Source organism: Bacillus sp. S14(2024), assembly GCF_050473785.1.
Classification (GTDB): Bacteria; Bacillota; Bacilli; order Bacillales; family Bacillaceae_G; genus Bacillus_A; species Bacillus_A yunxiaonensis.
Genome location: NZ_JBFLUP010000006.1, coordinates 235,687 through 351,029, shown reverse-complemented (window position 1 = coordinate 351,029; position 115,343 = coordinate 235,687). Strand labels below are relative to the sequence as shown.

Below are 115,343 nucleotides of genomic sequence, written 5' to 3'. Positions count from 1 at the left end.
GCAATGCGAATACATTGTTCAAACTGCTGCAGCTCTCCTGGAATACTTTTATGACTGTTAATTAAAAAGAAATAGTTCGCTAGTTGCGATACAATTGGAACACGATTAGGAGATTGCATTACATCAAAGAAAAAGCCAAGCTTCTCTGGTGTTGTCAATTCATTCATTAAATATAAAGCCAACATCTGTTCTTCCAAGGTTTCGCTTTTCTGAAACGATTGCTGAAGCTCCCGGAATAATATATTTTGACCTTCATCTACTAAATTAATAGCATTCCAAGGTTCTTTTCCCTTTTTATCAGGATGTAATTCCACTACATGCATCCACATTTTCTCAGCTGTTTGCTCATCCTTTACCATATAGGCAGAATATGCAAACCAATAATAAAAGCTAACATCACCTTCGTAACCTTGACGTTTTAACGCTTTTAACCATTTATATGCACTTTCAAAACGACCAATTGTCGCAAAGGTTGTCCCTAGTTTCACTCGATGTTCAAACGACATCGGGTACACTGTTTCCAATTGCTCTGCTAACTTTTCTACTTGCTTATATTCCCCAATAGAATATAGAAAAATAAGCGTATTACATAACGCATGAATATTTCCTGGATTTTTCTCTAAAATCAGCTCTGTCATTTTCAACGCTTGATCAACATTCCCAAGCTGAAAATGTGCGATTGCTAAGTTATTATGAGCTGACCAAAACTCAGGATATTCCGTTATGACACCTTCAAGCGTCGCAATCGCTTCTTCTAATTGACCATTACGAATATAATGATTCGCTTGCTCTTGCATCACAATTAATCCATCTTCATCTTCTAAGTCCGGCGCATCCATTTCTTCTTCTTCAATGATCTCTAGAAGTTCCATTGTTTCAGCAATAAATTCTTTATCCGTTGCAATTTCTAAATACCGCTCTGCGTACTTTTTTGCTTGCTGGAATAACCCAAGGTACGCATAATTATTTGCCATAAAATAATAGCATTCTTCTATTTTTTCACCCGTACGAACAATTTGTAATAAGATTTGATTTGATTCGTGATACTCTCCCGCTTCCGATAATGCCGTTGCTAATTGACATAAAATAAACGGCTCTTTCCGACCTTGTGCCGCTCTCTTAAAATATTTAATTGCATCTTCTAAATGATGATTGCGGTAAGCCTTCATACCTTTATCATAAAAGAAGTCAGCTAATTGATTAAAAGAAATAACTTGTCCGTTTTCTTTACGAATTTCTTGATTTTTCCCCATAAATCCTCCATTATTTCATTCTTCTATCTCTAAGTATAAACGATTCCTCAAAAAACAAAACAGTATATTATACACAAATATTTCCTTTTCATTCCCGAAAAGAGAAGGGAAATGTTACATTCCTAACATTTCCCTTCTCTCGCTGCCATTTCCTCTTTCGTATAAATAATTCGCATCGGATTCCCACCAACGAAAGCACCGCTCGGCACATCACGATGAACAAGTGTCCCAGCTGACACAATTGCCCCGTCTCCAATGACAACGCCAGGTAAAATAGTCGAATTTGCACCAATCATTACTTCGTCTCCAATAATAATTTCACCAAGGCGATATTCTGTAATTAAATATTCATGAGCTAATAGCGTTGTATTATAGCCAATAACGGAATTACGTCCAACTGTAATCTTCTCTGGGAACATAATATCTGGCATAACCATAAGTGCAAAAGAAGTTTTCTCCCCAATTTGCATTCGCAAAAATGTGCGATATAACCAATTTTTCATACGTAAAAAAGGGGTATAACGCGCGATTTGGATCACAATGAAGTTTTTCATCACTTTCCAAAATGAGACCGTTTTATATACATTCCATAATGAATTTGCTCCTGATACTGGATAGCGCGTTGTCCGTCGCACTTTACTCGCTCCCTTTTTGTGCTCCCACTTAACTGCTGAGCCTTACCTAATGTTCAGCTGCCCGTAAGAGAACGATTAATGAGGCAAGATTGTTAATAAATCACTCATTTTTTCTAACACATAATCAGGCTTGTAAGACTCTAAATATTCGCGTCCTTTAATTGTCCATGCAACAGCAGCTGTCTTCACGCCGGCATTTTGTCCACCAACAATATCGTGATGGTTATCGCCTACCATCAAAGCTTCTTCCGGCTTTGCCTCTAATAACTGAAGTGCTCTTTGAATTGGCTCTGGATGTGGTTTCACATGTTCTACATCATCAATCGTTACCACAACATCAAAAAATTGTTTTAATTTCGATAGCTGTAATCCCATTTCGACAGTTTTGCGTGCCTTTGTTGTTACAATCCCGACTTTATAACCTTTTTCACGAAGTTCCTGTACAGTTTCATACACTGTTTCATACTCTTCTACTAATTCATCATGATGTTCGTGGTTGAAGTCACGATAACATTGAATAAGTTCTTCCACTCGGTTCTCGTCGATTTTACTAAATGTATCGTGCAATGATGGACCAATAAATGGCAGTACATCTTCACGTTTATATTGATTTGGATAATATTTTTCTAATGTATGCAAAAATGAAGAGATAATAAGTTCGTTTGTATTAATCAATGTTCCATCCAAGTCAAATAACACTGTATTAATTTTCATCTTTTCGCCACCCTTAGTTGTTATATGATAAAGTGAAACTTCCATTCGAAGACGCTTTTCCTTCGAATGGTTAGCTCTCACCAATCAGGCTCTTACAAGCAGTTCCTCTTCTCGCATTTCCACATTCGCTTACTGCTTGTTAGAGCGGGGATAAGAAAAGAAGCAGCGCCGCATATATGACGCTACTTTTTTCATTTAACCCGACTCATGTACCGAATCACAAAGTTATATCATTATTGTTCTAAATATCGTTTATCCGCATACCCCATTTTTCGTCTCACAACAATGAAAATAATAGAGACGATAATTATGGCAATTGATATAACTTGTGCAACGCGAAGCGGGCCGAGCATTAAGCTGTCCGTACGCAATCCTTCGATATAGCAGCGGCCGACAGAATACCAAATTAAATATGTAAAGAATAGTTCACCGCGGCGTAAATTTACTTTACGAAGGAATAAAAGTAAAATAACCCCAGCAAAATTCCATAATGATTCATATAAGAATGTCGGCTGATAATATACACCATCAATATACATTTGATTTATAATAAACTGTGGTAAATGTAAATTTTCGAGAAATTGACGCGTTACTTCACCGCCATGTGCTTCTTGATTCATAAAGTTTCCCCAGCGTCCAATCGCTTGTCCAAGTAAAATACTTGGCGCGGCGATATCCGCTAGCTTCCAAAAAGAAAGGCCGCGTTTTTTCGCAAATACAATTCCTGTAAGAACCGCTCCAATTAATCCGCCATGAATAGCTAAGCCGCCTTGACGAATCCTAATAATTTCGATTGGATGTTGTGAATAATAACCCCATTCAAAAATAACATAGTATGCACGTGCACAAAGGATTGCAATTGGCACCGCAATCAATACTAAATCAATAAATGTGTCTTTTGGAATACCAAGGCGATCACTTTCCCGAGTTGCGAGCCATAATCCAAGTAAGACACCAGAGCCGATAATCACACCGTACCAATAAATCGGAAACGGCCCGAGATGAATCGCCACACGATCCAGCTGTGGTACAGATCCTAACAGCATATTCTTCACTCCCTTTCTCTTTCTATCAGTCGAGGAGAAACTCTCCCTCTACTAATGGAAGTTTCACTTATATTAATTTTGATCTCCTAATTCAATTGCACTCATAAGACGCTCTGAAAATTGCTGTGCTGCATTGACACCCATACGTTTTAAACGGAAATTCATCGCCGCCACCTCAATAATAACAGCTAAGTTTCGACCTGGTCGTACCGGAAGTGTAATCTTTGTAATATCTGTATCAATGATTTTCATTTTCTCTTCATCTAAACCAAGGCGATCGTAGTTTTTCTTTTGATCCCAAATCTCAAGATTAATAACCATTGAAATACGTTTATGATTACGCACTGCACCTGCACCAAATAGCGTCATAACGTTAATAATGCCAAGCCCGCGAATTTCAAGTAAATGCTCAATTAACTCCGGTGAACTTCCGACTAGTGTATCATCATCTTCTTGACGAATTTCTACACTATCATCAGCTACAAGTCGATGTCCGCGTTTCACAAGCTCAAGTGCTGTTTCACTTTTCCCGACACCACTTTGTCCTGTAATCATTACACCAACACCATAAATATCAACTAATACACCATGAATTGCTGTTGTTGGTGCTAATTTACTTTCTAAGTAATTCGTCAAGCGGCTTGATAAGCGTGTTGTTTTTAACGGTGAACGCAACAGGGGCACACCAGTCTGACGAGATGCTTGCATTAATTCCTCGGGTACATCTTGACCACGTGTTACGATAATACACGGTGTTTCTTCTGTACAAAGTGCTTGCATACGCGCTTGTTTTTGTTCTTCTGTTAATGTATCAAAAAACGTAAGCTCTGTTTTCCCAAGAAGCTGAACACGATCCGCTGGATAATATGTGAAAAATCCCGCCATTTCAATTCCAGGTCGTGATAAATCACTTGTATCAATTGGACGATGAATGCCTTCTTCACCGCTTACTAGTTCTAAATGAAAATGTTCAATTAAATCTTTCGTTCGAACTTTTGGCATATATAAACCTCCACGTTGCGGAATGTATCTAGGCAGCGTACTACCACTCTATCCGCTATTGTACCATTTTTTTCTGAAAACAAGAAATACGGTTTCTTTTGAAAAAGAAAAAAACATTCCACGCTTTGCGCAAAATGTTTTACGTTTTGTCGGATACTTATACTGTCCACTTATTTTTTCTCAGACAACGGTTCCACAATCACTTTATCAATTAACATGTTTAAAATCGAAATAAAGATTGCCGCAATAATCGCCGCTCCAAACCCCGATAAATTAAACGCATCGCCCAGCACCCAATCTGTAATTTCTAACGTAATCGCATTAATGACAATTAAAAAGAAACCAAATGTTAATATCGTAATTGGCAGCGTAATTAAAATTAAGAACGGTTTCACAATTACATTTAAAACTGCTAAAATGACGCTTGCAATAATTGCTGTTTGTATATTCGCTATTTCAAACGCACCCGGTGCAAATATTTTAAGAAGACCTGATACAGCGATTAACACAATACTATTCACAATAAGTGATAGAATCCATCTCATATTCCTTACACTTCCTTTTCATTAGGGACAATCACAGCCCAAACTACATATATCAACAATAATACTCCAAAACAGAAAAAAATACCAAGTAGAGATACAGTGAAACTTCCATTCGGAGGTGCTTTTCTTCCGAATGGTTAGTTGAACCAATCGGGCTCTTACAAGCAGTCATTCTCCTCGAATTTCCACCTTTACTTACTGCTTGTTAGAGCGGGGTACAGTGAAACTTCCATTCGGAGGTGCCTTTCCTACGAATGGTTAGTTGAACCAATCGGGTTCTTACAAGCAGTCATTCTCCTCGAATTTCCACATTTGCTTACTGCTTGTTAGAGCGGGGTACAGTGAAACTTCCATTCGGAGGTGCCTTTCCTACGAATGGTTAGTTGAACCAATCGGGTTCTTACAAGCAGTCATTCTCCTCGAATTTCCACATTTGCTTACTGCTTGTTAGAGCGGGGTACAGTGAAACTTCCATTCGGAGGTGCCTTTCCTACGAATGGTTAGTTGAACCAATCGGGTTCTTACAAGCAGTCATTCTCCTCGAATTTCCACATTTGCTTACTGCTTGTTAGAGCGGGGTACAGTGAAACTTCCATTCGGAGGTGCTTTTCTTCCGAATGGTTAGCTGAACTAACCGGGCTCTTACAAGCCATTATCCCTCATCTTAAAGCTCTTCGATTTCTCCAAATCTTGAAGCTAGGATATAATTGTCCAAAGGCAGCGGCATCATTTACTCATTCACAAGCACCTGTACACCTTTCACAATATTCCATATAAAAATAACAAGATTCATAAGACCAAATAACAACATAGCAGCGAGGACAATTGCACCACTTTGCTCTCGTATGTTCATAACAAATACAAGTAAGAAGGCAATAAATAAACAAAGGAACGGTAGTAAATGTGATATAAAAGCTCTCTTTGCATGGAATTTTACATCATCATGAGGAACAACAAAATACACAACAATAGGGAATAAAAAAGGGGCCACGAAAATACTAAAATAACAGCATGAGGCTAAAATTCTTTGCGTAGAATCCACAAAATCCACTCCCTTTTTCATGGATATAACAGAAAACATCTAATAAAGAAGTATTACTTCTTTATTAGATGTTTATTTTACTGTGTTAATTCTACTTCTTTCATTTTTTCTTTCATACGTGCTTTATCACGATCTAAAACACCTTTTAAATACTTCCCTGTGTAAGAACGCTCTTCTTTCACAACCTGCTCCGGCGTACCTGTTGCAACGATTTGTCCGCCTTTATCTCCGCCTTCAGGCCCAAGGTCAATAAGATAGTCTGCCGTTTTAATAACATCTAAATTATGTTCAATAACGAGCACTGTTTCACCATTATCAACAAGACGCTGAAGCACTTTTAACAGACGAGCAATGTCATGTGCATGAAGACCAGTTGTCGGTTCATCTAAAATGTATAACGTTCGCCCTGTTGAACGGCGATGCAGCTCGGATGCTAACTTCACGCGCTGCGCTTCTCCGCCCGATAACGTCGTTGCCGGCTGACCGAGCTTCATGTAATCGAGTCCTACATCCACAAGCGTTTGAAGCTTACGTTTAATTTTCGGGATATTCGCAAAGAATTCTACTCCATCTTCAATTGTCATCTCTAATACTTCAGAAATGTTTTTATCTTTATATTTTACTTCTAATGTTTCACGATTATAACGTTTTCCATGACAAACTTCACACGGAACGTATACATCTGGTAAGAAATGCATTTCAATTTTAATAATCCCATCACCGCGGCACGCTTCACAGCGGCCACCTTTCACGTTAAAACTGAAGCGTCCTTTTTGATAACCGCGCACCTTCGCTTCATTCGTTTGTGCAAACACATCACGAATATCATCAAACACACCTGTATATGTCGCTGGATTGGAACGAGGTGTACGTCCAATTGGGGACTGATCAATATCAATTACCTTATCTAAATGGTCAAGACCTTTAATTTCTTTATGTGAACCAGGCTTACTTTTCGTTTTATACAATTTTTGAGCAACTGCTTTATACAGCACTTCATTAATTAATGTACTTTTCCCTGAACCTGACACACCCGTCACAGCAACAAATGTGCCAAGCGGGAATGACATCTTCGCATTTTTTAAGTTATTTTCCTTCGCTCCAATGACCTCAATTTTACGGCCATCACCTTTGCGGCGCTCTAGCGGAACCGGAATGAACTTTTTGCCTGATAAATATTGTCCTGTTAAGGAATTGTCATCATGCATCACTTCTTGCGGCGTACCTGCTGAAACGACTTGCCCGCCGTGAATACCTGCACCCGGACCAATATCTAATAAATAGTCTGCGGCCATCATCGTATCTTCATCGTGTTCAACAACAATAAGCGTATTTCCTAAATCACGCATATTTTGCAGTGTTTGAATTAAGCGATCATTGTCACGTTGATGCAAACCGATAGAAGGTTCATCAAGAATATATAATACACCTGTTAACCGCGATCCAATTTGCGTTGCTAAGCGAATACGCTGCGCTTCTCCGCCTGATAATGTTCCAGCTGCACGGCTAAGCGTTAAATAATCGAGCCCTACGTTAATTAAGAAGCTAAGACGCTCTTTAATTTCACGCAAAATAAGATTGGCAATACTTTGTTGCTTTTCTGTTAATTCAATATTAGTAAAGAAATCATATGCTTCCTGAACAGAAAACTTCGTTACTTCCGCAATCGTTTTTTCACCTACAAAAACAGCGAGGCTTTCCGGCTTTAAACGACCGCCTTTACATTTTGGACAGGCTTGCTCTGCCATATATTTTTCCATTTGCTCACGAATATAATCGGAGCTCGTTTCCCGATAACGGCGCTCAATGTTTGGAATGACGCCTTCAAAAATAATATCGCTTTCCTTCACTTGACCAAAGTCATTCACATAACGGAAATACACTTTTTCATCTCCGCTTCCGTATAACACCTTCTCAAATAAGTGCTTCGGAATATCTTTTACCGGTACATCCATATCAATGCCATAATGGTTGCAAACAGACTGCAGCAATTGTGGATAATATTGTGAGCTTGTTGGTTCCCAAGGTGCAATGGCATGATCATTTAATGATAAATCCCAGTTTGGTATCACTAACTCAAGATCTACTTCTAGTTTTGCACCAAGACCGTCACAAGACGGACAAGCACCGAACGGACTGTTAAAAGAAAACATGCGCGGCTCAAGTTCACCAATAGAAAATCCGCAATGCGGACAAGCATGGTGCTCGCTAAACAGCAACTCTTCTTCTCCGATTACGTCAATTAAAACACGGCCTTCTCCAAGCTTCAAAGCCGTTTCTAATGAATCAGCAAGACGGCCTGCGATTCCTTCTTTCACAACAATACGGTCAATTACAACTTCAATCGAATGCTTTTTATTTTTATCTAACGTAATTTCTTCCGATACATCAAGCATTTCTCCGTCAACGCGAACGCGGACGTACCCCTGCTTTTTAATATCTTCTAACAACTTTACATGCGCACCTTTACGTCCTGATACCATCGGTGCGAGTACTTGCAGCTTCGTACGCTCTGGATATTCTAAAATACGATCTACCATTTGCTCAACTGTTTGTGATGTAATTTCAATGCCGTGGTTTGGACAGATTGGTGTTCCGATACGCGCAAATAATAAACGTAAATAATCATAAATCTCTGTCACTGTTCCGACTGTTGAACGCGGATTGCGACTCGTCGTTTTTTGGTCAATTGAAATAGCCGGAGACAATCCCTCAATTGCATCCACATCCGGTTTATCCATTTGTCCTAAAAATTGACGTGCATACGCCGATAGTGACTCTACATAACGGCGCTGTCCTTCCGCATAAATCGTATCAAATGCTAACGACGATTTCCCTGAACCAGATAACCCTGTTACAACAACAAGTTGATTTCTCGGAATGGTGACATCAATATTTTTTAAGTTGTGGGCTCTCGCACCTTTTACAACGATAAAATCTTTACTCATCGCCTTCACCCTTCTGCTTTTAATTCTAGTAATAAATCACGAAGCTCAGCTGCTCGTTCAAAATCAAGCGCTTTTGCAGCTTCTTTCATTTCCGCTTCCATTTTTGCAATGACATTTTCTCGTTCTTTTTTCGTCATTTTCTTAGAAGTTAGTGGTGCTGTCTCATACGTTTCTGTATCTTCCGCAGCCATCGTTGCACGAATAACATCGCGCACCCCTTTTTGAATTGTTTTTGGCGTAATTCCATGTTTTTCATTGTATGCTTCTTGAATTTGACGACGACGCTTCGTTTCATTGATTGCGATTTCCATCGATTTTGTAATTCGGTCTGCATACATTACAACATGACCGTTTGCATTACGAGCTGCCCGGCCAATCGTCTGAATAAGCGAGCGCTCTGAACGAAGGAATCCTTCTTTATCTGCATCTAATATTGCTACAAGCGACACTTCTGGAATGTCGAGTCCTTCACGAAGTAAGTTAATACCAATAAGCACATCAAACTTCCCTAGACGAAGATCGCGAATAATCTCAATCCGCTCTAATGTTTTAATTTCAGAATGCAAGTAATTCACTTTAATACCAACATCCTTCAAATAATCAGTTAAATCCTCTGACATTTTCTTTGTTAATGTCGTAATTAAAACACGCTCATTTTTTGCAATTCGGTCGTGAATTTCTCCTAATAAGTCATCAATTTGCCCTTCAATTGGCCTTATATCAATTTTCGGATCTAAAAGCCCAGTTGGACGAATAATTTGCTCCACAACTTCCGGTGCATGTTCTAGTTCATACGGTCCCGGTGTCGCTGATACATACACAACTTGATTCGTTTTCTCTTCAAACTCTTCAAACATAAGCGGTCTGTTATCTAGCGCTGATGGCAGACGAAATCCGTGATCAACAAGCACTTGCTTCCGCGCTTTATCTCCGTTGTACATCGCTCTTACTTGCGGCACTGATACATGCGACTCATCCATCACGATCAAAAAATCTTGAGGAAAATAATCTAGTAATGTATATGGTGTTGAACCAGCTGGACGGAGTGTCAAATGACGGGAGTAGTTCTCAATCCCTGAACAAAAGCCCATCTCACGCATCATTTCTAAATCGTAGCGCGTCCGCTGCTCTATCCGCTGCGCTTCTAGCAATTTACCGTTATCATTTAATTCTTTTAAGCGTTCTTCTAATTCTTTTTCAATATTTTCAATGGCAATTTTCATTTTTTCTTCGCGTGTAACGAAGTGAGATGCCGGGAAGATTGCCACATGCTCACGTTCTGCTAATACTTCACCTGTTAATGCATTCACTTCCCTGATACGATCAATCTCATCGCCAAAAAACTCAATCCGAATACAATGTTCATCAAGGGATGCTGGAAAAATCTCAACTACATCCCCGCGCACACGAAACGTTCCACGCTGGAAGTCAATATCATTACGGCCGTACTGTACATCAACAAGTTCACGAAGCAATTGATTGCGATCCTTCTCCATACCAACGCGTAAAGAGACAACAAGCTCACTATATTCTTCTGGAGAACCTAAACCGTAAATACAAGATACACTCGCTACAACAATGACATCATCTCGTTCAAATAAAGCCGATGTCGCTGAGTGACGCAATTTATCGATCTCATCATTAATTTGTGCGTCTTTTTCAATAAATGTATCGGTTTGTGGTACATACGCTTCCGGTTGATAATAGTCGTAATAACTAACAAAATATTCAACCGCATTGTTCGGAAAGAAATCTTTCAACTCACTGTATAGCTGTCCTGCTAATGTTTTATTATGAGCCATTACAAGTGTCGGCTTTTTCACTTCTTTAATGACATTTGAAATCGTAAATGTCTTCCCCGTTCCTGTCGCTCCAAGCAACACTTGATGTTTCTTACCATTTTTAATCCCTGCTACCAGCTGCTCTATCGCTCTTGGCTGATCACCTTGCGGGGAATATTCTGAGACAATTTCAAATTGATGTTCCAAATAAATCCGCCCTCCTCGTAAAAAATCTGTATTCCCATTTTACCACGAATGCTTATAAAAAAACCAAAAAAACGAACAAGTATTCGATAAACAATTCGACAGCGTTTCTACAAATCTAATATGTAATAACAAAAAAGAGGCTTATTTACTAAGCATCTTCCCATGGTTATTCATGATATACCTTCAGCAAAAAATAACTGGTATACTCATGATTTTCTTTACATTCACTTAATGTATAGATTACAGCTTCACCACTTTTTTCTTTCATAATCTCTTTACACACATCACTTTTTTTTCTTTATGGCTTCCTCCAAACTTGTCGTTAGAATCATCAAAAAGGTAGTTTATATTGATTCCATCACAAAGAAATTTTTATAGGTAGAATTTTCTAAAAATTTTATATTTACAATGCCCATTTTTCATATTACAATACGTTTAAAGATTCGACATTATACGACAAATCGAACTTAATGTTCAGAATATTTTAACAACAATGAGGGTGAGGGAGCTATATGGATCTATTTCGAAAAAAATCGATTTCCGCACTGTTAGCACAATCGCAGAAGAAAGGTTCTTCTTTAAAAAAGGATTTAGGGGCATTTGATTTAACAATGTTAGGGGTCGGCGCTATTATCGGAACGGGTATTTTCGTTCTTACAGGCGTTGCCGCAGCTAAACATGCTGGACCAGCACTTATTTTATCGTTTATTTTATCTGGTTTAGCCTGCGTATTCGCGGCACTATGTTATTCTGAATTTTCTTCAACTGTACCAGTATCAGGTAGTGCATACACTTACAGCTACGCAACATTTGGAGAAATAATCGCTTGGATTTTAGGATGGGATTTAATTCTAGAATACGGATTGGCATCTTCAGCCGTTGCATCTGGTTGGTCTGGATATTTCCAAGGATTATTAGCTGGCTTTGGCATTAAACTACCGCACGCTTTAACAAGCGCTTATAACCCTGTGGCTGGAACATATGTAGACGTACCAGCAATTTGCATTATTTTCATCATTACATTTTTATTAACAAGAGGCGCAAAAAAATCAGCTCGTTTTAACGCTATTATGGTAGCTATCAAAGTATTTGTTGTTCTTCTCTTTATCGGTGTTGGTGCTTTCTATGTAAAACCTGCAAACTGGACACCATTTATGCCATTTGGCTTCTCTGGCGTAACAGCTGGAGCGGCAACTGTATTCTTTGCTTATATTGGATTTGATGCTGTATCAACAGCTGCTGAAGAAGTAAAAAATCCACAGCGTAACATGCCAATTGGTATTATTGCTTCCTTAACAATCTGCACAATTTTATATATTGTTGTTTCATTAATATTAACAGGAATCGTTCCCTACAATCAGTTAGATGTAAAGAATCCTGTTGCATTTGCACTGCAATATATTCATCAAGATTGGGCTGCCGGCCTTATCTCTTTAGGAGCAATCGCCGGGATTACAACAGTATTACTTGTTATGTTATATGGACAAACACGTTTATTTTATGCAATGAGCCGCGATGGCTTACTGCCAAAAGCACTTTCTCGTGTAAGCCCAAAAACGCAAACGCCTGTTATGAACAGCTGGATTACAGCAGCTATGGTTGCTATCTTTGCTGGCTTTGTTCCATTAGACAAGCTAGCAGAATTAACAAACATCGGTACATTATTTGCATTCATCGTTGTATCAATCGGTGTTATCATCTTACGCAAAAAACAACCAGACTTACCGCGTGCATTTAAAGTACCGTTCGTGCCATGGATTCCAGCATTAGCAGTTCTGTTCTGCGGATACCTAACATTACAACTTCCAGTAACAACATGGATTGGCTTTGGCGTTTGGTTAGTTATCGGTTTAATTGTATATTTCAGCTACGGATATAAAAATAGTACTTTAAAAAATGAACAAAAAGAAGACGTCGCATAAAGTGAAACTTCCATTTGGGGATGCTTTTCCTCCGAATGGTTAGTTGAACCAATCGGGCCCTTACAGACGGTTTGTCTCTCTTCCTTGCCTTACTTCTTACCGGCTGTTTGGGCGGGGTAAAGTGAAACTTCCTTCTGGGAGCAGTTTTCCCAGAAGGTTAGTTGAACCAATCGGGCTCTTACAAGCAGTTCCTCTTCTTGCACTCCATCTTTGCTTACTGCTTGTTAGAGCGGGATAAAGTGAAACTTCCTTCAGTGGAGGTCTTACTGTCCGATAATGCGGGGTAACAAAAAAGCTGTTGTCCATTAAGGACAGCAGCTTTTTTGTATATTGACATACACCAAGCTCACATGGCTCAATGAGAACTTTTCAACTCAAACTAACAGCTAGCTCGTCACGCATTGTCCACACGTGTTTTCTACTAATGGAATACAATGTATCAAAAATAAAGAAAAGAGGTTTCACACCAATATGCCTGATCATCATGACAAATCTGATGAAGAAAATCTAAAGGATAACTCAAATACTCATAATTCTTTTGTTGTAAATCATACAATTGGATCAACAAATTCACCAGTACTAGTTCCCGTACCAGGAGGCACGAATCACCAACCTGTTTTCCAAAATTTCACTAACACTCCCAATAAAACATTACTTCAGTTGACTTCTGTCTCATTAAAAGGTGAAGATCCCTTACCTTTGGCTGTAACCATCATAACAAAAAGCCCTCTTAATCCTATTACTGCTATAATTACAGAAAGCACAAGAATATTTCATGTGGACAACTTTAAAAGCTTGAATGTCTCAAATCTTAATCCTGCTCAAGGTGGATTGAATGTATTTATCCAAAAAACGATCCTTTTTTGCTGCGAGGAATAAATAGAACAGAAAAAGAAAGAGATGTTACCCTAGCGCGGCAACACCTCTTTCTTTTGCTTTTTTGGAAAAATAACATAAGAGAGAGTAATAAGTGTATCTACACCGAGAACGATTCTCCACACTTTACTCACACGATTCGCGGTTTCATTTAAAAACACATCTGCATCCCAGCTCGATATGTGTTCAAGGGGTACCAATCCATATAGAAAGAAAAACACAATGTGCGTACTAGCAAATAAAATAAGATGAATTGCCCAATGTAAGAGTTCCTGCTTCGTATGTGCCAAGCCCGTTAATTCTATCGGTTCTTCCATCATTGGCAATGCTTCTCCCCGCCACTTTGCAACGAATCGCTGCATACGTAAATCCAGCTTTCTTAAATCTTTCTTTCCGTAAAAAACAGCATACAACAAGATGATTACGATAATAATTTGAAATTGAGAAAACTTCCCGGTTTCATAATAATCAACAACACCTAACGTTAAAATAAATAATTCATTTAGCAATAATACAATCCCTACTATAAAACTTGCTTTATGCAAACGAAATCCATAACGGAGCAAAAAGAAACTAATTGCGGTCATCCAAAACACAATTTCAGCGCCAATTAAAAATGCCCACCGATACTCGATTAATATATTCATTATTTCTCCTCTCCTTCTATATACACTTCAAAAGACGCATCCATATATTGTAGAAGTTCTTCTTCAATTGGATACATATTCATCCTTTTCGACTGCTCTTTTGACTTACGTACTTCCCACAATTTATCTAAAAATGCTTCATCACCATTTGCCATCTCCCTGCATTTCTCTAGAATAATGCCAGTAATCCCTTGCACTTCTGCATCGTTTGGTGCTTTTTTCTTTTGCATGAGCTGACGCATTCTCTTTAATAAAATAATCCACTCTTGCACTTCCTCATTTTGCTCACTCATGTTTGGTAAATTTTTAAGCAGTTGTTCTTCTTTCTGTGAAAATACTTGTTGCTGAAATAATTGCCGCATACGAGGCGACTGCTGCGAAAGCTGAATAAGCTCGAACATAATACTCCAATTGAGTTCCCCTTCCAGCTCAGTGGAATATAAAACAGCTTGCAACATTTTTTCCATGCGAGAAAACTTCTTCTGTCCTTCTTGTACGAACAACAGCTGATTCTGCAAAACCTCTTTCAAATTTACATGCTCTGTTTCTAACATATTCGTAATTTCTTTTAACGGGAATCCCATTTCTTTTAAAAACAGAATTTGCTGTAATTTCAGTACATCATGTTCACTATATAACCGATGTCCCCCTTCCGTCTTTCCGCTCGGCTCGAGTAAACCAATCTGATCATAATACCGAAGTGTTCTTACTGTAACACCAGTTTCCTTTGTTAGTTGTTGAATAGAAATCATTTCCGTCACCCTCTCATTTTCATTATAAAAGGTGACGTAACGTTAGTTTCAAGAGATTTTATAAAAATAAAGAGCTGTTTACATCTAAGTTCATGTAAACAGCTCTTATAGAAATCATTCTTATTCATCATCTTCAAGATTTTTTGCTCCGCTGCACAGCTTGGGAGCACACTCCTTTTTAGTGGCCGCTAACTTGATCTACATGTGCAATGTGTTTCCGTCCAAAAGCAACGACCAGCATGGCCACGAATACAAATACAGCGCCAATTACGAAAGGAACATGTGGAGTATACGTTTCAGCGAGCTTATTAGCCAGCCAAGGTCCGATCGCTCCGCCGATGAAACGGACGAAGCTGTATGCTGCAGAGGCCGTAGCGCGCTCTACTGGCGCAACCTGCATAACCGCTGTAGTAATCAAGGTATTATTCGTTCCCAAGAATAGGCCTGCGATGATAACGAGAACAATAATAGCCGTTCTTGATTCTGTCCAAATTCCCATTGCCAAAAGAGTTAATGCAAACAAGGTTAACATCGCGCACATTGATTTAATCGTTCCAAATCTGGCTTGAAGCTTCGGAGCAACAAAGACGGATGTGATAGCGAGACAAATTCCCCATCCAAGGAACACATATCCCAATCCATGCTCATCCAATCCCATGACGAATGGAGCGTATGCCATTAACGTGAAAAATCCGATGTTATAAAGGAATGCTGTAATCCCAAGTCTTAATAATCCAGGGAATTTCAATGCTTTGATCGGATCAAGGATAGAGCTTTTTACCTTCGGCTTTGCAACCTGAGGCATTTTTAATAAAAGAGCAAAAAAGGCAATAATCATTAGCACGCTTACCCCATAGAACGGACCGCGCCAAGAAATAGAGCCTAATTCTCCACCAAGCAGCGGGCCTACGGAAATACCAAGTCCGATGGCTGCTTCATACAAAATGATTGCTTTAGCGGTTCCGCCTACAGAGAAACTTACTATCGCAGACAACGCTGTGGCAATAAATAATGCGTTGCCAAGTCCCCATCCACCGCGGAAACCGACAATTTGCCATATTCCGTTTGAAGAACCCGCTAGTGCCGAAAAGACGATGATAAATAGAATGCCGGTCAATAAAGTCCACTTAACGCCAAGCCTGCTGGAGACAACGCCGGTGATCAGCATCGCAACCCCAGTGATTAAGTTATAGCTTGAAAATAGTAAGGAAACCTGGCTTGGAGTGGCATGGAGTTGTTTTGCAATCGCAGGTAAAATAGGATCGACAAGTCCTAAGCCCATGAAAGAAATAATTGTGGCAAAAAAGATAACCCAAACGACAAGCGGCTGTTTGGCCGATTCGTTTTGGGCACTAATTGAATATGTTTGATTTGAATTCATCCATTTCAAACTCCTTTATATATAGTTTAGGGGTGAGTTGAACCTATTGTTTACAGTTCCTTGATTGATATCCCTTATTCATCCCCTTTACATTGAAAAAAGCTATAATTGCAATTTCGTTACAAATATTAGTATAAAACTTTATAACCTTAACGTCAACGTCAACTTTAATAAACAAAAGAATAATTTCCTCTCCATCGTTAGCGTAAACCGCTTGCTTTTTCTGAAAAAGCTCTGGTTGTAGTATAATATTCTTGAGCTAAAAAGCTCCATCCTGTTAGTGTAATAGTAAAAATAAAGAAATATAGGAGCGAAATGATGGACGGAATAAAAATAGATGACGTAGCGAAGGAAAGCGGTTTAACGAAACGAACCATCAGATATTACGAACAAATCGGACTGTTGCCTGCTCCCCCCCGAAGTGAAGGGGGCATAAGATTATATTCCCAGGAACATATTGACTTTCTGAAAAAAATCACAAATGCCAAAGAAGTAATGGGCTTTTCCCTTCAGGAGCTTCAGCAATTCATCGCGCTCAGCGACACGTTAGAGCTTCACAAAGCTGATTACAGGCAAGTAAAAGGCACAAGTGAACAAACAGAAAAGTTAAGAAGAGTAGTAAATACTATCGAAGAGCAGCTGAACTTCATCGAACAAAAAAAGAAAAACATCTTAAAGGTCGAAGAAGATTTAGTCTCACTCAGGGACCGTGCGAAAGCAGCACTGGTTCGATTTGAGGAAGAAGAATCTGGGCAAAACGAGTGAGAAAAACGGACTTATTTTGATAGTTTCATCTTGAAAATTACAGAGCTTCTATTCGTTATTACATTTTATTTCTTAACTTGATGGCGATGTGAAAAAGCCCTATCAAGCCTATTTATTTCATTACTTTTCTTTATCATTAGCATAACAATTGCTAGGTACATACCCTAAGAATACGGATTCATAAAAAAACTGCTGAACTATAACGTTCAGCAGTTTTTTTATCTATTCCAAACTCCATTTGATCGTATCATAATCCTCGGTCTTCTACGTAAAATGCAATACCTTTACAAGTATATACCCAAGAACAGAAAGCAATACCGATCCAATCAAGCCTGCAACAAATGCTTTTGTTCCTAGTTTACGAAATGTCTTAAATTCTACATTTAATCCAAGACCAGCCATTGCCATTGCCATGAGCATGTAGGCAATAATCACAATATTGCTTGCGATTGTTTCAGGTACAATTCCTAATGAATGAAACGCACTAACTGCTAAGAAGCCAAAAATAAACCATGGGATCGGAACATCACGCCAAGATTTCTTTTCCCCCGCTCCTTCTCCGCGTTGAAACCATATGCCAATTAATATTGCTACAGGTACAAGAAAGGCAACGCGTGTTAACTTCATAATTACAGCAATATCAACCGACTCGCTTCCACCAGGTGCTGCTGCTGCAATCACATGAGCGATTTCATGCAATGTTGCCCCCGAAAAAACACCATATTCATACGGAGTCAAATGAAGCACAGGGTATAATAATGTATATGCTAATGTGAAAATGGTTCCTAAAATCGCAACGATTGCCGCGCTAACTGCAATTTCTTCGTCCTTTGCTTTTACTTGCGGTCCAATCGCAATAACAGCTGCTGCTCCGCAAATTGCTGTTCCGCATGCTGTTAACATACCAAGCTTCTTCTCTACTTTACAAACACGTGTTAATGCATATACAACAATAAGTGTAAACGTAATAACAATTGCTGCCATGACCAATACCTTCGGGCCTGCCTTCGCAATGTCGACTAAATTTAACCGCATACCGAGTAATATAATCCCTAAACGCAGTAGTTTTTTACTCGCAAAGTTCGTTCCTGCGATCGCTTGATTCGGTACACCAATTGCCGCTCTCCATACCATTCCAATTAGAATAGCAATCACTAATTGGCCCATAATACTTAAAAATGGAAGCTGCGCCAAATATTTTGCAACAATAGCAATAAGTAACGTAATCCCAATACCTTGCGCAAATCCAAAACGCTTCTCCTTTTGTAACGCTATCATTTGATCCATTTCGTACCACTCCAATAATCATATTGGAACATGCATGTTCGTTCTACTTTCATTATAAGAGAATTTTAATCATAAGTTTAATACCAATACGCTATCTCAATCATCAAAAAAACTTATGATAAAATAAAATGAAACTCACCAATAGTAGGATAAAACAAAAAAGTGAAAGGAATGAGTCTCATAAACACCGACATTTTAAAAATTTTCGTAACAGTCGTAGAGCAAAAACATTTTTCAAGAGCTGCCGAAATGTTGAATCTTTCACAGCCTGGGGTAAGCATGCACATTCGCAATTTAGAAAATGAATTCGGCACAACGCTCATTCAGCGCTCACCAAAACATGTTCAAGTCACAGAAGCTGGAAACATTTTATACATACATGCAAAACAAATGCTTACACTGTACGAAGAAGCAAAACAAGAAATTAATGAACTTCATAATATCGTTACGGGGACACTGCGCATCGGCGCCAGTTTTACAATCGGAGAATATCTCCTTCCCAAAATATTGGCAAACTACGCGAAGGAACATCCGCACGTTGAAGTTCATACCTTTATCTCAAATACAGAGGAGGTATTACAAGGGGTTCGATCGAATCAACTAGATATTGGCTTAGTAGAGGGGCAAGTCGTATATACAGATGTAGACACAGAGCCATTTATGGAGGATGAAATGAAACTTGTCGTTCCGCCAAATCACCCTCTTACGATGACAAGTCCGATTCAGACGGAAATGTTGCAAGATCAAGTATGGGTACTTCGTGAAACAGGTTCCGGAACCAGGGCTTACAGCGACCGCTTTATCCATGACCACCACTTAAAAATGAAACGTTACTTCACATTTAGCAGCATTCAAAGTGTAAAGGAAGCAGTTGCTGCCGGACTCGGAATTGCGATTTTATCAGATTGGACAGTACGTAAAGAACTGCAAGCTGGTGAAGTATGTCATATACCTGTTCCAAATGAAAAGCTAATGCGACCTTTCTCAATCGTACGAGGAAAATATTTCATTCCTTCCAAAGCAATTCAAGTATTTTTGGACCATGTGCAAAACTTTGCGAATGAACATAGTTGACCTTTACACTAATGTCAAGGTTTACAATAAAGTGAAACTTCCATCATTGATGCTTTTCTCACTGATGGAAAGCTCTCACCAATCGGGCTTTTACGGGCAGTTTTCTTCCCCGCTCTTCTGGAGCCTTTACTGCCCATTAATGCGGGATAGAGAACGAAGGAGTGATAGTTTTGCGCATCGGAGAATTATCGAAACGTACAGGTGTAAGTGAACGATCACTACGGCATTACGAGGAAAAGGGCTTGCTTATTTCAAAACGGCTTGCAAATGGCTATCGTGATTTTGATGAAGTGATGATTGAAAAAGTAGAGCTCATTCAAATGTATTTACAGCTCGGTCTAAACTTAGAAGAAACCGCGCGAATGCTGCGCTGTTTAGAAATAGAGCCACACTTTTATGATAATCCATGCAGCAGTATCATTACGCTTTACGAAGAAAAGCTCGCTGAAGTAACAAAGCAAATTTCGTTACTTTCACATATCCAAACGAACCTACAAAAACATGTCACACTATTAAAACAAAAGAAAGAAAGGAATTGATACAATATGTTCGTTTTACACGGAAGTTCACGTTCAAATGGGAATACGGAACAATTAACGCATATGATGCTAGAAGGAGTACATGCTGAAGAAGTATATTTACGCAATCATACAATCCAACCAATTACAGATCAGCGTCATGATGCAGAAGGCTTTCAATCAATCGATGATGATTACGAAGGTATAACGAAACGTATGCTTGAGCATGATACAATTGTGTTTGCAACACCACTTTATTGGTATGGTATGAGCGGACATATGAAAAATTTTGTGGATCGCTGGTCACAAAGCTTGCGGGATACATCACTTCATTTCAAAGAACGTATGCAAGGTAAGAAAATGTATGTTGTCATTGTCGGCGGCGACAATCCAAAATTAAAGGCGCTCCCGCTTATTGCACAGTTCCAATATATTTTTGACTTTGTAGGAGCTTCTTTTGAAGGTTATATGATCGGAGCTGCCAACGCACCAGGCGAAATCGTGAATGATAAAGAAACAATGGAAAAAGTAAAAGTATATAATCATACTTTCAAGCAAAAATAATTAACAGAATGATTTGACAAATATATCCTCATACGCATACAATAAGTGTAAATTTATGAAAGGAAGGTACATCGGCCAATGAAGTTCTAATTCTCTTTTTTATTCATCCATCACAAATAGTGAAACGAAATGATGAAAACTAGAAGAGGATTAGTATGCCCTTTTGTCGATAACTTTCTTTTGACAGGAACATGTAAAAATACGTGTATAGTTTCTTTGTGCACATCTTTTTACATACTATGGGTGACGTATATCCTCTCTAGTGAAACTAGGGAGGTTTTTTTATGACCATTTTAACAGCACGAAACATTGAAAAAAGCTTTGGTGACCGTACTTTATTTACGTTACAAACACTTGATATTCATGCGTATGACCGCATTGGAATCGTTGGTGTAAACGGTGCGGGAAAATCAACGCTATTACAAATATTAAGTAAAGAAGTAAAGCCTGATTGCGGGACGATCACCCATTATGGTTCTATCGCCATCATCCCGCAGTTCCATGAAGAAACATTAGAAACAGCTTCTTCTCTTTCAAAAGGACAATGGGGAATTTCTCACGTTACAACAAATATGAGCGGCGGTGAACGCGGGCGTTTAAAAATTGCTCATGCTCTTGAACAAGAAGCAGCTATCTTATTTGCTGATGAACCAACAAGTCATCTCGATATGCATGGCACAGAACAACTGGAGAAAGCATTGCAATCTTATAAAGGGGCAATCCTTTTAATTTCTCATGACCGCGCCTTGTTAGACGCCGTTTGCACAAAAATTATCGAAATTGAGGATGGCTCGGTTCGTGAATATAAAGGAAATTACACAAACTATCGGGAGCAAAAAGAACAACAAAGGCAGCATCAGCAAGCGGAATATGAAAAGTATACAAAAGAAAAGCAGCGCTTAGAAACGGCAATCGCCAACAGACAACAACGGGCTTCTGGTATGACAAAAATCCGGGCAAGCTTTAGTTCATCTGAATCTAGACTATATAAATCGGGAGCAGCTTACAGCCAAGGCAATGTTGAAAAAGCCGCAAAAGCACTAGAAACGAGATTAGAGCAATTAGAAAAGAAAGAAAAACCAAAGGAAATTGTGCATGCAAAGTTTGATGCACAATACCACACACCGATTCATAATAAAACGGTTGTGCAGTTTAATAAGGTTACGAAAAAAATCGGGAGCCGCACCCTCTTTCACAATATCAACGGAAGTATGGCTCCAGGTGCAAAGCTTGCTATTCTCGGAAAAAACGGGAGCGGAAAAACAACACTATTTCAGATGATTCAAGCAAATGAACGAGGAATTCAGCTTTCGAAAAGCTGTAAAATGGGTTACTTTGAACAAACATTAGCAATTCTGCAAAATGACAAAACCATTTTACAAAATGCTATGGAGGAAACACGTTACGATGAATCGTTTGTACGAACGATTCTTGCACGCCTGCTGTTCCGAAGAGAAGATGTTCATAAACAAGTGAATGTATTAAGCGGCGGCGAACGTGTGAAAGTCGCGCTGGCTAAAATTTTCCTAGGAGATTACAATATGCTTCTTCTTGATGAACCAACAAACTATCTAGACCTCACTACTCAAGAAGAACTTGAGCAAATGCTGCAGCATTACCCTGGTACTGTTTTATTCATTAGTCACGACCGCACCTTTGTTCATAAAATTGCCGATCACATTTTACATCTAGATGAAGAATCACCACGACTCTTTCCAGGGAATTATGAACAGTATATGAAGCGAACAGAACAAGCCTCTATCAATCCAACTGAGCAGGAACTGCTGCGCTTGCAAACAAAACTAACAGAAGTAATCGGGCGCATTTCGATGCCAGGACGTGACGATGATATGATTGCTTTGGAAAGTAAATATGAGCAATTGCTACGCCAAATTCAGGAATGTAACATGCGCTTACTATGAAGTAAAACTTCCATCGGTGGAGAGTATGTATTTTCATCTCCCACTGATGGAAAGCTCTCACCAAACAATCGCATACCAGCAGTAAGACCTCCACCTATCCAGAGGCGGGAGGTCTTACTGCCCCAAAATAGCTCAAAACGAAAAAAGCTGCCCTTTCAGACAGCGACAACTTTCTTCATGCTTTACTATACTTCTTTCGAATGATTTGTTTGAAAAATGATGTACTTACTTGCAAAATAATTCACAATGATTACGATACCATTCGCAATTACCTTCGCAATTAAATCATTCCAGCCTAACCATTCAACAAGAACAATCATACTTGCTATATCTAACACATATGAAAGTCCTCGAAAAAACATAAAGGATATAAATTCCTTCAAAATAGATGCAGCACTTTTTGGTTTACTCTGAAATACATACAGCTTGTTCGTTACAAAGGCGAAAAGGACTGAAACAATCCACGCAATAGTTGTTGCCCATTTATAATCTATCTGAAAGACTTTTGTTAGTAATGCATAACATACAATATTGACAAGTGTTGTTAACACACCAAAAATGACATAGTTTATAAACTCTTTTTTCTGCATAGCTTACACCCCTCGCTTTGGTAGAGATGCTTGTTTCACTTCATTCTGTACTTTTTCATCATTATATTCATGCACAAAATATAATGGCCGCCTTTTCGTCTCATTAAAAATTCTTCCAAGGTATTCACCAATAATTCCTAAAGAAATTAATTGAATACCCCCCATAAATAAAATAATGGTCATAAGCGATGGATATCCTTGAACAGATTCACCAAACACTAATGTTTTTGCAATAATCCAAATCATATAAATGAACGAAAAGAATGAAATAGCAAATCCAAAGAATGCTGAAATTCGTAAAGGAGCTGTTGTAAATGAAGTGACGCCTTCAATTGCTAAATCAAGCAACTTCAAATAATTCCATTTCGTTTCACCCGCTGCACGCGGATCCCTGTCAAATAAAATTTCCTTTTTCTGATAACCAATCCAACTAAACATTCCTTTTGTATATCTTTGTGTCTCTCGTAATTGCTTTAAAGCTTCTACGCATCGTCTATCTAACAATCTAAAATCACCCGTATTTTGTTGAATCGGAATTCTAGTTGTTTTTTGAAGCACTTTATAAAACGTATTTGCAGTCCACTTTTTAAACCACGTTTCTCCCGCTCGGTTACGACGCTTTGCATAGATATCGTCGTATCCTTCCTCCCAGTATTTAATCATCTCTGGAATCAATTCTGGCGGGTCTTGCAAGTCTGCATCTAGAATAATAACTGCATCACCTGTTGCATAATCTAACCCTGCTATCATAGCAGTTTCTTTTCCAAAGTTTCTTGATAAGTCGACATAGGAAATGCGCTTATCAAATGCTCGTAATGATTTAATAATTTGTACTGTATTATCACGACTTCCGTCATTTACAAACAAGATTTCAAACTCATAGTTCGGAACAGTATCGATGACTTTATTTAATCTATCATAAAGTTGATCGATTACTTCTTGTTCATTATAAGCAGGAACAAGAATAGTGATCTTTTTCATCCTTATTTCTCCTTCCTGAAGTAAAATAAAATTTCATCCCCTGCACAAAACAATATTTTACACAACTAGTGTATTATAACAAATTATACCTTCAGTTCATACAAGTTCCGATACATGTTAACTTTTTATACACATGCCACTAACAAAAAGAAACACTCTTGCATTTTCGTTAACCATCCATGCTAAACATGAAACGAATTAACTTTACGCTCAAATACAGAGTGCTTACCTACTTATATAATTAACCTTATATTTTTATTTTGATAAATGTAAGATTTACACCAGAACCTAATTAACTTTAATCTGCACAATGCTTTCCGTTAATATAATACGCTGATTCTGTGAAAACCGTAAACACAACCTCTACCTCTGGAAGCTCAAAATCCATTATATATGTAGTAATTGCCTGAGCAAATCGATCACGAATTTCCTGTCCACGTTCGAACCATTTAACTTCAATAAGAGGAAAAGCCTCTATTTCTTCTCCATCATATACAAATGTAGAGTTTGGTAGTTCTAATGTAAAATTATCCGTACCACATTCACAAATCTCTGCTAGTTCTTCTACTAATGGTTTACTTATACTCTTTAATTGTTCAGTAGTAATTCCACGAAATACAATATGCGGCAAGTGAATCCCTCCGTTAAATGGCTTTATTCTATATTTCTCCACATCATAGCACAATTTATTTTGCTGTGCCAGAATCTATTAACACTGCTCAAATTGCTATCTTTTCCGTCTTAACTCTCGCAATTCCACACTTTTCCTAATTATTCCTCTTCCCTTATTCCTCTAAATTTTAAATAACTATAGTAATAATTTCGTGCTTTTCTTTTGATTTTCTACAATCTTCGCCTTAAAATAATTTAAAGATTTATTACTTTCCTCCACATGCTTAAAAGCAGGAGACTTTTTTTAAATTATGTTAAAATTTTGTGAGATACTATTTAGTATAACATTAATAAAGGTGAGGTTTCCCAGTGAACAATAACAACAATACATATTGCACTATGGTCATATTTGGAGCAACAGGCGATTTAGCGAAGAGAAAATTATTCCCTTCTATATACAGTCTGTATAAAAAAGGACAGCTCTCTAAAAATTTCGCTGTTGTTGGTGTAGCAAGACGTGAATGGAGTGATGATGTATTTCGTGAAAATGTACGTTCCTCTATTCAAGAGTCGAAAATTCAACCAGGGGATGATTTAGAAGAATTTTTAACTCATTTCCGATACTTAGCGTTTGATGTTACGAATACTGCTTCCTACCAGGATTTGAATGCATTACTTACTAACCTAGAAGAACAATTCAATATTCCAGGAAACAGAATGTTTTATATGGCAATGGCCCCTGAATTTTTCGGAACAATCGCTTCTTACTTGAAATCAGAAGGTGTAACAGATGCAAGCGGCTGGAATCGATTGATTATTGAAAAGCCTTTTGGACATGACTTGCCATCCGCACAAAAGTTAAACGAGGAACTTCGTCACGCATTTGCGGAAGATGAAATTTATCGTATTGACCATTATCTAGGAAAAGAAATGGTTCAAAACATTGGTGTCATTCGTTTTGCAAACGCAATATTTGAATCATTGTGGAATAATAGATACATCTCTAATATTCAAATTACATCTAGTGAATCTTTAGGTGTAGAGGATCGCGGAGGTTACTATGACAATTCCGGCGCCTTAAGGGACATGGTACAAAATCATATGTTACAAATGGTTGCTTTACTGGCAATGGAACCGCCAATTCGTTTAACAACAGAAGAAATCCGAAGCGAAAAAATTAAAGCATTACGTGCACTTCGACCAATGACAGTAGAAGAAGTGGATGAATATTTTGTGCGAAGTCAGTATGGTCCAGGAACAATCAGCGGAAAAGAAGTTCCTGGGTACAGAAGCGAAAATAAAGTGGATCCAAACTCAAGAACGGAAACATTTGTGGCGGGTAAATTATTAATAGACAATTTCCGCTGGGCTGGTGTGCCGATCTACATTCGTACAGGTAAACGTATGCAAGAAAAATCAACAAAAATCGTTATTCAGTTTAAAGAATTGCCAATGAATTTATATTCTAAATCAGAAAACAGCGTTCATCCGAACCTGCTTATTATTCATATTCAGCCGGATGAGGGAATTTCTCTTGTTTTAAATGGGAAGAAAATCGGTACTTCTGACAAGACGACACCATTTAAACTTGATTACTGCAATGACTGCGTAGACGGAGTAAATACACCAGAAGCTTACGAGAAGCTGCTATATGATGCAATTCAAGGCGATGCAACAAACTTCACTCACTGGGATGAAGTGGCGTTATCATGGAAATTTGTTGATGTTATTTCTAAAGCATGGAAACAGGATGTATCAACTGAGTTACTTACTTACGAATCAGGATCAATGGGACCGCAAGCTTCTGATGATTTACTTGCGGAAAACGGCTTCCAGTGGTGGCCTATTTCAGATGATAGCGACTACTCAATCTAATCAAAGGGGAATTCTTATGAAAAAAGTATATGATATTACAGTACCTATTTACGAAGGAATGCCTGTATATAAAAATAAGCCGGAAAAACAGCCTCAGCTTTCTAAAGTTACAAACGGTCATGTAACAGAATCCACATTAAAAATGGATGCTCATACAGGAACGCATATTGATGCGCCTTTGCACATGATAAATGACGGAGATACATTTGAAACGCTTGATATTGAGAAATTAGTAGGCGAAGCAAAGGTTTTTGACCTAACAAATGTTGAGGGCGGCATTACTGCTGAAGACCTAAAAGATTTCGATATTCAAAAAGGCGACTTTGTCTTATTTAAAACAAAGAACTCCTTTGATGAAGGATTTAACTTTGAGTTTATTTATTTAGCTGAAAGCGGTGCAAAGCTACTTGCTGAAAAAGGCATTCGCGGCGTTGGTATTGATGCATTAGGCGTTGAACGTGCACAAGAAGGGCATCCAACCCATAAAACACTATTTGCACACGATATTATTGTAATCGAAGGATTAACATTTAAAGAAGTAGAAGCGGGAACATACTTTATGGTTGCAGCTCCATTAAAACTAATGGGTACAGATGCAGCACCAGCTCGTGTATTATTATTCCAATAAAAAAAGTGGACCAAGATGTCAATCTTGGTCCATTTTTTATTTTATCCCGCATTAACGGGCAGTAAAACCCCACCTCAAGATTGAGAGAAAAGCAACGAAGATAGGTGGGGGATAACTGCCCGTAAAAGCCCGATTGGTTCAACTAACCGTAAGTGGGGGATGAAGCCTCCCCACTTACGGAAGTTTCACTTTATATCCATTTTGTATGGAATGTACCTTCTTTATCCACGCGTTTATACGTATGTGCTCCAAAGTAATCGCGCTGCGCTTGTAACAAGTTTGCAGGCAGTGTTGCAGTACGATAGCTGTCGTAATAAGAAATCGCCGCTGAAAATGCAGGCACCGCTATACCTTGTTGTACAGCCAATGAGATAATTTGACGTAATCCGCCTTGGTATGACTCCACAATTTCTTTAAAGTATGGGTCAAGTAAAAGATTCGGTAAGTCAGTGTTATTCTCATAAGCCTCTTTAATGTTTTGTAAGAAGGCTGCACGAATAATGCATCCGCCTCTCCAAAGCATAGAGATGCTGCCGAAATCAAGGTTCCAGTCATATTCCTCAGAGGCTGCCTTCAATTGCGTAAACCCTTGCGCATAAGAACAAATTTTGCTCATATATAAAGCTTGGCGCACTGCTTCGATTAATTCTGCTTTTTCCATTCCAAGTGCTGGCTTGTCTTTAGGACCAGATAATACTTTGCTTGCGTTCACACGCTCTTCTTTTAAAGCAGAAATACAACGTGCGAATACAGATTCCGTGATAATAGGAAGGGAGATACCTAAATCAAGCGCGCTTTGGCTTGTCCATTTCCCTGTACCCTTTTGTCCCGCAGTATCAAGAATAACATCCACTAATGGCTTTCCAGTTTCTTCATCTTTCTTCGTGAAAATATCTGCTGTAATTTCGATCAAGTAGCTGTTAAGCTCACCCTTATTCCATTCAGCAAATATTTCGTGAAACTCTTCTGCAGTCAGATCAAGAGTTTGTTTCAAGAAGAAATATGCTTCACAAATTAATTGCATATCTCCATACTCGATACCATTGTGAACCATCTTTACATAGTGACCTGCACCATTAGGCCCGATATAAGAACAGCAAGACTCACCATTCACTTTTGCAGAAATATTTTCAAGCATATCTTTCACTTTTTCATATGCATCTTTCTGTCCGCCCGGCATAATAGACGGCCCTTTCAATGCGCCCTCTTCTCCGCCTGACACACCTGCACCGATGAAATTGATTCCTTTTTCGGCAAGACGTTTATTTCGGCGAATTGTATCGACAAAGTATGTATTACCGCCGTCAATTAAAATATCACCTTTATCGAGGTGAGGAAGCAGAGAATCAATGGCCTTATCTGTAATTTCCCCTGCATTAACCATTAATAAAATCTTTCTAGGTGACTCAAGTGAGTTAACAAATTCTTCAACCATATGAGTACCAACTAAGTTTTTACCACGGTTTTCCTCAATGATTTCATTTACTTTTTCCTCTGAAATATCATATAGGGCAACAGAATACCCTTTACTTTCAAAGTTAAGTGCAAGGCTTTTTCCCATAACGCCCACACCAACAACTCCAATTTGTTGCTTTGGCATATTTCATCGTTCCTTTCTAGGTATGTTACTTTGTCTATACTATAGTATATAAACCTAAAGTAAAACTATAATCAAGTAATCCATCTTGTTAATTTTAACATGGAGTTCAGCAGAGATGTGTGCAAAGCCAAATCACAGGCACATGGCACCGATTTTTTCTTTTTGGAGTATCACTACCAAGCTAAAGAAATAAATAAAAAACCTAGCTATCCAATGTTAAGAACACCTCAATGAATAACCAGGTTTTTTATGATATTTACCTTATTCCAAGTAATGAGATACCGCCACATCACCATCAAATTAAAAAGTAAAAATTATATACCCGCCCAAACATCCTTTACATATCTTCCTTCATATTGCAAATGATCAAGCCAGTCTTTTGCTTTTTGCTCATCAACACCATGATGAATTTGATAGCTTTCACATAAAGTTCTCTCTACATCTGGAGCCATTCGACTTCCATCTCCACATACATAAAGTTGACCACCCTCATCAAGCAAACGAATTAAATTGTTTGCATCCTCTTTCATAAGATGTTGTACGTATGTTTTAGGTTGTCCCTCCAAACGAGAGAACGCTGTGTGAAGCGTTACTAGTCCATCCTCCCCAGCACGTTCTAACTCCTCACGGTACAGATAATCCTGCTCAGGGTGACGACAGCCAAAATACAAATGTGCTTCTCCCAATTTATGCCCCTCTTGCTTTTGAACGCGACGTGCTTGCAAAAATCCTAAGAATGGAGCAACTCCTGTTCCAGGTCCAACCATAATAATTGGCTTCTCAAGATTTTCTGGCAAGTGAAATCCTGATTGTGGATTACGGATAAAACATGCGATAGTATCCCCTACTTGTCGCTCGGCCAAATAGTTTGAAGCAACTCCCAAGTATTCACCACGCCCGCTCCATGATGGTCCTCTTACAACACCGACTGTGATACTCGCACGATTCGAAACAATTTGCGGTGAACTAGAAATTGAATAGTATCGAACTTTTAGCGATGGAAGAAGTTCTACAAACCTTTCAAATGGCAATTCACAAGCAGGATATTTCTCAAGTAAATCAAGCATAGTTGTACGTTTTTGCAGAATATTTGTTTTGTACACCTCTTCCTCTAACAGAACTTCTAACTCTCGTTTATGAGGCGGACAAACCGTATATGCCGCTAATTCACGAAGTTGCGTCCGTGTCGCCGGCTCTTGTAATTCAACATAATTTGCAAGCAGTTCATAAACACACACTGACTGCTCTAAAGGAAGATGCGCAATGCTGTGATCATTTCCGCTCAGAAGAAGAACATCTTTCCCACTTAATCTATATCGTTGTAAAACACGTTCTACAAGATCTGTTCTATTCTGTGGTAAGACTCCTAAATGATCACCCTCTTGGTATTGAATACCTTCCGGTAAAGTAATTTCAATATGGCGCGTACTGTGTGCACTCTCCTCTGTTTGAAGTTCACGGTTTTCTATAACATACGCTGAAAGTGCATTATACGTTTTCGCCAGAGGCGTACTTGTCAATTCGCTAACAAATTGTAATTTCAGTTTATTTTCTGAACGTTTTTCACTTTTATTAACTTCTAAATTCAAAGCTTTTGCTACATCTTCCCATAGCTGATTTTGCCATTCATCAAATTGGAACTCAAAGTCTTCACTCACGTCACCCTCGCCACGTATAGTCAAACGAGTCGCACCCTTTAAGACCAATTGTTCGTCAATCAATCTTGGAATACGTTGATATGTGCTAGCCCAATTACGGTCGCCGCATCCAAAAACAGCATAATTTACTCCTTTAAGAGTTTCGTCTTCTAACTCGCTTATCCAATGGACAAATTCCTTTGCGTTATCAGGTGGATTACCATTGTATGAAGCAGTAATAATACATACGACTCCATCTCTAGGAAGCTTTTCAGTATACTCATCAAGCGGCGCCACTTCACTCTCAAATCCTTGAAAGCGAGCAGTGTCAGCAAGGTTTCGTGCGAGACCTTCCGCTGTTCCAAGGTTTGATCCATAAAGTACGAGTAGCGGTGTATCATGCGAATCGACAACAGTTTTAAAGTTATGTTTTACTTCTTGTTCTGTTGGCACCGTAACTTTTGAATCAGAAACAGCGAAGGTAACTTTTTTATTACGCGGCTTGACGCACATAGTAAATCCATCTGGTTTCAAAGTTAATGTTTCCTTAACTTTTAATTGATAGTCTGTATGGTTGATAATTTCAAAATGTTGAAGAATCATACCTAATACTAAGGTAGCTTCCTGAAGTGCAAATTGCTGTCCAATACAAGCTCTTTGTCCATTCCCAAATGGCTTATATGCATGCGGAGCGATTTGTTCAATATTCTCAAATCTCTCAGGTCGGAAATCTTCAACATCATCCCCCCATACACTCGTATCACGGTGAAGCTTTGGTATGAGAACTGTAACCTCTCTTCCCTTTTCTATATGGTACTTTCCACCAAGAAGTGTATCTTCTTTTGCACAAAGTGAAATGGCTGGCGCTGTTGGCCATAAACGCAATGTCTCATTGAGAATCATACGAATGTATTTCAGTTTTTGAACCTGACCATATGCAGGAATCGGCTCCGTTAAAACTCTATCTACTTCTTCATATGCCTTCTTAAGCTTATCCGGATTTTTCAAAAGGAAATATAGTGCAAATGACAATAAACCACTAGTCGTCTCATGTCCGGCTATTAAAAAAGTAATGATTTGAAAACGAATATTTTCATCATCCAACATTTCACCTGTTTGCGGATCTTTCCCATTCAGCATATGAGCTAGTAAGTCATCCCCATCTCGATTATCACTTTCTTTACGCTCTGCAATAATATTATCTACCAAATCAAACATAGATTGAATATCTTGCTTAAATTGACGTTTCTTCATAACCATTAATTTATCTTGTATACCTAAACGTTGAGATTGATTCATGGCCTCTTCAAGCGAACGAACCATGCTAGTAATAAAAGGATGCGGAGTATCACGATAAAAGCTATTAAAACGGTAATTAAATCCACATAACCCAATCGTATCTAGCGTAAGACGTGTCATGTCTTCTGGTACATCAATACTTTCATTAGGATTGAGACGCTCCCACTTTTGAACTAATTGCACAGCAAGATCAACCATCATAGAGTGATATCCCTTCATAGCTTGTTGACTAAAACTAGGAAGGAGAATATTATGTGCCTTATGCCAGTTTGGTTCGTTTGTCCAGCTCGTAAATAACCCGTCGCCAGTAAATGCACGGACATTTTGTAAAGCAGTTCCAACGCTCTTTTCAAAGCGAGATTCATCACATACTTCTGCCGCTAATTCATGGTTAGAAACTATGGTACGAGTCCTTCCAGGCAATTCAAGTTGAAAAATTGGTCCATACTCATACGAAAGCTTTAAAATTGATTGTATAGGTTCCTCTCCCTTTAACAACGGTAAATTGCCAAGTGGCCCGAAAGTTTTAGGCTGCGGAATATTGCTAGTCCCTTTCATGTAAAAAAATCCTTTCCTTAATAAAGTGAAACTTTCATCAGTGGAAATTTTTTATGTCCATTGATGAAAGCCCGAAAAATTTATACGTTCTATCGTGGACATTTCGATCATAAACAAAATGATTTAACGTAATATTCAAAAAATATTACATGTATTTATATTTAAAAACTAGAAAAATCACATTTATGTTCATTATTTAAATGAAGCATATCCATGGTCAGCCATTACTACACTCCCATTAATAGCATCTGCTTCTTCCAATGAAAGAAGGTAGACTACATCAGCAAGTGCTTCTGGATTCGTTAACTCATTGCCCATAACCTTCGTTTTCATAGATTCAATCATACTATCGTTATATCCATGAAGAATAGGTGTATCAACAACCCCTGGTGCTACCGCTACTACACGAATTCCGTATTCAGCTAATTCAAGAGCTGCAGATTTTGTCATCATAATAACAGCACCTTTTGTTGCGTGATATGCAAATGTACCTGGAGAAGCTAAGAATCCAAAAACAGAAGCTGTATTTATAATGACACCTTTTATATTTAATTCTTTCATTTTCTTTCCTGCTGCTATAATTCCATAGGCAACACCATGTTGATTAACCCCAATTACTTTCTCATAGCGATCCATATTTTGATTAAGCACTGGACCTGCCCCGCCAATTCCAGCATTGTTACACATAATATCAATTCGGCCATACGTTTCTACTGCAATATGAACTAGATTTTCTACTTCCTCGTATTGTGAAACATCCGTCTTAACAAAAATAGCTGTTCCACCTTCAGCTTTAATGATTTCTACAGTTTCTTTTCCGCCTGCTTCATTCACATCAGCGACTACCACTTGATCCCCTTTTCTTGCAAATTTGATACATGTGTGTCGACCAATTCCACTTCCTCCACCTGTAATTACAGCAACTCTTCTTGTCATCGTAACTTTCCCTCCTATACACTATAAGATTTGTTGCAATAATTGTAACACTTCTATACATTAAATATTATTAAAACATACTTACCATTACTTAAGTAAGACTTAATAAAAGAGGTCGTGTTTATATGAACATTGAGCAATTAGAGTATATTGTTGAGGTCACAAATACAGGTTCTTTAACCATTGCAGCACAAAATATGCATGTCACATTATCTGCTATCAGTCAATCTATCTCAGCATTGGAAGCAGAACTAGGGATATCATTGTTTACACGTTCTCGATTAGGTACAATCCCTACCGCTGAAGGAAAAATTATTATTAAAAAGGCCGCTGAAACACTAGAGAAACTTCAAGAGTTAAAAGATGAGGCTCACGGGTTCGCAAATACTGTACGTGGTGAACTAAGAATTGCAACAATTCCAGGTCCTATGTCCTTATTGGTTCATACAGTAACAAATTTTAAAAAGGATTATCCAAATGTAAAAATAGAGATATTTGAAAAAGGTTCACAGGAAATACTAGATGATATTCGTCAACATAAGATTGACATAGGTCTAATTATTCTATTTGAAGACATTATCCATAAAAATAATGGATTATTGTTTGAACCATTGTTAAAAGGGAAAATGGTTATTGGAGTCAACAGTAATTCACCCTTAGCATTTAACAAATCCATTACTCCCGAAGAACTGTTAACCCATTCTCTAGTTTTATACAAAGATGATTACGTTGAATGGTTTATGAGCCAATTTGCAGCCGCATATGGCCCTGCTGATATTCTTTTTACCACTAACAATACAGATGCCATCCAAAAAGCGATTAAAGACGGATTAGCTATCACTGTTGGTCCCGATTATTCTTTTGCTAGTGAATCTACTTTACTAAAAAAAGACATTGTAATGATTGAACTTGAAATTCCTAAACAGCAAGATGTCTATTTTGCATGGGTGCGTTCAGAGGGAAAACATTATTCTCAAATCTGTAAGAACTTCATTACTAGATTGAAACATGAACTTTAACGTACAATGAAACGGAAATGATGAAAAAATTGATACATTATGAATCTAACAATAATTTTCGATACCCTACCTCTATATTAGTTCTGATGCAAAATCGCAAGACCCTTGTAAAAAATCTATTAAATTAAACACCGAAATGAATGCTGGCTGGAAGCGATAAAAAGAATAAAAAAGGACAGACCTTTCAAAATGAGAAGTCTGTCCAAAAACACATACACTGATTTCATACTATTCAATTTCACCGCATAGTATGAGATCACGTTAGTAATCTACACTTATATTTTTAATCTCTATATTGTTCACACCAGAACCCTTACACAATAATTTCCATCCTTATCAATCAATTGCGAAAAAGGTTCGGTTAGTTTTGAAACAATTCCGGTTAATTATGAAAACTCACAGCATCACACAACTTCCGTATCCCACTTATGTTCTTGTTCTACAAAAATAAGACCCAGTTCATGATGCTCTCCTGCATAAATCGCATGTTGTACAAGACGAAGTTCACCATTCATATCAACAACTTCCATTTTACAAAAAGCACCTGTTGTTTTTGATTGCAGAGCATTGTAAAACTCGTCTACATTGGTCGGAATGATTCCATTCACTTTCACAATCATTTCCCCAGGTATCAAGTCCATCGTTGCTCCAGCTGTACCTGGAATTGTGTCTAATACGACTAAGCCCTGATCACGAGAGGAAAAATATGCAGGACGCTTTTCATCTTGTAAACGTTCTTGTACAGTAATCGTCAAACGTCCAAGCATTGCTGCTCCCATGGCCACAATTGCTAGTGTGTGCCACCAATAACTTGCTATTCCTAATAGAAGAACAACTGCAGCTAGTCCAAATACACGACGACCTGTAAATAGCAACGCTCCTTTTGGCTCAAAACTTTTAATCGTTCTCGTAAATCCAATTAAAAATGGAAGTAAGAATAAAGAAAACTTTTGCGACCCTACAGACACAACTGGCCACCAAGACACAAATTGCGTTATGGCGTCACCTGGTACAAGAACAAATAGCGGTACTAACCATAATCTTTTGGATTCATGCAGTCCAATATTTAAACCACGTTTTCCTTTTCGTAATTTCGGCGTCGAATAGTTCGCTGCGTTCTTAGAAATAAGCAAACCTTCCACAACTAACATAAGTCCAAGTAAAATCGCTAATGACACGACACTGCTCTCTTCTCCTTGGCGAAGCTGCAAGAAGGAGAATGGCAGTTTTGAAGATAATAACGTCGCTGCAATTGCAATGCCAAATGTGTATGCAGGAGATAAGTATCTATATTGAGCAATAAGAGCAAATAATACCGTCCAAATTGCGATCATAAATATATTTGCTTCTGAGATAACAAGCCCCATTCCAACTGTAATCAATGATAGAATGAGTCCAAAGCCAATTCCTGCGAATGCAGATGTACGTATTTCATACAAAACATCATACACTTTAAAAGAAAAATCTTTTCGTTCTCGTAATACTCGTAAATATCCAACTAAAAAGCTACTTATAAAGAAAATATACAAAGCAGGATGTGCAAAAAAACGCACAATTGCCTTCACAACTTCTAACGACCAAGCCTCCACGAAACGATTCACCACCATTTATAGTATAATTCATTTCTTCCTGCATTTAATGAGCAATGAGATTTCCTGCCTACAAGAATTTAATTGCCATTATGTAGGATATGCCCCCCAAAAATGGAAGTTTTATTTTATCTTATCACAATTAATCAAACGTTTGTTTAACACAAAAAAAAATATACAGGCTGCGTAAGCCTGTATACTTTTTTACCTTTCATCAGTGAAATAAAATGAAACTTCCATCAGTGGAGTTTTTTCATCTCCCACTGATGGTTAAGTTGAACTTTACCCCGCATTAACGGCCAGTAAGACTCTCTTAAAAAAATAGATAGACAACTGTCCGTAAATGCCCGATTGGTTCAACTAACCATTTGGAGAAAAAGCATCTCCAAATGGAAGTTTCACCTTATTTCGCCATTAATTTTAAAGCTGTTTGTAACTGCAGATCGTTTTCACCAGAACGAATTTTTTCAACAATTTTGTTTTGGATTGTTTCTGCTGTTTTTTTATCAAGCTGGCCCGTTGCATCCATATCGCTTGCATGTTGGAATGCTTTCACAGCCGCTTCTGTTTCTTTACTAAAATAGCCATCTTCACGCCCTGGTTCATATCCAAGACTCTTTAACATCTCTTGTGCATGCTTCACTTGGTCATCGTTATCATTGTAGGACAACGTTTTTTCAATTTGAATTGGCGTTGCATAATAGTAATCAGGCTGCTTCACTTCAACCGTCGGTTTAATTCCTTTTTTATGAATCCAATTTCCGTCCGGTGTTAACCATTTAAACATCGTTAGTTTAATGTTACTGCCATCTGTAAACGGTACAGCTTGCTGAACAGTTCCCTTACCAAATGTTTTCTCACCAATAAGAGGATAACCTCCTCCTTCACTTAAAGCTCCTGCTAAAATTTCAGAAGCAGATGCGCTGCCTTTATCGACTAATACAGAAATAGGATATGGTTTCTTCTCTTTTAATGATGTGTAGAACTTTTGTTTTTCGCCATTACGTTGTTCTATTTGAAGCATTGGCTTTTTGTCTGTCATCAACACTTTTAAAATATCTTCGACACTCGTTAAATAACCACCTGGATTTCCACGTACATCAATAACAAGCCCTTGTATATTTTTCTTTTCAAGATCTTTCAATTGATCTTTAAACTCTTTTGCTGTTTTTTCAGAGAATGATGTGATTTGCATATACCCAATGTCTTTCCCATTCTCTTTCTTCACAGAGCTAAATACAGTGAAAATCGGAATTTTATCACGCTTAATTTTAAATGTTAACGGATCACTAACTCCGGAACGTTTTACCTCAAGCGTAACCGTTGTTCCTTGCTTTCCGCGAATTTTCATAACTGCTTCTTCGCGGGATAAATCTTTCACACTGTTTCCATCGACTGATAAAATTTGATCATTCGGTTTAAGACCAGCCTTTTCTGCTGGAGAGTCCTTAATCGGTGAAACAATCATTAACTTATCATCCGTTTTGTTTACTTCAGCACCAATTCCTTCTAACTCTGGATCAAGCGATTGCTCAAATTGCGTTGCTGTTTTCTTATCCATGTATGTAGAGTATGGATCTTTCAGCGTTGCAAGCATCCCTTGAATAGCCCCTTCAACAAGCTTGTCATCTTTCACATCTTCAACATAACGTGAATCAATTAGTGCATACGCTTCGCGAATTTTATCCAAATCCGCTTGTTTTACATTGGCATCTTTCCCTGTAATTGATTGCACTGTGTAAGAGCCATTTCCAAGCCAATACATACCTGCAAACATTCCGCCGGCGCCAAATAAAAACGCAACAATCATTCCAATAATCGCAACTCTACGTTTCAATGCGGAATTCCCCTTTCCGAACACACAATGGTGTATGAAAAGGCATCACACATTGTGCGATGCCTTTATCTATTTCTACTATATGATAAGCTTGTACGAAATATGTTTGCAACTTTTTACGCTTATATTTTTAAGAAACGACGGATTGACATAACGCTTCCCCACATACCGATTAATGCACCGATCAGCATTAATAATGCAGATAGCTCGAAAACAAACGGGCTATATGAAAGCAACTCAAAAATTGTTCCGTTAAATTTCTCATTAAACATAACTTGAAGTGAATTATATGAACTTAAAATCACAATAATTGGAATGATCGACCCTAGTACACCTAAGAATAACCCTTCTAATAAGAATGGCCAACGAATAAACCAGTTTGTCGCTCCAACAAGTTTCATGATTTCAATTTCTGTGCTTCGTGCATAAATTGTAATTTTAATTGTATTAGAGATTAAGAACATTGCTGTAAATAAAAGACCAGCAATTAATACAATACCAATATTACGACCAGCTTTTACTGTATCAAATAATTTTTCTACTTCACCTTGTCCGTATTGTACTTTATTTACAAATTGCATTTTTCCAATTTGCTTTGCAATACTTGCTGTATCAGTTGGTTCTTTTGCTTTTACAACATATACGTCTTTTAACGGATTATCTTGCTCAAATAGCTCAAATGATTTCCCGCTATCTCCTAAACTTTTAATCAATCTTTTTAATTCTTCATCTTTAGAAGAAAATGTAATAGTATCGACTTTCGAAATCTTTGAAATGCCTTCTTTTAATTTCTTTTGATCTTCTTTCGTAGCCGCTGGATCAATGTGTACACGAATCTCTACATCTTGCTCTACGTTCGTTGCAAAATGGTTCATATTCATAATTGCTGTTAAAAAGACACCTACAAGCAGTAATGTAACTGTTACTGCACTTACAGAAGCAAATGTCATCCATCCATTACGGGATAAATTTTTGACACCTTCTCGTAAATGTCGACTAAGGGTTTTAGTCTTCATATCCGTATCCTCCCTCAATCTCGTCTCGAACAATCTTTCCATCTTCTATCGCAATTACACGATGGCGAATTGTATTTACAATATCCGCATTGTGCGTTGCCATAATAATTGTTGTACCACGATCATTAATGCGTTTGAAAATATTCATAATATCCATCGCTGTATCCATATCAAGGTTACCTGTTGGTTCATCGGCAATTACAACCTTCGGACGATTTACAATCGCTCTAGCAATTGCAATACGTTGTTGTTCACCACCAGAAAGCTCACTTGGCAATGCCTCAGCACGATCCTCAAGACCTACAAGACCTAACACTTCCATAACACGCTCACGAATCACGTCTCGCTCTTCTTCAATTACTTCTAAAGCAAACGCAACATTTTCATATACAGTTAACTTCGGAAGCAATTTAAAATCTTGGAAAATCACGCCTAGCTGGCGACGGAAATACGGTACATCGCGCTCTGCTAACGATTCAATTACTAAACCATTTACATTAATAGAACCTGTAGTTGGTTTCTCTTCACGATACATCATTTTAATAAATGTAGATTTCCCGGCTCCACTCGGTCCTACTACATATACAAATTCACCTTGCTTAATTTTAACTGTGAGTCCATTAACGGCTTTCATGCCATTTGGATACTCCTTATAAACATTCGTCATTGTTATCATTATTTATCACCCAATATTAATGATTTTTTTCGACACTTTATACTCTTGGTTGTTTAGCTATAGCAATCGCAGTATTCAAGCTCTTGCTGCGTCTCTAAATAATCGCTATTTCTGCTTCTTATGTATGTAAAAATTTTTCTTCAAAATTCTACAAAAGACACTACGCCCTACATTGTACCATTATTCGGTTTCCAATTCGGATACAAGTTTGTTACAGTTGTGTTACATAGCATAGAATATATGACATGACACAAACAAATAAGACCTTCTATTACCAAGCAAAAAGGTCTTATTTGTTTGAATTTCATACAGCGATGGCTGAAGGCTGCCGCATAAGAATGGCCCTTCTTTTCTGTCCAGCTCTGCCTCCTAGCCCCTCATGTCTAAGAACCTTGCACACGAGAAGGTAAAAAACACCTTCTGTGTGCAAGAACCTTAGCCAACAGGGCTGAACAGTCGGCTCCGCTTTTCGTTCTTATTTCTTCTCAGATAGCCATGTTGCTACTTTTTTCGCGTCTTCACCTTGGATTACACCAGCTGGCATAATACCGCGGCCTTTAGCGATAATTTTTTCAATATCTTGTTCTGAATATTTTCCGCCCACTTTTTCTAGCGATGGTCCAGATAATCCTTTTAGATCATTACCATGGCATCCTGCACAGCTTTTTTGGAATATTTTTTCAGCGCTATCTGTGCTTGCTTCTTGACTAGGACTAGAAGGTTTACTTTCTTCCTTTGTCCCGCATGCGCCTAATGTAAGAGCTACTGATGCACCTAATACAGTCATCAACAATTTCTTTTTCATCTATATCGCTCCTCGCTGTTAATTAACCCCTCAATAGCATTATAATGATTTCCCTGCAATTTCAAAACTTCCCTGCATAACCAATATTACCCTGAACGAGAAGAAACGCTTACAGGCATAATGCTTTTCAGTAATTGTTTCAATTTCGTGAACAAATGATATGATGCAAAATAACGAGTTTTCATCGTACACAAGATATGAAAATCATCCTATTTTTTTAATCAATTACTTCTAACATTTTGTTATTTTCTACTTTTTACAAAACAATATACAAGCTTGTATGCTACAACTATACCCACCAAAAAGAGAAGTTGCCTCGCAACTTCTCTCCTCTTTCTCTCCCTCTAGAAAGAAGGCATACTTCTCATTTCCTCACGTATGTGCCAACGACCTGTTGGCATTTTTTTCGTACTGATGGAAGTTTCACTTTATCCCGCACTAACGCGCAGTAAAACTCCCACCTCATAATTCTGAGAAATCAAAGAAGAGAGGCGGGAGTTAACTGCCCATAAGAGCCCGATTGGTTCAACTAACCATCTGCGGGGATAAACCCTCCCACTGATGGAAGTTTCACTTTATTAAATACGAGAACGTAAATATGCATCAATAAACGGGTCAATTTCTCCGTCCATAACCGCTTGAACATTCCCAATCTCTGTATTTGTACGGTGATCTTTTACAAGGGAATATGGATGGAATACATATGAACGAATTTGGCTTCCCCATCCGATTTCTTTTTGCTCACCGCGAATTTCATCAAGTTCTGCTTGTTGTTCTTCTAACTTTTGTTGGTACAATTTCGCTTTCAACATTTTCATTGCATGTTCACGGTTTTTAATTTGTGAACGCTCAGATTGACATGTTACCACGACGTTTGTTGGAATATGTGTGATACGTACAGCTGAGTCAGTCGTATTAATATGCTGTCCACCTGCACCGCTCGCACGGTACGTATCTATTTTTAAATCTTCTGTACGCACTTCAATTTCAATATCATCGTTAAACTCTGGTACAACTTCACAAGATACGAACGATGTATGACGACGGCCTGATGAATCGAATGGCGAAATACGCACAAGACGATGCACGCCTTTTTCTGCTTTTAAATAACCGTAAGCATTATGTCCTTTAATTAATAACGTAACACTTTTAATTCCTGCTTCATCACCAGGAAGATAATCTAACGTTTCTACTTTAAAGCCGCGTTTTTCTGCCCAGCGTGTATACATACGAAGCAACATAGAACCCCAATCTTGTGATTCTGTTCCACCCGCACCTGGATGTAACTCTAAAATAGCATTATTCTTATCATATTCTTCACTTAGTAATAGTTGAAGTTCGTATTCATTCATATCTGCAGATAAAGTTTTTACTTCTTCTTCAAGCTCCGCATGCAATTCTTCATCGTACTCTTCTTTCACAAGTTCATGCGTTACTTCTAGATTTTCAAACGTTTCATTAAGCGTATTAAACTTACCAACCATATCTTTTAAAGCGTTTGCTTCATTGATGACTGTTTGTGCACTTTTTTGATCATCCCAAAAGCCTGCACCCATCATAATTTCTTCTAGTTCTGCAATTCGCTTTTCTTTTCCAGCGAGGTCAAAGAGACCCCCTAAAAGCCGCTAATCTCTTAGCCATTTTCTCTAGTTCTTGTCTGATTTCTACTAATTCCATTTTGGTCACCTCTATGCAATTACTATTACTTTTCTCAATTACCTTGCTGCTTGCGGGCAGTAAGACCCCACTTCATTTTATACGAACAACAAGGCAAACTCTCTCTGCTTTTGCGAGAGAGAGTTCATCTCTTGTTATTATATGAATGATTATGAAAATTTTCCATCTATGAGGTAAAACATTCTAAACAGGCTACTTCTGCTTTTCTTTATTCTCTAGCTTTAGCGGCTAGAATGTTCGGTGGCTTCGCGCCTTCCTCCTCACATTCTGATAGAGCCGCTTCCGCTTTTCTTTTTTGTCCAGCTCTGCCTCCTAGCCCTTCATGTCTAAGAACCTTCCACACGAGAAGGTAAAAAGCACCTTCTGTGTGAAAAAACCTTAGCCAACAGGGCTTAACAGTCGGCTCCGCTTTTCTTTATTTCCCGATTCCACAGCAGTTTTTGTATTTTTTCCCGCTGCCACATTTGCATAAGTCGTTACGGCCTGTTTGTTCGCCTTTTACGACTGGTTTCTTTTTCGCAGCTTCATCTCCATCTTTTGGATGAATCGCTTCTCCTTGTGCTACTTCTTGACGTTCTAAGTTTTGTTCGATTTCTGCTTTCATAATATAACGAGAAATCTCTTCTTCAATAGAAGCAATCATCGCTTCAAACATCGCAAAGCCTTCCATTTGATATTCACGAAGCGGATCGATTTGACCATATGCACGTAAATGAATACCTTCACGTAAGTGATCCATCGCGTCAATATGATCCATCCATTTCGAGTCTACAACGCGGAATACAACTACTTTTTCAAATTCACGTATTTGTTCTTCCGGCATTTGTGCTTCCTTCTCGTCGTAGCGCGCTTTCACTTTCGCAAAAATGCTATCGATCATTTCTTCTGGCGCTAAGCGGCGTAATTCTTCTTCTTTCACATCACCTTCTTGCAGAAGACTTGTATTTAAGTATTCAACAAGACCAGCAATGTTCCATTCTTCTTCTAATTCCTCTTGCGTATGAAGAGCTACAACACGTTCTACTGTAGAATGCATCATTCCTTCAATAATGCCGCGCAGATTATCTGATTCCATTACATCTTGACGCTGCTTATAAATAACTTCACGCTGCTGACGAAGTACATCGTCGTATTGAAGAAGCTGCTTACGAGCATCGTAGTTATTACCTTCTACTCGTTTTTGTGCAGATTCAACAGCGCGAGATACCATTTTACTTTCGATTGGCTGTGAATCATCCATACCGAGACGATCCATCATCGCTTTCATATTATCAGAACCGAAGCGGCGCATCAGTTCATCTTCCATTGATAAGTAGAATTGCGTCACACCAGGATCTCCTTGACGTCCCGAACGACCGCGCAGCTGATTATCAATGCGTCGACTTTCATGACGCTCTGTACCAATAACAGATAAACCACCGTTTTCACGTACGCCTTCTGCAAGTTTAATATCCGTACCACGTCCAGCCATGTTCGTTGCAATTGTCACTGCACCTGGATGACCTGCTTCAGCGATAATTTCCGCTTCGCGTGCATGGTTTTTCGCATTTAAGACATTATGGCGCACACCTTTTCTCGTTAACATCTTAGAAATTAACTCGGATGTTTCAATTGCTACTGTACCAACAAGAACTGGCTGCCCTTTTTTATGACGATCAACAATATCATTTACAACCGCATTAAATTTCCCTTCCATCGTTTTGAAAATTAAATCTGCACGGTCATCACGAACAACCGGTTTATTCGTTGGAATAACGATAACTTGCATATTATAGATGTTACGGAATTCCTCTTCCTCTGTTTTCGCTGTTCCTGTCATCCCAGAAAGCTTCGCATACATACGGAAGTAGTTTTGGAATGTAATTGTCGCAAGCGTCATACTTTCATTTTGAATTTCTACGCCCTCTTTCGCCTCAATTGCTTGGTGCAATCCTTCACTGTAACGGCGACCTTTCATAAGACGACCTGTAAATTGGTCAACAATTACGATTTCGCCTTCTTGCACAACATAATCTGTATCACGCTGCATCACAACATGAGCACGTAACGCTTGGTTAATATGGTGAAGAAGCGCTACATGTTTTAAATCAAATAAATTTTCAATGTGGAATGATTTTTCTGCTTTGTTGATCCCTTCTTCTGTCAACATAACATTTTTCGTTTTCACATCAAATGTATATTCTTTTTCATTCGTTAATGTACGAACAAATGCATTCGCAAATAAATATAATTCCGTAGACTTTTGCGCTTGTCCAGAAATAATAAGCGGCGTACGTGCTTCATCAATTAAAATTGAATCTACTTCATCGATAATAGCAAAGTGAAGTGGACGCTGTACGCGTTGTTCTTTATAAAGCACCATATTATCACGTAAATAGTCAAAGCCAAGTTCATTATTCGTACTGTACGTAATATCAGCAGCATACGCGGCTTGCTTCTCTTCTCGTGACATATGATTTAAATTGATACCAACTGTTAAACCAAGAAACTCATGTAATTGCCCCATCTCATTTGCATCACGTTGCGCTAAGTATTCATTCACTGTAACAACGTGAACACCTTTTCCTGCAAGAGCATTTAAATATACTGGTAATGTAGAAGTTAACGTTTTACCTTCCCCTGTCTTCATCTCAGAGATATTCCCTTCATGCAGGGCAATACCACCCATTAACTGAACAGGATATGGACGCATGCCAAGTACACGTGTTGCCGCTTCACGTACAACTGCAAAAGCTTCTGGCAGTAAATCGTCTACTGTTTCGCCTTTTGTTAATCGCTCTTTAAACTCGACTGTTTTTCCTTTTAATTGTTCATCTGTCAGTGGTGACATTTGAGGTGCTAATGCTTCGATTTGATCCACGGTTTTTTGCATACGTTTTACGTGACGTTCATTTCCATCAAACACCTTTTTTAAAATACCGATCATGGGAATACGCTCCTCTTTTATCAAAATAAAACTTCCATCAGTGTTATTCGTTACTGCTCTTTTCACTGATTGGTCGCTATAATACTCAATCTCATTACTTTACTAAAAAATAGGGTTCTTTTACTTAAAAAAGTGTAAACCTACTGACAATTGTAACACTTGTTTTATATCTATGACAACAATCGGCCAAACGCGTCCTCATGAAAACCCTCCCACCTATCTTCTGTAGAAAAGCGGAAGCGGCGCAGGACGCCCACACCCAAGGCAGAGAGGCGCTTTCGGCCTCGTTCGAGGGGGCGAAACGACCAGAGATTCTAGCCGTTAGGGCTGGACAACAACGAAAAGCGGAAGCAGCTCATCCAGAATGTGAGGGGGATGGAGCTCCTGACAGAGAGGCGTGTTTTGCCTCGCAGGAAGAAGCGAAGCCACCGAACATTCTAGCCACTGGAACTGGACAACGATTCTATCTGGATTTTGAGGCGGGGTCTTGCTGTCCGCGAATAGCGGGGTCCATTTACTGGCGAGTTTACAGTATACGACTCAAAACATTTCCGATAACCTGAAAAAAAACGCAGCCATTACAGCTGCGTTTTCCTTATATTATTATTATTATTATTATTTAGTTTCAATTAAACCGTATTTTCCATCCTTACGTCCATAAACAACATTTGTTTCATTTGTTTCTGAATTTGTAAAGACGAAAAAGTTATGACCTAACATATCCATTTGTAGAATTGCTTCTTCTACATCCATTGGTTTTAAGTCAAATCGTTTTGTACGAACAAGCTCTAATTCATCTTCAAAAACCTCTTCTTGTGCAGCTGGTTGATCTGGAAGAATCAATATTGTTTTTGTAGAGCCTTTTTCACGTAACTTACGATTTACTTTTGTTTTATGCTTACGGATTTGTCGTTCAAGTTTATCTACGACTAAATCAATAGCAGCATACATATCGTTATTTGTTTCTTCAGCGCGTAGTAAGAAATCCGGAAACGGAATTGTTACTTCCACCCTTTGCTTGTCAGAGTACACTTTTAAGTTTACCTTAATTTCTGGAAAAGTATCGAAATAGCGCTCTAATTTACTTAGCTTTTTCTCTACATATTCCTTTAATGCTGGAGTTACTTCAATATTTTCACCGCGAATGTTAAATTTCATAAGATGAACTCCTCCTTTCAAGCCTATGTATAGGTTTTCGACAAAGGTATCAAAAACCCTTCTTTCATTTTTAAATTTTTTGACAAAATCGATATTTTTTTATCGATTTTTGTAGAAAAAGAAATGGAATCTCTTTTTCTATTCTTATTTTATCCTATTTACATCGTAGTTATCGTATATAAGTGTGAAAAATCAGTTACAAAAATGCTACAACTTTTTGACAACTCTTTCTTTATCCCCCATGAACGAGCAGTAAAGATTGTGAGGAATCCGAAGAAGATAACTGATAAAAGTTTTATCTTATGATAAAGCCCCCGTTACATAAGTAACGGAGGCTTCCCTATGTGAAACGCTGGTCTTTGAGGCTGCACCATATTTCAATTATATAATTATAACTTCACAACATTTGCTGCCTGTGGACCACGCGCACCTTCTACAATATCAAATTCAACTTTTTGTCCTTCTTCTAATGTTTTATAACCGTCATGCTGAATCGCAGAAAAATGAACAAAAACATCGTCACCGCCATCATGCTCAATAAATCCAAAACCTTTTTCTGCATTAAACCATTTTACTTTTCCTTGCATGTTCTTTCCATTCCCTTCAATCTTAAAATAACGGTACCTACCCCGTACTTTGAATATAACGAATGGAAAAGTACAAAGTCAAAGAAGACTTGTCGCCTTTTTATTTTATCTTTCGACATTTCTTATTTCTCAATATACACAGAACGCACAATCGTCCGATTATATGCTTTTCCCTCTTTATTCTTCCCTTTAATATCAATGGTCATATTATACACACCAGATTTTGCGACATCCGGCAAATTCCCCGTGAACGTGATTGTATCTGTCTGTTGCAGCTTATTGGAGTGCGATACTAAATTCCCATCCCGATCTACAACGCGTACATCAAAAGAAAGGTTATCCTGATGTTGGGAGCGTTTTGTAGATTGCTTTACTTTAAATTCCGCTTTGTTTTTCTTAACCTTACCCGGCATATCTAACGTAAACGGTGCAGCCTGTTTGTAATTAGCCAGCATGAGATATGCATCTTTTTGTGCTTGTGACATCATTTTTAAGCGCCACTCTCCTACTTCCATTTGATCAACCTGGAATGTTCGAATTGTCGATCCGCTAAAATACGCATATTCTTCTCCCATCGTTGCTTTGCTGCTTTGATTTGTGTACACCTTACCAGAGGGAGCGATAAGCTGTAGCTGTACATCTGGAGAGGCGGTCAACACAGAAATGTTTCCATCTGTTACAGTATCCACCGCAAAGGTTTGTTCCACCCAATTGTTTGGTGTGAGCGGTCCTCCTAACACCGTTTGATTCGCATTAACAGCCAGATTTTTTTGTGACTCTTCAAATATATTTTCGTTTGCAATAGAAGCAATCGCAGAAGTATTACGTAAATAAGGCTCAATCCGCGAAAATACAGCTGATCCTTTTCGAATGCTGTCGTGATCCAAGCTTGAATCCGTGAACAGATGTGTTCCATACGGAAGCTTCGCGCTCCATTCATTGACTAGCCCATCGTTAGATCCATACCAAGAGAGGTAAAATCCGCCCATAGATAGCGCGGAGAAAGCAGGTCCCCAACTTGTTCCAGCAACCGTATAATAATGGTTCAACTTAGCATTTGGATTGCTATCGGTTATATTACGAAACTGTGCCATTTCTCCTGTCTGCAAAGAGTACGTGCCGTCATCCCGTTGCCCTAACAAGGAAGCAAGCCATCCCGCCCACCAACTGTACGCCAAATCTGCTAAGTTGGAGCCATAATGCGGGGAAGCGAGCGTCACTACGTTTCCAACAAAGCGGCTTGCACCATAGTGAACGAGCGCTGCTTGCGTGTCAGGTCCGCCTTTGCTGTGTGCGACAATATTGACCTTCTTACCAAAACGATTATAGATTTGCTCTAGCATAGAAGCTAACAAACGCCCATTATCCCACTCACTTGCCGAACCCTTCCCAGCCGCATCATACAACTGAATGAAAACCGTTTGATACCCTGCATTGTAAGCGTAGTTATACATATCATTCATACCGTGATAAACAGTTTCACCGTACCAGTCCTTAGCAGTTCCATTTTTACCTTGAACGAAAACGATAGGCGGTTTATTCTCCGCATGCTCAGGAGTTGCCCCTAAAAACCAACTCCCTGGAGTAAACGATTCTGATGGCGGAAAAATCCCTCCAGATATTTGCACAGAACTAGCGAAAACGGATGAAATATGAAAAGAACAAAAAGCAAAAATAAAAACTGTCAGTAACGCGAGAGAACGTTTGAACTTACGCAACACAGCAGCCCCCCTTGTTTATTTTTTATTTACCATCTTCATGCAAATATATTATTCTACAATGCATCCCATAATTTGTAGTTGAGTGAATGATGAACATGTGTTAGAAAAACCACTTTATTTTAACTGAATTTTCAGATTTTATGGAATTTTATTTCTCTAACTGCATGACCATCAATTTGGAAACTGCACTTAATGGTGATGGACCTATTCTTTCTCAATTTCTTAAAAACCTTCTTAAGAATGAACAATCCACGTTGAGAAAATATACAAAAACAATTTACCCCGCTATGCGCGGGCAGTAAGACCCCCACCTCAAGATTCAGAGAAAGCATTGTCCAGTTCCAGTGGCTAGAATGTTTGGTGGCTTCACTTCTTCCTACGAGGTAAAAAACACCTCTACGTCAGAAGCTCCATCCCCCTCACATTCTGTACGAGCCACTTCCACATTTCTTTGTTGTCCAGCTCTAGCGGCTAGAATCTCCGGTCGTTTTGCCCCCTCGGATGAGGTATCTGTCGGGCGCTCCAACGTCCTGCAATTCTGGGCGAGCCGCTTCCGCTTTTCTACAGAAGATAGGTGGGGGATAACTGCTGGCATGCGCCCGATTGGTGAGAGCTTTCCATCAGTGGGGGATGAAGCCCCCCACTGATGGAAGTTTCACTTTATCACGAAATTCATAGTTTCTATATTCACTTTCTCTACTATGCATTTAAAATCTATTGTAGTTAGAGGGGACAAAAATTGAAAAAACACTGAAACGCCGCGAGAGGATACTTGAGCTGAACTATATTAACAAGGCGAACATTAAAAAATTAACGGCAAAGTGTCAAAGATGAAACATTCTTTGCGCCCCTTTCATAAAAACATTGCGCCGCTTGACGCACCGTAATCCCAGTTGTATATACGTCATCAATTATAAGAATATCCTTTCCTTGAAAAGATTCTTCCTCTGTAAAATAAAAGGGCCGAGGGCGCTGCAAACGCTCTGTTCTTGTTTTCTTACTTTGCTTTTCTGCACCACTTCGCATAAGTGATGTTTTCACAATCGGAATAGATAAACATGCCGCTAACAATTCTGCTTGATTAAACCCTCGTTCATGTTTTCGCTGTAAGCTAAGCGGAATTGGGACGATGCAATCACAATGGGAAAAATACTGCCGAAAAGCATTCGCAAAAGAAGAAGCAAACACTTGAACAAGAGCTGTGTCACCACGAAATTTAAAGCGCGTTAGCACTTCTTTCATCCAATCATTGTATACATAGACAGATCGATTTTTTACATATACATACTGAAAACGCGGATCCTGCTTCCAGCGTAAACAGTCCTTACAATATTTATCTTGTTTATATTCATCCGATAGATACTGAAAAGATCTTCCGCAATCTGCACAAATATCTCCTATAATATAAGAAAACTTTTGTTCACAGTATGTGCATACGTATCTCTTTTCTTGTTCAACAAAAAAAGAGTACCAGCTCGGCAAAACTGAGATAACGTCATCACAAAGAAGGCAATGCATTAGTCCACCAATCCTTCTTGCTTTGCTCGTTTATTCATTGATTGAATTTGTTTTTTTGCCGCAACCATTGCCTCTGTCTTTCCATAATGAAAATAGACTACATCTCCATAAGGAGCATGGCTACTACGCCCCGCTCGTCCTGCAATTTGAACGAGTGCACTTTCTGAAAAAACATGCTCTTCCGCTCCTAACACTGCCACCTGTAAATTCGAAACGGTAACGCCTCTTTCTAAAATTGTCGTCGTTACTAATAACGGAATCTCTCCCTTTCGAAATGAGGCCACCTTTTCTTTTCGTTTCGGATCTTCCGCATACACACCTTCTATACGATTATCAATACATTTTAAAATAGAAACAATTTCTTCTACATAACAAACATGAGGAACAAATAAAAACATAGGATATTGTTTTTGAAGATATATATGAAGCCACTGCAGAATAATTGGAGGTAAGTTTTTCTTTTGAATGGATTTTCGCCAATTCCCACACCAGCGAAAAATAGGAACAGGTAGGGGATAACGATGGTAGCGCGCAGGAATAATCACGCCTTTTTGTTTTCCATTACGAAGCTTTCGCTGCCAATCCTTAGATGGAGTGGCTGTTAAATAAATAAACGCAGCATGTTCTTTACTAGCAGAGATGACCGCGTACTGCAGCGTTTCATCCATAGAATAAGGAAAAGCATCAATTTCATCAACAATCATGACATCAAACGCTCTGTAATAACGAAGTAGTTGATGGGTTGTCGAAATAACGAGCTGTCCCTCTTTATATAAGTCGTCACTTCCACCATATAATGCGCAAATTGAAACAGATGGGAACACTTTCCGTAAACGGGGATAAAGTTCAAGAACAACATCCGTTCGCGGCGTCGCAATACAAACACGTTCTCCTTTACTTAAAGCTTCTTGTATACCATGAAATAACATTTCTGTTTTCCCTGCACCGCATACCGCCCATATAAAAAAGGATTCTTTCCTTTGCACCGCACCTACAATTCCGTTCGCCGCCATTTGTTGTCCTTGCGATAACTGGCCTTCCCATTCTAGACAACCGGTCATTATCTCATTTTGTATCGGACCAATCCAGCGAACAAGCTGCGTACATTCACTCACTCTCCCCATCATGATACACTTGCGGCAATACGTACAAACCTGATTACACCGATAGCAAAAAAACGAAAAGAATAGTCGCTGCTTTTTATTCCCGCAACGCTGGCACATATAACGAGCGTTTTTCTTTACAATTCCGTACTCATAACGAATGTTACCTTCTCGCTCTAACTGATGAAGCTCTTTCTCCGAAACCAATACTTCCTCTAATAGTAATTGCCGGCCTTCTAGCATCCTGCTCTCCCCTTTCTATTTTTTACTATAAAAACTTTGAAAGAGTTTGTAAAAAATCAAAAAAGCCGATAACCTACTCTTAAAATAGTAAGCTATCGACTTTATTCACGTATTTTATATGATTACAAATCTTAGAATCTACCGTAACCTAAGAAATGTTTTTGGTTGTAACTGCTGTTGATGTTAGAATATGCAATTCCGCTATCACCAGCATGAATCATTTGTCCGCCGCCAACATAAATACCGATATGAGATGGACCTGCTTTATACGTACCTTGGAAGAATACTAAATCACCAGGTTGTGGGTCACTAATATGTTGAACAGAATTCCAGTATCCAGCTACATCTTGACGACCTACGCCGTAAATGTAAGAAATGAAACCACTGCAGTCAAATCCGCCGTTAGATGGATTATCACTACCCCAAACATATGGCATACCAAGGTATTGTTGTGCCTTTCCAATTACACCCGAAGCAGAAGCTGAATTACCTCCGCCACCTTTTGCAGGTGCTGGTGCTGGTGTCGAATTAGAAGGAGCTTTAGCTTGTCCGCCGCCATTATTTGTTGATTGTTGAGCTGGTTGCGCTGGTTGTTTTGCTTCTTGCTCAGCTAAGCTTTGTAAGTATAGAGCTTGTTTTTCTAGATCTTTCAATTGATCTTGTGTGCTAGTCATTCCATTTACAACTGTTTGCATTTTCGCACTTAACTCATCTACCGCCGCTTGCTTTTTCGCTTTTTCAGCATCAAGTTCTTGTTTCGCAGTTTCAATTTTCGCTTGTGTATCTTTTAATTCTTTTTGTTTTGCTTTTACAGTTTCCACATCTTTTTTCACTTTATCTTGGTCCGCTTGTTGCATTTTCATAATATCTTGGTCAGAATTAAGAATTTGTGAAACAGAAGTTAAACGATCGATTAAATCAGCAAGGCTCTTAGAATTTACAACTACTTCCGTTACAACGTTCGTGTTTGGTTTCTCTTGAAGAGCAACTAAACGCTTCTTCAACAGTTCTTCACGCTGTGCAATTTTCGTTTGTAAATCTGCAATCTCTGTGTTTTTTTTGTCAATTAATTTTTGCGTATCATCTACTTGCTTCACCGTTTCAGCAAGTTTAGCTTCGTTCTCTTGAACAGACTTATCCAATCCTTGGATTGTATTCTTTAATTCGTCCATTTGTTTTTGAAGATCATCACGTTCTTGTTGTTGTTTATGTAAAGTGTCATTTTGTTGTTGAATTTGTGTTTTTACATCGTCAATTTTCTCAGCAAATGCATTTGGTGTTACTACTGAAAACATCATAAATCCTGCTGCTAATGCGCAAGATGCGATTTTAAATTTTTTCATTCTGTTTTACACCGCTTTCTTTTTCTTGGTTTCCCGAATTTATCTAATAAAATTTATACCATAATTACCAATGTTTTTTAGCAATGTTACGCTTTTGTAAAATAAATGTAATATTGCGCTTGTAATTTCTTGGCACTTATATTCTAATATTGTGCTTTTTTGTAGAGAAATAGGGGATGAAAACGATATTTTTCTCTCTATTGTCGTACGCTTTCATTTGCTTTACAATTATGTGATGCATAACAAAACCCATTTGTGTCATCTGTTATAACATAACAAAACTCTCTTGCTATCACACAAGAGAGTTTACTAATCTATTAAGCTTTTACTTCCCCTAACCAAACGCCATCTTCATTGAACTTATTCCATTTACCATTAATTTGATAATCGCCTTTTACCATATAGCCCGTTTCAGCAAGATAATACCATTTATTGTTATATTGCAGCCAACCTACTCTTGCTTTACCATCTGGATTGAAATAATACCATTTCCCTCCATCTTGTACCCAACCTACTTGCATCGTTCCATCTGCGCCAAGATAATACTCACCGTGTTGCATGGAAGTTAGCATTAAGCCTCTATGGATGTAATACCATTTATTATTATACTGTAACCAACCTGTATATATTGCCCCATCTGCATTTAAGTAATACCAACGGCTCTTGTCATCTGTATCCTGCGCCCAGCCCGTTCGCATTACACCATCATTTCCAAAATAGTAGTGTTTCCCACTAACAGTAACCCAATCTGTTTGTGCTTTACCACCTACAAAGTAATACCAACTTCCTTTATAGTTTAACCAGCCATTATATGTACTGCCATCTGCATTAAAATAGCACCAAACATTATCAATGAAATTCCAACCGATTGCCATTGATCCATCTGGGTGATAATAAAAGCTTCGCGTATTTTCTCCTATCCAGCCTGTTATCATTTTCCCGTCCGGTCCGAACCGATACTGTTTACCCTTATATTCGAGTACATCATAGTTTACTTTTCCACCTGCATCGATATAATACCAGCTGTTATCGTACTGAACCCAACCTTCATTGCTATACATCGCACCGTCTTTTCCTAATAAGTAGGCTGCATCTTTATCTTCAACATAACCCGTTTGCATTTTTCCATCTGCGTTAAAGTAATACCATTTCCCACCATCATATAACCAACCTGTCTTCTTCACGCCATGTTGGTCATAGTAATACCATGTACTTCCCTCTTTTACCCAACCTGTTTGTTTTATAACTTGCTCTGCAATATTCGTATTTTTTTTTGGAACAACTGTTTCTTCCGCATGAGAAATTGCAGGAACTATGAACATTGCAGACATTAAAACTGGTAAAATAGCTTTCTTCATTTTAAATTTCCCCTAAATAATGATTAATTTTGGTTTTTATTTACACAAGAGGAATTATATTACATTCAAAATGCATACACAATATTTTTTGTAACAATTACGTAATATTTTTTATATAAAAGAAATATTTTTAGTATATTTTTCCTCCTTTATAAAATAAAAAAAGCACAGGAATATCTCCCTGCACTTTTTTATCCCACTATTCTCGGACAGTAAAAGTCCAATTAGTGAACCCACTTCTCTGCCCATTTTTGTACTTCATCCATTACACTTTCTAACGCTTTTCCTTTATCTGTCAAACCATATTCAATACGAACTGGCACTTCCGGATAAACATCACGCACAACAATTCCTTCACTTTCTAATTCCTTTAAGCGCTCTGATAGCATACGATCGCTCATATTTGGAATAATATCAGCAATTTCTCGAAATCGTTTCGGTTCTTCTAACAGTGATTTAATAATTAACCCTGTCCACTTTTTACTTAGGAGTGTAAAAGCAGACTCGAACTTCGGACATAAACACGGATTATGTTCCATATGTTTCACCTCTCCTCTATTATAAAATAGTTTCTTATAAAAAGTAAGTAATCAAACTGATTTTATTATTTATATTTTTACCAAAAAAGCTCTCTACATGAAAGAGAGCTTTTTTCATTATCTCGCATTAACTGGCAGTAAGTTGCTATTCATTGTTGTAAAATCAAACTGCCTGTTAAGGCCTGATTGGTTCAGCTAACCACCAGTGAAAAAATCGCTCACTGATGGAAGTCTCACTTTATTTCGTATACCATCCAAATCCAAGAGCACCTTCTCCTAAGTGTGTACCAATTACTGCTCCGAAATAACTGATTCGAATTTCTACATGCGGGTATGCTTCTTTCAATTCTTGCTGCCATTCTTTTGCTTCTTCTTCTCGATTGGCATGAATGATAACTGCTTCCATTGGCATACCTTTACTTGCTTGTTTATCAAAAATTTCAACAATACGCTTTAATGCTTTTTTACGCGTACGAATTTTTTCAAATGGAATAATAACCTTATCGCGGAAATATAGTACCGGTTTTACTTGTAATAAACTTCCAATGAATGCTTGAGCGCTATTTAACCGACCTCCACGCTGCAAATGATGTAAATCATCTACAACGAAATACGCATCCACTGTTTTTTTCATTTCATCGAAACGAGCGATAATCTCTTCCGGTGTTTTCCCTTCACTCGCCATTCTTGCGCCTTCACGTGCATAAAATCCTTGCACTTCACAGCTAATTTCTGAGTCGTATGTATATACCTTTACTCCGTCTACCATTTGGCCAGCTGTCGTTGCTGTCTGGTATGTACCACTAATACCGCTAGAAAGGTGAACGCTAATCACTGCATCATATTCTTTGCCCAGCTCTTCAAATAACGTAATAAACTTTCCGATAGCTGGTTGAGATGTCTTTGGCAGCTCTTCCTGTTCACGAACTTTCACATAAAAATCTTCAGCTGTAATCTCAATCTCTTCTTGATAAGAATCATTCCCAAAAATAACATTCAACGGGATTATATGTATATTTAACTCTTCACGAACATGTTTTGGTAAATATGCCGTACTATCGGTTACAATAGCTGTTTTCATTTTCGTACCTACCTTATAAACAAATTTATTATTTATTGTACATGAAAATGGAAAAAGGTGCATTAACTGATGGAAAAACGAGAGGTTAAGATTATAAACACTATTTCAACAATTTACAACAAAAAATTTCAAATTATAATAGAAAGAGCTAAATTTCTGCAAAAAAATATTTGAAACTCCACCCCAGCCCTTTTAGAATAAAAAGTATTGATAATTTATCGCTCTAACGGGCAGTAGAATGTAGTACATCGGTGTAAAATCAAACTGCCTGTAAAGAGCCCAATAGGTTCAACTAACCATCCGCGAAAAAATTGCTCACTGATGGAAGTTTCACTTTACCCCGCTCTAACGGGCAGTAGCATGTAGTGCATCTATGTCAAATCAAACTGCACGTTAGAGCCCGATTAGTTCAACTAACCATCAGTGAAAAAATCGCTCACTGATGGAAGTTTCACTTTACAAAGATAGGGGCGTATATCATTGCTACTACAATATTTCACCGTAAAAGAAGACGGCGAACATGAAATAGTCATTCAAAAATCTCGCTTTATTTGTCATGTAAGCCGCGCGACAACAGAAGAAGAAGCGCAGGAATTTATCCAAAAAATAAAAAAACAACATTGGAATGCAACCCATAACTGCTCTGCCTACTTAATTGGCGAACATGACCAAATTCAAAAAGCAAACGACGACGGAGAACCCAGCGGTACAGCTGGTGTCCCGATCCTAGAAGTATTAAAGAAGCGCCACTTAAAGGATACTGTCGTTGTTGTAACACGTTATTTCGGCGGCATTAAACTAGGAGCAGGCGGTTTAATTCGCGCATACGGGAAATGTACAAGTGAAGGTCTAAATTATGTCGGCATTGTGGAAAGAAAGCTGATGCGCGTCATGAAAACTGAAATTGATTATACATTGCTCGGGAAAATTGAAAATGAACTACGTAATTCCACATATGCGATTAAAGATATACACTACTTAGATCATGTCACATTTGACACATATGTAGGGGAAAATCAAAAACAATTATTCATAGAATGGATGATTGAAATCACAAATGGGAAATGTACAATTAATGAAGATGAGATGCTATATCTAGAGCAAGATATAGTACAACACTAATTTATACTTAAAGGAGATTATTTATGGAAGATCGTTATCATCATCTCCAAAATAGAAGAACGAAAAAGAAAAGAAGACGCAAATCGCTTATATTCCTTATTTTTGCTCTCCTTATCGGAGGCGGAGCAGTTTATGCGTATACTTCTTACTCTTCTTTAATGGGAGTTTACAGCGGCTTGAAGCATGATAAATCTAAACTCCGCACAGAGGACGTAGAAATTACGAAAAAACCATTTAGTGTTTTAATTATGGGAATTGAAGATTATGCCACAGACGGAAAAAACGGGCGAACGGATTCCTTAATGTTTGCAACTATTGATCCAAAATCCAAAAAGGTATCTTTAATGAGTATCCCACGTGATTCACGCGTAACAATTGTCGGGCGTGACAAAAAAGATAAGATAAATGCAGCTCATGCCTATGGCGGAGAAAAAATGACAATAGATACAGTGGAAAACTTTTTAAAAGTACCTGTCGATCATTATATTAAGTTAGACTTTAAAGGATTTAAAGGCATAGTCGATGCAGTTGGCGGCGTTACAGTCGATGTTCCATTCGATTTCTGGGAACGCTCTGATGTTAACTATTACAAGAAGATTGAGTTTAAAAAAGGACCACAGCATTTAAATGGGGAAGAAGCCTTAGCTTATGTTCGGATGAGAAAGCAAGATCCGAATGGAGACTTTGGCCGTGCTGCGCGTCAACGTCAAGTACTTGAGGCGGTATTAAAGGAATTAAACTCACCTTCTACTGTATTTAAAATTAATGACATTGCAAAAGCAATCGGAACGTATATCAAAACAGATATACCTGTATCAGATGGTCTTGCACTCTATAAAGAATTCTCTGGCTTTGATACATCTAGCATTCAAACAGTAAAAATGGAAGGCAAGGATGCAAAAATAGACGGAATTTACTATTTCATTCCAGACGAAGCAAATGTTCAACAAGTTCACCATACCTTTATGCAAAACTTACAACTTGAAGATTCAGCTCCTGCGTCGGATACAGAGCAGCAATCTGGAACACAAGAACCAGATACACAACAGCAGTCTGAAACACAAGAACCGGCTAAACCATCTAGCTTGAATATACAACATCAACCTGAAAAGCAAGAGCCAGCTAAGTCATCTCATAACTCAAATATACAGCATCAGCCTGAAAAGCAAGAGCCGGCTAAGCCATCTCATAACTCAAATATACAGAACCATACTGAAAAACAAGAACAATCTACACCATCATCTAAATCGAATGAACACAAAACAAGTTCAACCAATCATCAATCAGATACAGAATGGCAAATGTCTTCACATTAAAAACAGCTATCTCCTAATGGAGATAGCTGTTTTTTTATCCCGCTCTAACGGGCAGTAAGATGCTATTCATCGCTGTAAAATCAAACTGCCCTTAAGAACCCGATTGGTGAGAGCTTTCCACCAGTGAAAAAATCGCTCACTGATGAAAGTTTCACTTCATTACTTATTAAAATACTCCACAATTGCTTTCACGATACGTTCTGACGCATGCCCGTCACCATATGGATTCGATGCTCTTGCCATTGCATTGTGTACTTCTTTATCTGATAATAGCTCATTCGCTAAAGTGAAGATTGTTTCTTCATCTGTACCAGCAAGCTTTAATGTACCCGCTTCGATACCTTCTGGACGCTCTGTTGTATCACGAAGAACAAGAACTGGCACACCAAGTGATGGTGCTTCTTCTTGTACCCCACCAGAATCCGTTAACATTAAGTATGAACGTGATGCAAAGTTATGGAAATCAATTACATCAAGCGGCTCAATTAAATGAATACGATTATGATCTCCTAAAATTTCTCCTGCAATTTCACGAACAACAGGATTCATATGTACTGGATATACAACTTGCACATCTTCATGTGTTTCTACAAGACGTTTAATTGCACGGAACATATTGCGCATCGGTTCACCTAAGTTTTCACGGCGATGTGCTGTCATAAGGATCAGACGGTCATCTCCAACCTTTTCTAAAACAGGATGCGTATATGATTCTTTTACTGTCGTTTTTAACGCGTCAATTGCTGTATTTCCTGTAATAAAAATGTTTGCTTCTTTTTTGTTCTCTTGTTGTAAGTTTGTTGCCGATTTTGCTGTCGGTGCGAAATGAAGATCTGCCATAACGCCTGTTAATTGTCGGTTCATTTCTTCTGGGTATGGAGAATATTTATCCCACGTACGAAGACCAGCTTCTACATGACCGATTGGAATTTGATTATAAAATGCTGCAAGGCTTGCGATAAATGTTGTCGTTGTATCACCATGTACAAGAACGATATCCGGCTTTGCTTCTTTCATGACCTTATCTAAGCCTTCTAGGCCGCGCGTTGTAATATCAATTAACGTTTGACGGTCTTTCATGATATTTAAATCATAATTTGGTGTAATACCAAAGATATCTAACACTTGATCCAGCATTTGACGGTGTTGTGCCGTTACTGTCACAATGGACTCAATTTGTTCTGAATGTTTTTGTAACTCTAACACAAGAGGGGCCATTTTAATAGCTTCGGGACGCGTTCCAAAAATCGTCATTACTTTAATGCGTTCTGTCATATTCAGTTCCTCTTTTCTTTCAGTGTTTCAATTCATCATAAGAGATAACACTTGTTATTATATATGAGAATCCTAAATGGCAAAAGGAAATATTTTCTAAAGGACATGTGAAACATCACGCTTTCGAACTGCTCTTCTGCCAATAGAATAGTAATCAATGGCCTGTTGATCCATCTCTTCTAAACCATAACAATTTCTTCCATCAAATAAAATCGGTTTATTCATAAGCTGTACATACTTCTCAATAGGATACATTCGAATACTTTCCCACTCCGTTACAATAAATGCTGCATCTGCTTTCATAAGGGCTGTATCTATATCTGTCGTATATTGTACTCGATTTGCCAATATACGCTTCGCATGTAAAATTGCCTTTGGATCATACACGATAATATTAGCTCCTAGAACTAGTAACTGTTCAATAATCATAAGAGACGGCGCTTCCCTTATATCATCTGTATTAGGCTTAAACGAAAGGCCAAGAACTGCGACTCGTTTTCCCCGCAAACTCATCATCTTTTCTGCTTTCTCCACAAGTGAAGCTTGCTGCTTATTATTCACTTCAATGACTGCTTTTAATAATCTAAAATCATGCGCCACATTCCCCGCAATTTGTACAAGTGCGTTTGTATCTTTCGGAAAACACGAACCGCCGTATCCAATACCTGCTTGCAGAAAATGCGGACCAATTCGTTTATCGATTCCCATACCAGCCGCCACTTCTGTCACATCGGCTTGTACTTTTTCACATATATTTGAAATTTCATTAATAAAGCTAATTTTCGTCGCTAAAAAAGCATTCGATGCGTACTTAATCATTTCTGCACTGCGCACATCCGTTGTAAATATTTTAATTGGGAGCGATTCATACAGCTTAGCAACTCTCTTTGCAATCGCTGCTGTTTCTGCTCCAATGATAATACGATCACCATGAAAGAAATCTTGCACACCGCAGCCTTCTCGTAAAAACTCCGGATTTGATACAAGATGTATACGTATATCTGTTTGCAATGATTCTCGAATCCATTCTTTCATAGCATCATTTGTCCCAACCGGAACCGTACTTTTCGTCACAACGATAACATCTCGTTGTGCATACATGCCAATATCGCGGCACACATTTACAATATGTGTTAAATTCGCAGACCCATCTAAGTAGGAAGGTGTACCAACCGCCACAAAAATAAAATCAACTGCTCCGTAGGCTTCTTCTTTTTTCGAAGTAAATGATACTCTCTGTTCCAAAACAGCCTCTTCCAATAATTCTTGTAAGCCCGGTTCATAAATCGGCAGTTCATTTTTCTCTAACAGCCTTATTTTTTGTTCATCAATATCAAAACAAGTCACAGAGTGCCCGAGTGTCGCTAAGCCAACACCTGTCACCAATCCGACATACCCAGTACCTACCACTGTAATTTTCATGAACACACCCCCTACTTATGGTTCGTTTCACTCTAACTTTATTATATGAGACATCTTTCGTTTCATTTTTTAAGCTTTTGTAAAGAAAGCGCTGGAGCTAGACATTTTCGAATTTTATAAAGTAAAACTTTCATCAGTAGGGGTTTCACTGTCCGTTCATGCGGGATACATTTTTATCTTGTAAAAAAACAAATCAGCTGCTTTATCAGCAGCTGACTTGTTTTTACTTACTATATCCGTTTGGATGACCTGTATGCCATTCCCAAGCCGTTTGAATCATTTTCTCAAGTGAATATTTCGCCTTCCAGCCTAATTCTTCATAGATTTTTGCGGAAGAAGCGATCAGTTGAGCTGGGTCTCCAGCACGGCGTTCCGTGTGAATAACATTCGCCTTCTTCCCAGTTACACGCTCACATGTTTCAATCACTTCTTTTACGGAAAAACCCTTTCCATTTCCTAAGTTATACACTTCATTTGTTTTTTGTTCATTTTGTAAACTTTGCAGTGCTAAAATATGTGCCTCCGCTAAGTCTGTTACATGAATATAGTCACGAATACACGTGCCATCATTTGTATCATAATCTGTACCAAATACAGAAATTGATTCACGTTTTCCTAATAAGTGCTGAAGCACAAGCGGAATTAAATGTGTCTCTGGTGTATGATCTTCTCCAATTGTTCCTGATACGTGAGCACCCGCTGCATTAAAGTAGCGAAGCACAACATATTTCATCCCATATGCTGCATGAAAATCTTGTAAAATATGTTCAATCATTAATTTAGAGCGTCCATATGGATTGATTGGGTTTGTTAAAGTGCCTTCTGTAATGATATCTGTATCTGGAATTCCATACGTTGCTGCTGTTGAAGAGAAAATAAATGATGTTACACCATGCTCCATCATTTTCTCAAGCAAGGTAATCGTTGCCGATACGTTATTTTTATAATATTTCAATGGATTCGAAACAGATTCACCGACAAGGCTATTTGCCGCAAAATGCATAACAGCATCAATAGAATATTTGCCAAATACACGATCTAAATCCGCCGCATTACTTAAATCTCCTATTTCTAGAAGCGCTCTTTCATCAACGCTCTCACGATGACCTGTCGATAAATTATCTAATACGACCACTTCAAAATTTTGGTCTAACAATTGTTTTACTGTATGACTTCCAATATATCCGGCTCCGCCAACTACTAAAATCATTCTTTCTCCCCCTACAAAAATTTATCACCATATAATTTCACTCTTTATAAAAGTAATTCAATGTTGCAAAATCAGACTGTCTGTAACAGCTCGATTGGTGAGAACTTCCCACCAGTGACACGAATGGTTAGTTATTGTAACTTTTTCTCAGCTCTTCTATTTGACAACACATAATCAAAATCCATGCTTCAACGAATGTTTTTTAAAAGGCAGAACTCTACCATTGCTTTCCTCTAACATTTACCATAGTTCGTAATAGAATGCATACATATTTTACTGAAAAACACCCATATTAAAACTAATTTGCATCTATAATTCATTGCAGAGTTGTCATATTTTTCAGTTATCACCAACCAAAGTAAAAAGAAAAAAAGATTGAATTCTACTCTTTTTATGATACCATATGTTATGAGTCAGAAAACACATATTGGAATTTTAAGTAGAAGAAAGATTTGTTTACGTTAAAATATAAAAGGTGGGGTATTAATGGACTCACGAATTATTTATGCAGTTTTGGCATCTTTCATTACCGTACTGATTGCTACCCCTTTCGTGATTAAATTAGCCTTTAAGATCGGGGCAACAGACAAGCCAAATGCTCGTAAAGTACACCAACGCATTATGCCTCGTCTTGGCGGACTGGCAATTTTTATCGGAGTTGTTGTGGGGTGCCTTGTTAGCGGCTTGTACGAACAGCGTATCATATCAATTAGTGTAGGTGCTGTCATCATCATCATCATCGGTGTATTAGATGATATATATGAATTATCTGCAAAAGTAAAATTTGGTGGACAACTTGTAGTCGCATTGTTAATCGTAAAAAACTTACAAATACCGGTGCTTTTCATTCCAATTTTAGGAGATGTGGACCTCGGATGGTTCTCTTATCCAATTACAGTATTTTGGATTGTCGGTATTACAAATGCTATTAATTTAATTGATGGACTTGACGGATTATCCGCTGGGATTTCATCTATTGTTCTTGCAACGTTAGCTTACATGGCTGCTACGAGCGTTACTGGTGCTGGGAGTGCTCTCATTTTACCGCTTGCGCTAATCGCACTGGCAAGTACAATTGGATTTCTGTTCTATAACTTCCATCCAGCGAAAATCTTTATGGGGGATACAGGGGCACTATTCTTAGGATACTGTATTTCTGTACTATCGCTACTTGGACTATACAAAAGCGTAACACTGTTTAGCTTTATCGTTCCAATCATTATTTTAGGGGTACCAATATTCGATACAATATTTGCAATCATTCGTCGGATTGTAAATAAAAAACCAATTTCAGCGCCAGATAAATCGCATTTACATCACCGTTTACTTGCACTGGGATTCTCTCATCGAACAACGGTGCTTATCATTTATGCGTTCGGGATTTTCTTTAGTGTCAACGCGATTATTTTCTCAAGCGCAACATTATGGTTATCCATTGTTCTTCTATTTGTTCTTATTTTAGTTACTGAAATTGTCGCAGAGATTATCGGTCTTGTACACGATCGCTATAAACCAATTATTTCAGTCTTTAAAAAAGTAAAAAAACGTGAAGAATAACAAATAGTATAACCAATACCATATAAAAATATACAAGCCGGATGATTTTTTTAAAAAAATCATCCGGTTTTTTGTTTTCCAAAATATAGTTTGTTTGAGAATACCACTATTGGAGCAAGATAAATGTACAATCTTCAAATTAGGGTGAGCATCATGATTAAGCGAACGCTTCTACTGATCTGTTTGTTTTATACTATCATCTCATGTTTTCTATCACCTAAGCAGGCTGCAGTTGTATCTTCACATGAGAATCGCTCTATCGCTCATCTTGAAACACAACTGCCACAGCAACCTACAGCTACTCAGCAAAGAAAAGTGGCTTATTTAACATTCGATGATGGACCAAACAAATATACATCACAAATTTTAAATATCTTAAAGCAGAAAAATGAAAAAGCAACCTTCTTCGTTATTGGCGGACGTGTCTCTCGTTATCCTCAAACAACAAAGCGATTAATTCAAGAAGGTCATTATCTAGGATTACATAGTATGTCTCATAATGCAAAACACCTTTATAATGGTGATCCCTCTATTTTAGTTTCTGAAATGGAACAAGCTCGGACAATTGTTCAAGTCATCACCGGACTTGACACGCATCTCGTTCGCGTTCCTTACGGCAGTATGCCCTATTTAAAGAAAAATTATCGCGATGCTCTTGTTGCAGCTCATTATAAAATGTGGGATTGGACAGTCGACACATATGATTGGAAAAGTTATCACAATCCCTCTGCTGTATTGGAACGAGTAATGAATCAAAGTGATAAACCAGTTGAAGTCATTTTAATGCATGACTCAAGTGTCACCGTGCAAATTTTACCAAAAATAATTGACTATCTTCGTTCAAGAGGATATACACTGCTTCCTTACAATCCTTCTTCTCATGTAGAAGTTAATTTTTGGAAGGATACGAGATTGTAACAGCTTTAGCTTCTGCTAGAGCTGTTTTCTCTTTCCTCAATTCCTATTTTTGTGTAAACTTTGAAATAGCAATAAATTGAAACTTTTATTAGTGGGCTCCACTAATAGACAGCAGTTTTTTATGGATAATAAGACAAAAGGAACCTCTTAGAGGTTCCTTTGTTGTTTCCGATAGCAAGTAATAATACACACAATTATCCGTTAAACAAAAGATAGTTAGGAGGCTATCTTTCTTCCTCACTGTAACACGAAAAGATGTTCCTGGTGTATGCAATTTTACATATTCATTACATTCTATCCATGTTCTTATTGATATATATTCGATATGATAGAAGAAAAGCCTGTATTTATGAAGAAGGAGAATCGTATTACTGTGAAGCCTAAAGAAAAACGAATTATTCCAAATTACTTACGAGTATTAATAGAAATCTTTCTCGTTTCCACGAAACTTGGACTCACTTCCTTCGGGGGGCCTGTTGCACACCTTGGTTATTTTCACTACGAGTACGTCCAAAAGCGAAAATGGATGGATGAAAGAAGCTATGCTGATTTAGTAGCACTTTGTCAATTTCTTCCCGGTCCTGCTAGTAGCCAAGTTGGCATGGGGATTGGATTATCTCGGGGCGGCATACTTGGGGCGATTGTTTCTTGGCTTGGTTTTACGTTGCCTTCTGTTCTTGCGCTCGTATTGTTCGCTTCAGTATTACAACAAATAGACATCGCCCATGCTGGATGGATTCATGGCTTAAAACTAGTAGCGGTAGCGATAGTCGCTCATGCATTATGGGGAATGGCGCAGAAGCTAACACCAGACCGGAGCCGCGCAACGATCGCAGTGATTGCAGCTGCTGCCGTTCTATTATTCCAAGCAGCTTGGATACAAATCATCGTTATTCTATTCGCTGGTATAATGGGATGGTTCTTATACAAAGAGCACGTCGTAACAATTGAATCAAAAATATCCATTCCAGTTTCACGTAAAGTCGCAGCGTTATGCTTATCTCTGTTCTTTCTCTTATTGATACTATTACCAATATTACGCCCTCTCTCGCACTGGATTGCCATGTTTGATAGCTTCTATCGATCCGGCTCTCTCGTCTTTGGCGGTGGTCATGTCGTTCTTCCGCTCTTAGAAAATGAGTTTGTGTCAAACGGCAGTATAACGAAAGAACAGTTTCTCGCTGGCTATGGAATGACGCAAGCTGTTCCTGGACCATTATTTACATTTGCTGCTTATATCGGCGCGATTATGAACGGAACTATTGGGGCAGCCATTGCGACGATTGCCATTTTTCTTCCCGCCTTCTTACTCATTGTAGGCGTACTGCCCTTTTGGGATATGCTGCGCCGCAAGCCGTACGTACAAGGGGCTATGTTTGGTATAAATGCAGCTGTTGTCGGCATTTTACTTGCCGCTTTCTATCATCCAATTTGGACCAGTTCAGTTGGGAAGCCTACTGATTTCGTTGTGGCATTACTCTTATTTGCAATGCTTGCCTTTTGGAAGCTGCCACCGTGGGTAATTGTTGTAGCGGGTGCAATAGGCGGAATGATTTTATCAATATTATAAAAAAGACGGCTATTCCGAGAAATAGCCGTCTTTCTTATATATTAAAACTTCACAAGCTCCACTCCACTTGGAAGCTTACTTTCTGTTAAAATCCGTAGTTCTTCAATACGCTTCATCACATACGACGAACACTTCACCAGTTCCGCATCAACATAAGCTGGATGCACCATAACTTCAACTGTCATCCCATCTTGTACACGCTCTTGTAAATTTGTGAAATAATCGTCCGTTACACCATCTGCATAAAAATCGTGGAAAAACACATCAGAAAATGGGCTGACTGCACGGTTTTGCTCACAGCGGCGTACTGGGACACGATACTTCTCTGCTAATCTCTCTAATACATCATGTAAAATCGGCAGTGCATGTACATGATGATGGCTATCAAAATGAGTCAGTGTTAAACCATAGGATAGAAACTTTTCAATTTGTGCAGTCCATTCTCGCTGGACGTCATGCGGATCTATATTCCCTTCCCAAACGGTACTTTGTGAATGAAACGAACCATCTTCTTTTACAAGTGAAGGCACGTCAGAAAGAAGTGGTTTTCCTGCGGTTAATACGAGATGCACACCAACCCCTAACGTCTTATATGCCTTCGCTAATTGCACTGCATGTTCTACTCCCGGCATATTCATCATCATCGTTGTAGAATTTACAAGTCCGTTAACATGTGCGTCAACAATACCGTAGTTTACACCTCGCGTTAAGCCAAAATCATCTGCGTTTACGATTAATCGAATCATTCTGTCCCCTCCTATTACTTAACAAGAAAAAAGCGGGCTCATATAGCGCCGCTTTTAGTTCTCCACCTTTTTGAAGAATTGCGGAAGATATTCTTTATGAGCTTCCAGCATTTCATCTAAAATTTGTTTTGCCACTTTATCGGATGGTACAAGTGGGTTAATCGTCATCGCAAGCAGCGCCTTATGATAATCACCTGTTATAGCAGCTTCAATTGTTACACGTTCAAACGATTTAATTTGCTGTACTAAACCGCGCACAGCTACTGGTAAGTCCCCAACTGCAATTGGTTTTGGACCATCTTTTGTAATGACGCAGTTTACTTCAACCGCAGAATCAGCCGGCAGACTTGCAATTGTGCCATTATTTCTTGTATTTACAGGTTGAATGTCACCTTTATTGTTATAGATAGAAGTAATTAAACTACATGCAGCATCGCTATAATATGCCCCGCCGCGTTTTTCTAATTGCGGTGGTTTAATGTCTAGGTTTGGATCTTTATAAAGCTCAAATAAATCATTTTCTAACTTTTTCACGACTTCTGCACGCGTACCGTTTTCCATAGATGCTTGTTTTTCTTCTTCTAACATCTCGCGTGTTTTGTAGTAGTAGCGATGATATGGACATGGAATCGCACGAAGCGCACGAATGAAATCAGGCTCCCAATCAAGCCCTGCAATATTTTGCATCGTAATTTGCTTTTCCGGGTCTGTCACTAATTCCAGCACACGGTCCATGACGCTGATACCATCTACATACACATCCAATCCGTACACCATATGGTTTAAACCTGCAAAATCAACATGTACACGGCTTGGATCTACATCAAGAATCTTTGCTAATCCCATACGAATCCCAATCGGAACGTTGCATAACCCAACAACCTTTTGAATGTTTGTATAGCGAAGAACAGCTTCTGTTACCATACCTGCTGGATTTGTGAAATTGATTAACCATGCATTTGGACAAATCTCCTCTATGTCTTTACAAATATCTAAAATAACAGGAATTGTTCTTAAAGCTTTAAATAAACCGCCCGGACCATTTGTTTCCTGACCAATCACATTATATTTCAATGGAATTGCTTCATCTTTTCCGCGCGCTGCTAATAACCCAACGCGAAATTGCGTTGTAACAAAGTCCGCATCTTTTAACGCTTCGCGGCGATCAAGCGTAAGATGAATATCAATTGGTACTCCTGCCTTTTTCACCATACGCTTCGCTAAATTGCCAACGATCTCTAACTTTTCTTTTCCTGCTTCCACGTCAACTAACCAAATTTCACGAACAGGAAGTTCATGATAGCGCTTAATAAAACCTTCAATTAATTCTGGCGTATAACTAGAGCCGCCGCCAATTGTTGTAATTTTTATTCCACGCATGCTGCATGTTCCCCTTTCGCATTAATTTTTTTATACAAATCGATGAATTCTGATGCTAATTCTTTTACTGTAATAGAGTCCATTAAATGCCCTTGCGCATGAATTAACAGTACTGTGCTTTCTTTTTTCCTCTTGCTTCTGATTTTATGAGCTCGGTTTGAAAATGATGCGCTTCATGCATCGATTCCTCTGCTTCTTATATCACAAATTGCAGCTAAATGCCGTTGCATTCGTTTAACTTGCCGTTTTCTACGCATAAAAAAAGACCTTGCACACGCAAGGCCTATTTTCCATCTAGCATCTTCCTATATAAATCAACAAACTCACTCGCTAGTTCCTTTATTGTTATAGCATTCATCAGATGATCCTGGGCGTGAACAAACAGTAAGCTGAGTTCGACCTTTTCGCCACCTGCTTCTTGTTGAATTAATGTTGTTTGCAAGCGGTGTGCTTCCTTTAACTCGCTGGCTGCTTCTTGCAACTTTTCGTCCGCTTCGAGAAGCTTTCCTTGTTTCGCAAATTGAATTGCCTCCATCGCCGAGCTTCTCGCATTTCCCCCGTGTAAAATTAAATGAAAAGCCGTTGTCTCTAATGTATCCATGTTTCTTTATTACTCCCCCTTTTCTTCTGCCAACTTTTGCTTATCCCATATTTTTAAAAATGGGAAGTAGATGAGAAACGCTAAGCAGAAGTTCACTAATTGCATAACAACACCTGAGATCTTGCCGCCTGTTGCTAAATAGCCGCTAAAAATAATCGGTGTTGTCCATGGTACAAACGCTCCGCTTGGCCGTGCGACAAGGCCCCATTCCATCGCAAAGTACGTCACAATCGTTAGGACAACAGGAACTAGAATAAACGGAATGAGAAGAAGCGGGTTTAATACAATCGGCATCCCAAATGTCACCATTTCATTAATATTAAAAATACCTGGTGCAATTGATAACCTGCCTAAACTTTTTAATTGCTGACTTCGCGCGAATAATAACATCGCTACTACAAGTGCAAGTGTTGCACCTGATCCCCCCATATAAATCCATAAATCAAAGAATTGCTTTGTAACTGTATTTGGCACATCCTGCCCAGCTTGAAAGGCGACGCGGTTTTGATCCATTAATGATACCCAAATTGGATCCATCACTCCGCCAACAATTGCCGCTCCGTGAAGCCCACATGCCCATAATACTTGAACAAGAAGAATAGCAATCACGGCTCCAAATAAACTAGCACCAAGCTTACTAAGCGGCGCTTGTAATAATTGCCCAACAATATTATGAATACTCCCAAATGAAGTATGTTCCATCATTAATCGCAAAATCCAAACAGCTGTTACGACAATAAACCCAGGAATAAGTGCAGTAAACGAACGGGACACAGCTGGCGGTACTGTTTCTGGCAGTTTAACCACAATATTCTTCTGTATAATCAAGCGGTATATTTCTGTAGATATAAGTGCTAAAATCATCGCTACAAACAAACCTTGACTCCCCATAAGCACAACTGGAATAACGCCTTCTACTATAACACTTTCCTTTGTTCCTTCTATAATATGAGAAACTTGAAATGGCGTTGCGAGCAAGAAAGACACAAGCGATAACGCCCCTGCAGCTAATGCATCTACTTTATACCGTTCCGCCAATCTGTAAGCGATTCCAAAAGCAGCGATTAAAGACATGATACTAAATGTTGCGCTAACTGGATATCCTAACGCTTTTTGCCAACCATCACCAAACAGATTAGCCATAAAGTCATTATATCCAGGGATCGGCAAAGCACTAATAATTAAGAAGAATGATCCGATAATTAAAAAAGGCATCGTTAAAATAATTCCGTCTCGAATAGCTTGTAAGTGGCGCTGCTCTGCAATTCTTCCCGCTACAGGCATAACGTATCTCTCTAAAAACCCTGTCATCTTCTCCACTCTCCTTATGACTTCATTGACAACGCTGCTTGTAAAACCGCTTCCCCGTTACAAAGTCCGTAGTGTACAGATTGAATGACATCAACAGGTATTCCTTTCTCTTTACATAGTTCTTTCATTTTTGGCAGCAAATAGCGCACTTGCGGACCGAGTAGTAATACATCAGCTTCATCGATATGATTACGCACTTCTGCTCCAGAAACAGCCCAAATTTTCGCCTCTATACCTTGTACCTGTGCCGCTTTCTCCATCTTCGTAACAAGCAAGCTCGTTGACATTCCGGCAGCACAGCAAAGTAAAATATTCATACAATGCCCCCTTTCTTAGGTGTTCTTTACAACTACCCATTTGGGATTTTACGGACAGTTATCCCCCACCTATCTTCTGTAGAAAAGCGGAAGCGGTTCGCCCAGAATCGCAGGACGCCCGCATCCAAGGCAGAGAGGCACTTTTTGCCTCGTCCGAGGGGCGAAACGACCGAAGATTCTAGTCGCTAGAGCTGGACAACATTTTCTCTCTCAACCCTAGGCTGAGGGGTCTTACTGTCCGCAAATAGCGGAATAAATCTAAGTTAACCTATGTATATGTCTAGGGTAATTTTCGTATGACGAGCATACCAACAAAAATCCCCTTTTCACGCTATTCTCTCTATCAACTAAAGAATCTTCAAATTCCCTTGCTTTCTACTAAACTCTAAGGCTAGAATTGAACGCGAATTTCTTTCATCTAAAATCGGCAAGGATACCCCTACTTCAATCGTGTGCAGGGCGTAGCCCAACGATAAGTGGGGGAGGAATTGCCGTCAGATGCTGGAATATAAAGCAGAAATGAACGGACAGAAGGTAATTGTCGTAGACCCAAAATATACTTCTCAAACCTGCCCTAAATGTGGGCATATCAAGAAAGAAAACCGTAATAAGAAATTACACACATTCTGTTGTAAAAACTGTCAATACAAGTCAAATGATGACCGTATTGGTGCTATGAATCTACACCGTAAAGGGATTGAACATATTGGTGTAGTTACTACAGGAGTATAGCTCTTGTAGTAAGGGCGAAGTCAACCGTCCTTATGTTCCACCACACTAAGGTAGGAGAGCGTAGCTCGTTTGCACTACTGGGTAGGAATAAGCGTAGTTGCTCTCTATGAGGGTAGAAGCACTGTCGAACTCTGACAGACGCAAGCCCCCACTTCAAACGACCCGTAAGGGTGTTAAGTGGCGGGTTGTTGACATAGAAGCGATTCTCGTAATTTTCACTAGAAGGATTCTTCCTATCATATCTATGTTGTATGCACTGTTACTAAATTATTACATTTTTCACAAAGTGATCATATTACACTCCTCCCTCCTGTACTATAATCATGTATGGAATAGAAGATGATCACAATGACACAAAATGCCCCTGAGTTTAAAGTATTGCAAAGCATTGCCTTTCTAGCTGTTGTTTTGCAAAGCTCATTACTATATACAATGAATCAAGGGAATTTAGTAATTGAGCAATCTATTATTACCGGCATGTTATTTAATCTAGCAAAATTTTCTGCTCCAGCATTTATTTTTATTGTCGGCTTTCACCTTATTAATCAATATACAAAACAAATGTTATATACACAGTACATTTATGAAAAAAGCAGCAAGTAATGATTACTTGCTGTTTTTTAACGCCGTTTCTGCTAAAAGCGGCAATAGATTATCAAAAATATGTGTATTCTTATCTTCTCCTGTTACATAGCCGCCGTAATAGCGGCTAAACGGATTTTTATTACGGAACGTCGCTGCTTCCTCATACATCGCTTCAGCTAACTTCCTCTCTCCAACTTCTAATAAATATAAAATCGTTATACCATACGCAGCCGGTGATTCAAAAGCAACAGCTGGTTCTCCTGTTTCTAAATGATATCTTCCATACAGTTTGCCGTCTTTCTTAAATGTTTTCTTAAGAAAATCCAAATATGCTGCAGAAGGAAGGTCTACTAAACTTCGGTAATACGCAACATATGACTGATCAATAATATTTACTTCTTTATCATATGTAAAGGTACCATCTTTCTCATACGTTTTCGGAAAAGCCCATCCATTTCGCGGATAATCCGCTAGAAATTGAACAACTTTTTGATACTCAGCATCGGTAATTTTTCCATACTTTTTCATATAAGAAAATGCTTTCGGATTCACATAAGATGTTGTTAGTGTATCATTTGATACATGTGCATTCGCATCGTAATAATCAACGTAAAAAGATCCTTTCTTATTATAATGTAATATGGCATCGCTAATTTGATCTGCAAGATGCTTATATCGCTCTTCCCCATATTTCTCATATGCCCGGTACAATTGCTGTACAATCCGTAAATCATCAATAAGTGCATTCGTTCTTGCCTGTCTTTTTCCCGATTCAGCAATTTTCCATAGTACAATATGAGATGAGTCCAAAAAATAATTTTGTATAACTTTCATATGCGCATCAAACATCTCTTGATTATCAGTATCTAGCGCATATCGGAGCCATAATCCTGCTGACTCAGACAACGCTTCACGTCCGGTTGCAACATCTGTTCCTTGTTTGTCACTTTTAAGCCGATATGTTGCCAACGTTCCATTTTCATTTGTCATATGGCGTATAATAAATTGCTCTGTACCGCTCCCTTGTAACACCTTCCACATCACCGCTCCACATAAAATAATCAAAACGGCCATTGCAATAAATAGATAAAAATGTTTCCGCACAATATCACCTCGTTAAGATGCTAACCATTATAAGAAAAAAACATACAAAAAAGGCAACCTTTTTCAGATTGCCTCTTTTATCCCGCTATTCGCTGGCAGTAAGACCCCCACTGATGGAAGTTTCACTTTATTTCACTAATATAAGATTCAGTTACCCACTCACCATGAATGGATATTTACACACTTTCTTTTGTTGGTCGATATAGTGCTTGTACAAGACGATCATATTCACGCCTTGTAATTTCCTTATTGTATAGCTTCAATAATAAATCTTTATGCTCTTTCGAAAATGCCATTTTTTTTATGACTTCTGGATACATGAAAACTTCCCCTCCGTTTCATGAATACGACTAAATCCAGTGCACATCCGCATTTTTTCCTTACAGTTTGTAAAGGAATCCCGCAAAAACAGAACCTGCGTTCGCATAAAGCATTATAAAATATTTTTCCTCAAAGTACAATTCTAAAATAGAAATTTTTATTTTCAGAAGATTTCAACATTATAATATCATAATCTCTCCTAAAATACATATATATTTTTTGTCATTTTTTTGAATAAAATTTCCATATCAGTAAGAAAATAATGGCAAAAAAAGAAGAGGAGTAGAAACATGGATACTGTTACACTATCGCGCGCTTTCTTTGGATCATCGTTAGCCTTCCATATTATTTTTGCAACACTTGGAATCGGACTTTCCTTAATGATTTTTATAAGCGAAGTGTTATATCACTGGAAAAAGGACTCTGATTACTCTGTGATGGCAAAAAGATGGACGAAAGCATTTGCGATTCTTCTTGGTGTTGCCATTCCAACAGGAACAATTGTAGGCGTCCAAATTTCCTTGCTTTGGCCTGGCTTTGCGAAAATTGTTGGACAAGTCATCTCCGTTCCATTTCAAATTGAAATTTTCGCCTTCTTCCTAGAAGCATTGTTCATGTCCATTTACGTCTATGCTGCAGACAAATTACCACCATTCATGCGATTAGTATCGCTCTTTTTTGTTATGCTCGGCGCGACTGCATCCGCTGTACTTATTACATCAGCAAATACGTGGATGAATACACCAGCCGGATTTTCAATGGCACCGGACGGCTCTGTCTATAACGTCAATCCTTGGAAAGCCTTTTTTAATCCAAGCTTTTTCACAAGCTCCGTTCATGTTGTCATTACCGCTTATGCAACAGGAGCTGCTGTCATTGCTTCTATCGCCGGCTTTAAATTATTAAAACGAAATAAAAGTGCACGGGAGATTGCTTATCATAAAAAAGGATTATACTTAGGTCTTATGGTCACATTCATTACAGGCGCGATTATGTGGGTTTCTGGACATGAATCTGCGATTGGACTTCATGAGCATTCACCAGAAAAACTGGCAGCAGCCGAAGCATTATTTCATACACAATCACATGCACCACTAGCCGTTGGAGGCATTCTCGATCCAAAAACAAACGAATTAAAATACGCCATTGAGTTCCCAAACCTGTTAAGTATGTTAGTTGGCTTTTCTCCAAATACGGTTGTAAAAGGATTAAATGAATTTCCATCTGAAACGTGGCCTCCTTTTTACACCCATTTATTCTTTGACTTAATGGTTGGAGCAGCTACATTTTCATTCGCCGTCGCTGCAATTTCACTTGGATATTGGTACTTCATTTACCGAAAAAAAGGCGGGAAATTGCCAAAATGGATGCTGTGGGCAATCGCTGCAGGCGGTCCGATTATGCTTCTTGGCATTGAATTTGGCTGGATTTTCAGCTGTAGCGGAAGACAACCTTGGACGATTTACGGTTTTCAACGTACAACAGATGCTGCAACGCGCGCTGACTTTGTTGGGCCATTATTTGTCGTATTTGTCATACTATACATTGCACTTGGCATCTTAACTGTCTTCGTATTACGAACATTCTTTAGACGCCATCCATTGAAGCAAGACTTACAACCGAACGGGGGGGACTCACATGCCTGAAGCAAGCATTGCTATTATCATTCTCTGGGCTGTCGTCTTTGTATACAGTATTCTAGGCTCAATTGATTTCGGTGCCGGCTTTTGGGGGATGGTGTATGCAAATCATCCGACACTTGCCGGAAAACTCGCGAATCGCTACTTATCACCAACATGGGAAGTTACAAATACATTTCTAGTCTTTGTCGTTGTTGCGTTTCTCGGCTTCTTTCCAAAAGCTGCATTTACACTCGCAACTGCAATGTTTTTACCTGTTACCTTAATTCTCATACTCGTTACAATTCGCAGTTCTTTTATGGTGTTTGCTTATTCCTTGCCCAAATATCAGCGTATAATGCGCATTATTTCGGGCATTACAGGTCTATTAATTCCAGCTCTCTTAATTACAGTACTTCCTGTAACAGAAGGGGCCTTCATTACCACTGCTAGCGGCAAAGAAACGTTATTATATGGAAAGTTATTATCAAGTCCAGTTGTATACTGGTACATGCTCTTCGGTTTAACATCCGAACTCTTTTTATCAGCACTCTTTCTCGCTGATTTCGCTAGAGAACAAGGCTCCGAAGATACATATCGTGTCTATCGGAGAAACGCCATCGTGCTCGGTCCTGCAACACTTGTTACCGCCATCGTCGCACTTGTCGTAATGGATCCCGAAACGCATTGGCTCATGGAAGGATTAATTAAACAATTCAAATGGTTCACAGTCTCTCTCATCTTTTTTATCATTGGCTATTCCTCCCTTTGGTGGACAAACCAAAAATACGAAACACTCGGCTGGCCGCGCATTGCCGTTCTTTCTGTCGTTGCCCAATATGGATTTGCAAGCTACGCTTACGGCGTTGCACACCTTCCATATATCATTTATCCAGAAGTAACTGTGTTCACAAGTTTTACAACGAAAGAAACATTTTATGCCCTGCTCATTCTCTACGCAATCGGTATCGCAATACTATTACCAGGCTTTATCTTTTTCTGGAATTTATTCTTGAAAGATCGAACTTTTTTAAAGTAAAGTGAAACTTCCTATCGTGAGGCGCTTTTCCTCGCGATAGGTTAGTTGAACCAATCGGGCTCTTACGGCTGGTTTGCTCTTCTTCTTGCGTTCACTTCTTACCAGCCGTTTGGGCGGGGTAAAGTGAAACTAACCTATCGGGCCCTTACAGACAGCATTACAAATACCCATACGGATAACAAAATTTCTAGTCAAATATCATCTACCATGAAATAAGTAGCATATTTTCATCGACATATACCTATCAAAAGAAAGCTAGGTATATGCACGTAGCAACGTTTCTATTATAAATACCTAATAGGCACATACTGGATATGTGCCTATTTCCATTCAAATTCCCCTATATACTATGTCTTTTCCCCAAAGTACCAAACACACATATTTACAATAGCTAGTGTAATCCCCATACCTTCTTTTAAGAGTTTGAATATGATTGAATATAAGCTTCGGACAAGTCGAAATCCACTTGTCGAAACTAAAGAATTAAGAAGGGCAGGCTAGCTATGGGTATTGAAATTTGGATTACGGTTGTTGTTTTTCTTCTTACCATGACTGTTATATTTTGGCGGCCAAGAGGAATAAACGAGGCATGGCCAGCTGCAATTGGAGCGGGGATTATCATTATTACCGGACTAGTATCGCGCAGTAACATTGCCGATATCATTAGTAAAATCGGCGGCGCCTCTATTACCATCATCGCCACAATTGTTATGGCTGTTATATTAGAAAGTTTTGGTTTCTTCCACTGGGCAGCAGCTCGGCTTGCAAACTTAGCAAAAGGCTCCGGGCACCGCCTATATTGGTACATTCAATTACTCTGTTTTCTCATGACGCTATTATTTAATAACGACGGGAGCATTTTAATTACCACACCTATTTTGATTTTACTTTTGAAAAACCTTCAATTAAAACCACATCAACAAATTCCATATTTATTAAGCGGTGCATTGATTGCAACTGCCTCTAGTGCTCCAATTGGCGTTAGTAATATCGTAAATTTAATTGCATTAAATATCGTTCATATGACACTCTATATGCATACAGCAATGATGTTTGTACCTGCAACATTAGGGCTTATCTTTATGTCATGGCTCATGTATATAGTCGTAAAAAAGAAATTGCCGAAAAAACTACCAACATCCGCTTATGACATTGAAGAAGTCTTTTTCACAAAACACTTCCATCCATTAAAAGGAAAAGATTCTGTTGATACAAAAAGCAAACGTACAAAGTTTATGTTAAAAGTGTTACTGTTCGTCTTCCTTATGCGCTGTCTCCTTTTCGTAGCCTCATTCTTTGCAATTCCGATTGAAATTGTTGCCGTAATTGGCTCTCTCGTTCTACTCATCTGGAGATGGTATTATTTACGAACAAATCCAGTCGATATATTAAAGAAGACACCGTGGCACATCCTCATTTTTGCTTTTTCCATGTATGTTATTATTTATGGACTTCATAACGCTGGGTTAACAGCTTGGCTTGTGCAAGTATGTGAGCCAATCGTAAATCAAAGCTTATTACATGCAAGCTTTATGATGGGTGGACTCGTTTCAATTCTATCAAACTTCTTTAACAACCACCCTGCCTTAATGATCGGAACCATTACCTTAACAGAAATGGGATTAGATCCTGTTACCCTCAAAACAATCTACCTCGCAAACATTATTGGTAGCGATATGGGATCATTATTATTACCAATCGGGACACTTGCTTCTCTTATTTGGATGTATATCCTAAAACAAAATAAAATCAAAGTAAAATGGAAAGATTACTTGAGCGTCTCCTTAATTGTCATTCCACTCACAACAATCGTAACACTCTTCCTTCTATTCTACTGGGTACAGCTCGTCTTCGCTCGTTAAGTAAAACACCTTCCTGTCAAACATAATAGGGATCCTCCAAGGATCCCTATTTCTCTGTATACTAACGCTCCGTAAATCAGCTGCAGAGATAAGGTGGAATCCCCGCCTCAGGGAGAATAAACACCAAGATGAAATAAGCAAGCTGCATACACGATGTGACGATAAGTAAAAACGATAATTTTGGGTACCATTTCTTCGCAAAAGAATGTACAGAAAGCCCAAAACTACTAAATACAAGAAACAATGTACCGACAGCTGTTATAATAATATCCATTTTCTTTTCATAGCTTGGCGATAATAACAAAACAAATGTAACAACAAAAAGAATCTGTAATATACATGCAATAACAGGAACAATTTTCCGCTTCATTTTTACCCCTCCGATCCGTCTTACTTTTTATGTAAAGTATAACAAAATCCCCCTGCTCTCGCGCGGCAGGGGGACTATCATCTATATTAGGTTAGGTGCACATGATTATAGATTAAGAGGTGTTCAGAAAGATACTTTCTAATTATCGATATAATTGACTGCCTGTTTCTTTAAACTCTTCTGCTTTTTCTTTCATACCTTGTGAGATTGCTTCTGTTGTTTCTAAATCATTCTCCTTTGCATACTCACGAATATCATGCGAAATTCTCATACTGCAAAACTTCGGACCACACATTGAGCAGAAATGCGCTGTCTTTGCTCCTTCTGCTGGTAATGTTTCATCGTGATACTCCATTGCACGCTCAGGGTCTAATGATAAATTAAATTGGTCACGCCAACGGAATTCAAAACGCGCTTTAGAAAGAGCGTCGTCACGCTGATGTGCTGTTTTATGACCTTTTGCAAGGTCAGCGGCATGCGCGGCAATTTTGTACGTAATAACACCTTCACGAACATCATCTTTGTTTGGTAAGCCAAGATGTTCTTTCGGTGTTACGTAGCAAAGCATCGCTGTACCGAACCAACCAATCATCGCTGCTCCAATCGCAGAAGTAATATGGTCATAACCCGGTGCAATGTCTGTCGTTAACGGTCCGAGCGTATAGAACGGTGCACCATGACAGATGTCGAGTTCTTTATCCATATTCTCTTTAATTAAATGCATCGGTACATGTCCTGGGCCTTCAATCATCACTTGCACATCATGCTTCCAAGCAATTTGCGTAAGTTCTCCTAATGTTTCCAGCTCAGAAAATTGAGCTTCATCGTTTGCATCCGCAATTGAGCCAGGGCGTAATCCATCTCCAAGAGAGAAGGATACATCGTACTTCTTCATAATTTCACAAATCTCTTCAAAATGTGTATATAAGAAGTTTTCTTGATGGTGATATAAACACCACTGAGCCATAATCGAACCGCCGCGTGATACAATTCCTGTTACACGCTTTGCTGTAAGCGGAATGTAACGAAGCAGCACACCAGCATGAATTGTAAAGTAATCTACGCCTTGCTCCGCTTGCTCAATTAGCGTATCACGGTATACTTCCCACGTTAAATCTTCCGCGATCCCGTTTACTTTTTCAAGCGCTTGGTAAATCGGCACTGTTCCAACTGGTACAGGCGCATTACGAATAATCCATTCACGTGTCGTATGAATGTTTTTCCCAGTAGAAAGGTCCATAATTGTATCTGCACCCCAGCGCGTTGCCCATGTCATCTTCTCTACTTCTTCTGCAATCGACGATGATACGGCTGAGTTTCCGATATTCGCATTTACTTTCACATGGAAGTTACGTCCGATAATCATTGGTTCTGCTTCCGGGTGATTAATATTTGCTGGTAAAATCGCACGGCCTTCAGCAATTTCCTTACGTACAAATTCCGGTTCCACGCCTTCACGGATCGCCACATATTCCATCTCTGCTGTGATAATTCCTTTACGCGCATAATGCATTTGCGTAACATTTTCCCCAGCCTTTGCACGAAGCGGCTTACGTCCCATTTGCGGGAATACAGGCGTATGTGTAGCTGCTGTTTTCACACCATCATCTTCCGGTTTCACTTCACGGCCTTCATACTCTTCTACATCTCCACGTTCCACAATCCAGCAGCGGCGCGGCGTTGGAATCCCCTTTTCTAATTCCACTGTGTAATCAGGATCCGTATAAGGACCACTCGTATCGTACACACGAATAGATGGATTTGGTACACCTTTTGTATCGCTTTGTGCAATCTCGCGCATCGGTACTTTCATATCTTCACGTGTACCTTCTACATATACCTTCTTACTTCCAGGTAAACTTGACTTCAACTCAATTTGCTCAGCTGAAACAGATTGTTTCATAATTATGTTTCCTCCCCTGTGTCTTAGCGAAGTAACCTCCGCTTTTCTTAGATCCAGCTTCAGCGGCTAGAATGTTCGGTGGCTTCGCGCCTTCCTCCGAGGCACAATACGCCTCTCTGTCAGGAGCTCCATCCCCCTCTCATTCTGAACGAGCCGCTTCAGCTTTTCTTTTGACCAGGACGAGAACTAGCGGCCAGTGTATGCTCAAATAAAAAAGCCAGGTCCATAAAAAAAATAGGACCTGGCAACATAAGGCATTGTTATGTAAAGCCGTTAACTTCCCTCCGCTGGTACGAACCAGATCAGGTCCAAAGGGTTAAGAAGTTTCAACGCACTTCTCTCTCAGCCCAACTCTCTTGAGCACCCCTAGTTTATCACTGATTAAATTTTTACTACGCTCCTATCATACATCATTGTCTAAAAAATGCAAAGGTATTTATATCATTTCTTTTCCTTATTCAAAAAATGGGTATTTCACTTAATACAGGCTGCTTCCCCACTACATACATATAGAATATAAGCCAGTGCAGGACGTATGTCTTATGCAAACTTTTCACTATAAGAACAGGGGTGAGAGAGTTGATAAACCTACAATCTATCATAACCATACTCGTTTTTCTCGGAACCACGCTCATCATCTTTTGGCGTCCAAAAGGGATGAATGAAGCAATTCCGGCAACAGTTGGTGCAGTGATTGTCATTTTAAGCGGTACAGTTTCTCTTACCGACTTGGGTGATATTAGCTCAAAAATTATTGGCGCCGCCATAACAATTATGGCTACCATCGTTATGGCAATCGTATTAGAGAGTTTTGGCTTTTTTTATTGGTGCGCCGTTCAACTTGCTAAAAAAGCAAAACGCTCTGGTATTCGCCTCTTTTGGTATACAAATCTTCTTTGTTTCCTCATGACATTATTCTTCAATAACGATGGCAGTATCTTAATTACAACTCCCATTTTACTGCTTTTGTTACATCATTTACGACTCACACATGATCAAAAAATACCTTACTTACTAAGTGGTGCACTCATCGCTACTGCATCCAGTGCGCCGATTGGTGTAAGCAATATTGTGAATTTAATCGCCTTGAGAATTATTGATATGGACTTATACATGCATACAGCCATGATGTTTGTTCCCGCTATGCTTGGTCTTCTTTTTATGTCACTTCTGTTACTCCTTGTTTTCCGGAAAAAAATCCCTGAAAAGCTCCCGGTCTTATCGACATACTTAGATGAAAATTTCGTAAAAAAACCCTCTCACCCACTGCAACCACGTCCCACAATTGATGAAAATCGTAAGCGAACAAGGTTTATGCTTGGCATTCTATTATTTGTTTTCTGCGTTCGCCTTAGCTTATTTATCGCATCTTTCTTTCAGTTTTCTATCGCCATTGTAGCAGTCACCGGCTCCGTTATTTTACTCGGGTGGAGATGGTACAAACTGCGCATCCCACCTCATGATATGATAAAAAAAACACCTTGGTACGTCTTAATTTTCGCATTTTCTATGTACGTGATTGTGTATGGACTTAATAACATCGGTTTAACCAAACTGCTCGTCACTACATTTCAACCACTTATCACTGATAGTTTATTTCATGCCACTTTTGTTATGGGGGGCCTAATCTCTATCCTCTCTAACATTTTTAATAACCATCCTGCCTTAATGATTGGCACGATTGAACTCACCGAAATGGGACTAGATCCTATTACATTGAAAACGATTTATCTTGCAAACATTATCGGTAGTGATATAGGCTCACTATTACTCCCAATTGGTACATTAGCAAGTTTAATGTGGATGTATATTGTGAGAAAAGGAAAAGTAAATATCGGCTGGGATACCTATATAAAAACTACATTTCTTGTCATTCCGCCAACCGTCATTTTTACACTATTTTGTCTATATTATTGGGTTAAGTTAATCTTCGCATCCTAAAACATCTCTCTTCTTCACTACGTTAGAAGGAGGTGATTACGAGAAAGGTGATTTATCATGCTTCATTTACAAAAATATATTAATCAGCCCATACAAGTGACACTATCTGGGGAGCTTCTTCCATTTGAAGGAATTATGATTGATAAAGGCTCAGATATTATTGTATTGTATGATGGAGAAAAATACATGTATATCTCTAGTTTACACATTCAACATTTAACCCCAAGCATTGATCCTTCATTATTTGATAACCTGACAATTCCAGAATCTTTACTACCGCAAGACATCATATCAAGTGAATCCACTATTTCACTGCGAAAAACATTGCAAGTGGCAAAAGGACAATTTATTGAACTTGCGCTATCATCTGAACACGCCTTACATGGATATGTTACCCACATTATGAATGACTATTTTGTTTTCCTCTCACCTGTCTATCAAATGTTATACATCCCATTCCATCACGTGAAATATATCGTTCCATATAAAGAAGCAGAAACGCCTTACGGACTCGAAAATGAAAAACTCTTATCGCCAGCCTCAAAACTTACACTTGCACGTACGTTTTCTGAGCAAATGAAAAAACTAAAACAACGTATCGTTTTACTTGATTTAGGCATACAGAGTTATAAAATTGGCAAATTAGCTGAAGTAACCGACAACCAAATTGAACTCATTACAGCACGTAATCAGCGTTTTCATTTTAATTTACATCACGTTAAAACCGTACATCTCCCAGCCTAAAATTAAAAATAACAAAAAGGGGTATCTCATCATAAGAGAAACCCCTTTTTTCTACTAAGGAATCATCCAAGTTAAATAATAAGCTTGAATGTATGTGATAATACCAACGATTGTTACGAAGAATAAACTATGTTTCACTGTGAAACGGAATAAGTCAGATTCTTTTCCAGCAAGTCCAACTGCCGCACATGCAATTGCAATGGACTGCGGTGAAATCATTTTACCAGTTACACCGCCCGTTGTATTCGCCGCAACAAGTAATACTTCCTTCACGCCTACTTGATGCGCTGTAATTGCTTGTAGATTTGAGAATAATGCGTTTGCAGATGTATCTGATCCTGTTAAGAATACCCCAAGCCATCCAAGGAATGGTGAGAAGAACGGGAAGAACTTCCCAGTTCCCGCTAATGCTAATGCCAATGTTGATGAAAGCCCTGAGTAATTTGCGATAAACGCAAAGCCAAGTACTAATCCAATTGACAGAATTGGCATTTTCAATTCTTGTAACGTTTCTTTAAATGTAACAGCCGCTTGTTTTGGACTCATTTTCAGAACAAACATTGTGATAATACATGCAATCAAAATCGCTGTTCCTGTTGCCGATAAAATATCAAGCTTTAATATAGCTTCATATGGCGTTGGTTTATTAACAATTGGCTCTGCCTTCATCACTAAATTATGCAGGCCCGGAACTTCAAATTTAAACACTAATCTTGCAAGCGCACCGCCTGGAGCAAATAGATCTTTAAATAATTTTTGGCTCCAGATTACAACCATTATCGTTAAGATAATAAACGGTGACCACGCTTTCAAAACTTTTCCTGCTGTTAAATCTATTGTCGAACCAGCATTTACCGTTGCCGCTGCCTCTACTTGTCCTTCTCCAGAACGATAAATTTCTTTTGGCTGCCATACTTTTAAGAATAGTGCTAAACTCACTAAGCTCACTAGTGCAGATGTAATATCTGGGAGTTCAGGTCCAAGATATGTTGCTGTAATAAACTGCGTAATCCCGAATGAACCACCTGCTACAAATAATGCAGGCCACGTTTGTTTGATACCTTTTAATCCATCCATTAAGAATACAATAAAGAATGGAACAAATAACGATAGAAGCGGTAATTGATGCCCGGCCATTTGTCCTACTTTATGAGGATCAATACCTGTTACTTGACCAGCTACTAAAATTGGAATCCCCATGGCTCCAAATGCTACCGGCGCTGTATTTGCGATTAAGCAAAGTCCCGCTGCGTATAATGGGTTTAAACCAAGTCCTGCAAGAAGTGCTGCTGTAATTGCTACCGGTGCTCCAAATCCTGCTGCTCCCTCTAAAAATGCACCAAATGAGAAGCCAATTAAAATGACAAGTAAACGATGATCATTTGTAATAGAAAGAACAGATGCACGAATAATATCGAACTGTCCCGTTTTCACTGAGATTTTGTATAAGAATACTGACATGATGATAATCCACGCAATTGGCCATAATCCATAAGCAAAACCATAACCCGTTGCTGCCATCGCCATCGTAAATGGCATTTTATAAACGAAAAGTGCAATTATAACTGTTAATACAACTGTAATAAAGCCTGCAACATAGCCTTTCATACGAAAAACTGTTAACGCTAAAAAGAAAAATATAATTGGAATCATTGCAACTGCTGCTGAAAGCCAAATATTACCTAGCGGATCATAAACTTGTGTCCATGTGCTCATAGTTTCCCTTCCCTTCTAATCTTCCTTTTTCATAAACCTATAATCCTATAAATAGACAATCGGGTCATCAGACCTTTAAGTCTAAAAAATAAAACGTCCAAAGAAAACGTTTTCATAAATATTTGATAATTCTACTTTATCATATTTCCCTATATTTACAATCCTATTTTCGAATTTTTTTCACATTCCATTTGTTCATTCTTTCACAAAATGTGATATGATTATAAGTTTTTTAAATAACATGAAACTTCCTTCTGGGAGCGTTTTTCCCCAGAAGGTTAGCTGAACCAATCGGGCGCATACCAGCAGTTATCCCCTCTTCTGTAGAAAAGCGGAAGCGGCTCGCCCAGAATCGCAGGACGCCTTCGCACCCTACAGAGAGGTGCTTTTTGCCTCGTCCGAGGGAGCGAAACGACCGGAGATTCTAGCCGCTAGAGCTGGACAACAAAGAAATGTGGAAGTGGCTCGTCCAGAATGTGAGGGGGATGGAGCTTCTGACGTAGAGGTGTTTTTTACCTCGTAGGAAGAAGTGAAGCCACCGAACATTCTAGCCACTGGAACTGTACAACACTTTTCCCTGAATCTTGAGGTGGGGTATTACCGTCCGCGAATAGCCGGATAAATGACGAACTTATTCTAGCATAATTTTTTACTCATATAACTCAGACTATTGGAAATTTCTCTAATATACGAATAGTAAAATGACATTTTCTTATACTAAGGTGGAAAAACAAATTTAGGAGGGATAAAAATTGACTGAGCAAAATCGAACTCAATCTGCCATTGATGCAGGGCGTAATAACACAAAACGCGGAATTGAAGTAGCAAGCGATGCAGTACAAAATGCAGTTGATGCTGTTGAAGATGCTGGAAAAGCAACAGTTGACCGTATTTCTGAAGCAGTTAAAGATGTCACAGCTCGTTAATACGAGATAATTTGTTTACGTGTTTGTTGGAATCATTAAGCAAAGAAAAATAAAGTGAAACTTCCTTCTGAGAGCATTCTTTCCCAGAAGGCTAGTTGAACCAATCGAGTCCTTACAGACGGTTTGTCTCTCTTCCTTACCTAACTTCTTACCGACTGTTTTGACGGGATATAGGAAAATCTCACTATCTTTTATATAAAGGGTAGCGTCAGGAAAATGAGGATTTACAACATTAAACAAATTACAGCATAGAAAAAAATCGATTCCTCTTATGTTTAGGAATCGATTTTTTAATTTGGCTTATTAAACTAACATGCTCTTATATGTAGTATCCGTTTCAAAACACCGATATGGTGCACCTTTTATCTATGTTTACATGTAACCATAGAAAAGCGTTTAAGGACTTGACTTGGAACCTCCGTGGGCATGATTGGTCTTAAAAGGCTGAAGCAGTTGTTTCTGTCGGCAAACCAACCTATCATACCCACGTCCTGATTCCGCCCCAATAAGGTTGATGAAATTCACAGGCCCTTTTTTAAACGAACGACGAACCGCGAGCTCGATTTCAGTCTTCGATTGCCTGGTAGACCATGGTCCAGAAGTCGTGGATAAGCCGTGCCGAATTCGGGACTGACAGCCCGACCTGGGTAAGTAGGATTCCGGTAAGCTGGTTGTCCGGGTCGGCGTACGCCGTTGTGCCGCTTCCACCGTCCCAGCCGAACTGGCCGATGGACGCATAGTCGCCGCGGTAGGTGCGCACCGCCATCCCGAAGCCCCAGCCGCCGTGCTGCCCTTGGCCGAACGACACATGGACATTGTTTTTGGCCAAGGCGTCTCGGGCTGCTTGTTGCTCAGGTGTGAGGCGGTTGGTGGTCATCAGCTGGACGGCGTGCCGGGACAGGATCCGTTCGCTTTCGTGCATCCCGTGATTCAGCAGCATCCGTAAATACGCGTTGTAGTCGTCGACGGTGGAGACCAGCCCACCACCGCCGCCCTGGAACGCTGGAGGCTGGCTCCAGCGTCCCCCCTTGGCCTCGTCCCACACGATGAACTCTCCGGTCTGCGGGTCGGGGGCGTAAAGGGTCGGCAACCGGTCGATCTTGTTGGCGGGCACGTGGAAACCGGTGTCCTTCATGCCTAGGGGGTCGAAGATGCGTTCGCGCAGGAACGTCTCAAACGACTGGCCCGTGACCCTGGCGACGAGCACGCCGAGTAAATCGTTGCTGATGTGGTATTGCCATCGCTCTCCGGGCTGGTGCATCAGTGGAAGCTCGCCAAGACGGCGCATCCACTCATCCGGCTCGGGCATCGGCACCGGTAGATCGGGCGTGAGCCCCTTCTCGAAAATCGCGTTCATGATCGGAGTGCCCAGCGACGTAATATCCATGCCGAGCCCGAACGTGGAAGTCAGCAGATCCCGTACGGTGATCGGACGCCGCGCTGGCACGGTATCGTCCAGCGGGCCGTCGATCCGCTTCAGCACCCGCCGGTCGGCGAGTTCCGGTAACCACGTCTCTACCAGGTCATCCAGCCGCAGCCTGCACTCGTCGAGCAGGATCATTGCCGCCGAAATCGCAAGCGGCTTGGACGTCGAGGCCATCCGAAAGATCGTGTCTCGGCGCATCGGCGCTCCACCATCATGGCGCATCGTGCCCATCGCTTCAACGTGCGTCTCACCGTTCCGGCTGACTAAAGCAACGACCCCAGGAATCTTCCCGGAATCGACATGTCGTGCCAGCACGTCGCGCATTTTGTGCAGTCCTGTTTCGGAGAAGCCGCTGTTGCTTTGTCCCGTTGTAATCTTTTTCATTTGGTTTCCTTCCCTTTACTTTTTTATCAACTCTATTTGTTCTACAAATTCTCTTTTGCTATTCATGCTTAAAAGCCCTTTGTTACTCTATCTAATCTATTTCCTTTTGGATACAAATATAACTGTTCATTGAATTTTATACATAAAGGTACGACTGTTCGATGAATAAGATTTTTAATTTTAAAACACTCGAAATTTACTCCTTTTAGGACCTTAGCATTATTAAAATTTGGGGAATCGTCTTGGAAATGGTCTTAGCGTTGTAAATCCGCACTTTCCTGACGGTACCCCATACCCATCAACCTAAAAAAAGAAAACACCCCCAAAACGAGAAAACTGAGCAATTTGCTCAAAATCTTTGTTCTGGGGGGTTCTTTACTCTTAACTTGATAGGCATGGGGTCACCATATCAAAAAAGAAAATTGTACGTTTAGACACAAAATTGACACATTTCGATTAGTTCCCTGTACGTTAAGAGATTAGCTTGTATATTTGAGGAGATGTACGAGACAGGTGTAAATTTAGGAGAATCTAATATTTTCCATTCAAATATGATAGAATAGAAGTATATCCAAAACGGAGGAATAACAAATGAACTCAAACACAAAACAGTTTATTTATGATATCCAGCAAAGAAAGAACAATTATATAGAAAATGTATTAATAGCAATACAACACCCTCAAAAAGAGCAATCTGAACAAGTCATTCAAAATATAGTAGAGAAGATGGATATGATGATCAGTTTAGTTACTACTTACATGGCTATTGAATCAGAATCTACAAAAGAATTAAAAGAACTTCAGGAAGAACTTATTCATGCTCAAGCATATATTCAAAAACGGAAATTTGAAGAAACACAGAGATAAAACCCTGTGTTTTTACTTGGTGGACTATGACACTAATTTTTTATAAATCTGATTAGATATAATTTGATTATTGTTTTGGCATAATCCATACAATTTGTTGAATGCGTACAATATATGGCATCGTATCTTCAATGAGCAAATGATCTGGTTTCACATCTTTTAACTTTCCTCTTACATTACCTCTTACAGTTTCAATAACCACATGTTTACCAATTACTGATTGTAATGTCTGATATACGTAGGGATTGGGTGCACTTACCATATGTTGTTCACTCAAGTTATTTCCTTCCGAATAACTCATTCTATAAGACTCCTTTCTAACTTGCATTCTTTCTCCTAATATATGATATAAATCTTATCAATATGCTAGAAGGATAATTCATTATAGGAACGGAAATAACATTTTAATAAGGTACGGTTTCTATTTCTACATTGCTAAAAAAATGATTTATATAAAGTTACTTTTACTAGTTAATAGGAGATGATATAGGGATATTTTGAATGTACACCTAGGTTGTTCCTTTTAGGATATGTATCATTTTAAATACGCCCTTTATTAGAATAGCGCTCATACTTTTTTTGAGATTCTTTCGTAATACGTGCGTTAAGTAAAATTGCTAACAATAAAAACACTCCATATTTTCCCCCTGTAGCTCCTATGATAATCACACTACTATAAACAAGTACAATTAATAGGATAAACGAAACTAAATAAATACGATTATAATTCTTTGACATCTTCTCGTATTTTATGCGTTCTTTCCTTGCATCCATCTAAATTCCTCCTTTAAATGATCCATTTGACTCTCAAATAAATCTCGCCCTTAAAAAGGAAACAATCTATCGTTTTAAATAATTAGTTTGTTTTTTTATCAACTAATTTATATAACGTAAAAAGAAATCCTACCAATATTAAGCTTTCCACCATGATAATCCTGACCCTCTCCTTCCTTTTAACCCCAACACATCAGATAAAAGTTATGTATATCCCATATTAGCTGCAACAAACAAAAAGGATCATCCCTTTTTGTAAAGGATCATCCTTTTCTTCGTTCATTCAACAATTTTTAGGTATTCTTGATTAATTAAAATAACAGCCGGTCCATTTACAAGAATTCCACCAACTTCAATTTTTTCATAAGACTCAATCTTAATAGAAGTAATTCCTTTCCGCTTCTTTAACTCGTTACTTAATTCTTGCGTTGGCATGCGTTTCATATCTTCACTCCTTCTTATTGTTCCATTTAATCTTATTATGTTAAATAAATTGTAAAAATGGGTTCTAGTTCTAGAAATCCCATCATTTTTTATCGTTGACCATATATTTAGATGTTACCAACTCGCGCATCTCTCTTATGAAAAGAAGATAAATAATTACTATTCATTGTCTCAGTAATTGTAAAAAAATTCTTAAAGATAGAAATGCGATTGATTGTTTTTTCTTCTAGAAATAATGACTTAGATAGTATATTACCTAAAACAATGAAAGCCCTACCTCTCTTTCATCCTTACGGCTCCTTGTCCGTGCCAGTGTGAATCAGGAGTACAAAAATCAAGTGACTATTTAATCGAGTTATTTGATGAAACTTCGAACGATCGTAAAAGAAATTTTATAATAAAAATGGATTAGATTGAAGTAATAACAAAAGAGGTTCCTACTCTAAAAGTGAGTTGAAGAAATTGAATGTCTTTGAAATGATTTGCTTTTAATACTCATCACATTCCCGAAAAATTCAGGATGTTTTCGGGTGATATAATACATTATCTATAATGAACCTTAACAGAAACTTTTTATTTGATTTTCAGTAATTCCTTTAATTAATTCTAGTTCACTGACCAAAAATTTATATGCATCATCCAACAATTTTTTTTCGCTTGTATTCAGTTCTTTTTCTTTCTTCATACGCATTAAATCGCGTACAACTTCAGCACCTTCTTGTATTTCACCCGTTTTTATTTTGTCTGTGTTCACTTTATGTCTTTGTTTCCACGGCAGTAATTTACAGGATTCTTCATGCTGAAAAATGTGTATAATGTGCTTTAATGCAAGTATATCAGTAACTGGGCGTATATTCGAATTCAATATTTTATCCGTAGGAATCATGACTTGCATATTACTGATCGACATTTTTATGACATAATACTGTTGTTTTTCCCCTGAGAATTCTTTTTCTTCTATGGCTTCAATTATACCTGCTCCGTGCATTGGATAAACAATGTTATCGCCAATTTGAAACATATAATCCACCTCCATATATGGTAACCTTCTTAACTTTAACATATACTTGGTTTTTTATCAAATATTTTATAATATCATAAAATCATTTTTACCGTCAACTACTTTTTGACAAAAATTAAATTAAGTAAAAAACGCCCCCAAAACAATAGGGAGTGTGTCAGATTTCCCATAAAGGGAAGGGGAATTTCCCCGCTTATATTCTGAAATCTCTACTCATTAACGTAGATCAGTTTTCCCTTGAAAACGACCAAATCGATCCCGTATTTTTTTCAATCTTGTGTGGTACTCCAAAATCTCAATTCTTGCTTTTTCAGCTAGAGGTGCAATTGGTCGTAAATCTTTTAACCCCCAATAATCAACTACTACATCAAGTACTTGATCAAAATATTGTAGTGGCCCATAGTTAGCTTCTTTTGCAATCACAGCCATTCTATTTTCAAAATCAGGCATGACTGCACCTGGCATTTTAAAATTCATAATCACATTGGCAATATGATAACAATAATTAGGTTCCAATTCCAAATGTGTTCGAATCACGTCTCGATAAAACGCATAATGAAGGGTTTCATCTTTTGCAAGACGGCGTAATAATGTAGCAAGATCTGGATCATGCTTACTTGCAATCTTAGCTACATTATTGTAAAACACCATCGTTGCAAGTTCTTGTAGCGTCGTATACGTCATGGCTTCGATTGGCGTGTGAAAATCAGGCTCAAATCCACCTTCAACGACTGACTTTCTTAATTCATGTATTCGTTTAGGGTTCACACTTCGAGTGAGTAGTAAATATGTCTCCAATAAATTCGAATGTTGATCCTCTTCTGAGGTCCAAGTATGAATAAAGTCTGTAATAACAGAAAGGGATCCTTTAAAGGTCGCCGATAAATACGTTGTAAACCATGGTAAATTCACTTCTGTTAATAAAGCTGTTTCAATGGCCGTAATTACACCAGAAGGAAGAGTAACTTGACTTTCATCCCAAGGAACTCTTTTAAAGTCCATTCCCTTATCCCATGGTAAAAACTCATGATAACCCCAGTCTATCTTCTGCGCTCTTATTTTATGTTGTTCATACAATTCTTTTAAACGTGGTTCTAATCGGAAATCTAAATCATTTGTTAGCATATGTAAGTGCCTCCTTTTCTTATCATAGATAGTCATTCTATAATTACATTCGTTTTTATCTTTTAAAATTTTCTTTAAATAGATATTACTTTCCTTTTTTGGGGTTCAGCCGCATGCCTATCAATTTAAGAAAAGTAAACACCCCAAAAGCGAAAAAAAGCTGACTTCTCAAATAACTAACTGTAGAAAAAGGAAATTTTTATTTTGGGGGTACTTTAAAATATTAACTTGATGGGCATGTGACGGTACCCCTAAAAAAAAGTACTCGCACGCTGCGAGTACTTTTTTTATCATCTTCTTTTTCTTCGTTTGCGGTGCATCATTTTTTTACGCCTTGTATTCACAACGTCCGCGATAATATGTAATGCACTAGCAGCAATAACGCCCAGTACAAACATAACAATTGCCACTTCATGTGCCCTTGCAATCTCTATGAGTTTCCCCTCTAGTACCGTCTTATTTAAAATATATAAAAACGGTGAGAAAACAAGCAACATATAAAGAATACGAATCAAATCACCAATAATAATCGTATGCGTAAGCGGTGACCGGTGCGGCATCACAACTTGATATGGATACCAAAAGATGCGAAGTAAGCCCCATTTGCGGTAGGCAGAGCTATGAATATCCAGATCCGGTGTTAAAAAGTACGTCCCAATAATAAATCCAATGGTAAACGTAAGAAGAAAATCAAAATTCGTTAACCCGTAAGAGCCGAGCATAAATAATACAACGGGAAGAGAAACTAAGTTTATCTTGGTATGTGTTTTTCCTGATGGCATATCTAATTCCTTCCGTTCGATCCTAACTTGTTCGACTGCCCATTTAATGAAGAAACACCAATAGACGTCTCACTACATTAATCTAATTTTTGATCGATAAGTGACGTATCCACATCAGAACCAAACCATTCTCCCAGCTTTGTACGCGCTTGTTCTTTCACTTCTTCATCTACATACATAGCAGTTTGTACGAGCGCAGCTGTTAATGCGCCTAAGTCATCTGTATAACCAAGACCAGCTACAAAATCCGGAATAGCATCAATTGGTGAAATAAAATACGCAAGAGCACCAATAATCGTAAGCTTCACTGGCTTTGGAACACCTGGTTTCTGCAATACATAAAACAGCAACAAACTAGCATAAATAACTGAATGTCCCGCCTTAATCGCTGCATGTTTTACTTTATTCCAAAACGCTTCGACTGAAAATTTCTCCTTCATCATGACGAAATCTCCCCTCGTTATTCTTTTATCCCGTTATTCACGGGCTGTAAGACCCCCTACTGCTAGAAGTTTCACTTTATTTCTATTATGCCGAATTTATTTACAACATAAGCAAACTTCACATACATACAATATAATGTAGGTTCCGGCTTGGCCACGTTACTTATCATGTACTTTCATTATAACAAACAAACCTAAAAAGAACAAGTGTTCGGTGTTGGTTTTTAAATTTTTCTCAATATAAAAAGTCCCCTTTTCTACATCCGCTTTCCCCTATTTGTCATATTTTTTAGTTGACGAGCATATAAACCAATGTTAAAGTTTTCACTGTCAGCTATAATAAAAAAATACAAAAAATGTAAGAAATGGGTGTGTTCCTAATAACCAAATTTTGTTGTATAATACAAAATGGCTTTGTTCTTATGGAACAATACAAAATGGCAGGAAAACAAAAGGGTATGCATAGTTTAAGTCATAAATAGATGTATAAAGAAAAACTCTATCCATGGCAAAGAAAACTATGTATTTTTTATTTTAGCATGTTTCTCTCGAAAATCGACCAAGCCTGATAGAGAAAGGGTGAAAATGGATGAAGGAATCTTTGAAATCACAATTTCAAAACGTGCGATTTACATTATTCGTTGCCATCACACTGTGGCTAAAAACGTACATTATTACACGTACTAGCTTTGACTTAAAACTAGAATCTTTCATGCAAGAATTCATTTTATTTATTAGCCCATTAGCCTCATCATTACTTTTAGTGGGCCTTGCATTATTTGCAAAAGGGAAAAAACGAAACTATATTGCACTTGGAATTGACATTGTCCTTACCATTGTTCTTGTTGGTAACGTAATGTTCTACGGTTTCTATAACGACTTTGTAACATTACCTGTACTTGGACAAACGTCAAACTTCGGTAGTCTTGGCTCTAGTGTGAAAGAGCTATTTAACTACAAAATTGTTGTAGCTTTTGCTGATATTATCTTCTTCGCAGTCCTTTTAAAGAAAAAGAAAGACTATGCAAAAACAGAGCGTGTTTCACGTCCAATGCGATCACTATATTTCATATCAACAATTGCTATTTTCTTTGCAAACTTAGGACTTGCTGAAGCGGAGCGTCCTGAATTATTAACACGCTCATTTGACCGTGTAATGCTTGTCAAAAACTTAGGTTTATACGTACATCAAGTGTACGACCTTGGCTTACAAGCAAAATCAAGTTCACAAAAAGCATTTGCAGATGGCAGTAAGCTGCAAGAAGCAGAGAACTATGTGAAAACAGTGCAAGAAAAGCCAGATCCAAATATGTTCGGCTCAGCAAAAGGGAAAAACGTAATTGTTGTATCTCTTGAATCTATGCAGCAATTCTTAATTGGTGCAAAAGTAAACGGACAAGAAGTAACACCATTCTTAAACCAGTTCGCGAAAGAAAGCTATTACTTTGAAAACTTCTATCACCAAACAGGTCAAGGTAAAACATCTGATGCAGAGTTTCTTGTAGATAACTCTTTATACCCATTAGATCGCGGCGCTGTATTCTTTACGCATGGTAATAATGAATTTGTTGCAACACCAGAAATCTTGCATGAACAAGGCTATTACACGGCTGTATTCCATGCAAACAACGCAACATTCTGGAACCGTAACATGGTGTATCCAGCACTTGGTTACGATCGTTACTTTAATGAATTAGATTATAAGATTACCCCTGAAACAAAACTAGGTTGGGGTTTAAAAGATATTGAGTACTTTGATCAATCAGTGAATATGTTAAAAAATATTAAGCAACCGTTCTATACACGTTTCCTTACGTTAACAAACCACTATCCATTTGACTATGATGAAGCAACGAAATTAATTGAGCCATATAACTCAGGTGATGGTGTATTTGACCGTTACGTAGTAACAGCTCGTTATTTAGATGAAGCGTTAAAACACTTTATTGAACGTTTAAAAGCAGAGGGAATTTACGATAACTCTATTATTGTATTCTATGGTGACCATTACGGCATTTCTGAAAACCATAACCGTGCAATGGCACAATTCTTAGGAAAACAAGAAATTACAACATTTGATCAAATGAACTTACAACGTACACCGTTCTTCATTCACGTTCCTGGTCAAAAAGAAGGAAAAACAATTACAGCACCTGCTGGTGAAATTGATGTAAAACCAACAATCCTTCATTTATTAGGCGTTGATACAACGAACGACATTCATTTCGGTCACGACTTATTCGCACCAGAGCGAAAACCATTTGTTGTATTACGTGATGGAAGCTTCGTTACAGATCAATACATTCACACAAATAATACATTCTATAACCGCACGACAGGTGAAGTTGTAGAAGTACCAAAAGCTGAAGCACAAGCAATGGTTGATCGCGCACAAAATGAGCTGCGCATGTCTGATAAAATCATTGAAGGTGACTTACTTCGTTTCTATGAAGGTAACAAAGTAAAGACAGGTACAATTAAAACAATCATTAAAGAAAACAATAAAGAAAAGGCCGCTGAGTAATCAGCGGCTTTTTTCTAGTTGTAACATCAATTCTACAAAATACACCATGGCGACTAATTATTACACAACCTTCACTAAATTTTTACATAAAATTCATGAAACATCTCTATAATAAAACATGTAAGCTTTGTCCCTATTTATTATACAAGCTACCCTCCTTTTGCAACGTTCTGTAATCGAACGTTGTTTTTTTTATGCAAAGCAGGATTCTTTCTTCTAGCCTTCGAATTTGTATGTGCAGACAATACTTGGGGAAGGACGGAGAAAACATGAAATATGAACGCTTTATATTATGGAATGGGAAAATGCTTGATACAACAAACGAACAACCTCATATCGACTTAGAAGAGCGCGGTCTACAGTTTGGTGATGGCGTATATGAAGTCATTCGTGTTTATAAAGGGACCTTGCACTTATTAGATCCGCATATAACAAGACTATATCGCTCAATGGAAGAAATGGAGCTCACCCTTTCTCTCTCAAAAGCAGAGCTTATCGCATCTCTATATGAACTGCTAGCAAAAAATCAATTCCAAGAAGACGGCATCATTTATCTCCAAATTTCACGAGGTGTTCAGCCACGTGTTCATACCTTTTCCTTTGATGCAACTCCAACTATTTATGCATACATTCGTAAAAAAGAACGCCCTGCTTTATGGATTGAATATGGAATTCGCGCGATAACAGAGCCTGATGTCCGCTGGCTGCGCTGCGATATTAAGTCACTGAATTTAATACCAAATGTATTAGCTAGTACAAAAGCTGAGCGAAAAGGCTGCAAAGAGGCTCTTCTCGTTCGTGACGGCATCGTTACTGAAGGAAGCCACTCTAACTTCTTTCTTGTGAAAAATGGAACACTATATACACACCCTGCCAACCATCTCATTCTAAACGGTATTGTCCGGCAATATATTATATCACTTGCCCATACATTACATATTCCCCTGCAGGAAGAATCGTTTCGTGTTCATGATGTATACAAAGCAGATGAATGCTTCTTTACGGGAACAACCTTTGAAGTAATGCCGCTGACACATCTCGATGGAACCGCTATTCAAAATGGACAAGTCGGGCCTATCACAAAATTGTTACAAAAAACATTTATGCAAAGTTTTTCTACTTCTAGCGTCTTTTGGTCTTAAAAACGGATAATTATCTCTCAAAAAACTCCAAATATATGGATATAATTCCAAAATAAGATGCATATTTGCATCTTTCTTTTTTTTGTTAACCTTTTTTATGATATTCGGATTTCTTCATAAGCATTGACATCAATCGACAACCATTTTAGAATTTTTATAGTTGGTAAATTTTTCATCACATTAAAATACAGACAGAAAGGAATCGACAAACTATGAAAAAATATCTTGCCGGTCTTGCGGCAGTGTCTGTAGCAGGTGCAGCAGCACCAACAATGGATACGGTTCAGGCAGCTACTGAACAAACCGCACAACAACCTGCAGCTCAAACAGCTCAAACAACATCACAAAACACAACAAAGTACACAGTAAACGCAGACGTATTACGCGTTCGTACAGGTCCTGGCACTTCTTATGAAATCATGTCTCGCGTACACGAAGGAGACACACTAAACGTAATTGGACAAGAAAATGGCTGGTACAAAATTAACCACCATGGAAAAGTCGGCTACGTTAGCGGTGAGTTTGTAAATGCGGGCTCTACTAGTACTACTTCTAAACCAGACAATAACACAACTGTTCAAGCAGCAAGTGGAAACTATACAGTAAATGTATCTTCCCTTCGCGTTCGTACAGGCCCTAGCACATCACATACGCAGTTAGGTTCTCTACATAAAGGACAAGTTGTTCAAGTCACTGGCGAAGTACAAGATTGGTTCAAAATTAACTACAGCGGACAAACAGCTTACATTAGCAAAGACTATGTAACAAAAGGCGGCTCTATTGCAGATGCGCCGCAGGATAACCAACAGCAAAATAACAACAACAATAATGTTACAGTTCAAACTGGTGGTACTTACGTTGTAAACACGACATCTTTACGCGTTCGTACTGGCCCTGCTACATACCACAGTGTAATTGGCGGCGTATTAAATGGACAAACATTAAACGTAATTGGCGCTGAAAATGGTTGGTTCAAAGTCAAACATAATGGAACAACAGGTTATGTTAGCAGCGAATTTGTGAAATTTGTAAAAGGTGGTACTACTCCATCTAATCCTTCTACATCCAATCCGCCAGCAACAAGTAACGAAACTCCATCACAAGGAAGCGGAGAATATTACGTTAATGCAAGCGCACTCAATGTACGCGGCGGTGCTGGCACAAACTACGGTGTAATCGGAGCCTTACCACAAGGGCAAAAAGTACAAGTACTTGCAGACGAATACGGCTGGAGCAAAATAAACTATAATGGTCGTACTGGATATGTAGGCACTCGCTACTTATCTAAAACACCTGTAAGCAGCGGACAAGAAAATAAGCCAGCTGAAAAACCGAATAATGGAAACAATAGCAATAACAACAATACAAGCAATAACTCTGGTGATATGTCTTCACTACTTTCATACGCAAAATCAATGGAAGGTGTTCCATACGTATGGGGCGGTACTTCTGCAAGCGGCGTTGACTGCAGTGGTTATATTTATCACGTTTATAAGAAATTCGGTTATTCAATTGGTCGTCAAAGTGTAGCTGGCTATTGGAGCAGCTTCCAACATACATCTAGCCCACAACCAGGTGACTTGATTTATTTCCAAAATACATATAAATCTGGTCCATCCCATATGGGTATTTACCTTGGCGGCGGCACATTTATTCAAGCCGGTGACAATGGTGTTAAAGTTGCTTCATTAAACAACTCATATTGGAGCAGTCATTTCTTAGGATATTCTAAGCCTTATTAATTGATAGTTTTAGAGCCTTCTAGATTACTAGAAGGCTCTTTTTATTATGTAAACTTATCCCGTAAAAGCCCGATTGATGAGGCCTTCCATTCGTGATCATCCTAACTTTATTCGTCTTCCATATGTCACATTATGGATGGAACGAAACATTGTGACAAAATTATCCATTTTACACTTTTTATGTGTTTACTCCACTTATTTTTTTCCTATTCTGACTTTTCCGTAGACGTTTGACCTCTGATGTCTGGTGTGATAAGTTACATAAGATAATATTTTCAGAGAAACGAAGCAATTCTACTATTTGCAATGTTTCGTTAATTTAGAGAGGAGATTTTACAAGCATGAATGTTTTATGGGGAATTGGCGGCGTGCTTGGAGTTTTGGTAATTGCAGTTTTACTGTCTTCCAACCGCAAAGCTATTAAATGGCGCACAATTTTAATTGCGCTAGCTATTCAAATCACTTTCTCCTTCATCGTATTAAGATGGGATGCTGGAAAAGCTGGTTTAAAACATGCTGCCGACGGCGTACAAAGTCTTATTAATTTCTCATACGAAGGAATTAAATTCGTTGTAGGCGATCTAGCAAACCCGAAAGGTCCTTGGGGCTTCGTCTTTATTATTCAAGCATTACTTCCAATTGTATTTATTAGCGCACTCGTAGCCGTATTATATTATTTTGGTATCATGCAATGGTTTATTACGATTATTGGCGGCGGGTTAAGCAAACTTCTTGGAACTTCAAAAACAGAAAGCTTAAATGCTGTTACAACTGTTTTCTTAGGACAATCGGAAGCACCGATTTTAATTAAACCTTATCTAGATCGCGTAACAAATAGTGAATTCTTCGCTATTATGGTAAGTGGGATGACGTCTGTTGCTGGTTCCGTTCTTGTCGGTTATGCGGCAATGGGAATTCCACTTGAACACTTACTTGCAGCTGCGATTATGGCTGCACCTTCAAGTTTATTAATTGCAAAATTAATGATGCCTGAAACAGAAAAAGTAAATAACGATGTACAACTTTCTACAGAGCGTACAGATGCAAACGTTATTGATGCAGCAGCACGCGGTGCATCTGAAGGGATGCAGCTTGTTATTAACGTTGCAGCAATGCTTATGGCATTTATCGCATTAATCGCTGTATTAAATGGCCTACTAGGATGGGTCGGTTCTTGGTTCCACATCAAACTAAGTCTAGATTTAATTTTTGGTTACATTCTTTCTCCATTTGCTGTATTAATTGGCGTTCCACCACATGAAGCGATTCAAGCAGCTGGTTATATCGGACAAAAACTTGCTGTAAATGAATTCGTTGCATACGGAAACTTAGCTAAGCATATGGGGGATCTTTCCGAAAAAACAAACATTATCTTAGCATTTGCAATTTGCGGCTTCGCAAACTTCTCATCTATTGCAATTCAATTAGGTGTGACAGGTACACTTGCTCCTTCACGCCGCCAACAAATTGCACAATTGGGAATTAAAGCAGTAATTGCTGGTACATTAGCTAACTTCTTAAACGCTGCCGTAGCAGGCATGATGTTTTAATATATATAAATCCCTTTTAAGTTTTTCACTTAAGAGGGATTTTTTTTTATACAATTCCCCATTATCCCTCACTCATCATATAACAAGCTTTTCATCATAATGAAAAGTCGAACTTTACACTTCAGACATACAATGTGATTAAATCGCTTGACTCATCTTCCTTCTAATTACACATATTACAAACAACCTGTGATATTTACATTAGGGGGCGTTTACCATGAAAAGTACATCCCATAAAGTATTATTCGTATGGATTGTACAAGTTCTTTTTTATTTCGTTACAGTACAGATAATCGAATACAAATATGCCATTGTCTTTACAATTATGTATGTAGCTATTCATTTGTTATTCCTATTTATTCCCGATAAACAAGCTTTTGTACTCTTTATTATCGGAACCATTCTTTCTGTTTTCTATTTATTTAATGAAGCATGGTTATACTTATGGACCACAGCAGAACAACTCAGCTATATTATATTTCATTTTCTCGCAGCTTCTAACTTCTTCTTTATTTACATTTCAACTTATTTATTCAAACAAGTTATTCACGAAAATAAACGCTTAACAGAACAACTTACAAAATTAGAACAATATATAGCTGGTACAAAGTTATTAACAAGACAAGAGTTTGAAAACCGCGGCATATTACTTGAAGCTGCGATGAAGCGCCGAGATGAAACAGGAGTTATCATCTACTTTGACTTTTCATCTATCAGTAAATATACGCGCAGGAGCGTGATGGATCGCGTTGCCTCTCTTCTATTAGAAACTGTACGCAATAACTTTGATCTTGTGGGGAAATATAATAGCGAAATACTTGTCATTCTCTTGCAAAACACAAATGCAGCAGGAGCAGAGATTGTCATGAACCGATTACAAGAAAAGATGAAAGCGTGGCTGACCGACGATGCAATCAAACAAATTCACATGAAACAAGAACAAATTGGAAAACAGGAGTTCCCTCCACTATGATGGCGCTCATTCTCCTTATTTTATTTATTCTATTTTGTATACTTGTTTTTTGGATTAGCATCGTCTTTTCGATTAAATATGTTCTTATTTTTACAGCATTTTTATTTTCCGGTTTACTTGCTTATTATTCCTTCTTAACCATTGCCGGATTAGTTCATCGCAATCAGAAGAAAAAAAACCGCACACTTTCACACTATCCTAGCGTTGATATTTTAATTCCAGCCCATAATGAAGGTGTCGTAATAAAAGATACGTTAGAAGCAATGGCAAACATTGAATATCCAGGTAAACTAACGATTTACTTATTAAATGATAACTCACATGATGAAACAGGAGAAATTGGCGATAGCTTTGAACAAGCTTATACACATATTCGGCATATTCGTGTTCCGCCTGGAGAACCGAAAGGGAAATCACGCGTTCTAAACTACGGATTAAGCATTTCAGATAGTGAATACTTCTGCGTGTACGATGCAGATAACCAGCCGGAACCTCATGCCCTTCGCATGCTTGTGGAACATGCAGAAACAGTCGAAGATGCCGTTGGAGCAGTCGGGCATGTACGAACAGTGAATGAAACACGTAACTGGCTTACCCGCATGATTTCACTCGAGTTTCAAGTTTTCCAACTGCTTATGCAATCCGGGCGTTGGCTCTTATTCCGAACAGGCTCTTTAACGGGGACAAATATGCTTCTTCGGCGCTCTGTTTTAGAAGAGCTCGGCGGCTATGATCCTTATGCAATTGCAGAAGATGCCGAACTTACACTTCGAATTACACGTAAAGGTTATCTCTTACCGATTGTGCCTCAGTCTATTACATGGGAACAAGAGCCAGAACATTTGAAAGTACTGATCAAGCAGCGCACACGATGGCTACAAGGGAATTTATATATTTTAGAGAACATACTCTCTTCCCTTGATTTCTTCAAAGGAAAACTTCTTGTCCACTCCTTACAGCAAGTATTAGTCTATGCCGTCTTTTGGCTGTTTCTCATCATTTCAAACGTTTGGTTCATCATCGGTTTACTCGGTATCTTTCATATCCAATACACGATTCCGCTCTTGTTTATGTGGTATGTCGCATACGTGACATATACATCTCAACTATTCAGTGCACAAAGCGTCGAAAAAACATTCACACCCATAAACATATTTATAAGTGTCATTATGTATTTCACATATGCCCAGCTCTTCACATACTTATTTATTCGAAGCCTCATCCTATATTTACATGCAAAAAGCAAAAAACAAATCATCGGTTGGGACAAAACAGTGAGATTTAAAAAAGATAAATGAAAAAGCGTAAGCGGCTTGCTCAGAATCGCAAAAGCATGCCCAGCGACGATTCAAACGAATTTCTACTATTATAAAGAAAAAAAATAAGCGCAGAGCTGCCGTATGCTCTGCGCTTATTCTAGCCATAAACTTATATATCGAACTAATACCCCTTAGTTGAAAGTTACTTTACGCCCATCCCCCAACGAACGTAACACTTTCTATATATACGACAAAAGTGGATTCTACTTTTGTGAAACCAATTGCTTTTCTGGTTCCTTTGTAGTTTTTTCTATCTTTCGCTCTTCGTTCTCATGTACCGCTCTGTGCGTAGCACGCTTTAAACAAATATGCTTCCACTTTCGTTCGTAACGTTTCATTACTCTGGATGTCCTCCCTTAGTTGCCGTAAAACCTAAATTGAAATCGCTTACAGGAAATAATATAACACATTCAAGTAGAAGTGACAACACATTTTCGACATTTTTTTGTCAATATCACACAAAATAAAAAATCCCCTAACTAGATGGGTTCATTTTTCCCTCTTGTTTCATTAAAAGTAAAACTTCCTTCTGGGAGCGTTTTTTTCCCAGAAGGTTAATTGAACAAATCGGGCGCATGCCAACAGTTATCACCCACCTGTCTTCTGTAGAAAAGCGGAAGCGGCTTGCCCAGAATCGCAGGACGCCCGCGTACCCGACAGAGAGGCGCTTTTTCCTCGTCCGAGGGGGCGAAACGACCGGAGATTCTAGCCGCTAGAGCTGGACAACAAAGAAATGTGGAAGTGGCTCGTACAGAATGTGAGGGGGATGGAGCTTCTGACGTAGAGGTGTTTTTTACCTCGTAGGAAGAAGTGAAGCCACCGAACATTCTAGCCACTGGAACTGGACAATGCTTTCTCTGAATCTTGAGGTAGAGGTCTTGCTGTACACAAATAGGGGCTATAAGATACGTATTTCATTCATTGTGATATGTTACAGAGATGCAAAAGACCGAATTTGTTCTATGACACCCTCTTCTTTTTGTAACAATTATGTGGTGATTTTTCGTAAAATAGAGCTATAATTTGTGAAAAATATCTCAAATTTATTATGTTTTAATAACTATTTTGGAAATAAATTAATAAAATACTCCAAGAAAGTAATACTTTCATAACACTATCGTAATGATACTGAAATACGATTAACTCTCTTAACATATTTACTCCCCTCTCCTAAATCCTGCAACATGCAATAATATCCCTTAAAGCTCAATAAAAAAGCGGTTTTTTCATGTAGTTTTTTATATTACAAAGTATTAATGAAGTGTTACGAATGGTTTGTAATTGTGTGATTTCCCATTTCCTCTGAAAATCTGTTGCTATAATGAGGACACGAAAACAAAAGCATTGGAGGCTATTCATGAAAAAGTTACTTGGTATAGCAACAGCAGCAGTTTTTGGTCTTGGGATTTTCACTTCTTCTGCACAGGCAGAAACAGTTGTTACAGCTGACGTATTAAACGTACGAGAGAACCCAACTATGGAATCAAAAGTTGTAGGTAAAGTATTAAATGGTCATACATTAGATGTTAAAAATACAGAAAACGGTTGGCTAAAAGTGAACCTAAATGGCAAGGAAGCATTCGTAAGCTCCGAGTTTACGAAAAACATCTATTATGTAACAGCAAGCGTATTAAATGTACGTTCTGATACAAACACAAACTCAGAAATTCTGGGGACATTAAAGAAAGATGATGTCATTGAAACGACACATCAAGTTCAAAACGATTGGTTACAATTTGAATATAACGGAAAAACAGCTTATGTGAATGTTCCTTATTTAACAGGTACTGCACCTGTTGTGAAAGCACAAGAACAAGCACCTGCTCCTGCAAAAGCACAACCAGCACAAGCTCAAGCAACGCAGACTGCTACACAAACAAAAGCTGCACCTGCTAGCGGCCGTGAACTAACAGTTGAAGCAACTGCTTACACAGCTGATCCAAGCGAAAATGGCGGCACACATGGCGGCCATGTATTAACTGCAATGGGTCATGACCTAACAGCAAATCCAAACATGAAAATGGTTGCTGTTGATCCGAAAGTAATTCCACTTGGATCAAAGATCTGGGTAGAAGGATACGGAGAAGCAATTGCTGGTGATACTGGCGGTGCAATTAAAGGACACCGTATCGACGTCCTAGTCGGCTCTGATTCAGCTGCAAACAAATGGGGACGCAAATCTGTAAAAGTGAAAATTTTAGACTAACTGCTATTGCTATAAAAAAGACAAAGCCAGCTCTCATTAGTTGAGAGCTGGCTTTTATTTTCCTTATAATAGATCAGCGGGGGTATTATTGCCCGCAAATAGCGGGATAGAAGAAAAGGAGGCACTTGTATGAATATAAACGCAAAAGTTGACTGGATTGGCACGCCAACTCCGTATATATATAAAGACACTTTCACATACGATGCGACTGCAATTGATTTTTCATTAGAGCATGACGATAACCGTTATAGACTCATCGTATTACAACAAGGTGAGGACGTACAATATAAAATTATGCAATATGGCATCAAACCTGGCGGACAAAAGCCATTTCCAATTGATACTGGCCACCACTTCAAAAATAAAACCATTCCTTTAATCGAAAAAATTTTGCAAGATCCTTATGTACAAAGCGTACTACAACAAAGGACTACCTCGTAAAAGAGGTAGTCCTTCTTCGTTAATCTCTTGTTTCTGTTGGTCCTGATATTTGCTCACTCTTTAGCGTATTATTTGCTCCTATAGAGTGATAAAGTAATTTTCCTTCTGGTGTAACTGTAATAATATGCTCGTTACTAAAACTTTTAAATTTCACAGATCCATCACCATAATGAATATTATATTCTTCATAGGATGTTACTTTATATTGTGTCGAACTGATCCGTTCTACATTACGTACTTCAAATCGTAATAAATCTTCCTTAATGCCTTTTTTCTGAAGGTACGCTAGATAATCACGGTCTTCTTTATATGATTTTCCACTCTTATCATAGTCCCCTTCAATTAGACTAAAATCATTTAAAGCAATCGCGCGTACGTTATTATAAATATGAGTACGAACAAATTCTCCTACTTCAGACTCAGATGTTTGTTTTGGAAATGGCAAGTAATAGCTACTATTCTCTCCAATTTTCACACTCTCTGTCTTTGCTGTTCCCCAATCAAATTTCTTTTCTAAATGAATTTCTATTGTTTCATCTGTTGGTACAGGACCCAGCTTGTAACTACCTTTGTTTAATGTTCCACGTTTCTTCCCATTTACATATACCGTTGCGTCATTTTCATCAGATTCAATTGTTACATAATTCCCTTCAAGTGGCAATTCTACCTTTACTTTCCCATCCTTTTCACCAGCTAATTCAACTTCTTTTTCACTTTCCAATGTAGTAAGATCCGTTTTCGCTACCGCTTTTACACGATACACTCCTGGGAAGTATGGACCAACTTCTTTTTCTAACTTTTCATTTGTAACTTTCGCTGCTTTTTTATCATTCACATACACGTCTGTATCTTTCTTATTCGTTTGTACACGCATATAGTATGATTGTACTTGCAGCTTATACTTCGGATACAAGAGCCATTCCTTTCCATCTTCTACAACTTGAACGTCAGGAAATTCTGCTTTATCTTTCACTAATTCTTGATCAACCGTTTGCTTATTTAAATATGATACTAATTGTTGATAATAAGAAGGGTTCTCCTTCATATAACCTAAATATGACTTAATGTCATCTTGCGTTACTTTTACACTTGCATCGCTCATTTTTATAAAAGGTTCTAGTTCTTTTGCATCTTTTTTATCTAATGCCTGCAAGAACGCACGAACTTGCTTCTCTTTCGAAAACGTATAAGCACCAAACTGATATGCGCCAAACAAAAGAGCAACAATAACAGCACATACAACAACAAGTACTATATTCTTTTTCGATTTTTTTGGTTGCACTTCTTTCTCTAACTTTACTTGCTCTTGCACTTCTACTTTCGCCCCGCAATTTGAGCAAAATCGGAGTTGATCTGCTATCTTCTCTCCGCATTCTTTACAAAATTTCAAATTTCTTCCCCCTATTTCCCTTCAACTTTCACACCAACAAATGACGCTGCATAAGCCATAATAAAACTAAAAATGAGCAAGTAACCATTATGATTTTGAATAGAAATTAACGTCCCATTTACTGCAAAGAAATCTGACATTTTACCTATAATATCAATGTTTATATTCATATTTGCTAATATATTTATAACAGTCATCATTACTGCATAAGCTCCGCTCAATATAGCTAATGTTATATATACATTTTTTGATGGATTACCTGCTAATTTCCGCCCTGCTTGGAACATGAAAAAGAATGGAATTATCATGAATAATAAGCCCCAGCGCAATTCTTTATTCATATCATCCATCACTTTTACATCCCTCAAGTTTGCTCCATCTGCAATCGCTAATTCTTTTAAAGATGTCCCATTCACCGTTATACCAGTTGGATAAGAAATACGAATCGTTCCACTTTGCATACCGTATTCGCTTTTTAATTGTTTATCAAGAAGTGAGCTTTCAATCTCTACTGGAGCTAAATGTGCCATTCCCCATATTTGTGGTGCCACTTGCATTGAAACCAATAGTTTCTGTCCTGTTTTATAATCTTTCGCCGGTCCAAAGAAAGTTGGTTTACTAAATAAGGCAATTATGCAAAGTAAAACGACTGTCACAAGCAACCCTTTCATAGCGCCAGTCACACCGTAATAAATTGGAGCGCCAAATGGCATAGAACGGTCTGCATAATTAGACATATTTGAACGCCCTGCATAGACAACCATTCCGATAAAACTAAACAACGTTCCATAAGTAAACCCACATACAAAGCTAGCTCCATGTGAATAACTAAATTCCATCATATTTCGCTCGATTGCAAAAGTGTAGTTACCAAGAAAACTTACAATAAGTAAAAATAATCCATATATAAGACCCATTAGACATGCTGTAATCCATCTTTCGCGCATCGATGTAATCTGGGAATTCTTTTGTATCCACAGACCAGTCCCGCCAATAATAAGAAATGGAATACATACGAGCAAAAAGAATGGTGTATGCCATGATATAACTCCATATTCACCTGCAACATCTCTTAAAGAAATACCAAGTAAATGATAGTTTAAAATTGTCTGTGCTGTTCCTGTAAAGAAGTGAATGAAACTATCAGTATAGAAGAGCAAATCTGCATAACCTAAAGTACGTTTTAATTCTTCTTTTAACGCACTTTCTAACATAAAACTACCAATCCATCCTGCAAGTAACATACAAAGAATTACAACAGCACCGCCTAACACTCCATTTTTCAAAGTGCTTTGCTGCATAGGAGCAGCTACTACCGTTTGCTGTGGTTCTATTACTTTTGTAGTCCTCTCTACTTTCAATAAAGAAGAACCACACTTTCCGCAATACAAGGCAGAAACCGCGTTTTGTTCACCACATGAGCGACAATATGTAGAATCTTCTTTTTGAAGTACAACTTGCTTCGATAAAGAATCTGCCATCGCTCCGTCATGTACGCAATAGTTAGCTGCGCTCGATTGCTCCGTCCCACAAATTCGACAATACACGCTCATCACTCCTTATCTTGCTTCATCCCGCAAGCAGGACAAAACGTAGACTCTTTCGCAATATGCTCGCTGCATGATGAACATGGTATTGTTTCTACCACTTGCTCCTTAGCCATCATTTGATTAGGCTTTCCGCACTGACCACAAAACTTATCCGCGGATGTTAACACTCCGCCGCAGGCACATACAGCTTGCGCTCCTTGTTGCTGTTGCAAACCTCCTATTTTCTTACGTGCCTTATATATTGCAACATCAATTTGTTGAACTGGTGCAATAAGCTGTTGCAGCTCTTCTTCTTGTACACTGCCATTTCGCAATTGTACATATGTCCGTTGACCAAGATCTAATAATATCTCTGTCTTCTTTTGTAGCTGCTCGCCAATTTCCTTTTTTAATTGAGCAATTTCTTGTGCAATTTGCAGCTTCATTTTCCCTTGCTCAATTCCCTCTTGCAGCTTGTTCATTCCATTTCCTAATTTCGTCTGTAAATCTGACAAAATACAATCACTCCAATTCGCAAAAATAAATATTTGCATATAGTTAACATTTGATATTCTATCATAATCTTCAAATGTTTTTGATGTAAAACTTGATTTTTTCTATTTTTATACTCATTGTGTTTATAATGTATAAGAAGGAAATCTTTTGCGCGGAGGAACGTTATGCTGCAACATTCAATTACGAAAGATGAGATCATGGAAATCGCCAATGAATTTTTGAAAGGACTGGACCCACAGCAAGCATCTGATAAAGAACAAGTATCAAATGCGCTTCAGCTCTACCGTAGCGGCCTCGTGTATAACGTTGATTTTGATGGATACACATTATCGGGGACAGTCGAAACCGATGGGGATATTTATAGTGTAAACATTCCTATTCGCAACGTGTCGGACAGTTATTGCGATTGCTTTTCACCGACACAATGTAAACATATGCTCGCTGTATTACTCTATGCAGCCGCAAGCTTTGGGCAAGTGGGGGACATTCTAACTTTATTTAAAAATAAAAGTAAACCTACTCTCCCGCCTATTCGCACAGCACGGCAAATGTTGCAAACGACAGATTTTAAAGATACAGATGATAAAAGCTGGCTTGCTTATTTTGAATCCGAGTACGATACTTTCGCAAAAGAACATAAGCGCCTATCATACAAACAAATGTATTTTCTGATGAACATTTTTGCAGAGTTTTATGTGAAAATTGAACGAAAAGCACCGCGCATTGTTGCGGTTCACGAACTATTTAAACTTAATGCAGCGCTCTTTTCTTTCCAAAAGCTGCTTGAGGAAATACAAGTATTTGAAGAGGATAAACTCTATTCCTATCATCAACCCATCAATATTGTAAGGCTCTTTGTTGATAAAATCGAAAGCATTGTACGGGATTTGAAAACTGAACCGCTCCCAGATGCGCTTAAGCCGCTTTTGCATAGCACAGCGGAAATGTTACATACCATTTTCTTTTCGTCCCCTTCCTATACACAGGAGCGATTCTTTATTTATCGTCACATATGGGGAGAGCTGTTCGCAGAACAAGATAGAATACAAGAGGAACAAAAGCGGATTGATACAAAAATTCATCCCTTATCAAAAACACTTGCATCCGCTCACCTTCTCTTTCTACAACAAAAAGATGCAGAAGCAATGGATGTACTAAGAACACAGCCGCCGCAAGTTGTTGGACTTTACTTCGACTGGCTTGAAGATTTATTAAGTTCCATGCAATGGGAACGGGCAGAACAGTGGCTATCATTCACTTATAAGCGAGTAAAAGAAACGATAACTACCGAACACGATTCATACTTTGTGAAAGATGTTGTCCGTTTATTTATGATGATGTATGAAACATATGCCACGCATACGAACGAACAGGCTGGCTATGAAATGATTCTTCAAGAATTATTGCCGTATAGTCTCGTAAGCTACGAGCAATATGTGCTTGCTAAAAAGCAGTATCACACATGGACAGAGCTTCATTTACTATATGGATTTGAAGCAATTGAATTGTTAAAAGAACCGTTAAAAGAAATTGAAAAAGAAGCGCCAGAAGCTGCTCTTCCGCTCTATCATTACGCTGCAATGCAAGCCATTGAAGAGAAGAATCGAAAATCATATCGCAAAGCGATTCGCTACTTAAAAAAATTGAGAACACTTTACAAAAGACTCAAAAGAACAGACGAATGGGATTACTTCATTATAATGATCGCCTCCTCTCACTCAAGGCTACGGGCATTGCAAGAAGAACTGCGGAAAGGAAAGTTGATCCATGACGACACAAATTGACATTACCATTCGGCTCGAACGAATGAAAGAAAACTGGTTTCTTTGGGCAGAGGATGAAACAGGAAGCAGCTTGCCTCTAAGCAGTTGGAAACAACATGCATTCACATGGCACTCCACTTCTTTCTACGGAACATTTTTGCAAGAAGGAACATATGAACAGCGAAGCGGTATCATTTTGAGCGCTGCCCAGGCATTTGAATATATCGCCAAAAGGCCGGTAAATTCATTTACGAAGCTGCAAACTAGCGCAAGCGTTACCGAACTCACACCATTTGCTCAGCAGGCTTGGGAGGCTTATACAACAGGAAACTTCCTTCCAGACATAAAACATTGGGGGCAATATCCATCCTGGAAGACCGCTCATGGAGAAGAAATGGATGAAACGGTGCAAAAGCTGTTTTCGGAAGCAATTAATGAAACACTTCGGCACCATACTCGTTCTGGCGATGCATGGGAGGATGCCAAGCGCCTGTATGAGCATTATGACTTTACGAAACGACAACTTGAAACGGCTATTCATGAAAACGATTGGCTGCGTAAAATTGGCTATATTGAGGATGATCTACCATTTGCAATTGGGATCCGATTACAAGAACCAGAGAATGATTTTGAAATGTGGAAGCTTGAAACGATACTAACACCAAAACGCGGGACGCAGCGAATATCCGTATATACAGGCACCAATTCGCTGCCAAAAAGGTGGATAAACCATGAAGAACGTATTATCGAAACGCAAGAAGGTTTCGGTAAACTCGTACCTTGGCTAATGGAAGAAGATGTATTTCGGAGTGAGCTATACGAAACGGAAGCATGGCGCTTTTTAACAGAAGCCAGCAATGAGTTATTGGCAGCTGGCGTTGATATTTTACTGCCATCATGGTGGCAAAACTTAAAAGCAAATAAACCAAAGCTGCGTATCCAAGTGAAACATAATGCGAATACAGGTCAGGCATTCTTTGGAATGAATACGCTCGTAGATTTTGACTGGCGCATTTCCACAAATGGCATCAATCTATCAGAGGCCGAGTTTTTTACGCTTATTGAACAAAACAGACGTCTTATTCATATAAACGGGCAATGGATGAGACTTGATCCAGCATTTATCGAAGAAGTGAAGAAGCTGATGAAGAAAGCAGACAAGTACGGCCTTGAAATGAAAGATGTCGTGCAGCAGCGGCTACTTCGAAGTGCAGACACAGAAGTAATCGAAGAAGAAAACCCATTTGCAGATATGGAATTTGAATTCGATGATTATTACGACAAACTGTTTGAAAGGTTGCTGCATATCGGAGAGATTCCCTCTACCAATGTGCCGGCTTCCTTACAAGCAACATTAAGACCATACCAGCAGCAAGGTGTCGAGTGGCTCCTCTACTTACGAGAACTCGGATTCGGTGCGTTGCTAGCCGATGATATGGGGCTCGGCAAAAGTATCCAAACCATTACCTACTTACTATACACAAAAGAAAACAACCTAAAAACAGGCCCTGCGCTTATTGTGGCACCTACATCAGTCCTTGGTAACTGGCAAAAAGAATTCGAGCGCTTTGCACCGAGCTTACAAGTGAAGCTCCATTACGGCGGCAACCGGGCAAAAGGAGAAGACTTGCCTGCTTTCCTGCAAGATGCCGATGTGATTCTTACATCCTATGCGCTTGCACAGCTTGATGAAGAAGAACTAAACACACAGCTATGGGATGCGATTATTCTCGACGAAGCGCAAAATATAAAAAACCCGCACACAAAACAATCGCGTGCGGTTCGGAATTTACGAGCAAATCATAAAATCGCGTTAACAGGAACACCGATGGAAAACCGTTTATCAGAGCTATGGTCTATTTTTGATTTTCTAAACCACGGCTATCTTGGCAGCTTGCCGCAGTTTCAGCGCCGCTTCGTGACACCAATTGAAAAAGATCGCGATGAGATGAAGATTCAGCAAGTGCAACGTTTAATTGCACCATTCTTACTGCGCCGCACGAAGCAAGATAAGGCAGTTGCCTTGAACTTACCGGATAAACAGGAGCAAAAAGCATACTGCCCGTTAACGGCAGAGCAAGCATCACTCTATGAACAACTCGTTCAAGATACATTAAAGAACGTAGAAGGATTAACCGGTATTGAGCGCCGCGGGTTTATTTTGCTCATGTTAAATAAACTCAAACAAATTTGTAATCATCCGGCTCTCTATTTAAAAGAAGACACGCCAGCAAACTTAATTGAGCGTTCTATGAAAACAGAAACATTATTACAACTCGTGGAAAACATACGCGACCAGCATGAAAGCTGTTTAATTTTCACGCAATATATTCGAATGGGAAATATGCTACAAACATTGTTACAAGAACATTTTGGAGAACGCGTCATCTTCTTAAACGGCAGTGTACCAAAGAAAGAACGCGATAAAATGATTGAGCAGTTCCAAAACGGGCAACACGGCATTTTCCTTCTTTCTTTAAAAGCAGGAGGAACGGGTCTGAACTTAACCGCAGCCAACCATGTTATTCATTATGACCGCTGGTGGAACCCTGCCGTTGAAAACCAAGCAACAGACCGTGCTTATCGAATCGGTCAAAAGCGGTTTGTTCATGTGCATAAGCTCATTACAACAGGAACACTTGAGGAAAAAATTGATGAAATGCTAGAGCGGAAACAATCGCTTAATAATGCAATCATTACAAGCGAAAATTGGATTACAGAGCTATCAACAGACGAACTGAAAGAACTATTGGGAATATAAGTAGTCGTGTCGCCTGTTGCCGAAGCGCGGATATATAAAAAAAGGAGCTATTTCAGCTCCTTTTTCTTTTCAAGAACAGACTGCTTATTGCAATCCCCGTGAAACCACCGCACGTATCTAATACAGAATCCTGCCACATCGGTGTACGGTCACCTGTAAAGTATTGATGAATTTCATCCATGCTCGCATAGGAAGCGACGAGAAGCAGCGCCAACAAGAAAGCTTGCTTTCGCTTGAAACCACACTGCAATAAAGCAATATACGACAGCGCACCAAGAATACCAAACACAGTAAAATGAGCACCTTTACGAATAAAAAATTCGATAAAACCGCCTACCCCTTTGTCGGCAATGCTAACAGGTGTACCGCCTCCATAATCAATAGATACCCATGAAAAATGTTCTTTTACAAAATCTACATTCACATGTTTTGTGATATCCGAACGCATATCTTGCTTCTTATACGGCTGAGAAGAAGAATAAAAAATAACTCCCATCCATAATAAAACGGGAATCCAGAATAACCACTTACGATTCATATTTGAAACTCCTTGTCCTATTTGTCCCGCTATTCGCGGACAGTAAGACCTCCACTGATGGAAGTTTCACTTTATTTTAAGCGTACCAAAAAATAGAAAAAAATTCACGCCAAAAATGTGACCTTACCTCCTATATATAAGACGAAAAGGAGGTGATAAACATGGCGATTCAAACAATTGTATCTGATATGAGCTTACGCCTCGTCCTAAACGGCGGCACAGACAAAAACGGTAAAGCCATCATGAAAAACAAACAATTTAAAAATGTAAAAACAAATGCAGACTTAAACAAGGTGCACGAAGTCGCAGCTGCAATTGCATCTTTACAGCAGCATAAGCTTGATGCAGTTCAGCTTGTCAGCACAACTGACGTATCCAACCAATAAAGTGAAACTTCCTTCTGAGAGCGTTTTTTCCCCGGAAGGTTGTTAGTTAAACCAATCGGGCTTTTACGGGCAGTTTGCTTCCCCGCTCATCTCCAGCTTTTACTGCCCGCAAATAGCCGGATAACAAAAGGAGGTTATAACAGATGGAAGTACTAGAACTCATTTTCTTAAAAGAAGACGGTAAAACGGTAACCTTTTCTATTGAGAATCCACTTACACCTGTAAACGAGCAAACCGTAAATAGTGTCATGGATACAATTGTATCCTCTAATATCTTCCTCACGCTCGACCAATCTGCTCGTAAAAAAGGAGCAAGGCTTGTCGAAAAGACTATTTCTGAAGTAAAGATCAACGCATAGTTAAAAAGAAAGAGGAGTTACCGCTGAACTGCGGACTCCTCTTTCTTTTTTGGCATTTCAATGGGTATAAAGATATGGGAAATACCAATTGAAACGTATTTATAGTTTTCTTTCCCTAGCGTAAATTCTGTTGTATATGTCGAAAAGAAAATGTAGTCATTACGCTTCGTATAATGATCGATGAGTAAACCAACTTGCGGCTCTACATATTTCTTCGCAAGTTTCTTCCCAAGTGTAGCTAGCTCACCAAAAAGCCCTTCTCCGTTTTCTTTCTCTACTTCCGTCAATTTCTTATGAATATCATTGCGCGTCATAAGCTGCTTCGCTGCCCAGTCCGTATATTCTCCTTTATTCGGATTACTATTAGCTAAATATACGAGAAGCACTAGAGCCAAAGCGAGAAACACATATTTCCATTTCATATCTCTTCACCGCCTATCTCTTCTATTTTCATTTATATGAGATTTCATTGCAAATTAGACAACCTGAATGCTAGAAAGTGAGACTTCCATCAGCGAGAGGCTTACTGTCCACAAATAGCGGGATAAAGAAATTTACAATCCAATATTTAACATAAATTTACAAATATTTTAATTAATCTTTATATTTTAGTTTTATAATTGGAAATGCAATCCATTATAACGATATATGAGGAGGCATTCACATTGGAATTAGTTGATCGGTATGAAATTTCAGCACATACAATGGCACTGGAACCATATGCTCATCCATTTTATCAGACAAAAATTTTGGACACACAAGGAAACTTCTTCTCGGCAAAAACACCACTACAGCTCATTCAAGAAAGTTGTCTTATGAGAAACTACTCTACTTATGAAGGAAAACGATTAGCCATTCGAAACTGTTGTCGGTTTAAGCAGAACATTCCAATCCCTATCGATCATCAGCACTATATTTGTGCTATTCCTACAAGATCACCTTCATCTTGGTCATGCTCCTGGTTATTCTACGCTCATATTGAAAAACTTGAACGTCATGAGCTTCAGCAAACAAACGTCTATTTTCGTAACGGCACGACACAAACGTTCCCGATCAGTTTCCGCCAAATGGAACTTCAATGGATAAAAGCTGGTCATATTTTAGCGAAGCTCAACCTTCTAGATAAAATGAAATTTTTATCAGTAGAAACTTTCTCCCCTCTCCATTGATGGTAATGAGTATATCTTACTGCCCACGAGTAGCGGGATAAACACGATGACAAAAATCAGGACATATACCAAAAGGAGACAACCTCATATGTTGCCTCCTTTTTATTTTATTCTTTTGCCGCATGCGCTCGTATTTTTTTCAGCGCTTGCCGATATATCCAGCGTGCTTGATGATAAGTCATGCCCAGCTCAGTTGCAATCTCATGCATCTTCTTTCCTCCGTAGAAATGTTCCACCAAAACAAATCTTTCTTTCGCCCCTAGCATACTCATATATTCAAGCACTTCCGTTTGCTTCTCTTCACCGCCTATATTTTCTAATATATTGTGCTCCGTGCAAGTTTCCCGGTCTTGAAAACGGCGCTCCTTC

98 protein-coding genes, 3 pseudogenes and 1 riboswitch (2 of these 102 only partly in view) are annotated in these 115,343 nt (G+C 38.6%); of the genes and pseudogenes, 37 read left to right on the top strand and 64 right to left on the bottom strand.

The genetic code is table 11. From position 1 onward, the window contains the following. The 9 genes from AB1279_RS01920 to uvrB all read right to left on the bottom strand — a co-directional run. Positions 1-1,253, bottom strand: partial view of a tetratricopeptide repeat protein gene (locus tag AB1279_RS01920; RefSeq protein WP_429757651.1) — the 5' portion only. Its footprint begins 259 nt before the window's first position; the window shows 1,253 of its 1,512 coding nt (coding positions 1-1,253); it begins with the start codon at positions 1,251-1,253; its stop codon lies off the left edge, out of view. Positions 1,254-1,375: 122 nt separating this feature from the next. Further along, positions 1,376-1,888: an acyltransferase gene (locus AB1279_RS01915; RefSeq protein WP_336482315.1), complete on the bottom strand. Its 513-nt coding sequence runs from the start codon at positions 1,886-1,888 to the stop codon at positions 1,376-1,378. Between the two features lie 75 nt (positions 1,889-1,963). Then, complete coding sequence (gene ppaX, locus AB1279_RS01910; RefSeq protein WP_429753147.1) at positions 1,964-2,602, bottom strand: pyrophosphatase PpaX; 639 nt, start codon at positions 2,600-2,602, stop codon at positions 1,964-1,966. A 233-nt stretch (positions 2,603-2,835) separates the two neighbouring features. After that, a complete protein-coding gene (gene lgt / locus AB1279_RS01905; protein WP_429761274.1) occupies positions 2,836-3,648 on the bottom strand; it encodes a prolipoprotein diacylglyceryl transferase in 813 nt (270 codons plus the stop codon). Between the two features lie 72 nt (positions 3,649-3,720). Further along, positions 3,721-4,650 (bottom strand): HPr(Ser) kinase/phosphatase, encoded by a 930-nt coding sequence (gene hprK / locus AB1279_RS01900; protein ID WP_429753145.1) that lies wholly within the window; start codon positions 4,648-4,650, stop codon positions 3,721-3,723. 170 nt (positions 4,651-4,820) lie between these two features. Further along, the gene (locus tag AB1279_RS01895; protein ID WP_336482312.1) at positions 4,821-5,195 is read right to left on the bottom strand and encodes a phage holin family protein; all 375 of its coding nucleotides are present in this window, start codon (positions 5,193-5,195) and stop codon (positions 4,821-4,823) included. Between the two features lie 730 nt (positions 5,196-5,925). Next, positions 5,926-6,258 carry a hypothetical protein gene (locus tag AB1279_RS01890; RefSeq protein ID WP_429757649.1) on the bottom strand — a complete coding sequence of 111 codons (333 nt, stop codon included), beginning with the start codon at positions 6,256-6,258 and terminating at the stop codon, positions 5,926-5,928. A 56-nt stretch (positions 6,259-6,314) separates the two neighbouring features. Further along, positions 6,315-9,185 carry an excinuclease ABC subunit UvrA gene (uvrA, locus tag AB1279_RS01885; RefSeq protein WP_429757648.1) on the bottom strand — a complete coding sequence of 957 codons (2,871 nt, stop codon included), beginning with the start codon at positions 9,183-9,185 and terminating at the stop codon, positions 6,315-6,317. A gap of 5 nt (positions 9,186-9,190) precedes the next feature. Continuing rightward, on the bottom strand, positions 9,191-11,173 hold the full coding sequence (uvrB, locus tag AB1279_RS01880) for an excinuclease ABC subunit UvrB (protein WP_429757647.1): 1,983 nt from the start codon (positions 11,171-11,173) through the stop codon (positions 9,191-9,193). Positions 11,174-11,685: 512 nt separating this feature from the next. On the opposite strand from uvrB, the gene AB1279_RS01875 reads away from it, so the two are divergent. Continuing rightward, entirely contained in the window at positions 11,686-13,095 is a 1,410-nt protein-coding gene (locus AB1279_RS01875; RefSeq protein WP_429753141.1) for an amino acid permease, read from the top strand. Between the two features lie 471 nt (positions 13,096-13,566). Next, the gene (locus tag AB1279_RS01870; RefSeq protein ID WP_429757646.1) at positions 13,567-13,974 is read left to right on the top strand and encodes a hypothetical protein; all 408 of its coding nucleotides are present in this window, start codon (positions 13,567-13,569) and stop codon (positions 13,972-13,974) included. 29 nt (positions 13,975-14,003) lie between these two features. Here the strand turns inward: AB1279_RS01870 and AB1279_RS01865 are convergent, their stop codons facing one another. The 3 genes from AB1279_RS01865 to AB1279_RS01855 form a co-directional block, all read right to left on the bottom strand. Next, positions 14,004-14,618, bottom strand: a complete 615-nt coding sequence (locus tag AB1279_RS01865) for a hypothetical protein (protein ID WP_429757645.1) — start codon at positions 14,616-14,618, stop codon at positions 14,004-14,006. Next, the gene (locus tag AB1279_RS01860; RefSeq protein WP_429757644.1) at positions 14,618-15,370 is read right to left on the bottom strand and encodes a MerR family transcriptional regulator; all 753 of its coding nucleotides are present in this window, start codon (positions 15,368-15,370) and stop codon (positions 14,618-14,620) included. The genes AB1279_RS01865 and AB1279_RS01860 overlap by 1 nt, the downstream gene beginning before the upstream one ends. A gap of 178 nt (positions 15,371-15,548) precedes the next feature. Further along, positions 15,549-16,751, bottom strand: coding sequence for an MFS transporter (locus AB1279_RS01855; RefSeq protein WP_429757643.1), 1,203 nt, complete (start codon positions 16,749-16,751; stop codon positions 15,549-15,551). A gap of 318 nt (positions 16,752-17,069) precedes the next feature. Between AB1279_RS01855 and AB1279_RS01850 the strand changes: the two genes are divergently transcribed. Continuing rightward, positions 17,070-17,516, top strand: a complete 447-nt coding sequence (locus AB1279_RS01850) for a MerR family transcriptional regulator (RefSeq protein WP_429757642.1) — start codon at positions 17,070-17,072, stop codon at positions 17,514-17,516. Between the two features lie 264 nt (positions 17,517-17,780). Here the strand turns inward: AB1279_RS01850 and AB1279_RS01845 are convergent, their stop codons facing one another. Beyond that, entirely contained in the window at positions 17,781-18,803 is a 1,023-nt protein-coding gene (locus tag AB1279_RS01845) for a YeiH family protein (protein ID WP_429757641.1), read from the bottom strand. A gap of 180 nt (positions 18,804-18,983) precedes the next feature. On the opposite strand from AB1279_RS01845, the gene AB1279_RS01840 reads away from it, so the two are divergent. The 4 genes from AB1279_RS01840 to abc-f all read left to right on the top strand — a co-directional run bounded on the left by AB1279_RS01840 (position 18,984) and on the right by abc-f (position 22,881). Then, positions 18,984-19,877, top strand: a complete 894-nt coding sequence (locus tag AB1279_RS01840) for a LysR family transcriptional regulator (RefSeq protein ID WP_429761272.1) — start codon at positions 18,984-18,986, stop codon at positions 19,875-19,877. A gap of 170 nt (positions 19,878-20,047) precedes the next feature. After that, positions 20,048-20,416, top strand: a complete 369-nt coding sequence (locus tag AB1279_RS01835; RefSeq protein WP_429753133.1) for a MerR family transcriptional regulator — start codon at positions 20,048-20,050, stop codon at positions 20,414-20,416. A gap of 6 nt (positions 20,417-20,422) precedes the next feature. Next, positions 20,423-20,959, top strand: coding sequence for a flavodoxin family protein (locus AB1279_RS01830; protein WP_429753132.1), 537 nt, complete (start codon positions 20,423-20,425; stop codon positions 20,957-20,959). A gap of 284 nt (positions 20,960-21,243) precedes the next feature. Next, the gene (gene abc-f, locus AB1279_RS01825) at positions 21,244-22,881 is read left to right on the top strand and encodes a ribosomal protection-like ABC-F family protein (RefSeq protein ID WP_429757640.1); all 1,638 of its coding nucleotides are present in this window, start codon (positions 21,244-21,246) and stop codon (positions 22,879-22,881) included. A gap of 185 nt (positions 22,882-23,066) precedes the next feature. On the opposite strand, the gene AB1279_RS01820 is transcribed toward abc-f, so the two are convergent. The 3 genes from AB1279_RS01820 to AB1279_RS01810 all read right to left on the bottom strand — a co-directional run bounded on the left by AB1279_RS01820 (position 23,067) and on the right by AB1279_RS01810 (position 25,083). After that, positions 23,067-23,471, bottom strand: coding sequence for a GtrA family protein (locus AB1279_RS01820; protein ID WP_429757639.1), 405 nt, complete (start codon positions 23,469-23,471; stop codon positions 23,067-23,069). Between the two features lie 3 nt (positions 23,472-23,474). Then, positions 23,475-24,452: a glycosyltransferase family 2 protein gene (locus tag AB1279_RS01815; RefSeq protein ID WP_429753129.1), complete on the bottom strand. Its 978-nt coding sequence runs from the start codon at positions 24,450-24,452 to the stop codon at positions 23,475-23,477. A 298-nt stretch (positions 24,453-24,750) separates the two neighbouring features. Continuing rightward, positions 24,751-25,083 carry a DUF1904 family protein gene (locus tag AB1279_RS01810; protein ID WP_429757638.1) on the bottom strand — a complete coding sequence of 111 codons (333 nt, stop codon included), beginning with the start codon at positions 25,081-25,083 and terminating at the stop codon, positions 24,751-24,753. A 380-nt stretch (positions 25,084-25,463) separates the two neighbouring features. Here AB1279_RS01810 and zwf point away from each other — a divergent pair, with 380 nt between their 5' ends. Then, on the top strand, positions 25,464-26,939 hold the full coding sequence (gene zwf, locus AB1279_RS01805) for a glucose-6-phosphate dehydrogenase (RefSeq protein WP_429754404.1): 1,476 nt from the start codon (positions 25,464-25,466) through the stop codon (positions 26,937-26,939). Positions 26,940-26,955: 16 nt separating this feature from the next. After that, a complete protein-coding gene (locus AB1279_RS01800; RefSeq protein WP_253630866.1) occupies positions 26,956-27,567 on the top strand; it encodes a cyclase family protein in 612 nt (203 codons plus the stop codon). Between the two features lie 190 nt (positions 27,568-27,757). Here AB1279_RS01800 and gndA read toward each other — a convergent pair whose 3' ends face one another. The 3 genes from gndA to AB1279_RS01785 all read right to left on the bottom strand — a co-directional run bounded on the left by gndA (position 27,758) and on the right by AB1279_RS01785 (position 33,597). Next, positions 27,758-29,167: an NADP-dependent phosphogluconate dehydrogenase gene (gndA, locus tag AB1279_RS01795; protein ID WP_429753127.1), complete on the bottom strand. Its 1,410-nt coding sequence runs from the start codon at positions 29,165-29,167 to the stop codon at positions 27,758-27,760. 314 nt (positions 29,168-29,481) lie between these two features. Continuing rightward, positions 29,482-32,661: a bifunctional cytochrome P450/NADPH--P450 reductase gene (locus AB1279_RS01790; RefSeq protein ID WP_429757637.1), complete on the bottom strand. Its 3,180-nt coding sequence runs from the start codon at positions 32,659-32,661 to the stop codon at positions 29,482-29,484. Positions 32,662-32,853: 192 nt separating this feature from the next. Continuing rightward, positions 32,854-33,597, bottom strand: a complete 744-nt coding sequence (locus AB1279_RS01785; RefSeq protein ID WP_429757636.1) for an SDR family NAD(P)-dependent oxidoreductase — start codon at positions 33,595-33,597, stop codon at positions 32,854-32,856. A gap of 125 nt (positions 33,598-33,722) precedes the next feature. Between AB1279_RS01785 and AB1279_RS01780 the strand changes: the two genes are divergently transcribed. Further along, positions 33,723-34,616, top strand: coding sequence for a LysR family transcriptional regulator (locus tag AB1279_RS01780; protein WP_429757635.1), 894 nt, complete (start codon positions 33,723-33,725; stop codon positions 34,614-34,616). A 404-nt stretch (positions 34,617-35,020) separates the two neighbouring features. Here the strand turns inward: AB1279_RS01780 and AB1279_RS01775 are convergent, their stop codons facing one another. The 16 genes from AB1279_RS01775 to AB1279_RS01700 form a co-directional block, all read right to left on the bottom strand. Continuing rightward, a complete protein-coding gene (locus tag AB1279_RS01775) occupies positions 35,021-36,223 on the bottom strand; it encodes a PDZ domain-containing protein (protein ID WP_429757634.1) in 1,203 nt (400 codons plus the stop codon). 385 nt (positions 36,224-36,608) lie between these two features. Then, positions 36,609-38,042: a S41 family peptidase gene (locus tag AB1279_RS01770; protein ID WP_429757633.1), complete on the bottom strand. Its 1,434-nt coding sequence runs from the start codon at positions 38,040-38,042 to the stop codon at positions 36,609-36,611. A 122-nt stretch (positions 38,043-38,164) separates the two neighbouring features. Then, entirely contained in the window at positions 38,165-39,058 is an 894-nt protein-coding gene (gene ftsX, locus AB1279_RS01765; protein ID WP_429753121.1) for a permease-like cell division protein FtsX, read from the bottom strand. Further along, positions 39,048-39,734 carry a cell division ATP-binding protein FtsE gene (gene ftsE / locus AB1279_RS01760; RefSeq protein ID WP_429753120.1) on the bottom strand — a complete coding sequence of 229 codons (687 nt, stop codon included), beginning with the start codon at positions 39,732-39,734 and terminating at the stop codon, positions 39,048-39,050. The genes ftsX and ftsE overlap by 11 nt, the downstream gene beginning before the upstream one ends. 475 nt (positions 39,735-40,209) lie before the next feature. Further along, positions 40,210-40,539, bottom strand: a complete 330-nt coding sequence (cccB, locus tag AB1279_RS01755) for a cytochrome c551 (protein ID WP_429753119.1) — start codon at positions 40,537-40,539, stop codon at positions 40,210-40,212. 578 nt (positions 40,540-41,117) lie between these two features. Beyond that, positions 41,118-42,216, bottom strand: a protein-coding gene (prfB, locus tag AB1279_RS01750; protein ID WP_429757456.1) for a peptide chain release factor 2 whose coding sequence is annotated in 2 segments (ribosomal slippage) — positions 41,118-42,143 and positions 42,145-42,216 — 1,098 coding nt in all. Because the reading frame shifts where the segments join, the coding sequence is not laid out codon by codon here. Positions 42,217-42,631: 415 nt separating this feature from the next. Next, positions 42,632-45,142: a preprotein translocase subunit SecA gene (gene secA / locus AB1279_RS01745; RefSeq protein ID WP_429757632.1), complete on the bottom strand. Its 2,511-nt coding sequence runs from the start codon at positions 45,140-45,142 to the stop codon at positions 42,632-42,634. A gap of 615 nt (positions 45,143-45,757) precedes the next feature. After that, positions 45,758-46,300: a ribosome hibernation-promoting factor, HPF/YfiA family gene (gene hpf, locus AB1279_RS01740; RefSeq protein WP_429757631.1), complete on the bottom strand. Its 543-nt coding sequence runs from the start codon at positions 46,298-46,300 to the stop codon at positions 45,758-45,760. Positions 46,301-46,689: 389 nt separating this feature from the next. Beyond that, a complete protein-coding gene (gene cspD, locus AB1279_RS01735; RefSeq protein WP_429753115.1) occupies positions 46,690-46,887 on the bottom strand; it encodes a cold-shock protein CspD in 198 nt (65 codons plus the stop codon). Between the two features lie 122 nt (positions 46,888-47,009). Then, positions 47,010-48,605 carry a lipase family alpha/beta hydrolase gene (locus AB1279_RS01730; protein WP_429757630.1) on the bottom strand — a complete coding sequence of 532 codons (1,596 nt, stop codon included), beginning with the start codon at positions 48,603-48,605 and terminating at the stop codon, positions 47,010-47,012. Between the two features lie 813 nt (positions 48,606-49,418). Continuing rightward, the gene (locus AB1279_RS01725) at positions 49,419-50,126 is read right to left on the bottom strand and encodes a ComF family protein (RefSeq protein WP_429753114.1); all 708 of its coding nucleotides are present in this window, start codon (positions 50,124-50,126) and stop codon (positions 49,419-49,421) included. Continuing rightward, positions 50,126-51,472, bottom strand: a complete 1,347-nt coding sequence (locus AB1279_RS01720; RefSeq protein ID WP_429757629.1) for a DEAD/DEAH box helicase — start codon at positions 51,470-51,472, stop codon at positions 50,126-50,128. Before AB1279_RS01720 ends, AB1279_RS01725 begins: the two co-directional genes overlap by 1 nt. Before the next feature lie 131 nt (positions 51,473-51,603). After that, complete coding sequence (locus tag AB1279_RS01715) at positions 51,604-52,815, bottom strand: NlpC/P60 family protein (protein ID WP_429757628.1); 1,212 nt, start codon at positions 52,813-52,815, stop codon at positions 51,604-51,606. 317 nt (positions 52,816-53,132) lie between these two features. Then, positions 53,133-54,173 carry a glucan-binding protein gene (locus tag AB1279_RS01710; RefSeq protein ID WP_429757627.1) on the bottom strand — a complete coding sequence of 347 codons (1,041 nt, stop codon included), beginning with the start codon at positions 54,171-54,173 and terminating at the stop codon, positions 53,133-53,135. A gap of 224 nt (positions 54,174-54,397) precedes the next feature. Next, on the bottom strand, positions 54,398-54,712 hold the full coding sequence (locus tag AB1279_RS01705) for a winged helix-turn-helix transcriptional regulator (protein ID WP_336482275.1): 315 nt from the start codon (positions 54,710-54,712) through the stop codon (positions 54,398-54,400). A gap of 238 nt (positions 54,713-54,950) precedes the next feature. Next, on the bottom strand, positions 54,951-55,793 hold the full coding sequence (locus AB1279_RS01700) for a DegV family protein (RefSeq protein ID WP_429757626.1): 843 nt from the start codon (positions 55,791-55,793) through the stop codon (positions 54,951-54,953). A gap of 480 nt (positions 55,794-56,273) precedes the next feature. Here AB1279_RS01700 and AB1279_RS01695 point away from each other — a divergent pair, with 480 nt between their 5' ends. Continuing rightward, positions 56,274-56,915: a YigZ family protein gene (locus AB1279_RS01695; RefSeq protein WP_429757625.1), complete on the top strand. Its 642-nt coding sequence runs from the start codon at positions 56,274-56,276 to the stop codon at positions 56,913-56,915. Positions 56,916-56,938: 23 nt separating this feature from the next. After that, positions 56,939-58,231 carry an LCP family protein gene (locus AB1279_RS01690; protein WP_429757624.1) on the top strand — a complete coding sequence of 431 codons (1,293 nt, stop codon included), beginning with the start codon at positions 56,939-56,941 and terminating at the stop codon, positions 58,229-58,231. Positions 58,232-58,390: 159 nt separating this feature from the next. Here the strand turns inward: AB1279_RS01690 and wecB are convergent, their stop codons facing one another. The 3 genes from wecB to galE all read right to left on the bottom strand — a co-directional run bounded on the left by wecB (position 58,391) and on the right by galE (position 62,138). Then, positions 58,391-59,506 carry a non-hydrolyzing UDP-N-acetylglucosamine 2-epimerase gene (gene wecB, locus AB1279_RS01685; RefSeq protein ID WP_429757623.1) on the bottom strand — a complete coding sequence of 372 codons (1,116 nt, stop codon included), beginning with the start codon at positions 59,504-59,506 and terminating at the stop codon, positions 58,391-58,393. Positions 59,507-59,602: 96 nt separating this feature from the next. Next, positions 59,603-60,928, bottom strand: a complete 1,326-nt coding sequence (locus tag AB1279_RS01680) for a UDP-glucose dehydrogenase family protein (protein ID WP_429757622.1) — start codon at positions 60,926-60,928, stop codon at positions 59,603-59,605. A gap of 223 nt (positions 60,929-61,151) precedes the next feature. Then, complete coding sequence (galE, locus tag AB1279_RS01675; RefSeq protein WP_429757621.1) at positions 61,152-62,138, bottom strand: UDP-glucose 4-epimerase GalE; 987 nt, start codon at positions 62,136-62,138, stop codon at positions 61,152-61,154. A gap of 486 nt (positions 62,139-62,624) precedes the next feature. Here galE and AB1279_RS01670 point away from each other — a divergent pair, with 486 nt between their 5' ends. From AB1279_RS01670 to AB1279_RS01660, 3 genes are all read left to right on the top strand, one after another. After that, positions 62,625-63,695, top strand: coding sequence for a glycosyltransferase family 4 protein (locus AB1279_RS01670; protein WP_429757620.1), 1,071 nt, complete (start codon positions 62,625-62,627; stop codon positions 63,693-63,695). 153 nt (positions 63,696-63,848) lie between these two features. After that, on the top strand, positions 63,849-64,613 hold the full coding sequence (locus AB1279_RS01665; protein ID WP_429757619.1) for a polysaccharide deacetylase family protein: 765 nt from the start codon (positions 63,849-63,851) through the stop codon (positions 64,611-64,613). Between the two features lie 349 nt (positions 64,614-64,962). Continuing rightward, positions 64,963-66,183, top strand: coding sequence for a chromate transporter (locus tag AB1279_RS01660; protein WP_429757618.1), 1,221 nt, complete (start codon positions 64,963-64,965; stop codon positions 66,181-66,183). Positions 66,184-66,224: 41 nt separating this feature from the next. Here the strand turns inward: AB1279_RS01660 and chbG are convergent, their stop codons facing one another. From chbG to AB1279_RS01630, 6 genes and pseudogenes are all read right to left on the bottom strand, one after another. After that, positions 66,225-66,929, bottom strand: coding sequence for a chitin disaccharide deacetylase (chbG, locus tag AB1279_RS01655; protein ID WP_429757617.1), 705 nt, complete (start codon positions 66,927-66,929; stop codon positions 66,225-66,227). A gap of 54 nt (positions 66,930-66,983) precedes the next feature. After that, positions 66,984-68,309 carry a 6-phospho-beta-glucosidase gene (locus AB1279_RS01650; protein WP_429757616.1) on the bottom strand — a complete coding sequence of 442 codons (1,326 nt, stop codon included), beginning with the start codon at positions 68,307-68,309 and terminating at the stop codon, positions 66,984-66,986. Then, a pseudogene (locus tag AB1279_RS01645) lies at positions 68,297-68,496 on the bottom strand (PTS lactose/cellobiose transporter subunit IIA); the annotation flags it as partial. The gene AB1279_RS01650 and the pseudogene AB1279_RS01645, both read right to left, overlap by 13 nt. 96 nt (positions 68,497-68,592) lie before the next feature. Next, positions 68,593-68,910, bottom strand: a complete 318-nt coding sequence (locus AB1279_RS01640) for a PTS lactose/cellobiose transporter subunit IIA (RefSeq protein WP_429757615.1) — start codon at positions 68,908-68,910, stop codon at positions 68,593-68,595. Between the two features lie 9 nt (positions 68,911-68,919). Continuing rightward, positions 68,920-70,221, bottom strand: a complete 1,302-nt coding sequence (celB, locus tag AB1279_RS01635; RefSeq protein WP_429757614.1) for a PTS cellobiose transporter subunit IIC — start codon at positions 70,219-70,221, stop codon at positions 68,920-68,922. Between the two features lie 14 nt (positions 70,222-70,235). Further along, the gene (locus AB1279_RS01630) at positions 70,236-70,538 is read right to left on the bottom strand and encodes a PTS sugar transporter subunit IIB (protein WP_429753095.1); all 303 of its coding nucleotides are present in this window, start codon (positions 70,536-70,538) and stop codon (positions 70,236-70,238) included. 492 nt (positions 70,539-71,030) lie between these two features. Here AB1279_RS01630 and AB1279_RS01625 point away from each other — a divergent pair. Together AB1279_RS01625 and AB1279_RS01620 are read left to right on the top strand one after the other, a co-directional pair. After that, positions 71,031-71,270 (top strand): annotated as a pseudogene (locus AB1279_RS01625) (zinc ribbon domain-containing protein); the annotation flags it as partial. A gap of 348 nt (positions 71,271-71,618) precedes the next feature. After that, positions 71,619-71,867: pseudogene (locus AB1279_RS01620) on the top strand (acyltransferase); the annotation flags it as partial. 9 nt (positions 71,868-71,876) lie between these two features. Here AB1279_RS01620 and AB1279_RS01615 read toward each other — a convergent pair. Together AB1279_RS01615 and AB1279_RS01610 are read right to left on the bottom strand one after the other, a co-directional pair. Next, the gene (locus tag AB1279_RS01615) at positions 71,877-72,959 is read right to left on the bottom strand and encodes a glycosyl hydrolase family 8 (RefSeq protein ID WP_429757613.1); all 1,083 of its coding nucleotides are present in this window, start codon (positions 72,957-72,959) and stop codon (positions 71,877-71,879) included. 176 nt (positions 72,960-73,135) lie between these two features. Next, on the bottom strand, positions 73,136-73,279 hold the full coding sequence (locus AB1279_RS01610; RefSeq protein ID WP_429753093.1) for a hypothetical protein: 144 nt from the start codon (positions 73,277-73,279) through the stop codon (positions 73,136-73,138). 291 nt (positions 73,280-73,570) lie between these two features. Between AB1279_RS01610 and AB1279_RS01605 the strand changes: the two genes are divergently transcribed. From AB1279_RS01605 to AB1279_RS01595, 3 genes are all read left to right on the top strand, one after another. Further along, complete coding sequence (locus tag AB1279_RS01605) at positions 73,571-74,926, top strand: cytochrome ubiquinol oxidase subunit I (RefSeq protein WP_429757612.1); 1,356 nt, start codon at positions 73,571-73,573, stop codon at positions 74,924-74,926. Further along, a complete protein-coding gene (locus AB1279_RS01600; RefSeq protein ID WP_429757611.1) occupies positions 74,919-75,938 on the top strand; it encodes a cytochrome d ubiquinol oxidase subunit II in 1,020 nt (339 codons plus the stop codon). Before AB1279_RS01605 ends, AB1279_RS01600 begins: the two co-directional genes overlap by 8 nt. A gap of 503 nt (positions 75,939-76,441) precedes the next feature. Continuing rightward, entirely contained in the window at positions 76,442-77,800 is a 1,359-nt protein-coding gene (locus AB1279_RS01595; protein WP_429757610.1) for an arsenic transporter, read from the top strand. Positions 77,801-77,876: 76 nt separating this feature from the next. Here the strand turns inward: AB1279_RS01595 and AB1279_RS01590 are convergent, their stop codons facing one another. Then, the gene (locus AB1279_RS01590; protein ID WP_429757609.1) at positions 77,877-78,170 is read right to left on the bottom strand and encodes a hypothetical protein; all 294 of its coding nucleotides are present in this window, start codon (positions 78,168-78,170) and stop codon (positions 77,877-77,879) included. A gap of 142 nt (positions 78,171-78,312) precedes the next feature. Next, positions 78,313-80,073 (bottom strand): phosphomethylpyrimidine synthase ThiC, encoded by a 1,761-nt coding sequence (gene thiC / locus AB1279_RS01585; RefSeq protein ID WP_429757608.1) that lies wholly within the window; start codon positions 80,071-80,073, stop codon positions 78,313-78,315. A 262-nt stretch (positions 80,074-80,335) separates the two neighbouring features. Further along, positions 80,336-80,451, bottom strand: a riboswitch (TPP riboswitch). A gap of 204 nt (positions 80,452-80,655) precedes the next feature. On the opposite strand from thiC, the gene AB1279_RS01580 reads away from it, so the two are divergent. Together AB1279_RS01580 and AB1279_RS01575 are read left to right on the top strand one after the other, a co-directional pair. Further along, complete coding sequence (locus tag AB1279_RS01580; protein ID WP_429761270.1) at positions 80,656-82,014, top strand: arsenic transporter; 1,359 nt, start codon at positions 80,656-80,658, stop codon at positions 82,012-82,014. Positions 82,015-82,071: 57 nt separating this feature from the next. Further along, positions 82,072-82,758: a DUF2642 domain-containing protein gene (locus AB1279_RS01575; protein WP_429757607.1), complete on the top strand. Its 687-nt coding sequence runs from the start codon at positions 82,072-82,074 to the stop codon at positions 82,756-82,758. Between the two features lie 54 nt (positions 82,759-82,812). Here the strand turns inward: AB1279_RS01575 and AB1279_RS01570 are convergent, their stop codons facing one another. Then, the gene (locus AB1279_RS01570) at positions 82,813-84,474 is read right to left on the bottom strand and encodes a lactate permease LctP family transporter (protein WP_429757606.1); all 1,662 of its coding nucleotides are present in this window, start codon (positions 84,472-84,474) and stop codon (positions 82,813-82,815) included. Between the two features lie 752 nt (positions 84,475-85,226). Between AB1279_RS01570 and AB1279_RS01565 the strand changes: the two genes are divergently transcribed. Then, positions 85,227-85,400 (top strand): hypothetical protein, encoded by a 174-nt coding sequence (locus AB1279_RS01565; RefSeq protein ID WP_429712748.1) that lies wholly within the window; start codon positions 85,227-85,229, stop codon positions 85,398-85,400. 565 nt (positions 85,401-85,965) lie between these two features. Here the strand turns inward: AB1279_RS01565 and AB1279_RS01560 are convergent. After that, positions 85,966-87,210: a serine hydrolase domain-containing protein gene (locus AB1279_RS01560; RefSeq protein WP_429757605.1), complete on the bottom strand. Its 1,245-nt coding sequence runs from the start codon at positions 87,208-87,210 to the stop codon at positions 85,966-85,968. Between the two features lie 591 nt (positions 87,211-87,801). On the opposite strand from AB1279_RS01560, the gene AB1279_RS01555 reads away from it, so the two are divergent. Then, on the top strand, positions 87,802-88,077 hold the full coding sequence (locus AB1279_RS01555) for a hypothetical protein (RefSeq protein ID WP_001087724.1): 276 nt from the start codon (positions 87,802-87,804) through the stop codon (positions 88,075-88,077). Between the two features lie 67 nt (positions 88,078-88,144). Here AB1279_RS01555 and AB1279_RS01550 read toward each other — a convergent pair whose 3' ends face one another. From AB1279_RS01550 to AB1279_RS01520, 7 genes are all read right to left on the bottom strand, one after another. After that, entirely contained in the window at positions 88,145-88,378 is a 234-nt protein-coding gene (locus AB1279_RS01550) for a YuzF family protein (RefSeq protein WP_026591141.1), read from the bottom strand. 239 nt (positions 88,379-88,617) lie between these two features. Continuing rightward, positions 88,618-88,851, bottom strand: a complete 234-nt coding sequence (locus AB1279_RS01545) for a hypothetical protein (RefSeq protein WP_253629180.1) — start codon at positions 88,849-88,851, stop codon at positions 88,618-88,620. A gap of 279 nt (positions 88,852-89,130) precedes the next feature. Beyond that, complete coding sequence (locus AB1279_RS01540) at positions 89,131-89,295, bottom strand: BC1881 family protein (RefSeq protein ID WP_253629179.1); 165 nt, start codon at positions 89,293-89,295, stop codon at positions 89,131-89,133. 559 nt (positions 89,296-89,854) lie between these two features. Next, entirely contained in the window at positions 89,855-90,316 is a 462-nt protein-coding gene (locus tag AB1279_RS01535; RefSeq protein ID WP_336481109.1) for a CarD family transcriptional regulator, read from the bottom strand. 216 nt (positions 90,317-90,532) lie between these two features. After that, the gene (locus tag AB1279_RS01530; RefSeq protein WP_429757604.1) at positions 90,533-91,441 is read right to left on the bottom strand and encodes an acyl-ACP desaturase; all 909 of its coding nucleotides are present in this window, start codon (positions 91,439-91,441) and stop codon (positions 90,533-90,535) included. Between the two features lie 290 nt (positions 91,442-91,731). Next, positions 91,732-92,223 (bottom strand): metal-binding protein, encoded by a 492-nt coding sequence (locus AB1279_RS01525; RefSeq protein WP_429757603.1) that lies wholly within the window; start codon positions 92,221-92,223, stop codon positions 91,732-91,734. A 77-nt stretch (positions 92,224-92,300) separates the two neighbouring features. Beyond that, positions 92,301-92,663, bottom strand: coding sequence for a YkvA family protein (locus AB1279_RS01520; RefSeq protein ID WP_429761269.1), 363 nt, complete (start codon positions 92,661-92,663; stop codon positions 92,301-92,303). Positions 92,664-93,255: 592 nt separating this feature from the next. On the opposite strand from AB1279_RS01520, the gene AB1279_RS01515 reads away from it, so the two are divergent. From AB1279_RS01515 to AB1279_RS01490, 6 genes are all read left to right on the top strand, one after another. After that, the gene (locus AB1279_RS01515) at positions 93,256-95,190 is read left to right on the top strand and encodes an LTA synthase family protein (protein ID WP_429757602.1); all 1,935 of its coding nucleotides are present in this window, start codon (positions 93,256-93,258) and stop codon (positions 95,188-95,190) included. Between the two features lie 269 nt (positions 95,191-95,459). Beyond that, positions 95,460-96,332: a D-amino-acid transaminase gene (locus AB1279_RS01510; RefSeq protein ID WP_429757601.1), complete on the top strand. Its 873-nt coding sequence runs from the start codon at positions 95,460-95,462 to the stop codon at positions 96,330-96,332. A 212-nt stretch (positions 96,333-96,544) separates the two neighbouring features. Then, positions 96,545-98,074, top strand: coding sequence for an SH3 domain-containing protein (locus AB1279_RS01505; RefSeq protein WP_429753078.1), 1,530 nt, complete (start codon positions 96,545-96,547; stop codon positions 98,072-98,074). A gap of 341 nt (positions 98,075-98,415) precedes the next feature. Further along, positions 98,416-99,624: a NupC/NupG family nucleoside CNT transporter gene (locus AB1279_RS01500; protein ID WP_429753077.1), complete on the top strand. Its 1,209-nt coding sequence runs from the start codon at positions 98,416-98,418 to the stop codon at positions 99,622-99,624. A gap of 217 nt (positions 99,625-99,841) precedes the next feature. Beyond that, positions 99,842-100,597, top strand: a complete 756-nt coding sequence (locus tag AB1279_RS01495; RefSeq protein WP_429757600.1) for a GGDEF domain-containing protein — start codon at positions 99,842-99,844, stop codon at positions 100,595-100,597. After that, positions 100,594-101,895 carry a glycosyltransferase family 2 protein gene (locus AB1279_RS01490; RefSeq protein ID WP_429757599.1) on the top strand — a complete coding sequence of 434 codons (1,302 nt, stop codon included), beginning with the start codon at positions 100,594-100,596 and terminating at the stop codon, positions 101,893-101,895. The genes AB1279_RS01495 and AB1279_RS01490 overlap by 4 nt, the downstream gene beginning before the upstream one ends. Positions 101,896-102,119: 224 nt before the next feature. Here AB1279_RS01490 and AB1279_RS01485 read toward each other — a convergent pair whose 3' ends face one another. Beyond that, complete coding sequence (locus AB1279_RS01485; RefSeq protein WP_429753074.1) at positions 102,120-102,254, bottom strand: hypothetical protein; 135 nt, start codon at positions 102,252-102,254, stop codon at positions 102,120-102,122. Positions 102,255-103,273: 1,019 nt separating this feature from the next. Between AB1279_RS01485 and AB1279_RS01480 the strand changes: the two genes are divergently transcribed. Together AB1279_RS01480 and AB1279_RS01475 are read left to right on the top strand one after the other, a co-directional pair. After that, positions 103,274-104,122 (top strand): SH3 domain-containing protein, encoded by an 849-nt coding sequence (locus AB1279_RS01480; protein WP_429757598.1) that lies wholly within the window; start codon positions 103,274-103,276, stop codon positions 104,120-104,122. A gap of 129 nt (positions 104,123-104,251) precedes the next feature. Next, complete coding sequence (locus tag AB1279_RS01475) at positions 104,252-104,563, top strand: DUF3910 family protein (RefSeq protein WP_429757597.1); 312 nt, start codon at positions 104,252-104,254, stop codon at positions 104,561-104,563. A gap of 19 nt (positions 104,564-104,582) precedes the next feature. On the opposite strand, the gene AB1279_RS01470 is transcribed toward AB1279_RS01475, so the two are convergent. From AB1279_RS01470 to AB1279_RS01460, 3 genes are read right to left on the bottom strand one after another with little or no spacing between them, the layout of a single operon-like run. Continuing rightward, positions 104,583-105,953 (bottom strand): zinc ribbon domain-containing protein, encoded by a 1,371-nt coding sequence (locus AB1279_RS01470; RefSeq protein ID WP_429757596.1) that lies wholly within the window; start codon positions 105,951-105,953, stop codon positions 104,583-104,585. An 11-nt stretch (positions 105,954-105,964) separates the two neighbouring features. Next, positions 105,965-107,500: a zinc ribbon domain-containing protein gene (locus AB1279_RS01465; RefSeq protein WP_429757595.1), complete on the bottom strand. Its 1,536-nt coding sequence runs from the start codon at positions 107,498-107,500 to the stop codon at positions 105,965-105,967. Positions 107,501-107,505: 5 nt separating this feature from the next. After that, a complete protein-coding gene (locus AB1279_RS01460) occupies positions 107,506-107,997 on the bottom strand; it encodes a zinc ribbon domain-containing protein (RefSeq protein WP_429757594.1) in 492 nt (163 codons plus the stop codon). Between the two features lie 165 nt (positions 107,998-108,162). On the opposite strand from AB1279_RS01460, the gene AB1279_RS01455 reads away from it, so the two are divergent. Next, positions 108,163-109,782, top strand: coding sequence for an SWIM zinc finger family protein (locus AB1279_RS01455; protein WP_429757593.1), 1,620 nt, complete (start codon positions 108,163-108,165; stop codon positions 109,780-109,782). Beyond that, entirely contained in the window at positions 109,766-112,522 is a 2,757-nt protein-coding gene (locus AB1279_RS01450; protein ID WP_429757592.1) for a DEAD/DEAH box helicase, read from the top strand. Before AB1279_RS01455 ends, AB1279_RS01450 begins: the two co-directional genes overlap by 17 nt. A gap of 52 nt (positions 112,523-112,574) precedes the next feature. On the opposite strand, the gene AB1279_RS01445 is transcribed toward AB1279_RS01450, so the two are convergent. Further along, positions 112,575-113,060 carry a VanZ family protein gene (locus AB1279_RS01445; RefSeq protein WP_429757591.1) on the bottom strand — a complete coding sequence of 162 codons (486 nt, stop codon included), beginning with the start codon at positions 113,058-113,060 and terminating at the stop codon, positions 112,575-112,577. Positions 113,061-113,221: 161 nt separating this feature from the next. Between AB1279_RS01445 and AB1279_RS01440 the strand changes: the two genes are divergently transcribed. Both AB1279_RS01440 and AB1279_RS01435 read left to right on the top strand, forming a co-directional pair. Then, the gene (locus AB1279_RS01440; protein WP_336482235.1) at positions 113,222-113,446 is read left to right on the top strand and encodes a DUF1659 domain-containing protein; all 225 of its coding nucleotides are present in this window, start codon (positions 113,222-113,224) and stop codon (positions 113,444-113,446) included. A gap of 143 nt (positions 113,447-113,589) precedes the next feature. Further along, entirely contained in the window at positions 113,590-113,805 is a 216-nt protein-coding gene (locus tag AB1279_RS01435; protein ID WP_429757590.1) for a DUF2922 domain-containing protein, read from the top strand. A 17-nt stretch (positions 113,806-113,822) separates the two neighbouring features. Here the strand turns inward: AB1279_RS01435 and AB1279_RS01430 are convergent, their stop codons facing one another. Then, a complete protein-coding gene (locus AB1279_RS01430) occupies positions 113,823-114,227 on the bottom strand; it encodes a DUF4359 domain-containing protein (protein ID WP_429757589.1) in 405 nt (134 codons plus the stop codon). A gap of 243 nt (positions 114,228-114,470) precedes the next feature. On the opposite strand from AB1279_RS01430, the gene AB1279_RS01425 reads away from it, so the two are divergent. Next, the gene (locus AB1279_RS01425; RefSeq protein ID WP_429757588.1) at positions 114,471-114,974 is read left to right on the top strand and encodes a competence protein ComK; all 504 of its coding nucleotides are present in this window, start codon (positions 114,471-114,473) and stop codon (positions 114,972-114,974) included. Between the two features lie 107 nt (positions 114,975-115,081). On the opposite strand, the gene AB1279_RS01420 is transcribed toward AB1279_RS01425, so the two are convergent. Continuing rightward, positions 115,082-115,343, bottom strand: the 3' portion of a protein-coding gene (locus tag AB1279_RS01420; RefSeq protein WP_429753065.1) for a sigma-70 family RNA polymerase sigma factor. It continues 215 nt past the right edge of the window; 262 of the gene's 477 nt are visible here — the last part of the coding sequence; its start codon lies off the right edge, out of view; the stop codon is at positions 115,082-115,084.

Excerpts from the sequence above, each read along its gene's own strand:
- AB1279_RS01640 (WP_429757615.1), bottom strand. The coding sequence starts at position 68,910 with ATGGATACATTAGAGACAACGGCTTTTCATTTAATTTTACACGGGGGA.
- AB1279_RS01480 (WP_429757598.1), top strand. The coding sequence starts at position 103,274 with ATGAAAAAGTTACTTGGTATAGCAACAGCAGCAGTTTTTGGTCTTGGG.
- AB1279_RS01495 (WP_429757600.1), top strand. The coding sequence starts at position 99,842 with ATGAAAAGTACATCCCATAAAGTATTATTCGTATGGATTGTACAAGTT.
- AB1279_RS01515 (WP_429757602.1), top strand. The coding sequence starts at position 93,256 with ATGAAGGAATCTTTGAAATCACAATTTCAAAACGTGCGATTTACATTA.
- galE (WP_429757621.1), bottom strand. The coding sequence starts at position 62,138 with ATGATTTTAGTAGTTGGCGGAGCCGGATATATTGGAAGTCATACAGTA.
- celB (WP_429757614.1), bottom strand. The coding sequence starts at position 70,221 with ATGACAGGGTTTTTAGAGAGATACGTTATGCCTGTAGCGGGAAGAATT.
- AB1279_RS01545 (WP_253629180.1), bottom strand. The coding sequence starts at position 88,851 with ATGGATGCAAGGAAAGAACGCATAAAATACGAGAAGATGTCAAAGAAT.
- AB1279_RS01860 (WP_429757644.1), bottom strand. The coding sequence starts at position 15,370 with ATGATTTCTATTCAACAACTAACAAAGGAAACTGGTGTTACAGTAAGA.
- hprK (WP_429753145.1), bottom strand. The coding sequence starts at position 4,650 with ATGCCAAAAGTTCGAACGAAAGATTTAATTGAACATTTTCATTTAGAA.
- AB1279_RS01555 (WP_001087724.1), top strand. The coding sequence starts at position 87,802 with ATGAACTCAAACACAAAACAGTTTATTTATGATATCCAGCAAAGAAAG.
- cspD (WP_429753115.1), bottom strand. The coding sequence starts at position 46,887 with ATGCAAGGAAAAGTAAAATGGTTTAATGCAGAAAAAGGTTTTGGATTT.
- AB1279_RS01475 (WP_429757597.1), top strand. The coding sequence starts at position 104,252 with ATGAATATAAACGCAAAAGTTGACTGGATTGGCACGCCAACTCCGTAT.
- AB1279_RS01680 (WP_429757622.1), bottom strand. The coding sequence starts at position 60,928 with ATGAAAATTACAGTGGTAGGTACTGGGTATGTCGGATTGGTGACAGGT.
- AB1279_RS01700 (WP_429757626.1), bottom strand. The coding sequence starts at position 55,793 with ATGAAAACAGCTATTGTAACCGATAGTACGGCATATTTACCAAAACAT.
- AB1279_RS01505 (WP_429753078.1), top strand. The coding sequence starts at position 96,545 with ATGAAAAAATATCTTGCCGGTCTTGCGGCAGTGTCTGTAGCAGGTGCA.
- AB1279_RS01715 (WP_429757628.1), bottom strand. The coding sequence starts at position 52,815 with ATGAAAAAATTTAAAATCGCATCTTGCGCATTAGCAGCAGGATTTATG.
- AB1279_RS01650 (WP_429757616.1), bottom strand. The coding sequence starts at position 68,309 with ATGCGTGGAATAAAAATTACAACAATTGGCGGCGGCTCTAGTTATACG.
- AB1279_RS01605 (WP_429757612.1), top strand. The coding sequence starts at position 73,571 with ATGGATACTGTTACACTATCGCGCGCTTTCTTTGGATCATCGTTAGCC.
- AB1279_RS01820 (WP_429757639.1), bottom strand. The coding sequence starts at position 23,471 with ATGCAGAAAAAAGAGTTTATAAACTATGTCATTTTTGGTGTGTTAACA.
- AB1279_RS01865 (WP_429757645.1), bottom strand. The coding sequence starts at position 14,618 with ATGAATATATTAATCGAGTATCGGTGGGCATTTTTAATTGGCGCTGAA.
- AB1279_RS01790 (WP_429757637.1), bottom strand. The coding sequence starts at position 32,661 with ATGAAAGGGACTAGCAATATTCCGCAGCCTAAAACTTTCGGGCCACTT.
- AB1279_RS01595 (WP_429757610.1), top strand. The coding sequence starts at position 76,442 with ATGGGTATTGAAATTTGGATTACGGTTGTTGTTTTTCTTCTTACCATG.
- abc-f (WP_429757640.1), top strand. The coding sequence starts at position 21,244 with ATGACCATTTTAACAGCACGAAACATTGAAAAAAGCTTTGGTGACCGT.
- cccB (WP_429753119.1), bottom strand. The coding sequence starts at position 40,539 with ATGAAAAAGAAATTGTTGATGACTGTATTAGGTGCATCAGTAGCTCTT.
- AB1279_RS01520 (WP_429761269.1), bottom strand. The coding sequence starts at position 92,663 with ATGAAGGAGAAATTTTCAGTCGAAGCGTTTTGGAATAAAGTAAAACAT.
- AB1279_RS01660 (WP_429757618.1), top strand. The coding sequence starts at position 64,963 with ATGAAGAAGGAGAATCGTATTACTGTGAAGCCTAAAGAAAAACGAATT.
- AB1279_RS01510 (WP_429757601.1), top strand. The coding sequence starts at position 95,460 with ATGAAATATGAACGCTTTATATTATGGAATGGGAAAATGCTTGATACA.
- zwf (WP_429754404.1), top strand. The coding sequence starts at position 25,464 with ATGGTCATATTTGGAGCAACAGGCGATTTAGCGAAGAGAAAATTATTC.
- AB1279_RS01845 (WP_429757641.1), bottom strand. The coding sequence starts at position 18,803 with ATGGATCAAATGATAGCGTTACAAAAGGAGAAGCGTTTTGGATTTGCG.
- AB1279_RS01500 (WP_429753077.1), top strand. The coding sequence starts at position 98,416 with ATGAATGTTTTATGGGGAATTGGCGGCGTGCTTGGAGTTTTGGTAATT.
- AB1279_RS01725 (WP_429753114.1), bottom strand. The coding sequence starts at position 50,126 with ATGCATTGCCTTCTTTGTGATGACGTTATCTCAGTTTTGCCGAGCTGG.
- AB1279_RS01490 (WP_429757599.1), top strand. The coding sequence starts at position 100,594 with ATGATGGCGCTCATTCTCCTTATTTTATTTATTCTATTTTGTATACTT.
- wecB (WP_429757623.1), bottom strand. The coding sequence starts at position 59,506 with ATGACAGAACGCATTAAAGTAATGACGATTTTTGGAACGCGTCCCGAA.
- AB1279_RS01570 (WP_429757606.1), bottom strand. The coding sequence starts at position 84,474 with ATGAGCACATGGACACAAGTTTATGATCCGCTAGGTAATATTTGGCTT.
- AB1279_RS01710 (WP_429757627.1), bottom strand. The coding sequence starts at position 54,173 with ATGAAGAAAGCTATTTTACCAGTTTTAATGTCTGCAATGTTCATAGTT.
- hpf (WP_429757631.1), bottom strand. The coding sequence starts at position 46,300 with ATGAAATTTAACATTCGCGGTGAAAATATTGAAGTAACTCCAGCATTA.
- AB1279_RS01445 (WP_429757591.1), bottom strand. The coding sequence starts at position 113,060 with ATGAATCGTAAGTGGTTATTCTGGATTCCCGTTTTATTATGGATGGGA.
- AB1279_RS01705 (WP_336482275.1), bottom strand. The coding sequence starts at position 54,712 with ATGGAACATAATCCGTGTTTATGTCCGAAGTTCGAGTCTGCTTTTACA.
- AB1279_RS01455 (WP_429757593.1), top strand. The coding sequence starts at position 108,163 with ATGCTGCAACATTCAATTACGAAAGATGAGATCATGGAAATCGCCAAT.
- secA (WP_429757632.1), bottom strand. The coding sequence starts at position 45,142 with ATGATCGGTATTTTAAAAAAGGTGTTTGATGGAAATGAACGTCACGTA.
- AB1279_RS01430 (WP_429757589.1), bottom strand. The coding sequence starts at position 114,227 with ATGAAATGGAAATATGTGTTTCTCGCTTTGGCTCTAGTGCTTCTCGTA.
- AB1279_RS01540 (WP_253629179.1), bottom strand. The coding sequence starts at position 89,295 with ATGAAACGCATGCCAACGCAAGAATTAAGTAACGAGTTAAAGAAGCGG.
- AB1279_RS01525 (WP_429757603.1), bottom strand. The coding sequence starts at position 92,223 with ATGCCATCAGGAAAAACACATACCAAGATAAACTTAGTTTCTCTTCCC.
- AB1279_RS01870 (WP_429757646.1), top strand. The coding sequence starts at position 13,567 with ATGCCTGATCATCATGACAAATCTGATGAAGAAAATCTAAAGGATAAC.
- AB1279_RS01630 (WP_429753095.1), bottom strand. The coding sequence starts at position 70,538 with ATGAATATTTTACTTTGCTGTGCTGCCGGAATGTCAACGAGCTTGCTT.
- gndA (WP_429753127.1), bottom strand. The coding sequence starts at position 29,167 with ATGCCAAAGCAACAAATTGGAGTTGTTGGTGTGGGCGTTATGGGAAAA.
- AB1279_RS01435 (WP_429757590.1), top strand. The coding sequence starts at position 113,590 with ATGGAAGTACTAGAACTCATTTTCTTAAAAGAAGACGGTAAAACGGTA.
- AB1279_RS01485 (WP_429753074.1), bottom strand. The coding sequence starts at position 102,254 with ATGAAACGTTACGAACGAAAGTGGAAGCATATTTGTTTAAAGCGTGCT.
- AB1279_RS01590 (WP_429757609.1), bottom strand. The coding sequence starts at position 78,170 with ATGAAGCGGAAAATTGTTCCTGTTATTGCATGTATATTACAGATTCTT.
- ftsE (WP_429753120.1), bottom strand. The coding sequence starts at position 39,734 with ATGATAACAATGACGAATGTTTATAAGGAGTATCCAAATGGCATGAAA.
- AB1279_RS01690 (WP_429757624.1), top strand. The coding sequence starts at position 56,939 with ATGGAAGATCGTTATCATCATCTCCAAAATAGAAGAACGAAAAAGAAA.
- AB1279_RS01575 (WP_429757607.1), top strand. The coding sequence starts at position 82,072 with ATGCTTCATTTACAAAAATATATTAATCAGCCCATACAAGTGACACTA.
- AB1279_RS01855 (WP_429757643.1), bottom strand. The coding sequence starts at position 16,751 with ATGAATTCAAATCAAACATATTCAATTAGTGCCCAAAACGAATCGGCC.
- uvrA (WP_429757648.1), bottom strand. The coding sequence starts at position 9,185 with ATGAGTAAAGATTTTATCGTTGTAAAAGGTGCGAGAGCCCACAACTTA.
- AB1279_RS01720 (WP_429757629.1), bottom strand. The coding sequence starts at position 51,472 with ATGCTAGAAGGCCGGCAATTACTATTAGAGGAAGTATTGGTTTCGGAG.
- AB1279_RS01875 (WP_429753141.1), top strand. The coding sequence starts at position 11,686 with ATGGATCTATTTCGAAAAAAATCGATTTCCGCACTGTTAGCACAATCG.
- thiC (WP_429757608.1), bottom strand. The coding sequence starts at position 80,073 with ATGAAACAATCTGTTTCAGCTGAGCAAATTGAGTTGAAGTCAAGTTTA.
- AB1279_RS01550 (WP_026591141.1), bottom strand. The coding sequence starts at position 88,378 with ATGAGTTATTCGGAAGGAAATAACTTGAGTGAACAACATATGGTAAGT.
- ftsX (WP_429753121.1), bottom strand. The coding sequence starts at position 39,058 with ATGAAGACTAAAACCCTTAGTCGACATTTACGAGAAGGTGTCAAAAAT.
- AB1279_RS01895 (WP_336482312.1), bottom strand. The coding sequence starts at position 5,195 with ATGAGATGGATTCTATCACTTATTGTGAATAGTATTGTGTTAATCGCT.
- AB1279_RS01530 (WP_429757604.1), bottom strand. The coding sequence starts at position 91,441 with ATGCTAACAAATGATTTAGATTTCCGATTAGAACCACGTTTAAAAGAA.
- AB1279_RS01610 (WP_429753093.1), bottom strand. The coding sequence starts at position 73,279 with ATGTATCCAGAAGTCATAAAAAAAATGGCATTTTCGAAAGAGCATAAA.
- ppaX (WP_429753147.1), bottom strand. The coding sequence starts at position 2,602 with ATGAAAATTAATACAGTGTTATTTGACTTGGATGGAACATTGATTAAT.
- AB1279_RS01800 (WP_253630866.1), top strand. The coding sequence starts at position 26,956 with ATGAAAAAAGTATATGATATTACAGTACCTATTTACGAAGGAATGCCT.
- AB1279_RS01850 (WP_429757642.1), top strand. The coding sequence starts at position 17,070 with ATGGACGGAATAAAAATAGATGACGTAGCGAAGGAAAGCGGTTTAACG.
- AB1279_RS01785 (WP_429757636.1), bottom strand. The coding sequence starts at position 33,597 with ATGACAAGAAGAGTTGCTGTAATTACAGGTGGAGGAAGTGGAATTGGT.
- AB1279_RS01830 (WP_429753132.1), top strand. The coding sequence starts at position 20,423 with ATGTTCGTTTTACACGGAAGTTCACGTTCAAATGGGAATACGGAACAA.
- AB1279_RS01665 (WP_429757619.1), top strand. The coding sequence starts at position 63,849 with ATGATTAAGCGAACGCTTCTACTGATCTGTTTGTTTTATACTATCATC.
- AB1279_RS01440 (WP_336482235.1), top strand. The coding sequence starts at position 113,222 with ATGGCGATTCAAACAATTGTATCTGATATGAGCTTACGCCTCGTCCTA.
- AB1279_RS01815 (WP_429753129.1), bottom strand. The coding sequence starts at position 24,452 with ATGAAAAAGATCACTATTCTTGTTCCTGCTTATAATGAACAAGAAGTA.
- chbG (WP_429757617.1), bottom strand. The coding sequence starts at position 66,929 with ATGATTCGATTAATCGTAAACGCAGATGATTTTGGCTTAACGCGAGGT.
- AB1279_RS01670 (WP_429757620.1), top strand. The coding sequence starts at position 62,625 with ATGGACTCACGAATTATTTATGCAGTTTTGGCATCTTTCATTACCGTA.
- AB1279_RS01600 (WP_429757611.1), top strand. The coding sequence starts at position 74,919 with ATGCCTGAAGCAAGCATTGCTATTATCATTCTCTGGGCTGTCGTCTTT.
- AB1279_RS01780 (WP_429757635.1), top strand. The coding sequence starts at position 33,723 with ATGAACATTGAGCAATTAGAGTATATTGTTGAGGTCACAAATACAGGT.
- AB1279_RS01450 (WP_429757592.1), top strand. The coding sequence starts at position 109,766 with ATGACGACACAAATTGACATTACCATTCGGCTCGAACGAATGAAAGAA.
- AB1279_RS01890 (WP_429757649.1), bottom strand. The coding sequence starts at position 6,258 with ATGAAAAAGGGAGTGGATTTTGTGGATTCTACGCAAAGAATTTTAGCC.
- lgt (WP_429761274.1), bottom strand. The coding sequence starts at position 3,648 with ATGCTGTTAGGATCTGTACCACAGCTGGATCGTGTGGCGATTCATCTC.
- AB1279_RS01535 (WP_336481109.1), bottom strand. The coding sequence starts at position 90,316 with ATGTTTCAAATTGGCGATAACATTGTTTATCCAATGCACGGAGCAGGT.
- AB1279_RS01560 (WP_429757605.1), bottom strand. The coding sequence starts at position 87,210 with ATGAAAAAGATTACAACGGGACAAAGCAACAGCGGCTTCTCCGAAACA.
- AB1279_RS01775 (WP_429757634.1), bottom strand. The coding sequence starts at position 36,223 with ATGGTGGTGAATCGTTTCGTGGAGGCTTGGTCGTTAGAAGTTGTGAAG.